The sequence below is a fragment of the Erythrobacter sp. SN6-5 genome (assembly GCF_057364945.1).
The window spans coordinates 2675760-2787241 of record NZ_CP200282.1; the positions used below are offsets into that span (position 1 = coordinate 2675760).

Here is a 111482-nt window from a genome sequence, read left to right on the forward strand (position 1 = left end):
TGATTGGTGGGCACAGGCTTACGCTTCGCGCGGATATGCCGTTTTCCAACCCAATTTCCGTGGCTCAACAGGACGCTCAGATGAATTCCGTACAGCGGGATATGGCGAATGGGGCCGCAAAATGCAGACCGACAAATCAGACGGTCTTGCCGCTTTAGCAGAGAAAGGGATCGTTGATCCAAGGCGCGCCTGCATCGTCGGTGCAAGCTATGGCGGCTATGCTGCTCTTGCAGGCGTCACTTTACAACAAGGCATTTACCGCTGCGCCGTCGCTGTCGCCCCAGTCAGCGACATCAAGGATATGTATCAAGAAGACTACCGCGCATCAGGCGGCGATCGGACAACGAAGGTTGCATTGCTCGAACAGCTCGGTCCACGCGATCGCTGGGATGAAGTCTCACCACTGCGTTTCGCAGACCAAGCTGACGCGCCGATTATGCTGATCCATGGACGCGACGATATTGTTGTACCTTTTAGCCACTCAGTCAAAATGGCCGACAAACTTAAAGACGCGAAAAAACCGCACGAAATGATCAGCCTAAAAGGCGAAGATCACTGGCTGTCACGTTCAGAAACTCGGCGTACCATGCTTGATGCGGCCGTTCGATTTGTCGAAAAGCACAATCCAGCGGATTAGGCCCTAAACCAACCCCGCATGCTCCAATGCTGCATCAACCGCTTTGCGCGCGGCCTCGCTCGCCTCGCATAGCGGCAGCCGAACCTCTGGCGTGGCCCAATCTTGCACCCGGCTCAGCGCATATTTAACCGGACCCGGACTTGAGTCAGAAAACATCGCGTAGTGTAGCGGATAAAGCTGATCATTCAGAGCTCGCGCGCGCACAAGATCATTGTCAGCGCAGGCCTGTTGAAATTCCGCACACAGGGCTAAGCGCGACGTTGGCCGTGACAGAGATACATCCCTTCCCGCCAGCTGCGTTGAACGGCAGAGCCAACTCATCATTGCCGGAAAGCTGGCAGAACGTGCGACCAATGCCCATGCGGTGATCAGCAACCCGGGAGAGGTCTTCGCTCGCATCTTTGATAGCAACAATTTTCTCAGGAAATTTGTTGGCAAGCTCAATCGTAGTTTCCGGTGCGATATCGGTTACAGTGCGGCCCGGCACATTATAAAGCACAATCGGCAGATCACAGTTCTCAGCCAGAAAACTGAAATGCGCTACAAGACCGGCCTGACTTGGCCGATTGTAATAGGGCGCAACGCACAGTGCTGCGGCGGCTCCAGCCTTCTTGGCGAAGCTAATATGCAGCGCCGCGTTTTTCGTGTCGTTTGATCCGCACCCCGCAATTATCGGAACGCGGCCAGCGGCTTGCTCTATGCAAACCTCAATAACCCTGTGATGCTCTGCATTGGACAGTGTCGATGCCTCACCCGTCGTCCCGCAGGGGACCAGAGCGGCGCTGCCTTGCTCGATTTGCCAGTCGACCAATTTGCGAAATGCAGCCTCGTCAAACGCTCCATCGCGAAAAGGAGTCACCAGAGCGGGGATTGAACCGCTAAACATTGTTGTATTCCTTTATCTAGGCACTTAGCGAATAACTGAAGCAATTCTCCAAAGCTAAGGCACTTGTTCAGCGCCTGATAAGGAGCCGATCGGCACTATGTCCAGCATGCGTAAAAGTTCTTTTGGCAATCCCCTTGCCGTTGCCGCCATTCTTTTCATCAGCACAGCAGCCATGACGGGTCCGTGTTTTGCCCAAAATGCAGGCCAATCTGGGAGCAGCACAATGCTGGCTCAGCAGCCGCGCGCCGTCGGGCAAGCGATCGCTCGGTGGGAGGTTTTACAGAAATCGCGCCTCTCCAGCTTTTCTGATTATGCTGGCTTTGCCCTCGCCTATCCAGATTTTCCGCGTATGGCTGTTTTGCGGGTGCGCGCGGAAAACGCGCTAGAGAACGAGGCACCTTCTTCGGCGGATCTGATCCGTTTCTTTGATGCCCATCCACCGCTCACCAACCCAGGCCGCGCACGCTATGCACTGGCTCTGGCTGGTGCGCAGCGCGCAGAAGCCTTTGACGTTGCGCGCGAAGCCTGGCGTGGCGGTGAAATGAGTGGCCCAGCGGAAGCCTATATCATGGGCCTGTTTGGCTCAAGTCTCACCGCCGAAGATCACAGCGCGCGCATGGATGCGCTCTTATGGCAAAGCGAGAGCGAAGCCGCAGTTCGCCACATGGTCAATATTTCACCAAGCGAGCGCAATATGGCGATGGCTCGCCTCGGAGTGATTCGTGGAGAAACTGGCAATGTGCCCAATGGCGCGCTCAGCGATCCCGGCTTCGTCTATAATTACGTGAAACAATTGCGTTCCAAGCGGCAGGTTGCTCACGCTGCCAATGTTCTGACCACGCGTCCAAACTTCACGCGCACCTCGCACAAACCAGAGGATATGGTCGCACAAATGCTAAGCGTCGCCAAAGCTTCTGGCGCGCGCCAAGCGGTCGCAATTGCCGCCTCTGCCGACGATCTGTTCTCGCCCGGCACGGATGTGTCGAAAGGCTCTTTCGCTCTGCGCGATCGCTACACAGATTTGATGTGGCTTGGCGGGACAAAGGCGCTTTGGAGCCTTGGCAATGGCGCCGCTGCTGCACCCTTGTTCTATCGCTATGGCGCGGGTGCGGGCACGCCCCTAATTCGGGCCAAAGGTTTTTACTGGGCTGGACGGTCTGCGCGCCAGGCCGGTCAAGCTGATGAGGCTACGCGCTATTTTGAGATGGCCGCTGAGTTCCCTGAATACTACTACGGTCAGCTCGCGCATGAAGCATTGGACCGGCCACTGCCGCAATTCGCGCCGCTGGCCCCCATTGAGGTGAGCCAAGCTCAGCGCACTGCGTTCAACAGCCGCCCAGTTGTAAGGGCGATCCGCGCTATCGCGGCGAACCGCATGGCGTGGCAGACCGAACGGCGATTCTTTGAAGCTGTCGCTGATATTGCCGACACGCCCGAAGAAATGAGCATGGTCGCCGATCTCGCTGCAGAAACTGGCCTTGATGAAATGGCTGTTGTCGCGGGCATGACAGCGGGCGAGCACGGGCTCAAAGGCTTTGAACGCCTTGGCTTTCCAACCGTTACACCGCCTCCAGGTGCGAACTGGACGATGGTCCATGCAATCTCTCGCCAGGAGAGCGAATTCGACCGCTTTCGTGTCAGCCATGCTGGCGCACGCGGCGTGATGCAATTGATGCCGGGAACAGCGCGGGAGCAAGCGGGCAAACTAGGCTTGCAATATCTCTCAGCCAATCTGATCGGCTCACCCAGCTACAATATGCGTCTGGGCGATGCCTATTTTGCCCGGATGATGGACTATTATGGCGGCGCCTACCCACTTGCCATCGGAGCCTATAATGCTGGGCCGGGACGGGTAAACCAATGGCTCCGCCTGAATGGAGATCCGCGCCGCGGCGATATCGATTGGGTGACTTGGATCGAGCGCGTGCCAGCCAATTTCGAAACCCGCTATTACATCATGCGCGTGCTCGGAAATGCCGTATCCTACAGTCATATGTACCCGCAAGAGGCCGGTAGAGCGCAGCCGGTCAGCTATTACTTGCGATAGAGCAGGCGTAAGGGGGCGGTTCGAAATGGCGAACTTCAAGCAGAGATTTATCTCGCGCCCCCTGCTACTCTGCGGGCTGGCGCTTGGTGCCATCTTGGCCAGCCCGCTCGCTGCGAAAGACAGCCTTGGCGTTTATTCTAGCTGGGCCGCGTTCCGTGATCCCGGCACGCCTCGCTGCTATGCCATCGCCAAGCCATCCAGCGCGACAACGCGGCGCGATTACGCGCCCTTTGCCAGCATTGCGACATGGCCGAAGAACTCAATCCGCAATCAGGTGCACCTGCGGCTATCGCGCGCAATTGCTGATAGCGCGACCATTCGCCTGACCATTGGTGACAAGCAGTTCGACCTAACCGGCGGTGGCGGCGATGCCTGGGCGAAAGATGCCAGCATGGACGCCGCAATCGTTGCAGCCATGCGCTCCGCCACCCGGATGAGCGTTCGCGCCCGTGACAAGGGTGGCCGCGCCTTCACCGACAGATATCAGCTCGCTGGCGCCGCGACCGCAATTGATGCCGCGCTGCTCGGCTGCGCAAGGCTTAGATAAGCCGCTCAAACGCTAAGCTAGCAAAGGCGCTTTTGCACGCCTATATGCGGCGAACTTATGGCCGATACCAACCTCATGCCCATCGCCGGACAAATCGATCCGGTTCCCACTGCGCGCGATATCACACCGCGTCAGGACGGCCGCGTCGACCTGATTGGTCTGCCGCCAGCCCGCATACGGGAACTGTTTGAAGAAGCGGGTCTGGATGTAAGGCAGGCCAAGCTGCGTTCCAAGCAGGTCTATCATTGGCTGTACCACCGCGGCGTGTCCAAATTTGAGGACATGACCGACATTTCCAAGACAATGCGGCCGTGGCTGACGGAGCGCTTTGTGATTGGCCGCCCACAAGTGGTTGAGGCTCAGCATAGCACAGATGGTACACGCAAATGGTTGCTGCAAACCGATGACGGTCATGATTACGAGATGGTTTTCATTCCCGATTCTGATCGCGGAACTCTATGCGTGTCCAGCCAAGTGGGCTGTACGCTCAATTGCACCTTTTGCCACACGGGCACCATGCGTCTGGTCCGCAATCTGACGCCAGGCGAGATCGTTGGCCAGGTTATGCTGGCACGCGATGCCTTGGGCGAATGGCCCAAGGGCAAGATGGATTTTGCCGAGGATGAGGACGAGGCGGAGTACCGCGCAGACGGTCGTTTGCTCACCAACATTGTGATGATGGGCATGGGCGAACCGCTGTATAATTTTGACAATGTCCGCGACGCTCTGCTGCTCGTAATGGACAGTGCGGGCCTTGCCCTGTCGAAGCGACGGATCACGCTGTCGACCAGCGGCGTCATCCCGATGATGGAGCGCTGCGGCGCAGAGATTGGCGTCAATCTCGCGGTGTCACTGCATGCAGTAAACAAGGATGTGCGTGACGAGATCGTGCCGCTTAACCGCAAATATGGCCTCGAAGAATTGCTGCAAGCCTGCGCCGATTATCCGGGTGCGACCAATGCCCGGCGCATCACCTTTGAATATGTGATGCTGAAGGACAAGAACGACAGGGACGAGGACGCGCATGAGCTTGTTCGTCTGCTGAAACAGTTCAACCTGCCTGCCAAGGTCAATTTGATCCCGTTCAATCCATGGCCAGGCGCGAATTACGAATGTTCTGATCCAGACCGAATTCGTAGCTTTTCCAACATCGTGTTTGAAGGCGGGATCAGCGCGCCAGTACGCACACCGCGCGGGCGAGACATTGATGCAGCCTGCGGACAATTGAAAACCGCAGCAGAGAAGAAAAGTCGCGCGCAATTGGACCGAGAGGCGGCGGCAGCCGCTGTTGAGACCGCCGCCAGTGAAGGTTGAGCTCACCGCGATTTGCGCAGGCCGCACTCAAGGCTTCCGAGGTGAAGAAACAAGCGCCATCGCTAAACAGCCGATTGCTGGCCCAGTACGGATTGGCATCGAAGGGCTGGAAGCGGATGAGCAAGCCGACCGCAGCGTGCACGGCGGCCCGGAAATGGCAGTGCATCTCTACCCCAGTGATCATCACGCATTTTGGCGCGATCAGATCGGTGAGCACGCCCTACTCTCAGAACCCGGCACATTCGGCTCAAATCTCGCGGTCAGCGGCCTCACGGAGGCCCAAGTCCACATCGGCGATCAATTCCGTTTGGGCAGCGCCTTGCTAGAAATCAGCCAACCGCGCCAGCCCTGCTGGAAGATTGAGCATCGGTTCGGTGTCAAGAAAATGGTCGCCGCAATTGTTAGCTCTGGGCGATGCGGATGGTATTTCCGTGTGATCGAAGAAGGCGCAGCGGAGGCAGGAGACAGTCTGGAACGCGTGTCTCTCGGCGCAACCGACTGGAGCGTTGAGCGAGTTTTCACAGCCATAATCGCTGGCAAAGGCGCGCAGGATGAGCTGTTCGAACTGAGCCAGCTTGAGTCGCTTTCTCCCAAGGTTCGAGCCAAAGCAGCGGGAAAATTGCGCTAACCGCTCAGCTCATCGCTTAATAAAAGCGGCTCATCGCCTGAACAGAATTCCCAACAAAACGTTCATGTGGCGTTGTTTTTTTCTGAACGAATGTCCTCTCACCCCACCAGGTAACTCGAACAAAAAGAGGGACACGCAAATGAAAAATCTCGCCGCATTCGCCGCCGCTGGTACACTCGCAATCGCTGCCGCCCCCGCACAAGCGGTAGAGATTGCTCCCAGAATCTCTTCCAATCCGATCGCATCCAATGTGATGATGATACCAATGGATAGCCTCAATCAAACAGCAGCCCATCACTATGATGGTGATTGGGACGATTATGATGATCGCCGCTATCGGAAAAATCGCCGCCAGAGCCGTTACGACCGCAATGGCCGTTACCGCGAGCCGCGTCACATAAGCCGCCGTGACCGCGTATGGCGCGGACGGGATGGCCGTTACTATTGTAAACGCGACAATGGCACCACTGGCCTCGTCATCGGAGCAGGCGTTGGCGCGCTGATCGGCAATGAGGTTGCCGGGCGCGGTGACAAGTTGCTGGGCACATTGCTTGGCGGTGTCGCAGGCGGCCTTCTGGGACGCGAAATCGACAAGGGTGACCTTAAGTGTCGCTAGGACCTCACTGACTTAAGGTGGCCCCACTCCACCTTTGGCGCCGCCAGCCTTCACCGGTTTGGCGGCGCCTTTGCATTTGAGTGCAAGCTGGCAAGACAAGCCGACAAAGGAAAACTTTAGACGCTAAAACAGTGAAACCCAATTCCGATTTTCGCGAACTAATGAACGTACATGGCGCGCAGGCGCTCAGATCAAAAGCACACGAAAAGGAATTGGAAATGAGAAAGATTCTTCTTTCAATCGCTGCCGCGACTTTGGCGGCTACGGCGGGCCCAGCGTTGGCCCATGACGCTCCACATGGCCACCATGAGAGCAGCGAACATCGCAAAGATCATGATGCGCATAGCGGCGGCCACAATTCCCGCAGAAGCCATCATCAAGCCGATGATCACAAGACACACCACGCACATCGCTCGGATCATTCGATTGGCAAGCACCATGATCACCGCGACCATGGTATCCATCGCCGCGATTTCCATTCGAAGCATTACTCATCGCGTGGGTTCAACCGCAACCACTACAAACATTTTAGCAAACGCTCTTTTGGCAGGCGCTCCTTTGGGCACAAACTGCACTCAAAGGGGTTCCGCTCAAGAGGTTTTCGGTCAAGAGGCTTCCGGTCACGGGGTTTCCGCTCACGCCATTGAGTCCAAACCTTACCTGGAATGAATGAACGGGAAGAGGAGAGCACACATCGCTTCTCTTCCCATTCCACTTCAAGTGTGCTGCATGTAAGGCCATGAACACCCCGACGATATTGGTCACAGGCGGCGCCGCGCGCATCGGTGCGCAAATCGTCCGCCGCTTTGCTGAAGAAGGCTGGCATGTGATCATCCACTACCGTTCTTCATCCTGCGACGCAGATGCTTTGGCAGCATCGCTGCCCTCGGCCTGCACGGTCAAATGCGATTTAGACGACGGCGATGCAGCGGTCGCAATGATTGAGCAGCTGGCAACAAAGCATCCCGACTGGCGCGTGTTGGTGAATTCGGCCGCCGTTTTCGAGCCAGACAGTGTGACCGCCCTCGCCCCCGCAACGAACCGGCTTGCAATGCAAGTCAACGCGATTACGCCAACGCGCATGGCGCAAGCCTTTTTGACCGCCGCCCGAACCAGCAGGGGACGCTGCGTGATCAACATCACCGATATGAAGCTGGAAAATCCCAATCCCGACTTCTTCAGCTACACTATGGCGAAGCACGCCTTGAACGCTACCATCCCCATGTTGGCGATGGGCGCAGCGAAGGAAGAAGACCGCATCTATGGCATTGCACCCGGCGCTATTTTGGCCAGCCATGATCAAACGCAGGAAGAGACAGAGACCTCCCACCGGCTCAATTTGCTGGACCGTAAGACTAGCGCAGATGAAATTGCCGATGCCGCGTTCTTCCTAGTGCAGGGTCATTTGCGCAGCGGATCGACCCTGTTCATAGACAGCGGCCAACACATGCTTTCGCAAGATCGCGATGTCATCTATCTCGCCCGCGAGGGCGCCTGATCAATGGCTAAGTTCGTTAGAAAACGTCACGCGGTTTAGACTGGATATTTACGATTCATCGCGTCCCAGCAAAGGCCGATAATCTCCTCCAAGACGCTCAAATCAATATCGCCCAGCTTGTTCACATAAACACAGCTCGCGCCGGTCTTGTGCTTGCCCATTTTCTCCAGCAATCCATCGACTTTCTTGCCTGTCGCCTCGTCGCAATAACGGCCCATCAGATATAGCGAATGCTTAGCCTTGCGCGGTGAGAAGCCCGAGCGTGCGGAATCGCCTTCACGTCCGCTCTCATATTTGTAATGATAGCTGCCATAACCGATAATCGTCGGACCCCACATCTTCGGTTCTTCTCCGGTTACTTTACGAAACAGCGCGTCGAGCACTTTTGCGTCTTCACGTTTGCTGGCGGGTTCGACCGCAGCGATGAAATCATCAACCGAAGCTGTGGTTTGTGTGGTTTTTGGGTCGCTCATAGTGATTAACGTATCCGATCATTGACACCGCGAACAGTGCTGGCATTCGTAACCTTCGGGTGGATCGCTGCGAAGAAGGCACTGTATGAGTAAAACACTTTTCGACCGGTTTCTGACCAAAGGCGTAAAACGTGGGCGGTTGAGCATCGTATTTGCCGATGGATCGGACAAGACTTATGGCGAGCCAGAGGAAGGTTTTCCGGAAATTGTCGTTCGCCTTACGGATGCGAAAGTCCCACGCGACATAATCATGGACCCGCGTCTTGGCGCAGCTGAAGCCTTTATGGATGGCCGTCTGGTCATCGAAGAAGGTGACATCATGGGGCTTGTCACCCTGCTTCGTAAAAACAACTCATGGGACAAAGGCGGCGATATCGGCCCACCCAATCTACTGCGGCGTGTACTGAACAAAGCCAGCTTTGCCGCCGAGAAGGTCAACAACAGGATCAGTTCAAAAAGCAACGTCGCGCATCACTATGATATCGGGAACGATTTCTATCGCCTGATGCTGGATGAGGAACACTGGCAATACAGCTGTGGTTATTGGCCATCAGACGACATCACTCTGGGCGAGGCTCAGACCGCGAAACTGGCGCACATCGCCGCCAAGCTGAACATAAAGCCGGGTCAAAAAATACTCGACATCGGCTGTGGTTGGGGCGGCATGGCGATCTTCTTGGCGCGCAACTACGATGTCGAAGTTGTTGGCATCACTTTGTCTGAAGAGCAGATCGCTTATGCCAAGGAACGCGTCGAGGCCGCCGGTGTCGCCGACCGTGTGAGCATTGAGCTCGTCGATTACCGCGACTTTGCCGCCGCTGGTCGTAAGTTCGATAGAATTGTCTCGGTCGGCATGTTCGAACATGTTGGTCAGCCTCAATTTGAAACCTTCTTTGAAGCCTGCGCCAATCTTCTCACCGACGATGGCACCATGTTACTCCACACGATCGGGCGTATGGGCGGCCCCGGCTCCACCGATGCGTTCACTCGCAAATACATCTTCCCTGGCGGCTACATTCCGGCTCTCTCAGAGACTGTTGAAGCCAGTGAGAAGTTCCGTCTGATCTCCACCGACGTAGAGACCCTGCGGGTCCACTACGCCAAGACCCTGCGCCAATGGTATGCCAATTGCATCGTCAATCGCGAAAAGATGATTGCGATGTACGACGAGCGCTTTTTCCGGATGTGGACGTTCTATCTATCAGGTGCGGCAACCGTGTTTGAGAGTGGCAGCATGTGCAATTATCAGATCCAATATGCGCGCAATCGCTATGCCCTGCCGCTGACGCGGGATTACATCGCAGCGGAAGAAAAGCGCCTGATGGAAGCACCCGCGCAAAAGCGCGGCTAACCCGCTTCGCAAAGCTTGATCATGCCCCGCGCTGCCAAGGCTTTATAACGGTCAATATCCGCAGCTGACATCGTCGCGGGATCGATCTTTTGGCACGCCGCAGGCTGCATCGGCTTACGCGGCGGTTCAGGCTCTCGCTCAACAGCGCTCACTTTTGGCTGCTCTGGCTTGGGTGCAGGACTGACCTGTAACAAGACAGGTCTGGGTTCCGCCGCAGTTTTGCGAGTTTGCACCGACTTGATCCGAACCCCTGCTTTGTATTGGTCACAGTCTTCAATGACAATCAGGGGCTTGGAAATATCGCTGGCCCATTCGAGCATATCGAACGGCACAGTGCGAGCGCCCTTGCCCCGCAACTGCTCATTGATCGGCACCAGGAAGTTGCGATCAATCACGCTCTTTTTCATATTGAACCCGCGCCTAAACTTTTGCTCTGGAAAGCCGAGCGTCGAGAAAACCCCTAGCCGCCGCGTCATGATCGGGCTTTTCAGCTCTCCAACGCGCCCTGGTTGAAAGCCGCGCCAGCCACTCTTGGCCCATTGCCCTGGGCTTTCCTCATAGAAATATGCAATCTCAATGTATTTGCGGCATCCGTTCTTCACATAAACCCGGTAGCGTGTGTCAGGTTCTGGCTGCTGCGGGATCGGCCTAGCGGTTGGCGCAGGTGGCGGCTCAGCGACGTATGCCCCATCGTCGCGCGAATTTTGTTGCTGGTCCAAAGCGGCGCTCTGATCATAGATGCATTGGCCATATTTCTGCTCACACTGGCCATAGGTCGGGCAGATTTGCGGCTCAACCTGACACTTGGTCTCTCTATAATTCGCAAGATGTGCACATCGCGGATCAGGTCCCCGGACTCTAGCACCATAGTGACCTCTCAACGGAGCCTTAGTGCTCACGCACTCATCATAGCGCGTCTTGTGCCGGGCAAGGCATTGCGTACGCCATGTCTGCCGTTCGCGCTCATTACTATCGCAGCGCGAAACGTCCGCACGGCAGAAGGTGCGAACATTGTGGCAGTTAACGGCATTATAGCTGCCGCCTTGTAGCATTGCGGTGAGCTGAGCAGCACCGCCGGCACGGGCCTGTAATTTCTGAGAGGGTGCAGGGGTAATCGCCAGCAGCAGGGCCGAGATACTTGCGATCGCAGTCGCCAAACCATAGAGCCAAAGTCGCATAGCACTTCCCCAAACCGCCGCCCCCTCGGGAAGTATCCCTTAAGCGGCGGCAGCCTCTGATAGCAGTCGTCAGCCCATTTTGACCAATTCACTGCGTGTCTGTGCGACCTTATGCGATAGGTCTGCTCCCGATCCCTTGAACCTGGAGTGAACCCAAGAGACGTCCCGGCTTAGGCTGTATCGCGCGATCTCGGACGATATGCCGGGCCAAAGCCGAGCAAAGCCGCACCGACAAATGGCAGCGCCACCACCCAGATCCGAACGCCTGTTATTCCTTCAGGACTAGCAATGCTGATCCCGGCGGTTGCGCCCAGTCCGACGCAGATCAGAACAACACCGGCCACCACGCGCGCGCGCGGCACCGTGCGCCCGCCTCTGATGGGGCCAAAGCTGCGTTCATGCCGTGCGAACACCGCGATGAAGGGCAAAAGTGCAACGATATAAATGCCGAGCCACAACGGCCGTGTTGCCCACCATTCACCGGTACCGGGAACGCTATCCAGTCCAATCCCGCCAAGCGCAATCCACGAAAAAGTCATCACCAATACAAAAGCGGTGAGGTGCCACAAGAAAACGGTCATAATCATACCGTTCATCAACACCGTCGCAGTCCAGATCCCGATCTTGTCCAGCATCCGGCGCCCCAGTGGCTCCAATCCAAGGACAAGCCCTACCTGCACCACGCCAAGCGCCAACAATGCAAAGGTCGGCGGCAGCGAATTTGAAAACCCATCAGGCGCAGAGACCATCGACACAGGGTAAAACCCATAGACCGTGATCGAAATCAACACGCCTAGCCCGGCCGCAAACCAGCCAAAGGCAAAGAGGCGATTGTCAAACTTCGCATCGCGCCACGCCAAACCCAGCTGGTGGATCGCAAGGAACACCCAGAGGAAATTGGTGAAGCTGATGTACGGTACACCGTGCTCAAACCTCAACCAATCAACCAACGCGGTGATGGGAATATATATCGCAAAACTCGCCCATCCCCAGCGTTTCCACGCTTTCACGGCCAGCGGCGTACAGGCCGTCACCAGCAGATAGACCGCCAGAAACCACACCGGGATCAGTGCAGCTTCCGTAGCCATGCGTATCTGCGCGCGGTCAAAACCGACCTGTGTCAAAGCCACCGCGATCACTGCCCAAACAAGCAGCACAGGGAACGTAGGCGCAATCAAACGCTGGACACGGCTCGCCAACCAATCGCGGTATATTCCCTTCTGCCCAGGTCTCGCTTTGCGCAAGGTCCCCTCCCAACTCACCGAATTGGAATATCCGCCCACAAGGAAGAAGACCGGCATCACCTGGAAAGCCCATGTTAGCCAATGCGTCCACGGCGAGGTTTCAATCAAATCACCGCGTTGCAGCGCACCAACCTCATCAACGTAAAGCCCGGCCATCAGCCAATGACCAAACACCACGGCGAGAATTGAAACCGCCCGCAGGAAATCGACCCATCGGTTGCGTTCTGGCGGTGCCAATTGCGCCAATTCGCGCGCTTGTCCCCACAGGCTCTTTTTCGCCTTCTGCGCGGTTTCCCCGTCCATAATCGTGATCCCTCTGACCCGGTTGAGGCACAGATATTGTGATCAACCATGCCTTTCACAAGCTTTGGCCTGTCCGTGAAGCGTGCATCACCGCTCACAAGCATTGCTCCGCATCCCCTCCCCTGTTAGCGGCCCCTTGACGAAATGACTAAGGCGCGCGGCGCCGAGATGAAGGTGTGACAATGTCCGATATCAAACGTGTAGTTCTCGCTTATTCAGGCGGTCTTGATACTTCTGTGATTGCCAAATGGCTGGAGGTTGAGCGCGGACTTGAGGTGGTCACCTTCACCGCTGATCTCGGCCAAGGCGAAGAGATTGAGCCTGCTCGGACAAAAGCACGCGCGATGGGCATCCCGGACAAACACATCTTCATCGAAGATCTGCGCGAGGAATTCGTGCGCGATTTCATCTTCCCGATGATGCGCGCCAATGCCCGCTATGAAGGCGACTATCTGCTCGGCACTTCGATCGCCCGCCCACTGATCTCAAAGCGTTTGGTAGAGATCGCTGCGGAAACTGGCGCAGACGCCATCGCCCACGGCGCAACCGGCAAGGGCAACGACCAAGTGCGCTTTGAGCTTTCTGCCTATGCGTTGAACCCCGACATTCAAGTTATCGCCCCCTGGCGCGAATGGGACCTCACTAGCCGCACCGCGCTGATCACTTGGGCTGAAGCGCATCAGATTGACGTGCCAAAGGATAAGCGCGGTGAAAGTCCCTTCTCCACCGACGCAAACCTGCTGCACACTTCATCTGAAGGCAAAGTGCTCGAGGATCCGTGGGAAGAGACGCCTGATTACGTCTACTCTCGCACGGTCAATCCTGAGGACGCGCCGGACGAGCCAGAATACATCACTATCGCTTTTGAATCCGGTGACGGCGTTGCGCTAAATGGCGAGGCGATGAGCCCGGCTGCGCTGCTGACCGCACTCAACAATCTTGGCCGCAAGCACGGCATTGGTCGACTTGATCTGGTTGAGAACCGCTTTGTAGGCATGAAGTCGCGCGGCATGTACGAAACTCCGGGCGGTGAGATCTATGCCCGCGCGCACCGAGGCATTGAGCAACTGACGCTGGATCGCGGCGCTGCTCACCTTAAGGACGAGTTGATGCCACGCTATGCAGAGCTGATCTACAACGGCTTTTGGTTCGCGCCAGAGCGTGAGATGCTGCAGGCCGCGATTGATCACAGCCAGACCGGTGTAACTGGGGATGTTCGTCTCAAGCTTTACAAAGGCAATGCCCAGGTCGTGGGCTTAGCGCGCCGATGTGGACTACAATCTCTACAGCGAAGACGTCGTCACATTTGAAGACGATGCGGGTGCATACGATCAGCAGGACGCGGAAGGCTTCATCAAATTGAACGCGCTGCGACTCAAGCTGCTCGCTCAAAGAGGCCGCAGAGGCGGTCGCTGATCGCGAAAACGGGCATATTTTGCAGCGCTCAATTCATGATTGCGACGAACCGCTGACTTATCCACCCTCCTCCACAAGTGATCTGGGCAAAAGTGGATAAGTCGGGTTTGCAACACTTGCGCGACTCGGTTTTTGGGCGCAGCTTCTAAACATCGAAAGGGCAGAAAAGAGATTGAAGAGAGGGCCGCAAGGCGCTGTGTTTAAGAGCTTTTTGTAACGATCGACGCGGTGGTGATTGTCCACGCGAACTTTGAGAGACAGTGCGGCAAAGGCCTCGGCCAAACCCAGACTGGATCGTTTGAGGAGATCGCGAAGCAGACCCATCGGATGGCCACCAATTTGGTCGGCGATTGAGGGCGAAAAGGGTTAGACCCGGATCGGCTGTTTGAGATCGAAGGCAATACAGATTGATGGTCTCAGCTCCGCCCGAGGAGCAGAGGATGCAAACAGGAACTTCGGTTCAGGGATGCAGAGACTGCTTGCAAGTGAAGCTGGATGCCGGTGCGAGCACTGGTGAAAAGCCCGCCGTACATCGTGCGGAGGCCAGAAACTGGATGCCAAGTGCATCTTGCGAGGTTCGCCAAGCAAGTTGACCACGCGGCGGTAAGAGTGGGGTCGGCAGCAATGCCTGCCCCATTTGCTTTGCACGCCTGATTTTCGCCTAGGGCTGCTCGACACCTGCCTGATCAGCTCAATCTGAAAAGCTCCCCAAAGCTCGGATGTCAAAGAGCCATCCCCATCCTCGCCCGACAAGAGCACATTGACCGGGCAAGTCCCAGCCACAAGTCGCGTCAGAACGGGCATCAAACCGGGCAATCAGAGCCTCGCGCAATTGTGCTCTCACCCGATTCTCGCCTAAACTATGCGCATTATGAGAGGGGTAGGAAAGCGAGTTTGCGCAAGCGGCGTTGGCGTAGCCACGGCCACGCTCCTGTTCGCATCCGTTCCCTCCAGCACGCTTGCTCAGCAAGACAGCGCCTCTCCCGCGTCCCCGCAACCTCAAGCAGCATCCCTATCCGCAGCCTCGTTTGGCGCGCAGTTCGCCCCCTACAACACCGCGCCCAGTCCCATTACCGTCGCCCCCGGCGCCGTCGACCTCACCAGCTTTGAACCACCCGCAGAGCCTAAGCCGCCAGAGCCGCGCAGCATCCGCAATCTCGGCAGCGGGATCGCATCCTACTATGGCCGCCGCTTCAACGGCCGCCTCACCGCCAATGGCGAACGCTTCAACATGCGCGCCATGACCGCCGCCCATAAGACCCTGCCCTTTGGCAGCATGGTTCGCGTCACCAACCCGCGCAATGGCCGCGCCGTCACGGTGCGTATCAACGATCGCGGCCCATTCGTGAAAGGCCGCGTCATCGACCTCTCGCGCGCAGCGGCCGAGCGGATCGGCATGATCAGCAGAGGCCATGCCCGCGTCAATCTGGAGCTGGTTGCCCGCTGATGGAGAGCATACTCCTGTTCGCCGCAGGCATTGTCACAGGCTTCATCCTTGCCGTCATCGTGTTGAGGCGCACGGGCGGCGACATGATCGAGCAGCAACGCCGCGACGCCTCCAGCTTTGCCAACCACACCCACACGCCCCGCCCGCTCACGCCGCCGCAGGCCAACCCGGCAATCACACCGCCATCTGGCGCCATAGACCTCAGCGATCATCCCAAGATCCGCGCGGCCTTCGCAAGAGGGCGCAAGATCGAGGCGATCAAGCTCGTGCGCAAGCACACCGGCCTGGGCCTCAGGGAAGCCAAGGACATCGTCGAGAGCCAGTGGCCGCATTAGCGCGCCCTCCACTCACTGCGCCTCAACTCGCCGCATGCCCGCCTCGCTTGGAACACATGGAACACAGTCCAGGGGCAAAAACCATGCGCGTCATTCATCCCCCGATTGATCGGAATATTCGGTCATAGCGCCCTCCACGATATGCTCTGGCAAGTCCTGCGTGCAGGCCACGGCCCACCACCTATCCATCCCCGCCTCAAAAGCGCACAATTGCGCCGCCTCCGCCTCGCCCGGATCGTCGAACTGATGCACGGCCCGCACGGTGAGGGGCCGCTCCGCCTCCATCGCCATCAGTCGCTGTTCCAGCTCGGGTATCGGGGGATTTAAGGGGGAGGAGTTGTTTTGAGTTTTTTGTTGTTCCGCAAGCGCATCCGCGCTCGCGATTTCCTCGCTCATGCGACCTAAAGGTCGCGTCGCTGCGGGCGGGCGTGCGCCCTTGCACTCGCCTGCGGCTCGCGATTGGTGCTGGTCGCAGCCGTATGTGCTTCGCGTTTGGCTTTGTGCTCTTAGCCGCGCCTCTTCCGCTTCTTTCTGCTCGATGCGCTCCGCCAATCGGTCAAGCCGAGCGAGATGCGCCAGCAGCAGGCGGCTGTCATAACGGGTGCGGGTCGCCACTTCCTCGCCGTGATAGAACACTTTTTCGGTCACCCCGCTGATCGCGCGGTCGGCCAGGATCGCCTCGACATGGGTGCGAGCGACGACAAGTGCCGCGTCCCATTCGGTCATAAAGCGCGGCTCTGCCTGACGCGCACGGTAAGCGGTCTGCGGGCTGAGCGAAGCGGCCCGGCATGCAAGCCGCACATTGCCATAGAGTTGCAGGTTTTCGAGGAAGGCCGCACGCCGCGCCGGGGTCAGCGCGGGCGGGACGGATGGAACGGGGAGGAGTTGGGTCATGGTGATTTGTGATTCCTTTTTTAACGCCCTCAAGCGCCGGGCGCGGGCCATCCGGCCCGCTTGGCTTTCCTCGCTCATGCGACCTAAAGGTCGCGTCGCTGCGGGCGGGCGTGCGCCCTTGCACTCGCCTTCGGCTCGCGAACCATTCCAAGCCAATTGCGTGGGACCAAGGTTCCTGGCGCGAGGTCGATGAGGTAGTTCCAAGGTTCTTGGTGCGAGATCGCGGGGTAGCACCAAGAGTCTTGGTACAAGATCGCTGGTCCGGTCCGCGACCAGCGGACCGCAAGGGCGCACGCCCGCCCGAGCTAATGCGAGGAAAGCCAAGCAGTGCGGATGCGCTGCGCCCGGCGTTTGAGGGTCCAAACAAATAAAAAGCTTCAACCCGGTACGTTTCTGGCTTGGTCGCGGAGCACGGCGCGCAGCGCCGCAAGGCCCCTGTGGCCGCCCGCAGCAGCACGATCTTTGATCGCAAGCTGCGAGGATATCGCACGCCGGATGGCGTGCGGAACAACAAACAATCACCCTCCCCCTATTCGCCCAGCCTCGACATGCGCGAGCCAGCTGCGCGCGTGCTCAGCCGATCCAGGGTCTCCGGGGCGCGTGGGATAGGGGCTTTGGGGGAGCTTGCGGCGCGCATCATAGGGACCGCGCGCGGGGAATGTTGGGCTTTGGGCCATGGTCGTTCGCCTTTGAGTTTCAGTTCAAGGGAACAGGACCAGTTATAGGAACTTTGGTGTGTAGGACAGCCTACTATTCCGGTCAGGACGGATGTTATCATAAGAACAAAAAACGTTCTCATAACGCACGATGAAATTTCACTCTACGAAACGTTGAGGAAATTTTACTCATGAACTTAAAGTATAAAGCACTTGAAAGTTTCAAATATCTCTCAAATAAGAGGCAATCGATACGGGGATCGCATGACTTCTCTCACAATTCACACTTTCCTTGTTCACCCAGGGAAAGGAATACAAAAACAACCGACTCTATCTGGAAAATCTCTAGATGACTCAGGTAATTTAATTCAACTTCTCGCCAATATTTTTCACGCCAAACCAGATCAACGTGACTTTGAGATTACCTTCCGAAAAAACAACTCCGGCTCGCAACAGAATGATTGTCGCGATTTGATAATCGCTCACCAAGGTACGGGTTCGCTTCAAACCGCAAAGGCTATTGCTACACGCCTACAGAAGGTCACTGACAAGCGTTCAGGCATGGGCCTTACGTTTCTGATGACAGGACAGCACGGCACCAAATTCCGAACTGTCATTTCCCGTTTTCCTGCGAACGAAGGAATCCTAGCCGAGATTAACGACGGTAGCCTCAGTGTGGCTTTCCTTGAGCAAGTCTTCATCAGGCAAATGTCAGCCTACAAAGCTATTTTGCTTGAAAGTGATGATCCACCTAACGAGTACTGGTCGGGTTTCGCGACAGATAGGCAAGCTGGTGGCGCGCCTGAAAATATCTCTGGCTATTGGTTGAATGACTTTTTGACAGCAGACTTCTCTGAAACTCCCAAAGCTGGCACCCTTCGCTTGGCTGACGCATTGAAGAAGGCAGTCAAAGAAACGTCCAATTTATCCGTGAAAGAAGAGATCGCTTCAGCCGTCTCATTGGCTCCGGCAGCGCTTAGCGGAAAACCCATTTCTATCGATCAGTTTTGCAATCACTTTGGCCTAAGTAGTCTGGCCAGTGATACTATTCGCCATCAACTCAAAAAGCCGTCGCTAACGTCAAAAGTGTTCACCTTTGATGCAGCGGAGTTTAGCCGACGAGTACCATACAGGTCAGTTGAGCTTCAAAATGGTGCGATTTTGAAAGCTCCGAGTGCTGATTTTAATCAAGTCTTTGACGTGGAGGAAGAGGCTGGTGGTATAGTTCGCTACTCTACTGAAGGTAAAATTTCGGATCAAAAGATGACTAAAAAGTGACCTAAGAATGACGGATAACATTGCACATTCCTATGAGAAATTGCACGCCGAAGTCTTAAAGCCTGTCGCCGCAAATCTCGCAGAATATCTGAGGGCTCTTTTAGCAGGCACAGAGCGCGTTGACGTTATCTCAACTCGCGCAAAATCTCCCGATAGGTTCGTGGACAAAGCTCTCAAAAAGCAAAGCAATGGCCAGTTTAAGTACGACAATCCCCTCATTCAGATTCAAGATCAGATTGGGGCGCGGATCAATGTGCTTTACCTGAGCGACATTCCCAAGATTAAGTCTGCTATCGAAGACTATTTTCATGCGGTAGAGTGGGTTGAAAAGAAACCTGACTCCGACATGGAATTTGGATATTTTGGCGAACACTTTGTGCTCAAATTGCCTGATGACGTCATTCCAGAAGGATCGGAAGATAGGGCACCAGAGTTCTTCGAACTGCAAATCAAGACCCTTTTTCAGCACGCTTGGTCGGAGACAAGTCACGATATTGGTTACAAGGCGCCACGCGAACTAACATCAAAGGAAAATAGGCAATTGGCATTTTCGGCAGCTCAGGCTTGGGGCGCCGACGAGATTTTCATGCAACTCGCACTCGGAATAACCGCCGACAACGATTCCTAACCCAACAAAAAACGCGCCCTCCCCTTAGGAAGAGCGCGTCTCTCAAAATCCTAAACCTCTAGGCGCAGCTCCAAACGGAGCATCACGCGTGCGGGTTTACTCCGCAGCGGGTTCTTCCGCGCCCGCTTCAATCTCGGTGAAGATTTCCTCTGCGCAGGCTTCTCCCAAAGCAGTCATCTTTTCCTGATCGAGCATATCCATCGGGCCCATATCTTGCTCTTTCACCTTCTCAAGCGAGCAATCGCAAAACGGCTGAGCCATTTCCGCAGGTCCGCCTTCGGATACGAAGGACGAGGTGCAGGTTTTCGCAAACTCTTCGTACATCGGCTCTTTATCCATCGACCCGCAGGCAGATAGCAAAAGGCCCCCGGTTAGAACAACGGGTAGCGCGAATGCTTTGGTAGTGAATGGCATAGAGACCCCTCAATTATTGTAAGTGATACGCCGTGTCGCCGGCGCGGCGCATCCTACACAGCGCGCGCCGCATGGCAATACAGCGAATCTGGGCAGCGCGGCGGCTGATGTTGAGGGTCTGCCCGCGAGGGCGCCTACGATCCAGCTTTCGCCTTTTTCTTCGGGGTTTTCGTGGTCTTACTGGCAGGTTTTGCAGCCGGTTTTTCCCCGGATTTGGGTGCCACTTTCGTCGGACCCTTGCCCAGCATGTTCTTCAAGTACCCGCCGGTGAAGCTGCGCGGTTCCTGCGCCACATCCTCCGGCGTACCCGCGGCCACAATCTCGCCGCCGCGCACCCCGCCTTCCGGCCCGAGATCAACGATCCAGTCAGCCGTCTTGATAACATCAAGATTGTGCTCAATCACGACCACAGAATTGCCCTGCTCAACCAGGCGGTGCAGCACCTCCAGCAGCTTGCGCACATCCTCAAAGTGCAGGCCCGTGGTCGGCTCATCCAGGATATAGAGCGTCTGCCCGGTGCTGCGTTTGGACAGCTCCTTCGCCAGCTTCACCCGCTGCGCCTCGCCGCCCGACAATGTCGTCGCCTGCTGGCCGACCTTCACATAGCCAAGACCGACCTCGTTCAGCATCCGCATCTTGTCCCGGATCGGCGGGACCGCCTTGAAGAAACCCTCCGCATCCTCAACCGTCATGTCCAGCACATCGGCGATGGAGAGGCCCTTGAACTTCACCTCCAGCGTCTCGCGGTTGTAGCGTTTGCCGCCGCATTCCTCACAAGTGACGTAGACGTCGGGTAGGAAGTGCATTTCAATCTTGATCAGGCCGTCGCCGGTGCATTGTTCGCAGCGCCCGCCCTTCACGTTAAAGCTGAAGCGGCCCGGCTTGTACCCGCGCGCCTTCGCCTCTGGCAGGCCGGCGAACCAATCACGGATATTGGTGAAGGCGCCGGTGTAGGTCGCAGGGTTGCTGCGCGGGGTGCGGCCAATCGGCGATTGGTCGATCTCGATCACCTTGTCGCAATATTCGAGACCCTCGATTTTGTCGTGCTTGCCCGCGATCACGCGCGCGCCATTCAGCACGCGGGCGGCGGAGGCGTAGAGCGTGTCGATGGTGAAGGTCGATTTGCCTGAGCCAGAAACCCCGGTGATGCAGGTGAATGTGCCGAGCGGGATGCTGGCGGTCACATCTTTGAGGTTGTTCGCACTCGCGCCGCGCACCGTGATGCTGTGCCCATTGCCGGGCCGCCGCTTTGCCGGGACAGCAATCTCACGCCGCCCGGTAAGATAGTCCGCGGTCAGCGACTTCTTCGACTTCATGATCTGTTTCAGCGTACCCTGCGCCACCACTTCGCCGCCGCGCACACCCGCGCCGGGCCCCAGATCGACGACATGGTCCGCTTGCCGGATCGCGTCTTCATCATGCTCCACCACGATCACCGTATTGCCGAGATCGCGCAGGCGCTTCAGCGTCTCCAGCAACCGGTCATTGTCGCGCTGGTGCAGGCCAATGCTCGGCTCGTCGAGTACATAAAGCACGCCGGACAGGCCGCTGCCGATCTGGCTGGCTAGCCGGATGCGCTGGCTTTCCCCGCCTGACAAAGTGCCGCTGGTCCGATCGAGGTTGAGGTAATCGAGCCCTACATTGTCGAGGAAACCCAGCCGCTCGTTGATCTCTTTCAGGATAGCCTTGGCGATCTGCGATTGCTGATCGGTCAGCTTCTCGTCGAGTGCCAGGAACCACTCCTTCGCATCTGAAACACTCATCTTCACCGGGTCGGCGATGTCTGTGTCCGCGACCTTCACCGCCAGCGCTTTTTCATTGAGGCGTTTGCCGCCGCAGCTCTCGCACGGCTGCGCGGTCTGAAATTTCGACAGTTCCTCGCGCATCCACGCGCTGTCGGTTTGCAACAGGCGACGATTGAGATTGCCGACCACGCCCTCAAATGGCTTGCGCACGGTGTATTCCTTGCGCCCATCCTTAAAGGTCAGCTCGACCGGCATTCCGCCGGTGCCTTGCAGAATGATCAGTTGCTGATCAGGCTCCAGATCGCGCCACGGCGTCGTCAGGTCGAAATCATACGCCTTTGCCAGACTGGCCAGCACCTGCAGATAGTAAGGGGATGGCGGATTGCTCTTCGCCCACGGCGCAACCGCGCCCTGTTTCAACGTCAGCCCTTCATTGGGAACCACCAATTGCGGGTCGAACAATTGTTTCTCGCCCAGACCATCACAGGTCGCGCAGGCGCCCTGAGGCGCGTTGAACGAGAACAGGCGCGGCTCAATTTCTTCAATGGTGAAGCCGCTGACCGGGCAAGCGAATTTTTCTGAGAAGACAATGCGATTGGCGGGGATGCCAGCACCCTTCATTGCGCCGCCGCCCTGCTCCTCATCCTCGCGCCCCGGCACCACACCATCTGCCAGATCCACATAGGCCAGCCCCTCAGCCAGTTTCAGAGCGGTTTCAAAACTATCGGCCAGGCGCGTTTCCATGCCTGGTTTGACCGCGATCCGATCAACCACGACTTCAATGTCGTGCTTGAACTTCTTGTCGATCGCTGGCGCTTCTTCGATCGGATAGAGTTCTCCATCGATCCGTACACGGGTGAAACCCGCCTTTTGCCATTCGGCCAGTTCCTTGCGGTATTCGCCCTTGCGCCCGCGCACCACCGGCGCGAGCAGATAGGCGCGCGTGCCCTCTGGCAATTCCATCACCCGGTCGACCATCTGGCTGACGGTTTGCGCGCTGATCGGTTTGCCGGTGGCCGGTGAATACGGCACGCCCACCCTGGCCCACAGCAAACGCATATAGTCATAAATCTCGGTAACCGTCGCAACGGTTGATCGCGGATTGCGGCTGGTCGTCTTCTGCTCAATGCTGATCGCTGGAGAAAGCCCGTCGATATGCTCAACATCGGGTTTCTGCATCATCTCAAGGAATTGGCGCGCATAGGCCGACAGGCTCTCAACATAGCGCCGCTGACCCTCAGCATAGATCGTATCAAAGGCGAGCGAGCTCTTACCCGACCCAGACAGCCCGGTGACCACGATCAGCGCATCACGCGGCAGATCAATATCAACGCCTTTGAGGTTGTGCTCTCTGGCACCGCGAACTGAGATTTTCGTGAGGGACATGGCACACCAATTGGGGACTAAAGAGAGATGAATCCAGCCCTTTCAAAAAAGAGCCGGGGACGCGCGATATGTTCCTTAAATGTTCTATGCTCGAACGGGCTATGTCAAGCACGTTCAATGCGCCCTTCCCCGGCCATTCGATGCGAATATGGATGTGGAGGCAAACGCCACACCTGAATGATGCCGACACAATTCGACCCATTAAATTCTCTTTAAGCATACTTGGCTACGACACACGGTGGATGGAGTGGAGTGTTATGAGCGACGCAAAAGAATCTTTGCAAGCAAGTTTAGAATGAGCTCTGAAAGCTATCAAAATCGCGTTGATGCGATCTTTGGTGACGGAGAGTTGCGTCCAAAGTTGAATGACTTTTGGTCACGCCACGAAACGATGATCACAGATTGGACGAGAGAGCATTGCTTCGCGAATACACGCGATGGCTATGTGGAGTCCGCATCAATGCTGCAGGGCGCGCCTGTAACCCGCGAACAATTGGGCGAGATTACAACCCAATTGTTCTTGGCGATCTTCACAGCCACGCGTGAAGATTATTGGATGAAGGCATTGTCTAACGTCGCTTTGTCGAGTTGGCTTGTCGACAACGAAAACGACATGAACCGGTACATGTCCGGTTATAATCAAGGTTTGATACACCGCCTGTGGGACAGCACCGACAACCCGGCCGAGATTTTCGAAGACCTGTTATTTGTGAACAGGGTCATCTTGCTCGAATTCGAGATGATCGCCTCGATCCGAACAGAACTGCAACTGCGCTACTCACAGGAATTGATCGACCAAAAAGGTAGTGATTTCGTGTCAGGCCTGGCAGACAAAATCGACATCTCGCTCAAAGCATCAGAAACAGTAAATGCCGCGGCAGTGGCGGCAAATGATAAAATCTCTGGTCTGCGCAATGACACAACCGAAGCCGCAGCCATTTCTGAGCAATCCGCACAAGCGATGCAGGATGCGGCGAAGTCTGCTGGTGACCTGCTACACACATTGAACAACGTGACCTCTGGCCTGACTGACGGAAAGAACCTGCTGGTCGAGGCGGTCGAACAGGCCGAACGCACAGCAAATGACAATGCCGAAGTGGCCAATGAAGTGGCCGCAATCGAAGAGGTCGTAAAGACGATCTCGGAAATCGCTGACCAAACCAACATCCTGGCGCTCAATGCCAGCATTGAAGCGGCGCGAGCAGGTTCATCAGGCGCGGGCTTTGCCGTGGTGGCGCAAGAGGTGAAGAACCTTGCCAATCAAACCGCGAAAGCAACTGACAGTGTTTCTGCGCGGATCAACGCTATTCAAAACTCAACCAAGCAAAGTGGCCACTCCAGTGGCGCAATGGTCGAGACGACAAGCCGGCTGCGTGCGGCGAGCGACAGTCTGCTCGATTCCTTGAACCGAGAGCTTGGCGCATTTTCCAAGATCACCGATGCCGTCGATGAAACCGCTCAAGGTGCAGTCAGCATTGGTGAGCTTGTCGCTAACATCAACCGCGACACTGATGCCGTCTCTGGCCTTGTCGAGGAACTATCTAATTCATCCAAGACCTCTGCGGGCAAGCTCGCTGGACTTGTGGAAGAGACCAGTGGCTTCGTACAGGCAATTGGCAAGCAGTAGAATTCAGCTTTCGGCACTGATGCGAACCCGAAACGCAGCCGCTTTAGATAGAAATTCATACTCAGATCGCCGCGCCTAAGCGGCCATATTCGGCTTGCCCCGCGAATTTGAGCAAGCCAGCACATCACGTGAATTTCTCGCATTCGGCAAGATATTGCAATCTTGCGCTCCTGTTTTCATTGATAAATTCTCGCAACCCTACAGGAAAACTTAAGTTCCGCACTCTCGGTTTACCCCTACTATGAAGGGCCTCTTTGCTAGTCTTCCCACAAGCCCTTCGGGTCGCACCTTAGGCGAGTTTGCTGGAACACGAGTTTAGAGACGAGGCCGCGGTCCGGATGGGCTGCGGCCTTGTTCCATTATAGATGACGCGGACCCCACGGCTCACCCGCGCGCAGGCAGGTGGGCCCTTTTGCTTGCCCAAATGCGATTTCCACCCCAAATAGCATAATGACGCAAACACGTAATTTACCGGAGTGACTATGAAGGCCCAGTTCAAGGCCCAGACCGCCGCAATTGCCCTCGCCGCTATGCTAACCGCAGGCTGCGCGACCACCAATGGAGAGACAGGGGTGAATGAAACCAACCCGATCGCTGAAGCCCAGGTAGAGGCCGAGTACAACCCTGAGATCCCCACCGGGACCGGCTATTTCGCCTCTGACAGCACCCTGCCCTTCCTGACCCCTGATTTCAGCGCGATCAGCGAAGACGATTACATTCCCGCTTTCGAGCAAGGCATGGCGATCCAACAGGCTGAAGTTCAGGCGATCATCAACAATCCGGCGACGCCTTCGTTCAGCAACACGATTGTTGAACTGGAAAAATCCGGCCGTATGTTGGGCCGTGTGGGCAGCGTTTTTTTGCGCTGACAGGCCAGAACACGACTGACCGACTGGATACGATCAATCAGGAAATCAGCCCAAAACTGACTGCGCATGGCGATGCAATCAGACTCAACCCAGAGCTGTTTGCCCGCGTAAAGGCGGTCTATGACAACCGCGCGGCGATGACGATGACGCGCGAAGATGCGAAGCTGCTTGAAGAGACCTATTCCGGCATGGTGCAAGCAGGCGCGCTGCTGACCGAGGAAGAGCGCGACAAGGTCAAGGCGATCAACTCTGAGCTGTCCACGCTGACCACCGATTTCAGTCAGAAGGTCCGCGATGCGACCAATGCTGGCGCGGTGATCGTCGACACCCGTGAAGAGCTGGCTGGACTGTCTGATGCCGAGATTGAGGGCGCAGCAGCACTCGCGAAGGAAAGAGGCATGGACGGCAAGTTCGCCATCGCCCTGCAAAACACCACGCAGCAACCATCGCTGCCCGCGCTTGAAAACCGTGCAGTGCGCGAGCGTCTGTTCAAAGCCAGTGCGTATCGCTCTGACCAAGGCGGAGAGAATGACACGCGCATGATCCTGGCCAAGGTTGCCGAATTCCGCGCGGAAAAGGCCGCTCTGTTCGGTCAGCCTGATTGGGCCAGCTACACCATGTATGACCGCATGGCGAAGCAGCCGAAGACCGCGCTCGATTTCATGGAGCAAATGGTCCCGGCCCTCGCCGCGACGCAGCGCCGCGAAGCCGACGTTCTCAACGAGCGGATCGCCGCCGATGGCCTCAATTTCGAGGTTGAGCCATGGGATTGGTACCGCTTCGCCAATAAGGTGAAGGCAGAGCAATACGCCTTTAATGAGGACGCGGTGAAGCCTTACTTCCAGCTCGATAAGGTGCTGGAAGACGGCGTTTTCTACATGGCAAACAAGCTTTACGGCCTCTCGTTTGAACGCCGCACCGACTTGCCCGTTTATCACCCGGATGTGTGGACCTACACCGTGTTCGATGCCGATGGCAGCGAGCTCGGCCTGTTCTATTTCGACCCATTCCAGCGTCCATCAAAACGCGGCGGCGCGTGGATGGGCAACTTCATTGATCAGAGCGATCTGTGGGGCACCAAGCCGGTGATCTACAACGTGCTGAACATTCCGAAGGCAGTCGATGGCGAGGTCCAACTCGTCAGCTTTGACTGGGTAGAGACGACCTTCCACGAATTCGGCCACGCATTGCACGGCTTCTTCGCGGATCAGCGCTATGAAAGCCTCTCTGGTACGGCGACCGCGCGCGATTTCGTGGAATACCCCAGCCAGGTTCACGAGATGTGGGCGACCTATCCAGAGGTCCTGCAAAACTATGCCAAGCACCATGAAACGGGTGAAACCATTCCGATGGAGCTGGTGGAGAAAATCCAGACCGCATCGAAGTTCAACCAAGGCTATGACTTTGGTGAAGTGGTGGCCGCCGCGCTGCTTGACATGAAGTGGCACGCGCTCTCACCAGCTGAAGCCGCCGCGATTGATACAGCGGAGAAGGTCGATGCATTTGAGCGCCAGTCGCTTGGCGAGTTAGGCCTTGAGATTGATCTGGTCCCGCCGCGTTACCGGTCAAACTATTTCAACCACATCTTCAGCTCACCTGCGGGCTATTCTGCGGGCTATTACAGCTATTTGTGGACTGAAATGCTCGACAAGGATTCGCGCCAGTGGTTCATCGACAACGGCGGTCTGACCCGCGAAAACGGCGATCACTATCGCAAAACCGTGCTCAGTCGCGGCGGCACGATGGATTATTTTGAGATGTACCGCACATTCGCCGGACGCGAGCCGGATGTGAAATATATGATCGAAAGCCGCGGGCTAGCTGGCGGCGAGTAAGGCCCTCAGCAGGAACCCAGAAACACGAAACCCCCGGTAGGCCAAGCGCCCGCCGGGGGTTTTGTTTTGTACTCAATGAGAGTGCCTGCGCTTAGGCAGTTTGTGCATCGGCAATCACTGGACATGGCCCATCTGGTTCGCCGCAGGTCAGCAGCTCAACGAATTTCTCCGCATTGATCGCCACGTCGTCTGGGCCGATTTGATCAAACGGGTCTTCCAAATGGCTTTGGATGTTATCGAGACCCGTCAGGATCACCGCGAACAGCACCGGCATGACATAGGTCAGGATCGGGGCTTCATATTCAATCGCCTGATGCGCGAAATACGGGCCATAGATGATCGGCAGTATGATTATGAAAAAATCGCTGAAGGCGCTGAGCGTGCGCGGCGTGCGATATTGATAGATATGCTTCACGCTTTCAAACGCGACGATCATCTTGGAAAGATATTGATTGCAGCGGCTGCACTCGCCAGAGGCCAGCCCCTCTGCCCGCATCCGCTTTACGAATTGCGACAGTTCCGAAAACGCGGCGTAAATCGCCTGCTCGCGCGTCGAGCATTTCTGAACGTTCGCCTTTGAACATATCGCGGCAACCGGTCAGCAAACGCGCCAGCGCACCTTCGAGATGCTTGATCCTGTCTTCGTTTTCCTCTGGAAGCCAGTCGCGCGCGGCAAAATAGATCGCGCGGCCATGGGCCTTGATCGTGCCATAATCATCCAGCGCCGCCTCGCGCCGTTTGTACGCATGACCAATGGAGAACACGATTGGGAAAATCACCGCGGTCGAAATGATCGTCAGCGGGTAATCGGCAACTAGGTTTAGTTTCAGCGATAACCATGTGGCGAAGATCGCAAGGATCGCGACGCCCAAGGTCTTCCAATTAACAATCAAACCAATTCTTGAAATACGTTCGAGCAGCACGAGCAGCCCCCTATTGTCCGTTTGTGGCGGACTTTAGGGGGAAGAGCTTGAAACATGGTTAAGCGCAGGTTGAGGCAGGCCTATGGGCGGCATGCTGTTGATTCCAGCCAACTTGATTCTTGTCTCCAACCGCGACTGACTGGCCGCCTGTACTGCCTGACCGAAATGTCACCACTCGCCCCCGAAAGCCGACCATCGGCTCACGACCCAGAAGTTGCCGTTCAAAAATGATTGGCTTCACCCTTACCTTTGAACGTAATCGTGCGTGTCTGGACCGAAAACCATTGGCCTGACTTCTTGATTTCAAATAGCGAGTTGAATGAGAACAAACCTGGAAGTGGATTTGGTTGGTACAAAATATCATGACCGTCCAAGCGCATCTTGTAACCGTCTGGCGTGACAAGACCCATTTCCTGCAGCTTGACCGGACCATATCGGACTTCTTTTGGTTGCTTCTCATCTGACCGCCAATCGTAGTAAACTGGCCCCCAGCGATTGTAGACCAACACGCCGGGAATAGAGCGCGACGAATCAAATCGGCCAGCAATGATGTCGAATGACTGCAGTTGCGCCAAGCGATCACGGCAATTTGATTCTCGCTGTTTCCGCATGTGCTAACTCTGTTCGGCTGAGAGTGTGTGAAAGCCGCCAGGGTCCGGACGGTCATATGGCACACTGGTGATCAGCGGACGGCCGCTCAAGATCTCATCCAACGCCTCAGTCACACAATCATGAGTAATGGCGCTTGGATCGCCACCAAGGTTGCTTTTAGGAGCGGAAACCTCATCAAACGCAGCAACATTGGGGTCGGTGAAATCGCTTTTTTCGTCATAGACAAAATCACGCTCTAAATCGGCACGATCAATCATGAATTGACGCGCATATGCATTCAGATCGACAATTGGCACTTGATAAAACGAGATGAACTGGTTTCCGGGACCGTAGTAGCGGCCCCCTCGGTTATACCGCCAGCCTTTGCCACGGTTCTCAGGCTCAACCCATGGGTTGGGAGCATAGGGAGTTGCGTGAGGCTGCCTCAGCACATCTTCAAAATTATCCGGATGCGACCCTAGCGGCAAGAGATGAACTTGGCTTCTCTTTATCTCAAGCCGCGCCTCTGGCTGCTCATAGTAAGCGGGCGAAACATAGGCCTCGATCGACGTGGCATCGGGATACGCATCAGACCAGATAACGTAGGGTATCGCCTCAATGGTCTTCGGAGCCTCCCAACCTTGTTGATACCCTTCCACCTCATTGTAAGCCCGGTAACGCTGACACACGTCGGGAATGCGTACGAGGACTTGGCTCCCATCACTCATCTGCTGTGCAACAGTCATGGGGTGCTGCGCACGAATGCTAAAGCCGGTGGATTGCCCTAAACTGCCACCCGAGAATGATTTTATCGGGCAATACACCATTTGGTCGAGCTTTACCGTTTCGCCCTGGTAATCGCCTTCAAAAGTGTAGCGATACCACATGGAATCTGGACTCGAGGCATCAGCAATAGCTTGGGCAGCGCGCTCTTCCGGTGTGGGCGGTGTTGGCCCACAGGCCGAAATCGTCAGCACTGCCACTGCGAATGTGAAGGCTGTACTAGCTTTAAGCCGCATTTGTGGATCATCCCTAATCGCTTGCGCGACTACGATAACACAGGATTTCCTTGCGACTGGTAAAGCGATCAAACGTGACGTTTCTAGGAGCGAGATAGATGGCGGCAGTCACATGACCGCTTTCACCCCCATAGACGGTCATTTCGCAGCTGCGATGAGTCACCCGAAACCAGACACGCGCGTAAAGTTGGCTGGAACCAGCAATGTGCTTAGGAGGGCGGCGGGATCTGAAACGGCCTGCGTACGGACCCGCTCAAGCTTGTGCGAAAGATCGGAATGTCCAGCGCCTTTCCATCGCGGCCAATCTTTTCCAGAACACCGAGGACATAGCCCTCTGCTCCGTCAAAGATTTGGACCGAATGGCACGAGGTGGCGTGGGCCGGGATCGCTAGCTTCTGCCCCTTCATTTTGCCTTCCGTCACCTCAACGACGTAGAAATTGGGCCAAAGCTTGTTTTGCTCGCCCGCGCGCTCGCCGGAATAACGTATCTTGAAGACGTCGCCCTTGGCCCCCTCGCCCTGTTCCGGCTTCTCCGCCATCACCGGGTAGATCACGGTTTCAAACTGCGGGCCTCGACACGCATGGGCCGGAGTGGATGCAGCGGCCAAAACGGCCACGACGCCAAATGCAATTGGAAAACTCTTCATACCCACTCCCTGGCAAAATGCTCTGATGCAATGCGCGCTAAAGACCCTTTGCTGACAGGGGCTTGAACCGGAATGCAGCTGAGGTTCAGACGGTGATGAGTGCTCTGGTGCCCGGTTCGCCGATCCACTTGGTTTGAACGCCCCAGCTTTTGGCAATCGTCTCGCTGGTCAGCGCATCTTCTGGCGCACCATCTGCAACAAGCTGCCCATGATCCAGCACCAGCACGCGGCCCGCATGGTTCATCGCTTGGGCTAGATCATGCACGACCAGCACAACGCCCTTACCCGCCGCCGCTGCGGTCCTGAAATGCTGGATCAATGCAGTCTGATGCGCCAGGTCGAGCGCGGCCAAGGGTTCATCGGCCAGGATCCATTGCGGTTCTCCGGCGAGCACTCTGGCGAGCAAGACCCGCGCCTGCTCCCCGCCGGACAATTTGCTGGCGGGGCGGCGGCGCAGATCGCCTAGCGCCAGCGCATCAATGGCTCGCTGGATGGCGTCTTCACCGCGCTGGCTGCCCCCGTCGCCGCGCGGCATACGGCCCAAAGCTACGATGTTCTCAACCGCGACATCCCAAGCAATTTCAGCGGATTGGGGGAGATAGCCGATAGCTTTGGCGCGGTCCTTTGGATGCAGCGATGCGATGTCGCGCTTATCGAGCGAGACCCCGCCAGCCATCGCGGGGAGCAATCCGGCGAGCGTCAGTATAAGGCTCGATTTGCCTGCCCCATTCGGGCCGCAAATCGCGGTGATCTGCCCCGGCAGCAAGGTCGCGGCGATATCATCAAGCACGAGCGCACCTGAGCGAGTCACAGAGAGATCATGCGCCTGCAAAATCATAGGATACCCCGGCGCATCTTCAGCAGCAGCCACAGGAAGAACGGCGCACCAATCAGGGAGAGGGCAATGCCCAAACGCAGTTCTGTGATCAACGGCAGTACGCGCACCGCACTATCCGCCACCAGCACCAGCAATGCCCCGGCGAGCGCGCTGGGCAAGATCACACTGGAAGGCATGCGGTCCGTCATCGGGCGCACCAGATGCGGCACGATCAGACCGACAAATCCGATAATTCCCGCGACGGCGACCCCTGCTCCGACCGTCAGCGCCACGCCGACCACCAACAGGCGCAATAGCATACGCGGATCGACGCCCATGCTCCACGCCGCATCCTCGCCCAGGGTCAGCGCATCGAGCGAGCGAGCGGCAGCAGACAGCACGACCAGGCCGACCGCGATCAGCGGGCCCGCGATCATCACCTCTCGCCAAGATCGATCGGTCAGCGCGCCGTTCAGCCACAGCACAATCTCCGACAGGGCAAAGGGATTGGGCGCGAGCGTAATCGCCAATGCCGTCACAGCGCCAGCGAGGCTTGCAATCATCAGGCCTGCAAGCGTGAATAGCGCGAGGCCTCCGCCGCGCCCGGATGGCGTCCTGCCTGCGATCAGCGCGAGCAGAGCCATGCCTGCCCCGGCACCGATCAACGCAAAGACGGGAAGTGTCCATGACGCCAATGCACCGGGCAGCACCGCCCCGAACCAGAAGCTTGCGACCGCACCAAGCGCCGCCATGGGCGCAATGCCAAACAGGCCGGGATCGGCCAACGGATTGCGCAAATAGCCCTGCATCACCGCACCTGCCGCGCCGAGGCCAGCACCAATCGCAATCGCGAGCAGTCCGCGCGGCAGGCGCAGCTCCATCAGGATCAACGCCGCATTGCTGCCAATCTCAGTAAGCGCAAACGGATCAATCCAAACCCGCCCCGCCAGCAATGACAGCGGCAAGGCGAGCACCAAAAGTGCGCCAAAGATCAGAGATGCTCGGTGCGCCGCGATGTTCACTGATAAGCCTTGCTGGTCAGATTTTCACGGATTTCACTGAGGCGCTCAGCGGCATGGATTATCGTCGGCCCTGCGCAATAAAACAATTTGGGGTCAAAGGCTTCCACCTGAGTTCTGGTAAGTTCTTTAAGTAGAGGATGACTTTGCCCCGCGCTGTTTCCCGCGACCAGAACCAACTCTGGCGGATCTGACAGCAGACCCTCCAATGAGACATAGTCCGCTTGGCCTAAGCCCCGTGCGGCGCTGTGATTGGAAAAACCGGTTTCCCGCATCAGATAGCTGACCAAAGTGGCCTCGCCCGGCACGATTTGCCCCGGTTGCCATAGAACGGCGGAAGCCATGTTCGAGCCGGAAGGCGGCGCAGCATCGGCAAGTGCACGCTTGATCTTCGCGATCAGCTCTTCACCGCGCCGTGGATGCCCGGCCAGCTCCGCGAGCCGCTTAATCTGCGCAAAGCTCTGCTCCGGATCGGAGGCAATACCAAACGGCTCAATCGGAAACCCTAGATCAGTGAGGGCGTTGCTGCTCGGAGGCGCGGTAAACTCGCTCGCGAGCACAATATCGGGATTGAGCGCAGCGACCTCTTCCACCGTCCCGCCCGTGAAAGCGAATTCACTCGCTCGAGCCACGTCAATTGAGCTGGAGTTTGGATCGCGGCTGTAATGCGACAGTGCCAGGATTTGCTCCGGATCAGCGACCTCGATCAGAATTGCATCGATACATGGGTTTAAACTTACAAAAGAGGGGTTTGCACTCGCCATCTCTGGCATATTCATCGGCCCGTTTGAGCCATCATCTGATGGGGTGTCCGGCACACTGCAGGCGGCAGCAAGCGCGAACAATGCCGCCGCCGACCAAGCCTTTCCTGCGGCCATCGCGGCCCGCGCATTCCCACCCAAAATTCTGATCCTTATCCCTCGTTTGCAATGGGATAGGCGGCTCTACGCGTGGCTGCAAGATACGGCGAGGCGTCCATCCCAAGGCACGAGTTAATCCGGGTTAACAATGTGTTCGGTTTCGGGACGGTGGAATTCCTCGGATCGCAAATTGCCGCCACGCGCCCTAAATCCGGCGCTGCGCACCATGTGGACCCTTTTCCAATCTTCTGACCGGCAAAAGCCGATTTGTCTGCCGGACCGTTCCGGCGGTGACCCTCCCCTACCCGCGCCCAAATTGCCGATGAAGCGCCGCCTGATGGTGCTGATCGCGGCGATCGCGGTGCCCGCTATGGCGGCACCTGGCGACTTTGGCGCAATTGCGGGTGACGCGCCGACCGACGGCAGCGACGCACCCTACATCGCCTATGAAAACGTGCCGGTGATGCCGTTTGAAACGCCTGGCGGCAGCTTCCCCGGCTCTGCGTTTTACTATCTTGCCGATCCGCCGAGTGAGGCTCTTGTCGCTCTGCCCAGCACGGACCCGCTCGACACCAGCGCAGATGGCCGCGAACTGGGCGAGCTGATCAATGTTGGCCCCGCCGCCAGCCCCTTTGCGAGTTTCGCGGGCAGCGCCAGCCAATCACGCGCGCAAACCTGCCTGGCACAAGCCATCTATTACGAGGCAACGAGCGAGAGCGAAGCGGGCCAACGCGCGGTTGCGCAAGTTGTGTTGAACCGTGTGGCCCACACCAGCTGGCCCGCCAGCGTTTGCGGAGTGGTATTCGAAGGCTCTCAGCGGTCAACTGGTTGCCAGTTTTCCTTCACTTGCGATGGCAGCATGCGCCGCACACCCAGCGCCAATGGCATGGCCCGCGCGCGTCGGGTCGCATCAGAGGCTCTTTCCGGCAGCGTCTATGCCCCGATCGGCCACGCGACCCATTACCACACGCTTTGGGTCAATCCTTACTGGGCAAGCTCGCTCGATCACGTTGGGACAATCGGCGCGCACCGTTTCTACAAAAACCGCGGAAATGCCGGAAAGAAAGGCGCTTTCACCCAAAGCTATGCTGGCTATGAGCCGGGTGTGAGCGCCTCTGGAGCAGCCCCGGTTGTGGCTGGCACCACTGCCCCGCGAATTGAACCTGCAGCAGTGAGCGCAGTGCCCACGCAGCGCGGCGGAACGCGCGCAACCTTTACGCCGGGTCGTCCGGCCAGCGGTGCTGCAAACAGCAAGCCTGCGACGCCTGATGCAGCGCTGGCGGACCAGAACCTGCGCGGAGCCGGTCAAGTGAAAGCGCCCTATTCGAACGCGGGCCAATGGAAAGACAGCGCAGGCGCAGCCTTGGCCGCGAAAGAGGCGGAACGTTTGGCTGCAGAACGCATAGGAATTTCGGCCGAGGCAATCGAAGCCGCCCCACAAACTTCAGGCAAATGACGACTTTCGCGCTCTCCGAGGCGCATCACACAACGCGCAATTTCATTTCACCTAGGCGCAAGTTAACACGCCAGAAACCTTGTCTTCACACGCCGCTTTAGCGCCTTTCGCTTTAGAGCAATTTTCGTGATCAGACTTGAGGCGCGCCGGGATCGACTGCGCGCTAACAAGCGCCAACAGGACGGAAATTGCCCGAATGACCATTCACTTTGCCGCAGCGCGCACCCCTGATTGCTCGCCGGTTGCCCGCGCTCTGGCGCGTAGCGACCGCACGGCTGCGCCTGCCAATGACAACGGAAACCAGACACCGGGCGAAGAGATTTTCAAGGCGTCGCTGCGCCACTTTGCAGAGCACGGACTGGGCGCTGCACGGGCTGCTAGGGCTAAGGCGCAAGAGGCGTTTTTCGCTGGCGATCGCCAGGCCTATGATTGGTGGCTGGGCATCACACGCACGCTGGATCATGCGGCTCGCAGCCCAGCTGGACCAGCAGGAGGCCGAGCCATCAGAGGCATCGGAGCTCAATCCCGTCGCGTAAAATTCTGAAATCGCGAGACATAAATTTGGTAAGTAGAGCATTAACCTTGCCTTGACCTATTTTGGCTAACCCATGCGTATGTCAGGCAAGGTCAGCCCACTTTCCAAAATTCGTCACGCCATGCGCGTGCAAGAAAACTCAGACACCCTGTCTGAGCGCGTTCGGCGGACACTGGTCAAGACGCTCTACACACAGCCCGCCAGCTTGGCGATCGGCGCGTTCAACGGTATTGCCTGTACCGCAGTGGCGGCATGGGTCGCCGATCTTGAAATTCTTTACGTCGGCTGCGCTGTTCTAACGGTCATCGCGATTGCCCGGCTCATTGCTGCATTGGGCCTCTCATCCGACGAAGACCGCACCAGCACGCGCCGCCTTGAGCTGGTTTATGAAATTGGTGCTTTCAGCTACGCCTTCACCATTGGCCTGATTGCTTCACTTACGATCTGGTTTGAGGCTAGCGCCGAGGTTGAAGTGCTGATGATCGCCAATGCGCTGTGTTACGGCACAGGGATTTGCGCCCGCAATGCTGGTCGGCCAACCATTGCTTTGGGTCAATTGGTGTTGGTTTGTGCGCCCATTATGGTCGTTTCGCTGCACGCTGGCACGCTTGCGTTCATGGCTCTGTTTATCAACATCTTCCTGCTGATCCCGGCGATGATGTCGATCACTTTCAACGTCTTTAAGGTGCTGCGCGACTCCATCGCCTCAGCCGAAACCAGCGCGAAGCTCGCCGAAAAAATGCAAGTTCTCGCCCGCACCGATGTGGTGACAGGTCTCGCTAACCGCGCTGGGCTCAACCACTCGATGGTTGAAACCATGATGACGGTGAACGAAGACACGCAGCTTGCACTGTTCTGGATCGATCTGGACCGCTTCAAGGAAGTGAATGACCTGCTTGGCCACCCTATCGGTGACCGGGTTCTGACCGAGGTTGCCAGCCGTCTGCGCGAGGTGTCACCCGATATGGCCACCGTATCACGCTTTGGCGGGGACGAGTTCATCGTCTTCTGCCCGGTTGATTGCCGCTTGGATGCAGAACGGCTCGCCAGTGAAATCCATGCAGAGATCATGCGCCCGGTGCGCGTTGATGGCGACCGCCTCGAAGTGCGGGCATCAGTCGGTGTCGCTCTGCTACCGGATGATGGCGCGGACGCTGACAGCTTGATGCAATGCGCTGACCTTGCCCTGTATCACGCGAAGGTGGGCGGGCGTTCGCAGACACAATTCTTCGATCAATCCATGACCCGCGACCTTGTGCGCCGCCGTGAAATCGAAGGCGAGCTTCGCACCGCGCTACAACGTGACGAGTTGTCGATCTTCTACCAGCCGATCATCGATTTGGAGACGGGCAAAATCCGCGCCTTCGAAGCTCTGATCCGTTGGTTCCACCCGGAAAAGGGCGAACTGCGGCCAGATGAGTTCATCCCTGTGGCCGAAGAGACTGGGGTTATTGTCACTTTGGGCAATTGGATCACGGCGCAGGCTGCGCGCACAGCCGCGCAGTGGCCTGAAGACATCTCACTCGCGGTGAACCTGTCGCCATTGCAGATTCGTGCCCCCGGCGCGGCGCTGGCGATCCGCAACGCTTTGCGCGAAGCAGGCCTTGATCCCTCACGGCTAGAGCTGGAAGTGACCGAGAGCCTGTTTATCGAAGACAATCACGCAACCGGGAATTTCATCGACGAATTGTCGTCGATTGGCGTCCGCTTTGCTCTCGACGATTTCGGCACTGGCTATTCCTCGCTCGGCTATATCAACACCTTCCCGTTCAAGAAGATTAAGGTTGATCGCAGCTTCGTCTCTGGTCCCAATGTTGGTCGCCGTAGCGATGCGATTATCAGGGCCGTGGCCGAAATGGGTTCAACCTTGGAAATGGATATTGTGGCCGAGGGTCTTGAGACCATTGAACAGGTTCAGGCCGTACGCGCCGCCGGGTGTAATATGGGCCAGGGCTTCTATTTCAGCCGCGCCGTGCCAGACTATCTCGCCGCTATGCTGTTGGAGCAAGAGCGCGAAGGCGAAACACCGATGCAGAGCAAGCGCATCACCGGCTAGCCCGCTTTGTGAACGTTGCGCCTAGCTCCGCTGTTCACTACGCCTTTTCCCTGAGAGACAACTGATCGCACAACGACTAGCAATGCTGCTCGCATGCCCCTTTTCGTTGCCGAGCGATTTAGGGGCACCGGAGGCGCGGCCGAAGAGCATCATGCGGCTTGCCCAATTCCGCACTATTGCTACTGCGAACTATTCACAAAAATAGTTGCGACATCAAGACCTTTGCCGGTTGCAATCCACTATCCGCAGGATTAATCCAACTTCCGAAACGCAGATGCATCAGCTGCTCGGGACGGTCGCTGCGCATCACACATGCAACATCTTAGCTTTCGTCCCGCCGATATCTACAGAAGGGTTTTTGCAAGAACATGGCACGCAATAAGATCGCACTCGTCGGCGCCGGAATGATTGGCGGCACTCTCGCCCACCTCGCAGCGATGAAAGAAATGGGTGACGTTGTCCTGTTTGACATTGCAGAGGGTATGCCTGCGGGCAAAGCGCTCGACCTGTCGCAATCCGGCCCTGTCGAGGGTTTCGATGCGAACCTCAAAGGCACCACCGATTACGCCGATATCGCGGGCAGCGATGTTGTGATCGTTACCGCTGGCGTCCCGCGCAAGCCGGGAATGAGCCGCGATGACCTGCTCGGCATCAATTTGAAAGTGATGAAGGCGGTTGGCGAAGGCATCAAGGCCAATTGCCCAGACGCGTTTGTAATCTGCATCACCAACCCGCTCGATGCGATGGTTTGGGCGCTGCGCGAATTCTCTGGTCTGCCGCACAACAAGGTCGTCGGCATGGCGGGCGTGCTCGACAGCGCGCGCTTTCGTCACTTCCTTGCTGACGAATTTGATGTGTCGATGGAAGACGTCACGGCCTTCGTATTGGGCGGACACGGCGATACCATGGTTCCGATCCTCGAATATTCGACCGTTGCAGGTATTCCTGTGCCGGACCTCATCAAGATGGGCTGGTCCACACAAGAGAAGATGGACGCCATCGTTGACCGCACCCGCAAGGGCGGCGGCGAGATCGTTGGACTGCTCGGCAATGGCTCAGCTTACTACGCTCCGGCGACCAGCGCGATCCAAATGGCCGAGGCCTACCTTAAGGATAAGAAGCGCGTCCTGCCATGCGCGGCCTATCTCGATGGGCAATACGGCGTTGACGGCCTGTATGTCGGCGTGCCGATTGTAATTGGCGCTGGCGGGGTTGAGCGGATCGTAGAGATCGAACTCGACGAAACTGCCAAGGCTGGTTTCCAAGTGAGCGTTGATGCGGTCGAAGAACTGCTTGATGCGTGTAAGGGTCTGGATAGCTCGCTGAGCTAATGCGCTCATGCGCTCCCCTCTTCTCCTTGATTGTTTTTGCAGCGACCGCTCCGGCGCGTGGGTAGTACTGGGCACTGATACAGGAGAGCAAATATGATGGAATTTGACGACTTGGGGATTACCCTCTTTATGCTCGGCTTTGTTGTTGCGCCGATCATCCTAGGGCTGATTATCCAACGATTTATGAGCGCAAAGGCAGCGTTGATCTCTATCGCTGCGGTGCTCGTCCTGTCGATCGCAAGCCTGGCCATCGCTGGCCTCGGCCCGCATGCGTTTATCCTCATCCCGCTCCTCCCAATGTGGGCTGGATGCATCATCAGCATGATCATCTCCACCATCGTGCTCATTCGTGCGCGGATGAAGAGCAAGGCGGCGGAGGCCAGCGAGACATTGTGAAGCGCGCCCTCCTCCCCTTGATTGCCCTCGCAGCAGCCACACCGGCGGCGGCGCACATTGGCCATGGTCAGGGCGATGCCGCCTATCCAGCGCTCGAAGTGCTGAATGCCTTTCGCGAAGGATGCGGTTCGGTTGAAAACCAAGCGGCGACCGCTGCTTCGCTGACCGCAGCGGATTGGCAAGAGGGTTCCACGTTTGCACCTACCAAGCTCGTCATTTTTCTGAACTTCGCCCGCGAAACTGGTGGATCGGCCGTCACAGAGGCTGGCGGTACCATGAGCGACATGCAGGTCTTTAAAAAGACTGTCGCAGGCGAAGAGCTCTACGTGGTTCTGTCTGAGGTGATGATCGATGGAACGCGGGTCAGCGCCTGCCGCCTGTTCGATATGGGCGAGACGCGCGCGATCCCTCCTGAAACGGTGGCTAAATGGCTGGACCGCGAGCCAACCAAAGCCATCGATCAAGATGGTGTCCAAATCACCGATTGGGAGCCGGGCACTCAGCCTGGTCACGACAGTTTCCAAGTGTTCTACATTCCGCCGGGCAGCCAATTGGCAGACGCCTTTAAATTCGACGGCGTGGCTCTCAAATCAGATACAGTGGGAACTGCGGAGTGATGCGCTTCTTCCCAGTCGCCTTGCTCGCCGCAATTGCCGCGCCTGCCTCAGCGCATGATGCGCCGATGGCACTGGTCGAGGCGACCGACCGGCATCTGGTCGAATGCAACAATGTGGCAGCTTACGAGCCTAATGGTGAATTGCGCCGTGAAGGTTGGACTGAACAGTCAGAGCCTAAACCGTTGATGGCCGAACGGCTAGCAGGGGCGACTTGGGCCGATGACCCAGATCCAACAATACGTGTGTTTAGTGTGAAATTGCATGGTCACGTAATTGACCATTCGATGGCTCGGTGGACATCAGTCGACGGCGAAGAGATGTATTCCTGCATCACCGTTATCGATGATTTCCCGTACATGCCAGACGGCCGACTATTGGGCGGGATACTTGGCGTCCAACCGGATTTTGCCAATACCAACTCGCCCGGCGATTACCGCGATGGTTGGTGGATATGGGAAAGCGTTGCTCCGCAACATCTGGTTACTGGCGCGCGATATACGAACAGTCATTTCGGAGCCGCCAGTATATCGGATTTACCCGACGATGTGCTGTATCCAGGTTTCTACATTCTTACTGAGTTCACCGGATTGGAGGCGTTGACAAAACCTCAAGCCGATCAAGACCGATTGACGCCAGAACAATCCAATTCCGACACCGAAGAAAGCAAACAGCCATAAGTATGCTGAAAGATATTGGGAGACGTAATGTGCTGAATTCCAGAACCATAGTTTTGGCGGGGCTAGCCTTGCTTTCATCGGGTGCCTACGCGCAAGAGCAACTCGATCCAGAAGTGAGCCCAGCCGTAATGGCCACCCATACTTGCGAGCAGCTTCACGCGGATTTTGAAGGCACCAGTGCGAAGCTTGGGTCAGAAGGTTGGACCAAACCTGCCAGTGCAGGCGATAGTGCATTCTGGGATGAACCAGGAGCACTCGCTCTCTCTAAAGAAGGCAAAACACTGTTTTTCATTGGCAAAGACACCAGCATCGGTTCCAAAAGAGAGGGCTTCGGCGGCACTTGCCAAATGGCTATGCCCGGCAACAGCATTATGGCGGCAACTCAGATCGCGGCCTACCTCGATCAACCTGCGTCGGGTTACCGCGCCACCGGCCGCGACATTGCCAACAGCGTTTCCTTTGAGAGAGGCGACACGATCTACGAGGTTGCATCACTCGACGAAAAATTCACCAGCATGCGCATTCAAGTTGGAAAGCAAATTTCCGGCGCGCAATGATGGCGTAGAGCACATCCACAAATCTTCTGGCCATGCTCAACTGAGGTCAGGAATTCATTTCATTCACTTTGCATCAGAGGTTTCGAACCACAATGAGCATTCTCGTAAACAAAGACACCAAGGTCATCACCCAGGGCATGACCGGGGACACGGGCACGTTCCACACCCAGCAGGCGTTGGATTACGGCACGCAAATGGTTGCAGGCGTTACGCCTGGCAAAGGCGGCACGACGCACATTGGCTTACCCAATTTCAACACCGTGCGCGAGGCGAAGGCTGAAACCGGCGCGACCGCATCGTGCATCTATGTGCCGCCGCCCTTCGCTGGTGACGCCATTTGCGAGGCGATTGATGCCGAAGTTGAGCTGATCATTGCGATCACCGAGGGTATTCCTGTGCTCGACATGGTGCGGGTTAAGGCCGCACTCGAAGGCTCCAATTCACGCCTGATCGGACCGAACTGCCCCGGCGTTCTAACACCGGGCGAATGCAAGATCGGCATTATGCCGGGCAGCATCTTCCAAAAGGGCAGCGTTGGCGTGGTCTCACGCTCTGGCACGCTCACCTACGAAGCCGTGCATCAAACCACGATGGTTGGCCTGGGCCAGACCACAGCGGTTGGCATTGGCGGCGACCCGGTCAATGGCACCAACTTTATCGACGTGCTCGACCTGTTCCTGGGTGATGAAGAAACCAAGTCGATCATCATGATCGGCGAAATCGGCGGCAGCGCGGAAGAAGAAGCGGCCGAATTCCTCAAAGCAGAAGCCGCCAAGGGCCGCAGCAAGCCAACCGTTGGCTTTATCGCTGGACGCACGGCGCCTCCCGGACGCCGCATGGGCCACGCTGGCGCGATTGTGTCTGGCGGCAAAGGCGGCGCGGATGATAAGATCGCGGCGATGGAAGCTGCAGGCATCCGTGTGTCGCCCTCACCATCTGAGCTGGGCACCACTCTGGATGCAATGCTTAAGGAAATTGCCTGAGGCGATTGTTGAGGGATATTTCCTCCCCAGGACTATCCCCCAGCTTTGGTAAGATGCTTTGAAGCCGAGAGCGCTCGGTAAAATAGGTGACCTTTGATGGGTAACGAAAGCCAAGATTTCATACCGGAAGTACCGGACCAAGAGGGACCACAGCCTGGCCCTTCGTGGGGCAATGCGCGTTGGCCGCTGAGCGGCGGCGAGGATGCCGATGATCTAACGCAGGCGCTTGATCCGACAGTCATGAAGCTGGCGGTTGAAAAGGCCGCAAAGAAGGCTGGCAAAGCGCTGGATCCGGCAGCGATTGAGGAGGCGGCGAGCCTTTCGATTTCTGCCATGACCTTGGTTCGCCTTTACCGGGTGCGAGGCCATATGGCGGCGGATCTCGATCCGCTGGGCCTCTCTCACCGCGATGTACCGGCTGATCTTACACTCGAATTCCATGGCCTTGCAGGCAAGGAAGATACTCAGGTCTATGTCGGCGGCGTGCTCGGTCTGGAATGGACCAGCGTGCGCGAACTCTACAACACATTGCGCGCGACCTATTGCGGCAAGGTTGGCCTGGAATACATGCACATTGCCGACACTGAAGAGCGGCGATTCCTGCAGGACAAGTTTGAAAGCCCGGGCGAGACGATCCAGTTTACGCCAGAAGGCAAGCGCGCCATCCTGGCGGCGGTGGTTCGCGGCGAACAATACGAAGCGTTCCTCGGCAAAAAATATGTGGGCACCAAACGCTTCGGCCTAGACGGCGGCGAGAGTATGATCCCTGCTCTAGAGGCGGTGATCAAGCATGGCGGCAGCTCCGGCGTGCGCGAGATTATTTACGGCATGGCCCACCGAGGGCGTCTCAACGTGCTCGCAAATGTCATGGCTAAGCCATACAAGGTGATCTTTCACGAGTTTTCCGGAGGCTCTGCCAATCCAGAGGACGTTGGCGGTTCTGGCGATGTGAAATATCACCTCGGCACCAGCACCGATCGCAATTTCGATGGGATCGACGTGCACATGTCGCTCGTCCCCAACCCATCGCACCTGGAAACAGTGGACCCGGTTGTTCTGGGCAAGGTCCGTGCGCAGCAGGCAATCCGGGACGATCTCGACAAGAAGGATCAGGTTCTACCTGTCCTGATCCACGGTGATGCAGCCTTCGCCGGGCAAGGCGTGGTGTGGGAAAGCCTCAGCCTGTCAGGCGTGAACGGCTATGACACTGGCGGCTGTCTGCACTTTATCATCAACAACCAGATCGGCTTTACCACTTCGCCGCGCTTCGCGCGCAGCTCGCCCTATCCATCCGATGTGGCGAAGGGCGTGATGGCGCCGATCCTGCACGTGAATGGCGATGATCCAGAAGCGGTGACTTTCGCGTGTAAACTGGCGGTGGAATATCGCCAGACTTTCAAGCGCGACGTTGTGATCGACATGTGGTGCTATCGCCGGTTCGGCCACAATGAAGGCGATGAGCCGAAGTTTACGCAGCCGCTGATGTATGATGCGATCCGCACTCATCCAAAAGTCAGTGCGATTTATTCAGAACGCTTGATCGGCGAAGGCGTGATCGAGGGCGACACCTTGAAGCAGTTGCAGGACGACTTTGTCGCCGAGCTCGACGAGGAATTCGAGGCATCCAAGAGCTATAAGCCGAATGAGGCGGATTGGTTCGCGGGCCGCTGGGCAGGCCTTAACAAGCCGGTCGATCCCGAATCCGCACGGCGCAATGTCGAAACCGCGCTTGAGCCAAAGCAGTTCGACAGCCTGGGCCGCGTTTTGACCGAGGTTCCGGACGATCTGAACATTCACAAGACCTTAGGCCGCGTGCTGAAGGCCAAAGGCGAGATGTTCAGCAGCGGCGAAGGCTTCGACTGGGCCACGGCAGAGGCGCTTGCCTTTGGCAGCCTGGTGATGGGCGGATACGGCGTGCGCCTGTCCGGCCAGGATTCCGGGCGCGGCACCTTTAGCCAGCGTCACGCGGTGTGGGTCGATCAAAAGACCGAGCGCAAATACATCCCGCTTACCACTCTGCCCCATGGCAAGTTCGAGGTGTATGACAGCACCCTGTCCGAATACGGCGTGCTCGGGTTTGAATATGGCTTTGCCATGGCTGACCCGAAATCACTGGTCCTATGGGAAGCGCAATTTGGCGATTTCGCCAATGGCGCGCAGATCATGATCGATCAGTACATCGTCAGCGGTGAGGCAAAGTGGCTGCGCGCAAACGGCCTCGTCATGCTGCTGCCGCATGGATATGAGGGCCAGGGTCCAGAGCACAGCTCTGCCCGGCTCGAACGCTTCCTGCAATTGTGCGCGAACGACAATATCCAGGTCTGCAACATCACCACGCCGCAGCGAACTACTTCCACGTGCTGCGCCGCCAGATGCTGCGTCCGTTCCGCAAGCCGATGGTTATTATGACACCAAAGAGCCTGCTGCGGCATCCGATGGCCAAGAGCCCGCGCGAGGAATTCCTTGGCGATCATCACTTCATGCGGATCAAATCTGATACGACAGCGATCGATGACAAGAAGGTCAAGCGTCTGGTTCTGTGCTCTGGCAAGGTCGCCTATGACCTGATCGAGGCACGCGACAAGGCAAAGATCAAAGACGTCTCAATCGTCCGCATTGAACAGCTCTATCCGTTCCCCGGCGATCCACTGGCCGTGCGGCTTAAGCGGATGACGGGCCTCAAAGAGGTTGTCTGGTGCCAGGAAGAGCCCAAGAACAATGGCGCATGGTTCTTCGTCGATAATCAGATCGAAGAATCGCTGAGCGCGGCCGGACATGATGGCATGCGGCCAATCTATGCCGGACGTGATGCCTCGGCATCGCCTGCCACCGGCCTTGCCAAACGGCACGCCGAGCAGCAAGAAGCGCTGATCGCAGATGCGCTCGACCTTTCGAATTCATCCAGTAAATCCAGCAAGAAAAAGGCCTAAGGAACCCATTATGGCCCAAGATATTACAGTCCCAGCGCTCGGCGAATCCGTCACCGAAGGCACCATTGGCGAATGGCTCAAACAGCCCGGCGACGCGGTTGCCGCTGACGAGCCAATAGTCAGCTTGGAAACCGATAAGGTCGCCGTTGATGTGCCCTCGCCCATCGCAGGCGTCCTGACCGAGCATAAAGCCGCCGTCGGCGACACGGTAGAAGTCGGCGCGGTTCTCGCGGTGATCGAGGCTGGTGCTACCGCCAGCGCGGCAGCTCCTGCTGCGAAGGCAGACACTCCGGCGTCAGCAGCCAAAGCGGAAGGCTCCGACGATCTGCAAGCCGCCGCGCAAACACTGTCTCCTGCGGTGCGCCGTGCAGTGCTGGAGCATGGGGTTGATCCCTCGACCATCAAAGGCACCGGCAAAGACGGCCGTCTGACCAAGGAAGACGTGCTCGCCGCCGCGAAAGCCAAGGGTGATCCTGCACCAGCAGCCTCCCCTACCCCGGCTGCCGCCGCACCTGCAGGCGCCGCACCTGCAGGCGCCGCCGCGCCAGGCGCTGGCCGCAATGACGAACGCGTGAAGATGACGCGGATGCGCCAGACCATCGCAAAGCGTTTGAAAGGCGCGCAAGACACCGCCGCCCTACTAACCACCTTCAACGATTGCGACATGAGCGCGGTCATCGAGGCGCGCACCAAGTACAAAGACCTCTTCGCCAAGAAGCATGACATCCGCCTCGGTTTTATGGGCTTCTTCGCCAAGGCTGCCTGCCTCGCACTGAAGGATGTGCCATCGGTCAACGCCTATATCGAAGGCGATGAGATCGTCTATCACGACTATGTTGACATCTCTGTCGCCGTATCCGCGCCCAATGGCCTGGTCGTCCCGGTCGTTCGCGATTGCGATAAAAAGGGATTTGCCGGGATCGAGAAAGACATCGCCGATTTTGGCAAGCGCGCCAAAGAAGGCACGCTGACCATGGCCGATATGACCGGCGGCACCTTTACCATTTCCAATGGTGGTGTGTTCGGATCGCTGATGTCGACGCCGATCATCAACGCTCCGCAAAGCGCCGTTCTGGGCCTGCACCGCATCGAGGACCGCCCGGTTGCGATCAACGGCGAGGTTGTGATCCGCCCGATGATGTATCTCGCGCTCAGCTATGATCACCGCCTGATCGATGGCCGCGAGGCTGTGACCGCTCTGAAAATCATCAAGGAAGCGATCGAAGATCCAACTCGGATGCTGATCGATTTGTAAGCAATAGACCAAATCCGTTCGGGCTGAGCCAGTCGAAGCCCCGCTCTTCACTTTTGAGCGACGGACACCAAGTGAAGGACAACCCTTCGACAAGCTCAGGATGAGCGGAGTTACTGATGGCTGAGAACTACGACTACGATTGCCTTGTCATTGGCGCGGGACCAGGAGGCTATGTCGCCGCCATTCGCGCGGCGCAGCTGGGCCTGAAAACGGCCTGCGTTGAAAGCCGCGAGACCTTGGGCGGCACATGCCTTAACGTCGGGTGCATCCCGTCAAAGGCGCTGTTGCACGGTTCTGAACTGTTTGAAGAGGCCGATGGTGGTCACTTTGCCAAATGGGGCATCACCGCCAAGCCGAAGCTCGATCTGGGCGTGATGATTGCGGAGAAGAACAAGGCCGTGGGTGAGCTCACGGGCGGAATCGAATTCTTGTTCAAGAAGAATAAGGTCACCTGGATCAAGGGCCACGCCGCATTTGAAGATGCGCATTCGGTAAAGGTCGGCGACGAGACAGTCACCGCGAAAGACATCATCATCGCGACCGGCTCCTCAGTCACGCCCCTGCCCGGCGTTGAGGTCGACAATGCTGCGAAACGCATCGTCGACAGCACCGGCGCGCTGGAGCTGGAAGAAGTGCCAGAGCACCTCGTCGTCATCGGCGGCGGCGTGATCGGCCTGGAGCTTGGCTCTGTCTGGCGGCGACTGGGCGCTAAGGTCACCGTGATCGAATTCCTGGACCAACTCCTGCCTGGAATGGACGCGGATGTTCGCAAGGAAGCAGGCAAGATCTTCAAGAAGCAAGGCATGGAGTTGATGCTCAGCCATAAGGTCACCGGCGCGAAGGCAACCGCCAAAGGCGTGACGCTCAGCGTGGAGAAATCCGCTGGCGGTGATGAGCAGACAATCAAGGCCAGCCACGTGCTGGTCTCAATCGGGCGCTAGCCCAACACCGATGGTCTGGCGCTTGATAAGATCGGGATTGAAACCAACAAGCGCGATCAGATCGAAGTCGGCCACGACTTCCGCACCAAAGTGGACGGTGTTTGGGCGATTGGCGACTGTGTTCCCGGCCCGATGCTCGCCCACAAGGCCGAGGATGAAGGCATCGCCTGCGCAGAGAACATCGCAGGTGAGACCGGCATCATCAATCACGATGTGATCCCCGGCGTGGTCTACACCATGCCAGAATTTGCCGATGTTGGCATGACTGAGGCGGCTGCGAAAGAAGCAGGCCACACGGTCAAAGTTGGCAAGTTCCCGATGATGGCAAACAGCCGGGCGAAGGCAAACCGCGACACCGATGGCTTTGTGAAAGTCATCGCCGATGCAGAGACGGACCGCGTGCTGGGCGTGCATATCGTTGCCAGCCTGGCCGGCACGATGATCGCAGAAGCTGCGGTTGCGATGGAATTCGGCGCCACGTCGGAAGACATCGCCTACACCTGTCATGCGCACCCGACGCACGCAGAGGCGGTGAAAGAAGCGGCGATGGCCGTGACGGGCAAGCCAATCCACATGTGATCACGAGGATTAAGCGTCTTGCGCTCCTGCTGAATTTACCTATGTGTGTTGATAGTATAATACACCAACACACTGGAGCTTCGCATGCCGCTTAGAAGATCACTTGCTAAATCGCTAAACCTATCCCTTGCCTCACTGGCACTCGCGGCAGTTTGTGCGCCCGCCCACGCGCAGAGCACAGAAGAACTGGCTGCTGTGGTCGAACCTGAAGCAGACAGCGGCGCCTATATGGGCGCGGTCCTCGTCGCGAAGGCCGATGAAGTTCTGCTCAACCAAGCTTGGGGGTCAGCCAACTTAGAATGGGATATCGCCAACACCAGCGAAACACGCTTTCGTATCGGCTCTGTTACGAAGCAGTTCACCGCTGTTTCCATCCTGCTTTTGCAAGAACGCGGACTGATCAATGTGGATGATCCGATCAACAAATACATCACCGATGCGCCCGCGACTTGGGGCGAGATCACAGTGCGAAACCTGCTCCAACACACTTCAGGTTTGCCCAATGTCACTTCATTAGACAGTTTTGGCACACAAAAATTCCTGCCCACGTCTCAGGATGAATTGATCGCGATGTTTTCCGATCTACCGCTTGAATTCGAACCCGGCTCTCAGTGGAGTTACTCCAACTCCAATTTCGTAATGCTCACACGGATCATCGAGGTGGTGAGCGAAACGAGCTATCAAGAGTTCGTCAAGGCGAACCTTTTTGTTCCACTCGGCATGGACTCGACAGGGATTGATCGCAGCTCTGAGATCCTCCCAAAGCGCGCGGCAGGATACTCGCCGTCGTCAAACGGGGTTGTGAACGCTGAATATGTGAACATGGCGATCCCAACCGGTGCCGGAGCGCTCTATTCGACCACAGGCGATTTGCTCAAATGGCAGCGCGGCTTGTTTGGCGGCGCAGTGTTGTCCGAGGCCAGTCTTACTCAATTGACGACCCCCAGCGAGTTTGAAGCGGTCGCAGGCGCAAAATATGCGATGGGCCTTTTGATCACGGACACGCCGGAAGGCCGCTCAATCTGGCATGGTGGAGGGATTGAAGGCTTCAACGCATTCCTCGGCTATAACCCGGACACCAAAACCACTGTCGTAGTCCTTGCGAACTTGAACGGCGGGTCAGCGGCCAAGCTGGGAATGGGATTGCTTCAAAAAGCACGCGGCAACTGAGCATCCTGGCCAATCGCCGCGCTAGATTGCGCTCCCGCAAATACGGCAATTGATCCTGTCCCCTCTCGCCCCTAGAACCGGGCGTGAGGGGATGATCATTTGGCCTATCCAACACTGACCGACAAACCCGGCGCGCTTGAAACGGCTGCTGCCATCCGCGCAGGGGAAATGAGCCCAGCGGAGGCCGTCGACGCCGCGATCATCCGAATTGAGCACTTTGATGGCCATGTAAATGCGCTGGCCGTGCCGGATTTTGAGCGGGCTAGCGAAGCAGCCCGTGCGCTTGACGGGGTGACGCCGCGCGATGATCAGCCGCTGTTTGGCGTGCCGATGACGATCAAGGAAAGCTTCGACATTGCTGGCTTGCCGACGTCCTGGGGTCACACACAATTCGCGGGCAATATCGCAAAGCGTGATGCAAAACTCGTCGCGAAGCTCAAGGCCGCTGGCGTCATCTTCATTGGCAAAAGCAATGTCCCACCCGACCTAACCGATTGGCAATCGAACAACCCGGTCTATGGCCGCACCAACAATCCGCACAATCACGATCGCTCACCCGGTGGATCCTCCGGCGGGTCCGCCGCTGCCGTGGCCAGCGGAATGGTGCCCTGCGAATTCGGCACGGACATTGGCGGTTCCGTTCGCGTGCCAGCGCATTTTTGCGGGGTGTGGGGGCATAAGAGCAGCTGGGGCCTCGTCTCCAAACATGGCCACGATCACCCGGCGATGAAGGGCAAAGACGCGCACGATGGCGCGCTGTCAATTGCCGGGCCTTTGGCACGCAATGCCGATGACCTTGCAGCCCTGATGCGGATCGGTTCCTCCATGCCGCTGCGCGAAAGCGGCAAGCCGCTAAAGCAATGCCGCTTGCTCGCCTTGCTCGATTACCCGGATAGCCCAATCGATGACAGCGTACGTGCGCCGACCGAGGCTGCGCTGAAAGCCTTGGAGGCGGCGGGTGTGACCATCGACCGGAGCAGTGATCTGCTGCCCGACCTGGCTCAGCAGCAGGCGGATTACCTGCGGATGCTGAACACCGCGATGGCGCGCGGGGCGCCTGCGCCCAATGGCAAACGCGCCAGCGCGACCGATTGGTTCGACCTGCTGGATGTGCAGACCCGCAACGAAATCGCTTGGGAACGCGTGTTTGAGACCTATGACTTTATCCTCTCTCCCCCTGCGCCGGTGCTGGCCGTGCCGCATAGGGATGGATCCATCTTTGATGCGACTTTGCACGTCAACGACGCAGAAATGGCTGCAGGCGCTGGTCTCACATGGGCAGGCCTTGCGACCTTCCCCAACCTCCCTGCAACATGTCTGCCCATCGGGTCTGGCACCGATAGAGGCGTCAGCCTGCCCTGCGGAATGCAGGTAATGGGACCGCGCTGGTCCGATCTCGATTGCATCCATGCAGCCAAAGCCATAGGCGAAATTCTACACGGTTAGATTCGCCCACAAAGGAAATGGCATGACCCGCAAGACCTGGATGCAGCGGTTTGCCAAATGGCATGTATGGTTAGGTTGGCTCGTCGGCGTGCCGATTGTGATGTGGACCGCGACGGGTCTGTTCATGGTCGCCAAGCCGATTGAGGAAGTGCGCGGCAATCACCTGCGCATTGAGGCACCGGAACAACCGCTGATCTTGCCCGATAGCGAGCTTGCCACGAGCGAGGCAGCCCTAAAGGAAATGCGCGCCGTGATGCAGGATGGCCGTGCGGTCGCGATCTTGACCGCCCTCGATGGCGCTGTGACCCGGGTCGATATGACGAGCGGCGAGCGCATTGCCTCGCTCGACAGCGCTCAGGCCCACGCGATTGTGGCGAAGCGTATTGTCGGCGGAGACAAAGTGCGCAGCGTCACCTTCTTTGAGGCGAATGAAGTCCCGTTTGATTTCCGCCGTCCAATGCCTGTGTGGCAGGTGGCGCTAGAGGACGGCGCGAATATCTACATTGGGCGCGACACGGGCGAGATCGAGGCGGTGCGCACCATCTGGTGGCGTTGGTTCGATTTCATGTGGGGCCTGCACATCATGGACCTGTCGGAGCGGGAAGATAGCAGCCACCCGATCCTGATCCTATTCGCGGCCTTGGGTCTGATCGGCTCCCTGCTTGGCTCCATCCTGATGTTCCGTCGGCGCAAGAACCGCCGCGGGGCGGAAACAGCGATCCAGTCATGAACGAGGAGATCCTCACCCCAGTCCTAGACATTCTCGACGTCGCCGGAATCACAATCTTTGCGCTGTCTGGTGCGGTTATCGCCGCCAAGGAACGCCAGACGTTTGTCACCATGGCGTTCTTTGCACTGGTCACTGGCGTCGGCGGAGGCACTGTGCGCGACCTGCTGATCGATGCGCCGGTATTCTGGATCACGGACCCCTGGGTCGCGGCGATCTGCCTCACCACTGCCCTGTTCGCCTGGTTCACCCCGACGCGGTTCTGGGAGGGGAAGTTGTTCGATATCGCAGATGGCGCAGGGCTCGCCGCCTATGCGGTGCTAGGCGCGGCAAAGGCCACTGCTTACGGTATTCCACCAGTGCCCGCCGCGCTGATGGGGATCATCACCGGCTGTGTGGGCGGCATCATCCGCGATGTGGTGGCAGGCCGTCCGTCGGTCATTATGAGGCCAGAACTATACGTAACCGCGGCAGCGCTCAGCGCATCTCTAACCGTGGCCGGGATGCTGGCCGCACCGCATTGGGGGCTGCTCAACATTGCCGTGTGGGGCATCGCCTTTGCGGCGGGTTATGCGCTGCGCGTGGCGGCGGTCGTGTGGCAGATATCGCTGCCATCTTACCGAGAGGGTCTCACGAAAAAAGGGACGGGATAACCCGCCCCTTCTATCGAATTTCAGACCTTAACCGTCTGGCTAAGGTTTAGCCGCCGATGTCGCCATCAACGCGGTCGTCAAAGCTTTCGCCCGGCAATGGTCCGCCCGGATAGGCAGGCTGCGCTGAGTTCTCAGGCGTAGCCCGAACCACGGTCGCTTGATAGCGGCTGTCTGGCTCAGACATGCCGCGCGTGCGGCGTGCCTCGGTGTATCGGTCATCGCTCAACTGGCGGTCATCCACATCGCCCGCAGACGCTCCGGAGAAACTGCCGCCAAAATCAACATTGCTGACCCTGCCATCATTGCCGATCTGACAAGTGAAACGATCGCCATTGTAGAGCGAGCCAGTTACCCGCCAGCCCTCACCCGTGCGGTCGACGCTATCCACGCCTTCCACCCGCACATCGCGCTCAATCTGGTTCACACAGCGCGAGACCGCATTGTCGATGCCAGAGCCGCTCTCACTGCGCCTATCGCCTCGGCGACGTTCGCGATTGTCGTAATCCCGCTCACGGCGATCATAGTCGCGGTCGCGATAGCGGCGTTCATTCTTGCGGGATGTCGAGTTGGCGATTGCTGCGATCCCGCCGATAATCACCGCTCCAGCGATGAGATCGCCCACGCCGACACGGCGATGGCGACGGTAGCCCCGGCGATAGCCACGATAACGGCGATAGCGGTGATGCTCGACCGTCTCTGCCTCTGGAGTAAAAAGATCGAACGCAGGAGCGGTGGAAAACGTCCCGCTTGTTAGACTGCTTGATACTGGGCTGCTCGGCAGTTCAGCGGCGCTCGCCGGCTGTTGCTGCCAGAGCGCTTGCGGCGGCCAAACCGGCCAGCACGCCAAGTGATTTCAAATGGGCCATTGGGTTCCCTCCTGTTGCGGATGAGCGTGCCACCAATCGCTCTGATCTGGATACAGGCATAGGCGGCCCAGGCTTACACTTGCCTGAACCGCCCATACATTGGGTGGGTTCGTGTTATTCAATCGTTCTACGATCAACGCAGTCCGCGAATTTTACGGAAGTTGACCTGCGGACGGTTGCCACGCTCCACAAAGCAGGTGAACCTGCCCCGATCTGAGTAGCCCCGGCCATAACCGCGTCCGCCTTCGACCACGATGCGGCCTTTAACCCGGAAGCCATAGCGGGTGCGTTCAACGTCCCGAATGTCGGTCACATCAGCGTAGCGGAAGCCTCCGAAACGGCGTGCCTGACGCTCTGCGGTGCGGACACAGCGCTCTACGGCGCGGCGCGGATTGCCGCGGTTGTAGCTGGCGCGGTGGTTGTAGCCATTGTTGTAGCCACGGTTGCGATCCCCACGATAGCGGCGGTCGCGATAATCGCGTTGTTTGTAGCGGTCCTTCTTGTCAAAGGCGCCTGCCACTGCGGCGATCCCGCCGATGATCAGTGCACCGGCGATCACATCACCTGCATCAATTTTTTTGTCATAGTCGCGCGCTTGCGCCGGAGCTGCTGTTGCCAGGGCCATCGCACCTGCGGCGACGGTCCCGAGCGTGCCCTTGGCCAACATCTTGGTCAATTTCGTCATAGGGTATCATCCTCGGGTTGCGCCGAAACGGGGGTGTCCCGGCTACAAACCCCTTATGGATGATTCGCTATTGTCTAAGCCTGACTGACCTTTGCAGTGATTGTTCAGGTTTATAGCCATTTATCTGAACATCGTATTTTCTACCCTCGGTGGATCAATCCAATTGAGCCAACACATCGCGGGTAAAAGCGGCAATATCGAAGCGCGTTCCGACCATATCCTCGCCCCGGCGCACGATCACGACATTGCGGCTTGGCACGACGACGACATATTGCCCGCGATTGCCGCGCGCGGCGAAGGCGTCGTCAGGAATGCCCTCAAATGCATTGCCCTCTGGCTGAAGCGGAAGGTCCACCAACCTGCCCCATAACCCCAATCTGTGCCTTCTGGCTGCGGTCCGGATGGGTCGGAGACGTATTCGCGCCAACCTTCGGGCAGCAAACGCTCACCGTTCCACACACCGTCATTGAGGTAGAGTTGCCCCAGCTTGGCCAGATCGCGCGCTGTTGTCCACGCTTGGCTAGAAAGGACGTAGTTGCCTTGCCAGTCGGTCTCGGCAACGGAGTGGCTCATGCCGAGTTTAGCGAAGAGTTCTGCTGGTGGATGCGCTTTAAACGTTCCTTCAATCGCCTTCACAGCGGCCAAAGTGTCGTTGTTGGCGTAGCGATAAACCGTATTTGGCTTGGCAAGCAGCGGCCAGTTTTGTGCGCGTTCGTCAACAGTTGTCCCCCCCAATAAAGCGGATCGGTGCGGTTCCCGGCCGTGTCCGAATAACGCCCCGAAGCCATGCGGAGGGCATGGTTGATGGTAATAGAACGACGCGGATCGTTGACATCAACGCCCAGACCAGCAGACACACTCACATCTGCCTGGCCCCGCCGCACAGCCGCGCCCACCAATGTCGCAGCTATGCTCTTGGCAACTGACCATGTACGTTGAGGCGTATTTTCGTCGAAGCCTTCCGCATATCTCGCCCACGTCGTGGAAGACTGACTGTCAGACTGCTTGAGCACCAAAACTGCGGTTGTACGGCCTTGACCATACTCGTTGCCTAGAGCTCTTTCGAACAGCGGATTCAATGGGGTATTAGGTGCTCTACCCAGTTGTTCAGAATTACCGTTGCCTGAATCTGCACCCAAGGTGAAGGTCCGAGTGCGCGCATCCTTCTGAAGCTGCCACAAAGCTCCACCATCAATCTGATAGGACACGCCCGTCGGCTTTGGGCTACCGACAGGTTGTACAGAACATCCTTCATGCCGCCCAAACACAGCATATCTCGGCTCCACATTCTCGTCCCAAACAACCGAAGTATAGAAGATTTCACCATCACCAAAGTAACGATGAACTTCATACGGCAGCTCGCGCACAATATCGTCCAGCGGCGCTTGAATGCCAGTCAGCTCCCACTCATGCACGCTCGCTGGCGTGCGCGTTGTTCCATTGGCCTCTGCGTTCGCAATCGCGCTGCATAGCATCAGCGCCTTGTACCCCGCCGCAAGCGCGCGATCATAGCGCGCATCCAAGCGCTCCTGCGCCGATTGTGCGGCTGCCGGAGCCGAGGTGATAGCCGTGAGTGCGAGAGCCGCGCCTGCGGCGGCAGTGAGTGTAGTCTTCATGGCACTGACTCTAGTCGCAGCGCCTCAAAAGAAAAGCCATGCAACCGCCGCGCGTAACAAAAAGGGCCGGTGGATCTCTCCACCAGCCCATTCGTTTGTTTGCGTACCGGAGCCACCCGGCCCCTAGATCAAAGCTCGGCTTACGCCATTGCTTCTTCTTCATCATATTCGTCCGACATAACCGGACCGCTATCTTGGCCCTTGGCTTCTGGATCGCGCTCAACCAATTCGATGATTGCGAGCTGCGCGCTGTCGCTAGCGCGGTAACCAGCCTTGATCACGCGGGTGTAGCCACCATCGCGGTCGCTATAGCGCTCAGCCAGAACGTCAAACAGCTTCTTCAGCTGGGTTTCGTCCAGCAGACGCGACTGAGCCAAACGGCGGTTTGACAGGCCGCCACGCTTTGCCAGCGTGATCAGCTTCTCAACATATGGGCGCAGTTCTTTCGCCTTTGGCAGAGTTGTCTGGATCTGCTCGTGCTTGATCAGAGCCGCTGCCATGTTGCGGAACAGAGCCTTACGGTGGCCCGACTTACGGCTCAGCTTACGCTGTGAAATTCCGTGACGCATAATTCATATCCTTCGTTTGTAAGGGGCCCGTATTAGGTAGCCCGGTACTGGCGGCGCTTAAGGTGCGCCGCCGGAACCTGATTAGCCCAGCAGCTCTTGTTCGAGCTTCTTGGCCATTTCTTCGATGTTCTCTGGTGGCCAGCCTGGAATGTCCATGCCGAGGCGCAGACCCATGCTGGAGAGAACTTCTTTGATCTCATTGAGCGACTTGCGGCCAAAGTTTGGCGTGCGCAGCATCTCGGCTTCGGTTTTTTGAACCAGATCACCGATGTAGATGATGTTGTCGTTCTTGAGGCAGTTGGCAGAGCGAACCGACAGTTCCAGCTCGTCGACCTTCTTGAGAAGGTAACGGTTGAGCTGGTTCGCATCGTCTTCTTGCGGCTGAGCGGCTTGGCCGATCATCGCACTTTGCGGCTGCGGAATGCCATCTTCGAAGTGGACGAACAGTGTCAGCTGATCTTGAAGAATGCGAGCAGCATAGGCCACGGCATCTTCTGGGGTCACAGTGCCATCTGTTTCAACCGTGAGGCTGAGCTTGTCATAGTCAAGCTCTTGGCCAACGCGGGCGTTTTCAACCTTATAGCTGACCTGACGGACTGGCGAATAGAGCGAGTCAATCGGGATCAGGCCGATCGGCGCATCAACCGGACGGTTCTGAACAGCAGGCGTGTAGCCTTTGCCCACGTCAGCGGTCAGCTCCATATTGAGCGTCGCACCCTCGTCCAAATGACACAGGACCAAATCCTTGTTCATCACTTCAATATCGCCTGAGACAGCGATATCACCGGCGGTGACTTCAGCTGGACCAGTCGCGGAAAGCTGCAGGCGTTTTGCGCCTTCGCCTTCCATCTTTAGCGAGATTTGCTTTGCATTCAGCACGATGTCGGTCACGTCTTCACGCACACCGGCGAGCGACGAGAATTCGTGCAGTACATTTTCAATCTTGATCGAGGTGATCGCTGCGCCCTGCAATGAGGACAACAGCACCCGACGCAACGCATTGCCGAGTGTCAGACCAAAGCCGCGCTCAAGCGGCTCAGCGACGAATGTCGTCTTGCGAGACTTATCGCCACCTTCCTTGATTTCGAGAGCGTTGGGTTTCTTAAGTTCCTGCCAGTTCTTCGTATTGACGGACATGGATTTCCCCTAATTCGCTATGCAGCGGTTCAAATTATCGGCGGGCCTTGGCGCTTTCGCGAACTGCGCTTTGGCCGCCGGGTCGTTGCGATGGCCACCAGGGCCACCGAACTGGGACGGTTTAGACGCGGCGCCGCTTAGACGGACGAACGCCGTTATGCGGGATAGGCGTCACATCGCGGATAGATGTGATGTTAAAGCCAACGGCTGCAAGACCGCGCAATGCGCTCTCACGGCCAGAGCCTGGGCCCTTCACTTCGACTTCCAAAGTGCGCACACCATGCTCTGCGGCTTTTTTGCCAGCATCATCGGCGGCAACCTGGGCTGCATAAGGCGTCGATTTACGGCTACCTTTGAAGCCCATCATGCCTGCACTGGACCAGCTGATCGCATTGCCTTGTGCATCGGTGATGGTGATCATCGTGTTGTTAAAGCTGGCGTTGATGTGGGCAACACCGCTGCTGATATTCTTTTTGTCGCGTTTTTTAACCCGACCAGGTTCGCGTGCCATGTGGCTAAATCCTTTAACTCGTCAGAAGGTAAAAGCTTGCTTGGGAAGACCCAAACAAGGCTTACTTCTTCTTGCCGAGCGATCGGCTTGGCCTTACCCTTGCGGGTGCGGGCGTTGGTGTGAGTGCGCTGACCGCGCACAGGCAATCCGTTACGATGACGCAGGCCGCGATAAGACCGAAGGTCCATCAGGCGCTTAATGTTCATCGCGGTGTTGCGACGCAGATCGCCTTCGACGGTGTGATCAGCGTCAATCGTCTCACGAATACGCAGAACTTCTTCATCAGAAAGGTCTTGCACACGTGCAGCGTGATCAATGCCAAGCTTGTCAGCGATTTTCACGGCGGTCGTGCGACCAATCCCGTGAATATAGGTAAGCGCAATAATAACACGCTTATTTGTAGGGATGTTCACCCCAGCAATACGAGCCACTTAATTCTCCATGCTCCACAGGGACATGAGCGCGACATGCAACCCACCCCTATCTCAACGCTTCACCAGAGATTTACGCTACTGCTTAACCGATCTGACAAATGTCAAAACCGATTAAACGGCAAAAAGCCCGGTTGGCATCCAATCAATAAGGCTACCTGCCGGACTCGGTTCGAAAATCTCGAATGAAGGGCGCGCTTAAGACGATTCGCGCAGCACGTCAACCGCTAGCAAATCATAGCGCGACAATCGGACAAAATAGTTCGTCCGATGGAACAGTTTAGCGGCAAAATTACGCGAGATTACTCGCTTTGCCCACTTATAATGCTTCGCAATTTAGCGCGACGCGACGGCCAGGTCAAAACTGGGCCAGAGAACCTGCGGGAAAACTAGTCTTCCCGCCCACCTCAATTGCCGCCTTCACCTTCGCTCGCGCCTTCGACACCGTCGAGAAAGTCATCACCAATCGCGCTGGTGCCCTCGTCCGCCTCATCAGCGTCATCGCTGACCGAGGCCGGGCCAGAAACCATGCCAAGGCTTTGTGCCAGGCCCGACAATTGCTGGGTCATAACCCCGCCAACCGCAGCCGAGATCTCACCGATCTTATAGCGCATGGAGCCACCAACATTATATTCCCAGACGATCTTAGTGCCTTCATCGACCTCGCTGATCGCGACGGTCAGAATGCCGGTAACCGGCTCGCTTTGCAGCGGGCCCAGTGCCCCCTGCATTCTCAACGCACGTTCTGGGTAGGCCTGGATCACACGCATGTGCTCAACGCTGCCCTCGAGCGTAATCTTTTCCGGATCGGGATCTTCGGGAATGCGCTCACAAAAGCATCCGCCCGCTTGCGGCGTGAGGGTAAGGTTCGCAGAATCGCCAGACCAAGTGTGCGAGGAATTCCACCAGCGCCCAGGCGAGATCAGCGCCAGCCATACCGCTTTGGGATTGGCTTCCACCACAGCCTCGTCGCGGGTTACAAAGCCGTTATCGCTGGTCGAAACCACTTCAGCGGCAACCGGTTGAGCCACCATCAAAGCTGCTAAACCAGCCAAAACTACGCGCATCACAATCGTCCTCTTCGCATCTCTGTGCGAAGCGGTTTAGGCGATGCCGATACTGTACGAAAGAGCAGAGTTAGTCCCCTGCCCCGGCAATTGCTCGCTTAAACGAGCACAGCGTCAATCGCATTGGCGACATCGGTGATACCCGCCATGCCATCAACCCGCGTCACGATGCCACGCGCTTCATAGCCTGGCAGGATTGGTGCGGTCTCACCGCGATACACCGCCATCCGGGTGCGTACGGTTTCTTCATTGTCATCAGGACGGCGTTTGAATTCTGTGTGGCCACAGGTGTCGCACACCCCTTCTTTCGTGGGCGGGTTAGCGGTGTCGTGGTAAAGAGCACCACAATTGGCACACGAGAAACGGCCTGTAATCCGGTCCACCAGAGCATCAACATCTACGCCCAGTTCAATCACATGGTCGAGCGTGCGATTGTGTTTGCTCAGAATAGCGTCAAGCGTTTCAGCCTGTGATGCTGTGCGTGGGTAGCCATCGAAGATAGCGCCAGTGCCCGCATCCATCGCCGCCAGTTCAGCATCGATCAGTTCAGCCACAATCTCATCAGACACGAGCTCCCCCGCGTCCATGACAGCTTTCGCCTTTAGGCCAACAGGCGTGCCCGCCTTCACCGCAGCGCGCAACATGTCGCCAGTTGAAAGCTGCACCATTCCGTGACGCTCAACCAGGCCAGCGCTCTGGGTGCCTTTACCGGCACCCGGAGGGCCAAGAAGAATGATGTTCATCGCAAAATCCCCCAGATGCTCGCGCGCCGATTAGCGCTTACGGCCCTTAAGCTTCGCCTTTTTGATCAGGTCGCCATATTGGTGCGCCAGCAAATGCGACTGCACTTGGCTGATCGTGTCGACTGTGACGTTCACTACAATCAACAGGCTGGTACCGCCAAGGAACAGCGGCAGGCCGGTCTGGCGAATAACATATTCCGGCAGCACACAAACGACCGCAAGATAGAGCGCGCCGACCACGGTGATGCGGGTCAGGACATATTCGAGATAGTCCGCCGTCCGCTTACCTGGGCGAATGCCAGGAATGAAGCCGCCGTTTTTCTTCAGATTGTCCGCTGTCTCTTCCGGGTTGAACACAACCGCAGTGTAGAAGAAGCAGAAGAAGATAATGCCCAGCGCATAGAGCGTGAGGTAAATCCACTCGCCTGGCTGGAGATAGAACAACAGGCTCTGTGCAAAGCCGCCCGCGCCTTCCTCGCCGCTTGGCGCGCCAGCAAACTGAGTGATCGTCAGCGGCAACAGCAACAGCGAGCTTGCGAAAATTGGCGGGATAACACCAGCGGTATTGAGCTTTAGCGGCAAGTGCGAGCGATCCGCCTGCATCACACCATTTTGCGTGGCGCGCTTAGGATATTGGATCAGCAAGCGCCGCTGAGCCCGCTCCACAAAGGAGATCACCAGGATCAACAGCACCACCATAATCGCGAAACCAACGATCAGACCAAGCGAGATTGAACCGGTCCGGCCGCCCTCAAACATGTTGGACACGAAGGTTGGGAACTGCGCGACAATACCCGCCATAATGATCAGCGAGACACCGTTACCGATCCCGCGCGAGGTGATCTGCTCACCCAGCCACAGCAGGAACATAGTGCCACCCACGAGGCTGATGACGGCGCCGACGCGGAACATATAGCCCGGATTGACGACCGCTTGCAGCCCGCTTTGCGCGCCGAAGCTTTCGAGACCCGCAGCCAGGAACCAGCCCTGGATGATGCAAAGGAACACCGTGCCATAGCGGGTGTATTGGTTGAGTTTTTGGCGCCCGGTCGCGCCTTCTTTTTTCAGCGCTGCAAGCGTTGGGTGCAAGGCAGAGGCCATCTGCACCACAATCGAGGCGGTGATATACGGCATAACGCCGAGCGCGATGAGGCTCATCCGCTCCAGGCTGCCGCCGGAAAATGTATTGAACAGGTCAAGAATGCCACCGCGCGTTTGATCATACAGCGTTTCCAGGATCAACGGATTGACCCCGGGCAGCGGAACAAAGCTCAAAAAGCGGAAGACAATAAGCGCACCGATGGTGAACCAGATACGCTGGCGCAACTCCGTCGCTTTGGAGAAATTGGCGAGGCTCATATTGCTCGCGATTGAATCGGCGCGTGATGCCATGTCTAAATATCGATCCTAGCGTCTGGCTAATAGCCCGTCCTTGGGTATCCTTGCCGTCCAGCAAGCCCGAAAAACAAACCAACCGGCCCTGGCCGGTCTATGCACGAAGGATTAGATAGGGAGCGAGGAGCCGAATGTCGAACCCCTCGCTCACCAATACCCGCATTATTTGCTTTTTGCCGCCGCTTTTTCAGGGTTCGGCTTGCCCGAAGGCTTCTTCACGACAACAACCTCGACGCTGCCGCCAGCCTTTTCAACCGCTTCTACTGCGCCCTTAGACGCACCAGCAACGACGAATTTGACCTTAGCCTTCAGTTCACCCTTACCGAGCAAACGAACACCGTCTTTGCCGCCGCGAACCAGGCCTGCTTCACGCAGAGCCGCTTCGTCGATGGCTTTCTTGCCGTCGAGCTTCTTCGCGTCGATGAACTTTTGGACCATGCCAATGTTGATCTCTGCAAAATCTTTGCCGAACGGATTGTTGAAGCCACGCTTTGGCAGGCGCATGTGAAGCGGCATTTGGCCGCCTTCAAAGCCCTTGATCGCTACGCCGGAACGGCTCTTCTGGCCCTTCTGACCGCGAGCTGCGGTTTTGCCTTTGCCAGAACCGATACCACGGCCCTTGCGCATGCGTCCTTTGCGGGCGCCTTCATTGTCACGGATGTCATTGAGTTTCATGTGTGCACTCGCTTTCGCTTTTGTTCGCGCTGAAAGAGTGAGGCCCCGCACCGAGCGAGGCCTCAAATATTTTAGTCAACCACTTCAACCAGATGCGGGATCTTTGCGACCGCGCCGCGAACTTCAGGGGTATCCTGACGCTCGACCACTTTATGCATCTTGTTGAGGCCCAGGCCGATCAGGATCTTACGCTGACCTTCAGGGCGACGGATCGGCGAACCGATCTGTTTGATCTTGATAGTTTTCTTAGCAGCCATTGGTCTTACTCCACAATCGCCGCGGCTTCAGCTTCTGCTTCCACCTCGCTTGAACCACCACGGCCCAAAAGGTCAGCGACCTTCTTGCCCCGGCGCTGAGCCACAGACTTCGGCGAAGTCTGGTTAGTCAGCGCATCAAAGGTGGCGCGGATCATGTTATAGGGGTTGGACGAACCGACCGATTTGGTCACAACGTCTGCAACGCCCAGGCTTTCAAAGACGGCACGCATCGGACCACCAGCAATGATGCCGGTACCCGGAGGCGCCGTACGCACGGTTACCTTGCCAGCGCCGAAACGGCCCTTGGCGTCATGGTGCAGAGTGCGGCCTTCTTTGAGCGGAACGCGGACCATCTTCTTACGAGCGGCTGCAGTTGCTTTGGTGATCGCCTCTGGAACTTCGCGAGCCTTACCGTGGCCAAAGCCAACGCGGCCCGCGCCGTCACCCACAACGACCAGTGCGGCAAAGCCAAAACGCTTACCACCCTTCACCGTTTTAGAGACGCGGTTGATGTGCACCAGCTTCTCGATGATGCCGTCATCTTCCTCTTCACGCTTGCCGCGACGATTGTCACGGCCACCGCGACCACGGCCACCGCCGCGATTGTCGCCGCCACGGCCACGACCGCGGCCTTCGCGTTGCTGAGGAGCATCGGTTTTCGCCGGAGCTTCTGCAGGTGCCTCAGCTGGAGTCGCCTCTGCCGGAGCAGCAGCTTCTTCAGTTTTCGCTTCTTCAGCAGCCGGAGCCGCTTCCGCCGCAGGTGCTGCAGTTTCTTCGGTCTTGGCCTCTTCAGCAGGCGCTTCAGTTTTCTTGTCGTCAGCCATCATCAGAACTCCAGCCCGCCTTCGCGAGCGGCATCGGCCAGCGCTTTCACGCGGCCATGAAACAGGAACCCGCCGCGATCAAACACGACAGTGGTCACGCCAGCCTTCTTGGCGGCAGCGGCGATATCCTTGCCCACTTGAGCAGCGGCATCGACATTTGCGCCAGATTTCTTGCCGCCCAAAGTAGATGCAGCAGCCACGGTGCGGCCATCAGCATCATTGATGATCTGAGCATAGATATGACGACCAGTGCGGTGCACCGACAAGCGAGGACGATCGCCAGCACGCGTCCGCAGTGCGGTGCGCACCCGGCGGCGGCGGCGTTCAAACAGGGAAAGCTTAGCCATCTTACTTCTTCTTCCCTTCCTTGCGGAAGACATACTCGCCGCGATACTTGATACCCTTGCCCTTATACGGCTCAGGCTTACGCCAACGGCGAATTTCAGCAGCAAGCTGGCCAACGGCCTGCTTGTCGATACCAGAAATTTCGACCGTGGTCTGATCAGGCGTCTTCACTTCGATACCTTCAGGCACATCAATGTTCACATCGTGGCTAAAGCCGAGTTCCAGCTTCAGGGACTTGCCCTGAGCCTTCGCACGATAACCAACACCTGAAATCTCAAGCGTCTTGGAGAAACCTTCGGTCACGCCCTCAACCAAGTTTGAAACCAGCGTACGCTGCATGCCCCAGAAAGAGCGTGCTTGCTTGCTGTCATTGGCTGGGTTCACCTGGATCTCGTCGCCCTCAACCTTGTAGGAAATGAGGTCGGAGAGGCCCAGAGTGAGAGTGCCTTTAGGGCCCTTCACGCTAAGCGTGCCATTCTCGATGCTGGCGGTCACCCCGCTAGGGATGGCGACAGCTTTTTTGCCAATACGGCTCATCAGAACACCTCCGCCAGCACTTCGCCGCCGACGTTGCTATCACGTGCTTCATTATCCGAAAGCACACCGCGCGGTGTCGAGACGATGGTGATGCCAAGGCCGTTACGTACAGTCGGAAGCTCTTTCGAACCCGAATAGACGCGGCGGCCAGGCTTAGAGACGCGGCTTACGTGCTTGATAGCAGGCTCGCCTTCGAAATACTTCAGCTCAATCCGCAGCGCCGGGTGCTTGCCCGAGGCGTCTTCGCTATAGCCACGGATGTAGCCTTCACGGGTCAGCACTTCGAGAACGTTTGCACGCAGCTTAGACGCTGGCGAAAGGACGGAATCCTTCTTTGCCTGCTGTCCGTTGCGGATGCGGGTGAGCATATCACCCAATGGATCGGTCATAGCCATCTATCAGCTCCTCACCAGCTCGACTTGGTAAGGCCAGGGATCAAACCCTTGTTACCAAGATTGCGCAATTCAATGCGGTTGATGCCGAACTTGCGGTAGTAGCCGCGTGGGCGGCCGGTGGTCGCGCAGCGATTGCGAACCCGTGTTGGGTTCCCATTGCGCGGGAGTTCCGCCATCTTCAAGCGCGCTACCAGACGTTCACTCTCGTCGAGTGAAGTGTCCTTCGAAATCGCCTTCAGCTTAGCGTACTTGTCTGCGTACTTCTTAACGAGCTTCTTACGACGCTCATTCTTATTGATCGAACTCAGTTTCGCCATTGGACTTAAGCTCTCTTCTCTAGTCGTTGCGACACGCAGCTCACGCTGCGGCCTTTTCTTCAGACGGATTGGCTTCACCCTGGAAAGGGAAGCCGAGCAGACGCAGCAATTCGCGTGCCTCTTCGTCAGTCTTTGCGGTGGTGGTGACAATGATATCCATGCCGCGCACCTTATCGATCTTGTCGTAGCTGATCTCAGGGAACACGATCTGCTCCTTAAGGCCCATTGCGTAGTTGCCACGGCCATCAAACGACTTCGCGTTCAGCCCGCGAAAGTCGCGGATGCGTGGCATTGCAACAGTGACAAGGCGGTCGAGGAATTCAAACATACGGTCACGGCGCAGGGTAACCTTGCAACCGATTGGCATGCCTTCGCGCAGTTTAAACTGAGCGATTGATTTCTTCGCCTTTGTGATCACTGGCTTTTGGCCAGCAATCAGGGTCATCTCTTCAGCTGCGATTTGAACTTTCTTTTTGTCCTGGCTCGCCTCGCCCACACCCATGTTGAGTGTGATCTTTGCGATCTTAGGAACTTCAAGACGGTTCTTATAACCGAACTTCTCGGTCATCGCCTTGACGATCTGGTCGTCATACTTCGCCTTCAGGCGCGGAGTGTATGCATCAGCCATCGATGGTCTCTCCACTCTTCACAGCAACGCGAACCTTCTTGCCGTCCTTTTCTTCGAAACGGACGCGGGTTGGCTTGCCATCCTTAGGATCTGCCAGAGCAACCTTGGAGATGTTCATCGGCGCTTCGAAGCGATCGATCCCACCTTGCGGGTTTTGCTGGCTTGGTTTGCGGTGGCGGGCAGCCACGTTAATGCCTTCGACAACGATCTTGCCATCTTTCGGCATGACCTTTTGAACAGTGCCTGTGCGGCCCTTGTCCTTGCCCGAAAGCACGACGACGCTGTCGCCCTTCTTGATCTTAGCAGCGGCCATTAGAGCACCTCCGGCGCAAGGCTGATGATCTTCATGAAGCCGCGGCCGCGAAGTTCGCGGACCACTGGGCCAAAGATACGAGTGCCGATTGGCTCTTCGCTCTTGTTGACCAGCACAGCGGCGTTGCTATCGAAGCGGATCACGCTGCCATCTGGGCGGCGAACGTCCTTCTTCGTGCGCACGATGACAGCGCGATGGACATCGCCCTTCTTCACCTTAGCGCGTGGCTGAGCTTCCTTCACGGAAACCACGATCACGTCGCCCACGGAGGCAAACCGGCGCTTAGACCCGCCCAGCACTTTAATGCACTGGACGCGCTTTGCGCCGCTGTTGTCCGCGACGTCGAGATTGGATTGCATCTGGATCATTGATCCGTTTCCTTCTCATTGGCTTGCCGAAACCAGTCCGGCAGTTCCTACGCGTGTCCCCGCCAAAGCGAGGATCAATTCAATCAGTTACCGGCTGCCTCGACATCGAGATCAGCTTCGACCGCTTGGGTTCCGCCTGCGGTAACCCGGTCTTTTACGATCCAGGTCTTGGTCTTGGAGATCGGTTTCGTCTCCTCGATCCGCACAACATCACCAACGGCAAATTCGTTCTTTTCGTCGTGAGCGTGATACTTTTTCGAACGACGGATGATCTTCCCGTACAATGGGTGCTTCACCTTGCGTTCGACCTTCACGGTCACGGTCTTGTCGGTCTTGTCGGAGGTGACAGAGCCGATCAGAATACGTTTTGGCATTGTCTACTCCTTAAGCCTTCGCAGCGGCTGCTGCGCGCTCGTTCTGCAGCGTCTTGATCTGAGCAATCGTGCGGCGCACTTGCTTGATCCGAGCTGGAGCTTCGAGCTGGTTAGTCGCAGCCTGGAACCGCAGATTGTACTGCTCACGCTTCAGCTCGGTGAGCTCAGCGGAGAGTTGATCGTCGGTCTTGGTACGAAGATCTTCGACAGCGATACTACCTTTAGCCATCATTTGCCTCCCAGGTGAGAGGTGTCGCCCAGACGAGCAACGACCTTGGTCTTGATTGGCAGCTTCATGGCCGCACGCTCAAACGCTTCAGCAGCGATCTTGCCTGGGACACCGTCGAGTTCAAACAGGATACGGCCCGGCTTTACGCGAGCAGCCCAGAATTCAACGGAGCCCTTGCCCTTACCCTGACGAACTTCGGCAGGCTTCTTGGACACTGGCACATCAGGGAACACACGGATCCAGAGGCGACCTTGACGGCGCATGTGACGCGTAATCGCACGGCGAGCCGCTTCGATCTGACGCGCGGTGATCCGCTCAGGCTCAAGGGCCTTCAGACCATAGGAGCCAAAATTCAAAGTCGTACCGCCTTTGGCGTCGCCCTTGATCTTGCCCTTAAAGGCCTTGCGAAATTTGGTTTTCTTCGGTTGCAGCATTGTCTCTACCTACCTCAGCGAGCTGGCCGGACGCCGGAAGTCTGAGCTTCCATCATCAGGCGATCCTGCGCGGTTGGATCATGAGCGAGGATCTCGCCTTTGAAGATCCAGCACTTGATGCCGATGATCCCGTAAGCGGTCAGCGCTTCGGTTTCGGCATAATCGATGTTGGCACGCAGCGTGTGCAGCGGCACACGGCCTTCACGGTACCATTCAACGCGCGCAATCTCTGCTCCGCCTAAACGGCCACCACATGTGATCTTGATGCCTTCTGCGCCGAGACGCAGAGCAGACTGAACCGCACGCTTCATCGCACGGCGGAAAGCCACGCGGCGAATGAGCTGATCAGCTACGCCTTGAGCAACGAGCTTCGCATCGATTTCCGGCTTGCGGATCTCAACGATGTTCAGCTTCACTTCGCTCGAAGTCATCGTCGCCAGCTTGGCGCGCAGCTTCTCGATGTCCGCACCCTTCTTACCGATGATAACACCGGGACGGGCAGCATAGATCGAAATGCGGCAGAGCTTTGCTGGACGCTCGATCACCACCTTGGAAATCGCAGCTTGCGGCAGCGATTTGATGATGAACTTACGGATCTCAATGTCTTCCTTGAGCAGACCGGCATAGTCACGCCCTTCGGCGTACCAACGGCTGTCCCAAGTACGGTTGATCTGCAGACGCAGACCGATCGGATTACTCTTCTGACCCATCTTACGCCTCTTCCTCTTCGCGAACTACGATGCGCAGCTTGCTGAATGGCTTCAGGATGCGGGTCGATTTACCACGGCCACGTGTGTGGAACCGCTTCATAGTAATCGCTTTACCGACCGAAGCCTCAGCAACGACGAGCGCGTCGACGTCGAGATTGTGGTTGTTTTCCGCGTTAGCGATTGCCGATGCGAGAACTTTCGTCGCATCCTTGGCCATTGCCTTCTTCGAGAAGGTGAGGATGTTGAGAGCCTCTTCAACCTTCTTGCCGCGAATTTGCTGCGCCACGAGGTTCAACTTTTGCGCGGAACCACGAATGGACGTGCCGACAGCCAGAGCCTCGTTATCGCCAACACGGCGCGGTGATTTTGCCTTGCCCATTAGCGTTTACCCTTCTTGTCGGCAGCGTGGCCAGGGAATGTCCGCGTAGGCGAAAATTCACCAAGCTTGTGCCCGACCATTTCCTCGGAAACCGAGACCGGGATGAACTTGTGGCCATTGTAGACGTTGAACGTCAGACCAACGAATTGCGGCAAAATCGTAGAACGACGCGACCAGGTTTTGATCGGCTTCGTATTGTTTGCCTCTTGCGCGTCCTCCGCCTTCTTCAGAAGGCTGAGCTCGACGAAAGGACCTTTCCAGACGGAACGTGCCATCGTGTCTTACCTCTTCTTCTTGGCGTGGCGCGAACGGATAATCATCTTATCCGTCTGCTTGTTTTTACGAGTGCGGGCACCCTTGGTCGGCTTACCCCATGGGGTAACCGGGTGACGGCCACCAGACGTCCGGCCTTCACCACCACCGTGGGGGTGATCGACTGGGTTCTTAGCGACACCGCGCGTCAGCGGCTTGATGCCCATCCAGCGGCGACGACCAGCCTTGCCCAGGTTTTGGTTTTGGTTGTCGGGGTTCGACACCGCACCAACTGTACCCATGCAATCGGCCCGCAGGTAACGCTGCTCACCAGAGTTGAGGCGCGCGATCACCATGCCGCGGTCACGACCAACCAGTTGGACATAAGCACCAGCAGAGCGAGCGATTTGACCACCCTTGCCCGGCTTCATCTCAACATTGTGGCAGATCGTACCAACCGGCATCTGACCCAGAAGCATGGCGTTGCCAGGCTTCGTATCGGTCTTCTCGCCAGCCACAACCGTTGCACCAATGTCAAGACGCTGAGGGCAGAGGATGTAAGCTTGCTCGCCATCTTCATATTTCAGAAGCGCGATGAAAGCCGTACGGTTCGGGTCATATTCGATCCGCTCAACGGTCGCAGGAACATCCCACTTCCGACGCTTGAAATCGATGAAGCGGTACTTTTGCTTGTGACCGCCGCCTATGCCACGCGAAGTGACATGACCTTTGTTGTTCCGGCCACCGGACTTACGCTTGCCTTCCGTGAGCGACTTGACCGGCTTGCCCTTCCAGAGGCTGGTCTTGTCGACGAGGATGAGGCCGCGGCGTGCGGGGCTCGTCGGTTTATAATTCTTGAGTGCCATGATCCGCCTCAGATACCGCTAGTGATATCGATCATTTCACCCTCAACGAGGGTAACGATCGCTTTTTTCACGTCGATGCGCTTGTAAGGTTTACCCTTCCAGCGCTTGGTCTTGCCCTTGGTCACGATGGTGTTAACCGAAGTGACCTTCTTGTCGTAGATCGCTTCAACCGCTTCTTTAATCTGCGGCTTGGTCGCATCAAGTGCCACCTTGAAAACCACCGCGTTGTTCTCCGAAAGAAGCGTAGACTTCTCGGTGATGTGCGGGGCCAAGATCACGTCATAGTGACGGGCATCAACTTCTTGCTTTTTAGCCATTGAAGCGCGCCTCCAACTTCTCGACCGCATCCTTGGTGAGGACCAGCGTGTCGTGGTTCAAAATGTCATAAACATTCGCGCCAGCTGCCGGCATCACATTGATACCTGGCAGGTTGCCAGCGGCCTTCTTGAAGCCGTCGTCAATGCTGTCGCCGTCAATGACCAGCACTTTGCCAGCCCAACCAGCCTTTTCGAGATGCCCTTTGAGCACCTTCGTCTTGGCTTCTTTCATCGCAAGGCTGTCGAGAACGACCAAGCCGTCCTTCGCCTTGCTGGAAAGAGCCATTTTTAGGCCGAGTGCGCGAATTTTCTTGTTCAGCGACTGGTTGAAGTCACGCTTGCGTGCACCGTGCGCTTTACCACCACCGATAAAGATCGGAGCAGAACGAGCACCGTGACGAGCGCCGCCTGAACCCTTTTGCGCGCCGAACTTCTTACCAGTGCGAGCCACATCCGAACGCTCACGCGTTGGACGAGCGGTCGCACGGCGATTTTCCAGCTGCCAGGTCACAACCCGGTGCAGAATGTCGGCTCGCGGAGTTACACCGAACACATCATCATTGAGAGTGATGTCGCCCGAAGCCTTCCCGTCGATTTTCTGGACTTTGACTTTCATGGTCTCAGCCCTCCTTGTTTTCATCAGCCGCAGGCGCTTCGGCCTCAGCAGCAGGGGTGTCAGCAGCAGGGGTGTCAGCAGCAGCTTCAACCGGCGCAGCTGCTTCAATAACAGCGCCTGGGAACGGAAGATCGTCAGGCATTGCGAGCTTCACAGCGTCGCGAACCAGCAACCAGCCATTCTTCGAACCAGGGACCGAACCCTTGATGAAGAGCAAACCACGCTCAGCGTCCGTGCGGACAACCTCGAGGTTTTGCTGGGTACGCTGACGGTCACCCATGTGACCAGCCATCTTCTTACCCTTAAACACGCGGCCCGGATCCTGACGGTTACCCGTCGAACCGTGCGAACGGTGAGAGATCGAAACACCGTGGGTGGCGCGCAAACCGCCAAAACCCCAACGCTTCATGGCGCCAGCAAAGCCTTTACCCTGAGTGTGACCGGTGATGTCGACCTTTTGGCCAGCCAGGAAGTGATCAGCGCTGATAGTAGCGCCAACAGGGACAAGGCCCTCTTCGCTTTCGACCCGGAATTCAGCAACCTGCTTCTTCAGCGCGACTTCCGCTTTCGCGAAATGCTCACGCTGTGGCTTGGCTACATTCTTTTGTTTCGCAGTACCTGCGCCGAGCTGGACAGCGAAATAGCCATCACGCTCTGCGGTGCGGTGCGAGACAACCTGACAATCTTCCAGTGCGAGAACAGTCACGGGAACGTGACGTCCATCGTCCTGGAACAGGCGGGTCATCCCGACTTTCTTTGCGATCACGCCAGTGCGCATCGTCAAAACTCCTAAACAGAGGCACTCAGGGCCCATCCCAAAGTGCTTGCGAACCCGCCCAAAACAGACAGATCCATTCAACCCAGATTTTATGCATCGCCCCGTCCGGGCTGAATGCTCGCGCAGCCACATGGCCGGTTGAGCGAGACGGGGGACGCAGACCCGGCGTAGTCCAAAGACAATACCGGCGGTATCCCTATGTCTTGCCTGAGCATTTTCCGTTTCGGGAGAATGCTAGCGGGGCCATAAGTGCCCCGAAACTCTCGGTCAGTTTATGATGGTCCGTACCGAAGACCTCGCCCCACTAACGCAGGGCGGTAGATTAAGCGAGCTTAATCTCAACATTCACACCAGCAGCCAAGTCAAGCTTCATCAAAGCGTCGACGGTCTGAGCGTTAGGCTGCACGATATCGAGCAACCGCTTGAAGGTGCGCACCTCGAACTGCTCGCGTGACTTTTTGTCGATGTGCGGGCCGCGGTTCACGGTGAACTTCTCGATGCGCGTTGGCATAGGAATGGGGCCACGAATAAGAGCACCCGTACGACGTGCTGTCTCTGCAATCTCACCAGTTGCCTGGTCAAGAACGCGGTGGTCGAACGCCTTAAGGCGAATACGGATATTCTGAGCTTCCATTACCTGTACCAATGCGAAAGAGCCAAAGAGGTTTTACGCCTCTCAAAAAAGAAAAGGCCCGCCCCGCTTATCTCCGGTTTCCCGGAACGGGCGGCCTTATAAAATTGCGTTGCCGCGAACGAATCCTCGGCCTGTGGAGGCGCGTATAAGGAGAGACCCGCCCTGTGGCAACCCCTGAATTGCGGTCATAAAAAACCGCCTTCCAAAAGCATGCATTTGAGCGCGCCTAACGTTCAACTCACCTCACACAAAAAGGGCCCGGCTCTCGCTGAGAGAACCGGGCCACTCTTTATCGCTGCACCTTATAAGAGGCGCGAAACGCTTACTTGGTGATCTTAGCAACCACGCCCGAACCAACGGTACGGCCGCCTTCGCGGATCGCGAAGCGGAGACCTTGGTCCATAGCGATTGGAGCGATCAGCTTAACGTTGATCGTCACGTCATCACCCGGCATTACCATCTCGGTGCCCTCTGGGAGGATCACTTCGCCGGTCACGTCGGTAGTGCGGAAGTAGAACTGTGGACGGTAGTTCGCGAAGAATGGCGTGTGACGGCCACCCTCATCCTTCGAAAGAACATAAACGTTCGCTTCGAATTCAGTGTGCGGGCTAACCGAGCCAGGCTTACAAAGAACCTGACCACGCTCAACTTCTTCACGGCCAACGCCGCGGATCAGTGCGCCAATGTTATCGCCAGCTTCACCGGAGTCGAGCAGCTTCCGGAACATTTCAACGCCGGTCACAGTTGTCTTGGAGGTGTCCTTAATGCCGACGATTTCAACTTCGTCACCGACATTGACCTTACCGGTTTCAACACGGCCAGTCACAACAGTACCGCGACCAGAGATCGAGAACACGTCCTCGATTGGCATCAGGAAGTCCTGATCCACTGGACGGTCTGGCTGTGGGATGTGCTCGTCAACAGACGCCATCAGAGCCTTGATCGACTCAGAACCGATTGCATCATCACGACCTTCGAGAGCAGCAAGAGCAGAACCCTTGGTGATTGCGATGTTGTCGCCGTCAAAGCCATACTCGCTGAGCAGCTCACGAACTTCCATTTCAACGAGTTCGAGGATTTCCTCGTCGTCGACCTGGTCAACCTTGTTCATGTAAACAACCAGAGCCGGAACACCAACCTGGCGCGCAAGCAGGATGTGCTCGCGAGTTTGTGGCATTGGGCCGTCGGCTGCGTTCACAACCAGGATCGCGCCGTCCATTTGCGCCGCACCAGTGATCATGTTCTTAACATAGTCAGCGTGACCTGGGCAGTCGACGTGTGCGTAGTGACGCGCATCGGTTTCGTATTCAACGTGAGCGGTAGAGATCGTGATCCCGCGCTCGCGCTCTTCCGGAGCCTTATCGATGTTTGCAAAGTCAACAGCTTCGCCGCCCGAAGCTTCAGCCATCACTTTGGTGATCGCAGCAGTCAGGGTGGTTTTACCATGGTCAACGTGACCAATGGTGCCGATGTTGCAGTGCGGCTTGTTCCGCTCGAATTTTTCCTTCGCCATGTCTCGTCTTAACCTTCTATCTAAAATGAATTCCTACGGGGAAAAGGCGCGCCCGCTGAATCAGGCGCAGCCCCTAGACCCTGCGATCAGCTTAAGCAAGCTTCTCTTTGACTTCCTGTGCAACACTTGCAAGCACTTCGTCATAGTGACTGAACTGCATGGAGTATTGCGCGCGGCCCTGGCTGAATGAGCGAAGCTCGTTCACGTAACCGAACATGTTTGCGAGCGGAACCATTGCTTCGACAGCTTGGGCATTGCCCCGGCTATCTGTGCCTTGGATCTGACCGCGGCGGCTGTTGAGATCACCGATGACGTCACCCAGATAATCTTCCGGAGTCACCACTTCAACCTTCATAACTGGCTCAAGCAGTTTGATGCCACCACGCTCTGCTGCTTCGCGCATTGCGCCCTTGCCGCAGATTTCAAACGCCACGGTGGACGAGTCGACATCGTGGAACGCACCATCTGTGAGGTGGATGGTGAAGTCGATGATTGGGAAGCCAATTAGATAACCACTGTCGGCTTGCTCACGGATGCCCTTCTCAAGCGACGGGATGTATTCCTTAGGAATATTACCGCCCTTGATGCTGTCCTCGAACACGATGCCTTGACCGCGCTCACCCGGAGTGAAGGTCGCCTTGGCACGGGCAAACTGCCCAGTACCACCCGATTGCTTCTTGTGTGTGTAATCAACAGCGATTTCGCGGCCCAGCGATTCACGGTAAGCCACCTGCGGCGCACCGACATTCGCTTCGACCTTGAACTCACGCTTCATACGATCAACGAGAATGTCGAGGTGAAGCTCGCCCATACCCTTGATGATCGTCTGACCGCTTTCGTGGTCAGTCGTAACGCGGAAGCTAGGATCCTCAGCAGCCAAGCGATTGAGCGCAACGCCCATCTTCTCTTGGTCAGCCTTGGTCTTCGGCTCCACAGACAATTCGATAACCGGATCCGGGAATTCCATCCGCTCCAGAATGATCGGGTGGGCTGGATCGCAAAGCGTATCACCAGTGGTGGTCGCCTTCATGCTGAGCCAATGCGACAATATCGCCCGCGAATGCTTCTTCGATGTCCTTACGGTCATTGGAGTGCATTTCGAGGATGCGGCCGATCTTTTCCTTCTTGCCCTTCACAGAGTTCAAGACGGTGCCCTTTGCCAGTTCACCGGAATAGATGCGGGTAAAGGTGAGCGAGCCAACGAATGGATCGTTCATGACCTTAAATGCCAGCGCCGCGAACGGCACGGCATCGTCGGATGCGCGCAGAATCTTCTTCGTCACTATCAGGCTTAACACCCTTAATCGCTTCCACGTCGAGCGGGCTCGGCATGTAGTCGACGACAGCGTCGAGCAGAGGCTGAACGCCCTTGTTCTTAAACGCAGAGCCGCAAAGCACAGGAACGAAGCTCTGGTTGAGCGTCCCCTTACGGATCAGCTTTTTCAGCGTAACCGCATCAGGCTCGGTGCCTTCAAGGTACGCCTCCATCACGTCATCGTCTTGCTCAACAGCAAGCTCGATCAGCTTCTCACGGTATTCAGTCGCTTCGTCGGCCATGTCCGCGGGAATATCATCATAGACGTATTCCGCGCCCAGATCTTCGTTCTTCCAGGTGATCGAACGCTGGTTCACCAGGTCGACCAAACCCGTCAAATCGGCTTCAATACCGATTGGCAGATACAGCACAGCCGGTGTCGCACCGAGACGCTCAATGATCGAGTTCACGCAGTACTTAAAGTCGGCGCCGGTGCGGTCCAACTTATTAATGAAGCACATCCGGGGAACTTTGTACTTGTCGGCCTGGCGCCAAACGGTTTCCGACTGAGGCTCCACCCCAGCAACACCGTCAAAGCATGCAACCGCGCCATCAAGCACGCGCAGCGAACGTTCAACTTCAATCGTGAAGTCAACGTGGCCAGGCGTATCAATGATGTTGATCCGGTGCTCAGGCGTCTTACGCAGCTCTTTCGGATCGCTCTTGGGATCCATCGTCGGATCTTCCGGGTTCCAGAAACAGGTCGTCGCAGCGGACGTAATCGTGATGCCGCGCTCTTGTTCTTGCTCCATCCAGTCCATGGTCGCAGCGCCATCATGCACTTCGCCAATCTTGTAGGACTTTCCGGTGTAATACAGGATGCGTTCGGTCGTAGTCGTCTTACCAGCATCGATGTGAGCCATGATGCCGATATTGCGATAGCGCTCCAGCGGATACTCGCGGGCCATATCAAATTCCTCGGATAGGTTTGTGGGGGTGAACCAATGTCACCCCCATATAGTGACGTTTATGACAGCGGTAAGTCCTACCGCCACCCATGTTACCAGCGGTAGTGCGAGAACGCGCGGTTGGCATCAGCCATCCGGTGCGTATCTTCACGCTTCTTCACCGCATTGCCGCGGTTGTTGGCCGCATCCATCAGCTCGCCGGAAAGGCGCGCGCTCATGGTGGTTTCCGGACGACCGCGAGCAGCCGAGATCATCCAACGCAGCGCCAATGCCTGAGCGCGCTCTGGGCGCACTTCGACAGGAACCTGGTACGTCGCACCACCAACACGGCGGCTGCGCACTTCGACCTGCGGCTTGATGTTGTTGATCGCATCATGGAAAACCTGAAGCGGATCGGTCTTGGCCTTCGCCTCAACCGTATCAAGCGCTGAATAAACAATACCTTCTGCGGTGGACTTCTTACCGTCCAGCATCAGGTTGTTCATGAACTTCGACAGAACCTGATCACCAAACTTGGGATCCGGCAAGATAACCCGCTTTTCGGGCCTACGACGACGTGACATATTTAAAAACTCCTCTGGAGTTTGGGGCGGTTCCGGCCCGTCTCCGCGTTATTTCCCTTTGGCCAACCACCCGAAAATTCGGACATCAGGTGGTTTGGGCCAAGAGATAAAATGCGAGATGGGCTGGCACCGAGGTCAACATGGATATGTTGACCGCACCCAAGAAAACTCAAAACCTACCCGCAAGCCCTCAGCCCACGGACAGGCGCACCAATCATTTAGGCCGCTTCGCGCCGTACTTCGAACGGCTCTGCTTGCGGTCCTTGACCCCTTGTGTGTCGAGCACGCCGCGCAGGACGTGGTAACGCACACCGGGAAGATCGCGCACACGGCCGCCACGGATCAGCACAACGCTGTGTTCCTGGAGGTTGTGGCCTTCGCCCGGAATGTAGGAGATGACTTCGCGCTGGTTCGTCAGGCGCACCTTGGCAACCTTACGCAGAGCGGAGTTCGGCTTCTTTGGCGTCGTTGTATAAACGCGTGTGCAAACGCCGCGCTTCTGCGGGTTTGCTTCCATCGCAGGGACCTTGGACTTGGCCTTCTGCGGAACGCGGCCCTTGCGGACCAGCTGGTTAATCGTAGGCATTGAATACCTTCACCTTTTATTCTGATCCGGCGGGATTACCGGATCAGGACGCCCCTTCGCAGGCGCGGAACCGGCTGCCACTTCCGCATGAAGGGGCTCGGTCCTGGCCGCTGAGGCAGGCGCTTGGCTGGTCAGGTGAAGTGAAGTTCGTTCAAGCGGCCCGTTCGTGCTGAGCCTGTCGAAGTATGACGGGCCGCCCACGCGGTGCGCAGAAACAAACTGAAACACTCCACCCGGTAACAAAGCACCGGGTTACTTTGACGGCCGCCCCAACCCTTCCGCAAATTCGTCATCCTGAACTCGTTTCGGGATAACAAACGACAGAAGAGCAAATAGAAAAGGCCTAGCTCAAGCGAGCGAGGCCTCCGGGACTTAACCGGCAATGTTCAGCTCTATTTGGCCGGGGTGTGCACGCGGCACGCCTCGGATGAGCGCGCCTTTAGCGGCGGGTGGTGCGGGGGTCAAGGGGTAACAACTGGCGTCCAACCCAATGCTTCTGCTTGTTGGAAAGCCGCAGAATTCTGGCTCGCGAGCATCTGAAAACGCGGACGCAGGCTAGGCGGTATCGTCTGCGGATTGGGAAAACGCTCTATGAACTCCGTTCGTAGCAGCTCACCATGTGCAGAGCCGCGTGTCAGCATCGCGTGAACGTCTTTCGGGTAATATTCGAGAAGCACGTCCGCAACCTCGATAGCCTCACCGTAGCGACCTTCACTCATCAGCCACTCGGTCACGGTGCTTGCCATGACAGCGATGCTCTCACGCTTGGTTAGCACACCGAGATAGATGCCGCTCTCTACTTGAGCCTGCGTCACTCCCATTTTCTCGAAATACTCACTCTCACGCGCTGGGTGACCACCGCTTGTCGACTCGATGGCAATGCTGCGCCCATTGGTCGGATTGGTGTAGCGCATGAAAACATGGAGTGGAGCGGTTGAGAGCGACACGTTCAACCCCAACCTCTCGGCCACGATAAGCTGCAATATCGGCATCGACACGCAGTTGCCCCGCCGCGTGTCAAAGTAAGTTGCGAGGAGCTTATTGCGCAGGTCTTGGCCATAGGGATCGTCATGGTCGTAAACGAATGGCCTGTTCGCATTCCATGCACCCGCTTCGTAAATGACCTGCCGTGCTGCTTTGAGCTTGTCGATGTCGCTGCCGTTCGCCGGAATGCGTGTCGCCGCACTGACGAGCCGGTCAATCTTAGCCGTCACCGCGGCCTCGTCCAGTTCTGGGGCGATGATGCGGTCGAAGGTCAATTTTGCCCGTTCATAGCTTAACTCGCTTTCGGGAGCGGCTAGAATAGCGTGGACGGTATCAGTGGGACTCTGTGCATAAAGCGGACCCGAAAGTGCCATAAGGATGAGAGCAAAAAAACAAGGCCATGCGCCCTTTGACACGTCTCTAGCCCCTTACCGGTTCTCTTCAGCCTCGACGGCATCACGGACCAATGCGAACCAAGCATCTGTGCGGACCGCATGCACAGGTTCGAACGACAACCGGCTTTCAGTACCCAGCATGACCAAATACCGATATCCAATCATAAATCTTGGGGCGAGCGGACAGTGTCTACCGAGATTAGTAGCTCCTGCTATACCTCCCGGAAGAGATATCTGCCCGAATTCTTTGTGCCCGTCTGCTAACTCTTGATGCCTGTTGGGAATATCGAAGTAGACCTGAGGAGGATAGGTGTACGGGGCTTGACCATACACTTTTACATTCCCGCCAGGAGAACCCTTGAGTTCCGTTCCGGTGGACGAAATCAAATAGTAGCCATCAAAGCCATCGCGAGAAGCGTCTGCCACAAACTCGTTGGCTCTCCCCAGAAAAATTGTATCGGAACTTCCGACCAACTCACCTAGACTGGCTTCTTCCCACTCAACATAGCCAGTTTCGCACGGATTAGATGGACTTGAGAAAGCTGGAGCGCAGCTAAGCCCAAGGCTGGCCAAACAGACCGCGCAAAGATCTCTGATCATTGACCCGACCTACTACGCTGATAGGGGCTTCCGGATCGACGCCGAAAAACATTTGTTCGATTGACAGCGCGTGCCTCCCTTAGTCCGTCAGGCCCCGGAACCGTAACACCGGAGACAATGATGGTACCCGATCCTTGTTGGCCATGGGTGCCATCAATGTGATCGGAGATATGCGAACCGACTTCATGCTCAATCGCATCCGCGACGGTAAAGGGCACATCTGTCTCCACTCGACTATCCCCTACAAAACCTCGTGTAGTAGACTCTTGCATTCCGATCTGACCTTCCCCGGCAAGCCGTTCGCCTTGATAGGTCTCCGGGCCACTAAAAATGGCAGACTCCTCGAGAGCACCGCCATCAACAGCGGCTAAATCAACCCGATCACCGTTTGCGATAAGCTGGCTCTCTACCCCTCCAACTCTGCTATTAGAATCGGCAATCTGCTGATCGATTGCTCCTTGGAGTTCGGGGTTGTCCGAACAGACGCCGACTTGGACGGTATTGCCCTCCGAATCCGTTGTTTGAGCGCACAGCCCGGTCGGGTCTGCATTGTTGATCGGATCATTTCCGACATAAGCATAGAGATTTACGTCGTCCTCATAGCCAATAGGGTCAGTCTGTAAGTATCTCGCCTGTACTGGAGAGGCGGTGATGCCCGCCAGTACAATTGCCGCAACTGCGGTGGTGGAAATCGGCTTCTGCAAGACTAGTCTCCCCAAGCGTTAAGAGGAAATCTAACACGTCGGCCAGTAAAAGCCAGACTCAGTTCGATCTTTTCCGATTCTATTCTATCAAGCCCAGCAACCACCTAGGGTTAGTGAGCGAGGATATCGCAGCACGGATGTGCTGCGGAACACAAAAACTCATCTCCTCTTGGTTCACCCCATCGAGATTGCGCCCAGCGTCTTGGTGCCGCCCACCAATCTCGCGCCTCGACGCCTGAGTTATTTGCTTTGACCCTCAAGCGCCGGGCGGCGGACATCCGTCCGCCTTGGCTTTCGCGGCATAAGCCGCGGCGGCCGGTCGGCCTTGCGGTCCGCTGGTCGCGGACCGAGCCATTCCCGGCCACGTAGCGTTTTCCTACCTTGCTGGAATGTGCATAATCCCGTCGGGCTATGACTAACCCTCCCAAACTCACCAACAAACGCGCCATTCCCCGCCAAGGCACCTCTGCCGTCGCGTTCGAAGCCGCTCCCCCTGCCCCGGACGACCCTCTCCTCAATTTCACCCCGGTCCCGCACAGCCGCCCTCGCCGCAATTCCATCACTGCGGACTTGCAACGCGAATTCATCGCCCATCTTGCGGCGACCGGCATTGTCACCGCCGCTGCGCGGCACATCGGCAAATCGATGGAGGCGATCTACAAATTGCGCGCGCGGCCCGGCGCGGAAAGTTTCCGTGCGGCGTGGGATGCGGCGATTGACCGCGGGGTCTCTCGGTTGGAGGCGACCGCCCTCACCCGCGCTATCACCGGCGAGGAGCGCATGGTCGTCTCTTCCGGCAGGGTGCTGGGTACCGAGACACGCCATAACGAGGCGCTGGTGATGTTCTTCCTGCGGGGTCGTTTACCGCACCGCTATGGATCGGGGGAGCTACGCCCCGGCCATCCGGCTTACGAAGCGCTCAAGGCTGAGCTGCGCGCCCAATTGCGGGAGGAGTGGGAGCAGGAGCGATACGAAGAGCGCCACAGCGAGGAGAACCGCGCGGCGAACCTGCAATTCTTCACCGACCTGCGCGAGAGGTGGAAGAAGGAATGGGAATTGGAGAGAAGGAAGTTGGGCGAGCAAACCTGACAGGCTTGGAATGGTTCGACGCCGCAGGCGTCGCAAGCGCGACTGCGCGCCCGAGCTTATGCGAGGATAGCCAAGCGAACGGATGTGAGCGCTGGCGCTTGAAGCCAAACAAAAACGAGGATAGCGCACTGCCGGATGCCAGTGCGCAAAACCAAAACCAAATTTTCTGCAAAAATTTGGTGCCCCTGGCCCGACTCGAACGGGCACTCCGTTAGGAACTCGATTTTGAGTCGAGCGCGTCTACCAATTCCACCACAGGGGCACGCCTATCGTGAAGCGCGCCTGTTAGCCGCGCCCCGCTCTCACATCAAGAGGCTTACTTCAGTGAATTCGCCAGCAACTTGTGCAGCTTGGAATGCAGCCCATTGTTTGCGGCCAGCACTTGCTGGGAATGGATGGGACCCGAGCGACCGCGAAAATCGCTAACGAAGCCTCCTGCTTCGCGGATCAGCAAGCATCCTGCCGCCGTATCCCAATCATTCAGCCCGCTTTCCCAGAAGCCGTCAAAGCGCCCTTGCGCCACATAGGCCAAATCGAGCGATGCGGCGCCAAAGCGGCGGATCCCCGCGACCTCCGGGCCGATAGCGCCGAAAATCCGGCTCCATTCGGCAAAATCGCCGTGGCCCGCGAATGGAATGCCGGTCGCGATCAAGGCATCGCTCATCTGCGAGCGTCCCGAGACGCGCAGGCGCGCATCCTGCAGCCACGCCCCGCGGGTCTTCTCCGCCCAATAGGTATGATCCTCAATCGGGTGATAGATCACCGCCGCCGTCACATCGCCCCAAGCATTGCCCTTCGCATCCGGGCCGCCCAGGCGCGGTTCCTGCACCGCAATCGAAATCGCGAAATGCGGAATGCCGTGGAGGAAATTGCTGGTCCCATCCAGAGGATCGATGATCCAGCGCGGCATATCGGGATCGCCCTCGATAATGCCCGCCTCTTCCAGCACAAAGCCCCATCCGGGCCGCGCCTTTAACAGCTCGTCATAAAGCGTACGCTCAGCGCGCATATCAGCCTTGCTGACAAAGTCCGCCGGGCCCTTGCGGCTAACCTGAAGGTGCTCCACCTCGCCAAAATCACGGCGCAAACGCCCGCCCGCTTTGCGCGCAGCGCGCTCCATCACGCGGATCAGGCCTGAAAACATCGACATGAGAAGTTAGCCCGCTTTCCCGACATAAGTCTGTTCATAGACGTCAACGATGATGCGAGTGCCAGCGCCGATATGCGGCGGCACCATGATGCGCACGCCATTATCGAGCACGGCGGGCTTATAGCTAGAGGAGGCGGTTTGCCCCTTCACCACCGCATCGGCCTCAACAATCTCGGCCTCAATCTGGTTTGGCAACTGAACCGAGATCGGCTTTTCTTCCCACAGTTCCAGCTGGACCTGCATCCCATCCTGCAAGAATGGGCGCGCATCGCCCAGCAGGTCGCTTGGCAGCATGATCTGCTCGTAATTTTGCTGATCCATAAAGACCAGCATGTCGCCATCCTCGTAGAGGAACTGAAATTCCTTGGTGTCGAGCCGCACCTTCTCAACACTGTCCGCACTGCGGAAGCGAACGTTGGTTTTGCGCCCGTCCTGCAGGTTCTTCATTTCCACCTGCATATAGGCCCCGCCCTTGCCAGGCTGAGTGTGCTGGATCTTGGCAACTTTCCAGATGCCGTTTTCATATTCCAGGATATTGCCCGGACGGATATCGACGCCGCTGATCTTCATGGGGCTATTGTGCCTTCTTGTCGGAAAAAATGGGTAGGCGCCCGATGATTGGGCAACCTTGCGGCTGCGCGCATAGCCGAGGCTTCAGGCGAGGTAAAGCTGAGCATGATTAGCAATCACATGGTAAACGCGGTGGTGCGCCCATATGCCGCATGATAATGGGGCCAAATGAAAATGCGCTATGTCATAGGATTAACGGCTTTTGCAGCGGCAATCGCGGTAGTTACCCCGCATGCGAGTGGCCAAGGTTTGGGCCAAAATCCTAGCGCAGCCGTGGGCCAGGCCAGCGGCGACGGCGGCATGCTGTCGACCATGCCGCAGGGCAATTATCAATGCGCCCTGCCCGGCGATGCAACCGGAGCGGCCTATGATGTAATCGAAGATGCGGGCTTCCGGCTCGGCGCGGCCTCCAGTTATAGCAGCGAGCAAGGCGGCGGAGTTTACCTGCTGAAAGGCCGCCTGCTGACCTTCACCCGAGGCGTAAAAAAGGGCGAACGCTATCGCCGGATCGGCACAAACCAACTTCAAAAACTGGATGCAAATGGCGGTTTAACAAAGGTTCTTTGCACGCGCACAGGCGCGCAGCGTTTTAGCCAGGACTAGTTTGCGGCTCTGGCAGCAAGTTGGATAGTGGCAGTGTGTTCTTCCAATAGTCTGGTTTGCGTCAAAACGATTTGAGATGCCAGTGTCCAGTTGTGGGGGTCGATCGCGGACCTCAAGCGCATTTAGGGAACAACAAGATGCAATTCCCCCAATTACGCAAAAGGTATTGGGTCATAAAAGGAGTGTCTCACGAACCAATTTTGTGCGCGTGCGCGCAATGGGTGCAGAAAGGCCAGATCGGAGCAGTACGGCCAATTTGCCGTTGTTTCTGACGATTTCGACAACACCACGGTTTGCAACCCACCATGAGCGATGAGTTTGTATTCCATCGACAGCAATGAGTTCGTTCACAGCATCGGACAAACGCATCAATATAAGTTCATTGCCGATATCGGTATGGACGCGAAGATAATGGTCCTCCGATGATATGGCATAGAGTTCTGCATCCTGGAATCGTGGTGGTAACCGTTTCAGAAATTTTTGAATCGATGCGGCCTTCCCATCTTCATTGGAAGGTTCGGCACCTCTCAACGCGCCGCTGCTCTTCAATACAGCGTATCCAGCAAACACTATAATTGCCGCGACAACGAAAGACATAAGGTACTGCTGAATCCAGTTGGAAATCGGCCAGTTGCTTTGATAGCCAGTATCAAAGCCTAAGAGAATGAATGGTACCGGAGTGCTGGCCAAGGCTGCCAAAACGATGAGTTGGACGGAAATCGCGTGCGTTCGCAGGACGCGGCCAAAAATCAACGGTGCCACGAGGGCCGCCACTGCCAAACCCGCGCCAATGTTCAAAAACCAAAATACGAAACGTTGGCCAAACGGCATGCGATCAGAATCGTAAACGGCCAGTAGAGTGAATAAAATTGCTAGCGCGGTGGCGGTGAGCAAACCGACCAACCCCAAATTCCATCTCAGCCGCATCTGGTCCCCACAATTCATGCTTCGCGAATGGACTGTATCTGCATTTGGCGAAAGATTCCACGCGATTGGCGCATGGATGTTGGAACTCTCAGCTCATTATCCTCAGGTGTTTCTGCGCAGCTTTGCGGATCTCACAAGATAACCCGGGAATAGTTTGGATGATCTATCAAATACAATGGATGAAAGCCGTCATAGCGATCTTGCTGCTCTCATTCTCTCCTGTCCAAGCCTCCGGACAAGTGACAAGGTTGGCTTCGCCCAGCGCTGAGGAAGTTGATGCGTTCATTCAAATGGGAATGGAACGGCTCAATGCTCCCGGCGGCGCGGTTGCGTTAGTTGAAGATGGGGTAATCACGCATTTGCGCGGCTTCGGCCAAACAGATGGATCAGGCGAGCGTATCACACCACAAACACCGTTCCAGATCGCATCAGTCACGAAGTCTTTTACGTCATTGGTTGTCTTGCAATTGGAGGCCGAAGGAAAGCTCTCAATTGATGACCCGGTCATCGGGCATATCCCGGATTTCAGCACAGCTGATCGCAATATATCCGATGCTATCACAGTCCGAAATCTGATGAATCATCGCAGCGGCCTTTCGACGCTTGATGGCAATCGTTATCAAAGGTCCCAATATCGCGGCGCCGATGCAACCCGGCACGCTGTGCAGCAGCTTGAATCTGCACAATTGGAGGAACGCTCCAGGGGAAACTACCAATATTCCAACGCAAACTATGCAATCTTGGCGCATTTGATCGAAGCGATCGAAAAGTCGCCATTCGAACAAGTGTTGGAAGAGCGAATATTCTCCGTCCTAGATATGAAGAACAGCTATGTTCAAATAGCGGGCAAACCAACCGCTTCCGAAGCCAAAGGACATATCCAATGGTTTGGCATACCTTTCGAGGAGCACTTCATCGCAAGCCGAATGATGATGGCAGCAGGCGGGGTCACAACAAGCGCGGAAGATCTGGCCAAATATCTTATTGCGGTCTCTGAAAACGACCCACGGATTGTTCCAGTTTCTCTGACCGAATCTTGGGCAAAGGGTCACGAACGTGCGTACGAGTTTGGGTGGGAACATGACACTGTAGACGGACAAAAGATTATATTCCACGACGGGGCAAACCCGGGCTTTCGTTCCATTCTCATGTACAATCTCGAGACACGCAAAGGCGGGCTTTTTCTGATGAATATGTCGGGCACGCTCGATGGGAACTTACACTATGGAACCGTTCGCTATGCACTCGGATTACCTGGTACAGACATTTCCACCTCGCAGATTTTTGTATATCTATTGTGGGGATCCGCACTCATTCTAGTTCTGCTGGCTGCAGCCTGTGCCTTTTCACTCCGCAAATTGCGCAGAGCCAAATCAGAGCCTGCGAATAGGCCTTCGTTAGTGAAGTGGGCCTCTATCCTGTTACCATCGCTTTGTTTGATCGGTTATGCCTTTACATTGTGGTTTTACGTTCCCCGATCATTCGGTGTCGATTTCTCCGCAGCCAGCCTATTTTTCCCCGATCTGGGTCTATTAATGGCCCTTCAAATTTTCGTTGCCGTTGTCTGGGCAGTCGTGCGGAGCATTCTGTTGGTAAGACGGTATGGTTTAAAATGAATCCCTGAACGACCGGCTTCCAACATCCGTAATTGAGTCGAAAGAAGAAGGTCCGCTTTTGGGAAAGCGCTGAGATGAAAGCGCAGACTATGTTGAGTAGTCGCAAGCTAGTTGAAACAAGCCGACTAAGCCTTCGCGCTAGACCCCCGCAGCACCTGCGCAAAGGCCCCAATCGCGGCCACTTCATCGCTGTTCCAGACCGCGCCTGATACGGCGAGGAAGTCTGCCCCCGTCTCCACCAATGGCCCGCAATTATCCGGCGTGATGCCGCCGATGGCAACGCAAGGGATTTCAAACAGACCGGCCCAGAACGCGATCAGTTCTGGCTCGGGGCGCGCGGCATCGCCTTTATCCTTGGTAGTCGAGGGGAAGAACGCGCCAAAGGCGACATAATCCGCGCCGGCCTCGCCCGCTTCCATCGCCAGGTGGCGAGAAGCGTGGCAGGTGACGCCGATCTGAGCCGTGCGTCCTAGTTCTGGGCCCAGCTCTTCGCGCGCTTCCTTAGGGTCCCCGTCGCTCTGCCCCAAATGCACGCCGTCGGCCTTCAGACGTTTTGCCAGTGACACGCTGTCATTGACGATAAAGGCGACGTCATGCTCGGCGCAGATCACCTGCAAAGGCTCCGCAAGCACCGCTGCCTCATGGCTATCCAGCCCTTTCACACGAAATTGAAAGGCAGTGACCAGCCCCTTGCCCGCCGCCAGCGCGCGTTCGAGCCGCTGAGGAAAATCGCCCCCCACTTCGAGAGGGGAGATAAGATATAGCTGTGTATCGAGGTTATCATTGGCCATGCAGCGCGCCTTAGTCCGCTGCGGCGCCCGCGCCAATCCCCCGCGTCACAATAGCAGGGATCGGATCAACCCGCGACGCTGGCGGTGTAGATTTTGTCGATCGCCTTGCCGAGCGTGTCGTCAAACTCCGCATCGCTTTGTGCCGCGCGCAAATCCTGCAGCAGGCCGCGGCTAAAGCTCGCGATCATGCCAGGGTTATGGGCGAGCTTCTCGCACGCCTCATCGGTGGAGAAACCGCCCGATAGCGCAACCACGCGCAGCACATTGGGATGCGCAATGGCCGGGGCGTAAAGGCCGCCCTCGACCGGGATGGACAGTTTTAGCATGACCTTGCGGCCCGTCGGCAAGCTATCCAGGCCCTTCATGATCTCAGACAGCAGAATTTGCTCGCCCTCCGCGCGGTCAGCGGCGGTGATGTCAAATTCCGGCTCCAACATGGGCACGAGGCCTGCGTCGGCGATTTGATTGCCAACCGCGAATTGCTGCTCCACCACCTCGGCGATGGCCGCAGCGTTCGCGGACTTAATTACAGAGCGCATCTTGGTGCCGAACATGCCGTGGCCAACCGATTTTTCGAGCAGCGCGGGAAGCTTGTCGAGCGGCTTCATCATCTGCACGCCGTCCGCCTCGTCGGCGAGGCCCTGGTCCACCTTGATAAACGGTACAATGCCGCGCTCTTTCAAGGCATCGGCGGTTGAGGCGCCCTCAACCTCGCTGTCCATCGTCCGCTCAAACAGGATTGCGCCGATGATTTTGCCATTGGCAAAACTGGGCGAGGTAATGACCCGGCTGCGCATGTCGTGAATACGGGCGAACATTTCATCATCGCCTGACCATGCTTCGTCAGAAATGCCGTAGCCGCGCAGAGCCTTTGGCGTAGAACCACCCGATTGATCCAGCGCCGCGATAAAGCCCTGGCCGCCAGCGATCTTGGCCGTCATTTCATCGAAATTCATCGGAAGTCCCCATTCACTTTGGATGCCCTTAAATATGCCAATGCATACCTATGCGCGATCTGTTTGAGCGCGCTTTAGCCAGCCCTTTGACTGCCCGCAACCGGCCATTGCGGCTTTACGCCAGCTTCTTGCCCAAGCGTCTGATAATCCCGGTGAAGCTGAGCGCGGGATTGCCATCAGCGGTCACCATGCCGCGAATAAAGATCGTCTTGCCCCCGCCGCGCGTCACCTCGCCGCGTGCCTCAACCAGCGAGCCATTGGGCACCGCGCCCAGAAAATCGCCCGCCAGATTGAGCGTTACCGCGCTCCCGCCGTTCAGTTCATCCGTGGCGATGCCGAACAAGGCAAAATCGGCAAAGGTCAGCAGGCATCCGCCATGCATAAAGCCCGCGCCGTTCATATGGCGATCCTCCGCACGAAACGCGCTGAGGTAGCTGCCATCATCCTGACGCAGCATGTAGAATGGGCCGGACTGCGTCTCAAACGCATCGTGGTTCCAATGGTACCAGCCTTCAAATTCGCCCTGTTCACAGCGGACCGCGCCGCCATAACCATATTCGGTTTCAGTCATTCGACAAAACTCTCTAGGAAGCGCCGGGCAATCGGGCTTTCAATAACTTCGGCTTTCACCACTGAATTGCCCCACCAAATCGCCTCTGTGTTGGCAAAGACGATGAGCGAGAGGCGGCTCTCTGGAACTTTGAGGTAGAGCGCCGAGTATTGCTTCTCATTCCAGCCAGAATGCCACATCAATCGCTTGCCATTCCAGTCTTCTAAGAACCAGCCTTGCTGGTAATCGCCGAGCTCAGGTATCGGCCTGTTGATCAGCTTTGCCCGGGCATCATCCGGCAGCAAAATCCGCCCCTCATCATAGAAAATGTCAAAATTAGCGATCGCCCGCGGGCTTGCGATAATGCCGGCCGCGGCGCGGAAATCATCGTCAGGCAGGGATTGCTTCACCGCCCGCCCATCAATCACGTGGAATGGCTCGGCCAAAAATCTTAGCGCCGAGCCACCATGTGGATCTCGCCATCCAAGAGCCACATCGTAATCGAGGCCCAAAGAGTAATCGATCACCCGTTCGCGCACGATGTCTCTCAATGGCCGCCCGCCCGCCCCGGTAATTGCGCGATCTATTCGTGCAAAGGCGATTGGGTTGTAGACAAACGTATCGCCATTGGCGCGCATATTGAGCATGTCGGACAATGTCGTCGGCTTGTCGCATTGCATCGCCGCAATTGGGTTGCCGTGCCGATCTGTCCCGCCCGACATGAAAGGGATAGCAGTGGTGACGAAGTATTCACACAATTCCGTCCAAGCAGCATCTTTCGCCATTGGTGTATTCAGTGAAAGACGCCCCATTGCTTGCTCTGAAATCAGCGCAGTCGCGACGATTGGCTTTGTAACAGAGGCAATTTTGTAGGTGGTTTCGGCGCGGGTCGGCAAATCGCCCTCATCATCATAGGTGCCGAAGTACCCTTCCCAAGCGATCTTGTGATCTTTGACAATCACGGCGCTCATCGCCGGGGTGCCGCTTTTCTTGCGAAACTCTTCAAGGAACGCGCCGAACGCCTCGTAATCCGGTTCTTCTGCGGCAAGCGGCGCAGCCAGCAGCAACGCCGCGAACGCGAAGAGTGCGCGCATCAATTCCACAGCTGCAGGTTCTGGATCGCAGCGGCCAGAGATTCTTCCGGGTCCGTGCGCGAAAGGCTGCGCTCCGCCAGTTTCCAGCCACTGCCCACTGCGCCCTTGCGCCACAGATCCGTGAGCCAGAACTGGCCAGACCAATCGCGCGCGCCGATCCGCATTTCCAGATCGACCCCGGCGGCGAACCATGCACATTTGCCATGCTTGTTGATGATGACTTCGCGGAAGCGATAGGCAGAACAACCAAATCGGCCCTCTGCGGCCTCCAGAAAGCTAGGCCGGTCAAGCAATTGCGATCGGTCCGCGCCGATAATCATCATGAAGTCGCGCCGCACAAGCTTGCGCAACTCGCGGTTGTCGCGTCGCATCCAGGCCCGCATAAAGCGGTGCTCCAGCGTCTCAATCGTGGCGGAAATATCGGCCATAGTCTAAGCTCTCAATGCTGCAACACCGGGCAGCACCTTGCCTTCCATCCATTCCAGGAAAGCGCCACCAGCGGTTGAAATATAGGTCACATCGCCCGTCACACCTGCTTGCGCCAAGGCAGCGACGGTGTCGCCCCCGCCCGCGACCGAGATCAGCGAACCTTCCTGCGTCAGCGCCGCAGCATGGCGAGCCAGCGCCATGGTCGCGGTGTCGAACGGTTCTGTCTCAAACGCGCCGAGCGGGCCGTTCCATACCAGAGTGCGACAAGTCTTGAGCACATCGGCCAAAGCCTCCGTCGCGAGTGGACCGATATCGAGTATCATTTCGTCACCAGCGACTTCGTGCACATTGCAGGTTCGAAGGCTCGCCGGATTGGCGGCAAACTCTTTGGCCACCACGACGTCATAGGGTAGATGCACCGTGCAGCCGGAATGATCGGCCTCGTCCATAATTTTCGAGGCTGTCTCGATAAGATCATGTTCTGCGAGACTTTTGCCGACATCCACACCGCGCGCAGCAAGGAAGGTATTGGCCATCCCGCCGCCGATGATGAGATGCTGAACCTTGCCGACGAGGTTTTGCAGAACATCGAGCTTAGTGGAGACTTTCGCCCCGCCAACCACGGCCGCAACCGGAGTTTCCGGATTGCCCAGCGCGCTGTCGAGCGCGGTGAGTTCACGCTCCATCGCGCGGCCAGAATAGGCGGGGAGAAGATGCGCGATGCCTTCTGTTGTCGCATGGGCGCGGTGCGCGGCGCTAAACGCGTCATTGACGTAAAAATCGCCATGCGTCGCGATGCTTTGCGCGAAATTCGAATCATTCGCCTCTTCGCCAGGCCAAAAGCGAACATTGTCGAGAAGGCCAATATCGCCGGGGCGCAGAATGCCAATTGATTGGTCCACCACCGGGCCAGCGACCTCTGCAATGAACATCAGCTCCTTGCCCAGCACACCTTCAACATCGCCCACGACCATGCTGGTCGATAGCGCGGAGTGGCGCGCGCCGCCCGGACGTCCGAAATGCGCTAGCATCAGGACCTTCGCACCCTTCTCGCTCAGCTCCAGAACGGTCGGCTTAATCGCCTCAACCCGCGTCAGATCGCTGGCCGATCCACCCTGCATCGGCAGGTTCAGATCGACGCGAACCAGCGCAACCTTGCCAGTCAGGTCGGCGGGCAAATCATCGAGGGTTTTGAAGTTGGGCATTAAAACACTTTCTCTAGCGTTACTCAGGCAAGATCAGCCAAAAGCGGCAATGCGGCAAGCACCGCAACCGCTGTTGTGACATACCCCAGCGTCTTTGACCGCGACCAACCGCTCACTCCAATCGCGCCAAGCAACGCAAAGGTGCCGATGGCGAAGCTAAGGCTCATCCCCACTTGCACAATAGTACGAGGCCCAGCAGCGACCATGTCAGGCGCGTTTGGATGACTTTGCGCAATAACACCAACGCTCATGTAAGCTGTCACAATAAAGGCAGCTGCCGCTACAGCGGCCAGACCAATGGCCCAGCGAACGACCTTGGACGGCTTTGCCAAGGTCAGGAGCGTGACGAACAATGTCGCCGATACACCGCCTAGGAACGCACCCAGAAATCCGAATTGCCGCGCCAAGGCAGCCAGATATTCAGGGTGCAGTTCCAGCATATTCATCGATCAGGCTTCTCCTTACAGGAATTTCGCCATCACGCCGAGCGGTGTCGATCATCCGGTTGGAGAAGCCCCATTCGTTGTCATACCACGACACGACGCGGGCTAGCTTGCCCTCCATCACGCTGGTCTCCAGGCTGTCGACGGTCGAGCTGGCTGGGTGATGGTTGAAATCGCTGCTCACCAGCGGTTGATCAGTGTAATCGAGAACGGCTGCCATCGGACCGCTTTCCGATGCAGCCTTCAATGCCGCGTTCAGCTCCTCCGCGCTGGTGTCGCGGCCCGGTGTGAACACCAGATCGACCAGTGAGACGTTTGGCGTTGGCACGCGGACGGAAGACCCGTCGAGCTTACCCGCCAGCTCTGGCAGCACCAGACCCACCGCGCGCGCCGCGCCAGTGGTGGTTGGGATCATGTTCTGCGCGCCGCCGCGAGCCCGGCGCATATCGCCGTGCATCTGGTCCAGCATGCGTTGATCATTAGTGTAGGAGTGGATCGTGGTCATGAAACCGCGCTCAATCCCGACCAGATCGTTCAGCACCTTCGCCACGGGTGAGAGGCAATTGGTGGTGCAGCTGGCGTTGGAGACGATCACATCATCCGCGGTCAGGACATCGTGGTTCACCCCGTAAACGACGGTGGCGGAGACGTTCTTCGCTGGCGCGGAGATAAGCACGCGCTTTGCGCCCGCTGTCAGATGAGGTTCGGCTGCTTCGTGGCTTTGGAAGAAGCCAGTGCATTCCAGGACAATGTCGATACCCTGTGCGGCGTGCGGCAGATTGCCTGGATCACGCTCGCTGGTCACGGCGATGCTCTTGCCATTGACGACAATCGTGCCGTCGCCGACCTCTACCGTGCCGGGAAAGCGGCCATGCGTGCTGTCATATTGGAACAGCAGAGCGTTTGACTTTGTGTCCGCCAGATCATTGATCGAGACCAGCTCCAGATCGTGACCGCTGCGCTCCAGAATGGCGCGCGCCACAAGCCGTCCGATGCGACCAAAACCGTTGATTGCAACCTTCGTCGCCATGATGAGAACTCCTGCTTAACCGTTTAATTTGTTGTGAATTTTTGGAAGGATCGCTTCGGCAGTAAGGCCGAAATGCGCAAACAGATCCTTCGCCGGGGCAGAGCCCCCGAATGTGTCGATACCGATGTTCAGCGCGCCTGCACCAATGCCGGTGTATTTCTGCCAGCCAAAGGTCGTGCCCGCTTCGATTGAAACGCGCAGGACGTCTTCGCCCGCCGCCAGAATATCGTCGCGATAGGCCGTGTCCTGCTCGTCGAAGAGTTCGGTGCAGACCATGGAGACAACGTCTGTGCCGATGCCCTGAGCTTCAAGCTCGGCGGCGCATTCAGCGGCTAGGCTGACTTCGGAGCCAGTGGCGTAGATCACAACCTTGCGCTCCGCGCCTGCGGCCTTGGTCCGGTATCCGCCGCGTGCGGAGAGGTTCTCACCAGCATCGGTTAGGCGCTGCTGAGGCAGGCCTTGGCGGGTGAGCGCCAGAATGGACGGACGATCCCGCTGCTCCAGCGCGATTTGCCAACATTCCGCCGTTTCAACCGCATCGCATGGGCGCATCACCAGCACATTCGGCATCGCGCGCAGCGAGGCGACATGCTCGATCGGTTGGTGCGTTGGCCCATCTTCGCCCAGCCCGATGCTGTCATGCGTCATCACATAGATAACGCGCGCCTGTTGCAAAGCGGACAGGCGGATCGCGCCGCGCGCATAATCGGTAAACACCAGGAACGTGCCGCCGTATGGGATGACCCCGCCGTGCAGCGCCATGCCGTTCATCGCGGCGGCCATGCCAAACTCGCGAATGCCGTAATAGACATAGCGGCCCGAATAATCGTCAGCGGAGAACGCTTCGATCCCGCCAGCCTTGGTGTTGTTCGATCCGGTCAGATCGGCGCTGCCACCGATGGTGTCTGGCAAAATCGGATTGATTTCCGCCAGCGCTATTTCGCTTGCCTTGCGGGTCGCGACACTGACGGGATCTTTGATCAGACCCTGGATATAGCCATCCAGATCGAAGGTGCTCGGCAGATCGCCCGCCATGCGGCGCTCAAACTCTTCCCTTTGCGCAGAACCGTTGAGGCGCGTTTGCCATGCGCCATGTGCTTCGCGGCCCATATCGGCGGTCGCTCGCCAGTCTGCCAGAATTTCAGCAGGAACCGTGAATGGCTCATGCGGCCAGCCCAGCGCCTCGCGGGCACCGGCAATCTCGTCCGGCCCTAGCGGCGCACCGTGCGTTGCCGAAGTGCCTTGCTTGGTCGGGGCACCCTTACCAATCACAGTTTTGCAAGCGACCAGCGATGGGCGGCCATCGGCCTTCGCCTCTGAGATCGCGCGTTCAATATCAGCGAAGTCATGCCCGTCACAGCTGACCACGTGCCAGCCTGTCGCTTCATAGCGGGCTTTGATGTCTTCGCTGGTTGACAGATCCGCCGATCCATCAATGGTGATGTTGTTGTCATCCCACAGCACGATCAATCGGCCCAAGTGAAGGTGTCCAGCAAGGCCGATCGCCTCGTGGTTGATCCCTTCCATCAGACAGCCATCGCCCGCAATCACCCAGGTGCGGTGATCGACTAGCTCATCGTCAAAGCTCGCGTTCAAATGCCGCTCTGCCATCGCCATGCCAACGGCCATCGCCAAGCCTTGGCCCAGCGGCCCGGTGGTGCATTCCACGCCTTCCAGCAGGAAATTCTCCGGGTGACCGGCGCACGGACTGCCCAGCTGCCGGAAATTGCGGATGTCATCCATGGTCGGCGCGGCATATCCGGTGAGATGCAGCAGCGAATAGATCATCATGGAACCATGGCCAGCGCTCAAAACGAACCGGTCGCGGTCCGCCCAATCAGGGCGCGCTGGATCAAATTTGACGTGACCCGAATAAAGGACGCTGGCGACATCCGCCATGCCCATTGGCATTCCCGGGTGGCCTGAATTGGCGGCCTGAACCGCATCCATGGATAAGGCGCGAATGGCGTTCGCCATCTGCTGCAAGCGGGCGGGTTCAGTCGTCATGCTCGGGTGGGCTCCTGGTGCCAGCTGAATATGCATCCGAAGCGGCGCGATTGTGCAGCGATTCGGCTTTTCGAAAGCCTTTGCCGAGGCGCATAGGGAGGTCAAGCGCGGGGCCAGCTCTACCCCCGCACAATCCACTGGCCCCGGTTCCTGCACGCTCCGCTACCAGCACTTATCAACAGCAATCACCAAGGCTTTGCAGCGTCTCACCTTTCTTGGTAAACGCGTACCTCATGAGTGAAGCACGAATTGATGAGGCAATTGGACGGATCGAAAATGCGCTTCGCCGCATGGATGCCGCGCGTACGGCCAATCCGCCAGCTCCCGCCCCAGACGATACGCCCAGTGAGGCAGCGGCCGCAGATGAGGCCGCGAACTCTGCCCGCGTGATGACACTGGTCAACAACCACGAAAAACTGCGTGAGGAAGTGGCCGATACCCTACGCGAGCTGGACGGCGTGATTGCGGAGCTGGAAGAATGAGTACCGTTACATTGCAAATCGGTGGCCGCTCCTATCAGGTGGCCTGCGCCGATGGCGAAGAAGCCCACATCGAAATGCTGGGTGGCATGATCGATGCAAAATTCACCGCCATGGGCAGCGCCAAGACCCCGCAAGAGGCGCAGAATTTCCTGTTCGCCTCGCTGATGCTGGCGGATGAAGTGCATGAGGCAAGTGGCAAAAGCGGTGCGCCAGCCGCACCTGTTCCAAGCAGCGGCGATACCGCGAACGCTCAGAGTGCGGCGGAACTGGAAGAGCTGCGCTCGGCACAATCGAGCCTAAACGAAGAACTCGAAAGCCTGAGCAAAGAGCTCCAATCCGCGCGCGAGGAGGCGAAATCGCTTTCCGAACAACTGAAAGAGGCGAAAGAAGCCGCAGAGCAGCGCGATATGTTTGGCGAAGATGTGATCGCAGGTCGTCTGGAAGAACTGGCCGCCAAGGCGGAGAGCTTTGCCGAGGCGCTGGAAGGCTCTGCTGCCTAAGCGTCTCACCCGCGCGCAGCGTTACGGACATTTCGCTTGAGGATGGGCCCTGCGCACCCTAGTTAGGAGGCGGCGGGGCTGCCCGGCGCGAGCCGATTGAATATCCCTGAGGCTATAAGCAATCCATCGGGAGCTGTCCCTGCCTGAGTCCACCGGTTCGGCCGTGGGATTTGGGCATACGGCGCCCACCTGACGTTTTCGCGTCAGAGGATTTCTCCTGGTCCGGCCCATGGTGGTCCCGCTACTTGTTTTTCGCAGCGCATCCGCGCCGCGACTTCCTCGCTCATCGCGATCAATGATCGCATCGCTGCGGGCGCCCGGTCGGGCTTGCGGTCCTGCGGGCCGATTGGACGGATTGAGGTAGTGTGACTTTGCCGAGCAAACCAGAACTGCGCAAAGCGCTGCGCAAGGCGCGCCGCGATCACGTCCTCACCCAGCCAGAGGCGATCAAGGCGCTGTTGTTTAGCCGCCCGCCCGGGGCACTACTATCGCGGATCAGCGAGACTGCCAGCATTGGTCTCTACGCCGCCAGCGCGGATGAAGCCCCAGCGGTAGGCTATGCGAAGTTTTTTCACGAGCAAGGCCGCACCATAGCCCTGCCCCGCTTCGATGCGCGAGACAGCGCGATGGCCTTCGCGAGGTATGCCGATCCCTATATCGATGACCTGCTGGAGGACGGACCGTTCGGCGTGGCTCAACCGCGCGCGGATGCTACCCCAATCATCCCGGACATCGTGTTTGTGCCGCTGATCGGTTTCACCGAGAATGGGGAGCGTCTGGGCCAAGGCGGTGGGCATTATGATCGCTGGCTGTCGGAACATCCGGGCCGCTTGGCCATTGGGCTGGCATGGGATGTGCAACTCTGCGAAGAGTTGCCAGCCGAGCCGCATGACATGAACCTGGATGCGATCATCACCCCAACTCGAGCCTACGGATTGTAAGACGATGCGCGAAGAACCAACCTGGCGAATTCCAGTGGGTGTTATCGGTCTGTTTATCGCACTGATCGCTTATGGCATCTTGATTGCCCATTTCGCGCCGACCACGATCAGCACATGGCCCGGCTGGGTCCAGACGATTGTCTACATCTTCCTGGGCGTGGTCTGGCTTTTACCGCTCAAACGATTCCTGATCTGGATGGAGACCGGCAGCTGGAACCCACCACCCCAACAGGACTAAGTTTGCTTGACCAGCTTTGGCGCCGCTCCTTGCCGCGCGGGGCTGTGCTGATACAAGTGGGCGCATGAAGTGGTTTATCGCTCCCCTCGCTCTCGCACTCGCCGCCTGCGCACCCTCCACTGCTCAGACTGATCAGGCTGCTGCGCCCTATGACAGCGCCCCGCCCGAAATCACCGAATATATGCCGCAGCCTGCCGTGCTGGTCTTCTCCAAAACGCGCGGCTGGCGGCACAATGAAGGAATTGCGGGCGCTGATCGGTTCTTTGCGGAGATGACGGCAGAGCAAGGCATGGGCCTGTTCACCACAGCCAATGGCGCGGTCTTCAACGCCGATCAGTTGGCGCGCTTTGATTTGGTGGTGTTCAACAATATGACCGGTGACACGCTTTCACCGGAGCAAGAACGCGCATTCCAGCAGTGGCTGGAGGATGGTGGGGCTTTGGTCGCTTTACACGCCTCGGGCGATGACAGTCACGGCGATTGGAGCTGGTATGATGAGAGCGTGATCGGGCCACAATTCATCGGTCATCCGGCTGATCCACAATTTCAGGATGCGCGTGTGGTGAACCTGGCGGCCAAGCATCCGGTTATGCAGGGCCTACCAGCGGACTGGGTCCACAATGATGAATGGTACAGCTTTGACAGTGCGGAATTGGGCGATGCTGTACCGCTGATGGGCCTGGATGAGGACAGCTACAGCCCTGAGAACCTGCTCTACGGCCCGGTTCAGGACTTGCGCATGGGCGGCGGGCCAGAAGGCCATCCGATTGCCTGGGTGCGTTGCCTTGGCAGAGGGCGCGCGTTCTATTCCGCCATCGGCCATAATCACACCAGCTATGATGATCCGATCTATCGGCAGATGCTCAGCAACGCCCTGTTATGGGTGCGCGCGGGTGGAGAGGATCGCGAAGGCTGCGAAGTGAACTAACCAATGATCATCTGATCATACTGTGCCTCAAGCGCCTGATCGATGACCCAGAAGTCAGATTGACGCGAACCAACCAATACCTCGGCAAGTAGGTCGAAATGACCATGCCAACCAGCGAGCACCCCAACCAGCATGTCGCGCCCGGCAACGCCTGTATGAACAAGGTGGAGTTCGGTCGTGCCGCCGCCCAGCGACTTTAACGTGACCTCGACCGTGCTCTTACCTCCATCTTCAGCTTCGAACCAAGTGAACGCGAACCGATGGGGCGGTTCGTATTCAAGGATTTCACCACGATGCGTCGTCACCTCTTCCGATGCATACTTATCTGGTGGAGCGCTTTCTGAAAGACGTCGATGGTCAAATTCAAAGACGATCTGTCCGCCTAGCCTGACCATCCGTTGATCCACCGCAAAACCACAGTTTGCGTTTTTCAGGGTCGACCAGGAACTGCCAGACCTTCTCAATTCCAGCGTCAAATCGCCTGGTAAACTCGATTTGCTGAGGCCCCGTCTGCTTGCCAAAGTCAGTCATCACCATCCTCCTTCAATACTTGATCGAGTGCGTCGAGGCGCTGGGACCAGAACGCGCTGTAGCGCTCAACCCAATCACGCGCGGCGAAGAGCGATTCCTCGTTCAGCGCACAGATGCGCTCACGCCCACGCTTCTCACGTGTCAGCAAACCCGCCTGCTCCAACACACCGACATGTTTCGAGGCCCCAGCAAGGGTCATATCCAGTGGCGCAGCCAGATCGCTAACCGTGCGCTCACCTTGGGCGAGCTGCTCTATCATGCGCAGCCGGGTTGGATCACCCAGTGCGCGGAATACAGAATCAAGCTGCCGTCCATTATCAACCATATGGTTGAGTATATCGAAAGCAGATAAAAACTCAACCCATCGGTTGAGTGATTGGATCAGGCGCTGCAAAAGGCCTGAGTATTTTATATCGATTTGGAAGGTCCCAAGTGGCGCGAGTGACGAGACTTGAACTCGCGACCTCCGGCGTGACAGGCTTGGCGCTCTAACCAACTGAGCTACACCCGCATAATGTGGGTTTGCACCGCTTGGGAGCAGGGCCATTAGGCCCCGCTGATCTGACTGTCAACGGCTCTGACAGTCATTTTTTGCCATTTTGAAAACTTTATTCCGTCAGCAGCAAAACGGGCGTCTCAACCAGCTTTTTTACGTCCTGAATAAAGCTTGCTGCATCATAGCCATCAACCACCCTGTGATCACAGGAAATCGAGATATTCATCAGCTTGCGCTTCTCGATTCGCTCTGCGCCATCCGGGCCGGTGACATACATTGGCCGCTCGATAATGCGGTTGGGGCCAATGATCGCAACCTCTGGCCGATTGATGACCGGCGTGGTTGCCACCCCGCCCAATGGACCGAGCGATGTCACCGTAAGTGTTGAGCCGGAAAGTTCCTCTGACGTGGCCGAGCCATCACGAGCAGCCTCAGCCAAACGGCCGATTTCGCGGGCTAGCTGCCAGATGTTTTTCGACTGCGCATCTTTGATCACCGGCACCATCAGGCCGCCATCGGTCTGAGCGGCCATGCCGAGGTGCACCGCGCCGTGGCGCGTGACGACATTCGCCTCGTCATCATAGCGCGCATTAATCATCGGATAATCCGGGATCAGCTTGCAGAATGCGCTGATGAGCAGCGGCAGCATAGTCAGCTTTGGCTTGTTACCGCGATTGGCGTTGAGGTCAGCACGCATCCGCTCAAGCTCAGTCACATCGACTTCTTCGACATATGAGAAATGCGGGATCGAGCGCTTTGAGGCGGCCATATTTTGCGCGATCCGCTTACGCAGGCCGATGACCTTGATTGGCTCGTCGGCGCGCGCGGCGCCAGCGGGAGCAAATCCGCCACCTGCATTGTAGGACAGGAAAGCGTCGAGATCAGCGTGGCGAATGCGGCCATCCGCGGCGGGCTTCACCTCGCCCAGATCAATGCCGAGATCGCGGGCGCGTTTGCGCACGGCTGGCGTGGCGAGAACTTTAGTCTCAGCCTGCCCTGAGCTGGTGGCGCTAGGCGCCGTCTTCGACTCCGAAGGGCTGCCCTTCTTCCGCTCAGGCTCGGTTGAAGAGGAAGACAGTGCTTCGACAGGCTCAGCACGAGCAGGAGAAGAGGAAGGCTCTTCAACAGTTGGTGTCGGCTCTGGTTCGGCAGGAGGCTTAGGTTCAACCGCTTCGCTGGCGCTTTCCTCTTTGGCTTCCGGCGCATCTTCGCCCTCGACCTCAACCACCAACAACATCCCGCCAACCGCGACGATATCCCCCGCCTCGCCAGCGACTTCAGTAACAGTGCCGGTCACCGGGCTTTCGATATCGATCGTAGCCTTGTCGGTCATCACATCGACGATGTGCTGATCTTCCTCGATCTGATCTCCGACCTTGACCTGCCATTCGACGATCTCGGCCTCTGCCACGCCTTCGCCCACGTCAGGCATGTTGAATGTAAATTTACTCATGTCAGATCAATCCTTGAGGATCTTGTCGATCGCTTCGCCAATACGAACCGGACCAGGGAAATAGGCCCATTCGAGGCTGTGCGGATAGGGTGTGTCAAATCCGGTGACGCGCTCAACCGGCGCCTCCAGATGATAGAAGCAGCGCTCAGTCACTAGCGCAGACAGCTCTGCGCCAAAGCCGGACGTGCGGGTCGCCTCATGTACGATCAAGCAGCGGCCCGTGCGTTTCACGGAAGCCTCGATGGCTTCAATATCGAGCGGCATCAGCGTGCGCAGATCGAGAATGTCGGCCTCAATGCCTTTATCCGCGCAAACCGCCTCAGCCACATGCACCATCGTGCCGTAAGCCAGCACGGTGAGCTGTTCGCCCTCGGTTACCTGACGCGCTTTGCCGAGCGGGATCTTGTAATAGCCTTCTGGAACCACGCTATCCTTGTGCCGCTTCCACGGCTCAACTGGCTTGTCGTAAAAGCCAGTGAACGGGCCATTGTAAATCCGCTTGGGTTCGAAAAAGATCACCGGATCATTGTCTTCAATGGAAGCGATCAGCAAACCCTTGGCATCATAGGGCGTCGCCGGGATTACTGTCTTCAGACCCGCGACATGGGTGAACAAAGCCTCGGGAGATTGGCTGTGTGTTTGCCCGCCAAAAATCCCGCCGCCAAAGGGAGAGCGGACAGTCATCGGCGCAATGTAATCGGTCGCCGAGCGATAGCGCAGCCGCGCCGCCTCACTCACCAGCTGATCAAGGCCGGGATAGATATAGTCAGCAAACTGAATTTCCGGGATCGGACGCAGGCCATATGCCCCCATCCCCACAGCGACACCAATGATGCCGCATTCAGAGATTGGCGTATCGAACACACGGGTTTTGCCGTGCTTTTCCTGAAGCCCAGCCGTCGCGCGGAACACGCCGCCAAAATAGCCGACATCCTCGCCCATTATGATGGTGTCGGGATCACGCTTCAGCATAATGTCCAGCGCTTCGTTAATCGCCTCGATCATATTGATCCGGCGTTCACCCTGGCTTTGCCCCTGCCCTTGTGATTGTTCAGGGTTGGCGCTTTTCACGTCACTCGCGCTCATTTGCCAGCTCCATCTTTGGGGTGCTGATCCGGCCATTTGATCTCGCGTTCACGCGTGGCCTGCTCAGCCTGTTCCTTGAGATGCCAGGGCAGCTCTTCGAAAACGTCTTCGAACATCGTCTTGAACGGATGGTGCAGGCCGTGCCCCAGAATGCCGTTCTTCTCGGCCTCCTTCGTAGCGGCCTTCACTTCTTCCGCGCATTTGAGGTCCATCGCTTGTTGGCGCTCTTCATCCCATTCACCAATTGCGATCATGTGCTTCTTCAGCCGCATGACAGGATCGCCCAACGGCCATTCCTCACGTTCTTGAGCGCTCCGGTAGCCGGACGGATCATCTGAGGTGGAATGCCCCTCTGCACGGTAGGTGAAATATTCGATCAGAGTCGGTCCCTGATTGGCGCGGGCCCGGTTTGCGGCCCATAGCTGTGCAGCGTAGCAAGCCAGCGCATCATTGCCGTCAACCCGCAGGCCAGCGAGGCCATATCCCAGCGCGCGTGCGGCAAAGGTCGTCCGCTCTGATCCGGCGAAACCAGAGAAGCTGCTAATCGCCCACTGGTTGTTGATAACATTCAGGATAACCGGTGCATTATAAACGGTCGCAAAGGTGCAGGCGCTGTGGAAATCGCCCTCAGCCGTAGAGCCTTCACCCACCCAGGTCGCCGCGATCCGGCTGTCGCCTTTGATCGCGCTCGCCATGGCCCAACCGACCGCTTGCGGGGTCTGGGTCGCAAGGTTGCCAGAGATGCTGAAAAAGCTGTGCTCGCGGCTGGAATACATGATCGGCAACTGGCGACCTTTCAACTTATCGCCCTTGTTCGAGTAAATCTGGTTGATCATCTCGATCAGAGGATAGCCGCGCGCAATCAGAATGCCTTGCTGGCGATAGCTTGGGAAAATCATATCGTCGCCAGCCAGCGCCATCGACGCAGATACGCTGGTTGCCTCTTCGCCTGTGCACTTCACGTAAAAGCTGGTCTTGCCTTGACGCTGGCCGCGGAACATCCGCTCATCAAAGGCGCGGACCATCGCCATATGGCCCAGCATTGTGCGCAGAGTATCGGGCGAAAGTTTAGGGTCCCACGGACCGTATGCTTTGTTATCGTCACCAAGCACGCGGACCAAGCCATAGGCTAAGTCCTTCATATCGCCGGGTGCGCAGCCTTCATCCGGGCGCCGCATATCGCCAGGCGCACCGACGTCCACATCTGCGAAATTGACCGGATCGCCCGGGCGCGACCGCGGTTCGGGCACGTGCAGTGCCAAGGCCGGTCGATTGTCGCCGGTGTGCGGACTGTCGCCGCTATTGCCTGAGGCCTTGTCGGCCATATCAGCGCTCTCCCAATTGGATAACCCACTCGGACGATGGGCTTGCAATAATTGCGTTGTCACGAATTTTTATTTCAACGCGTGAGAGCGGTCAAGCGAATGCCGCTACACCGCAACAGGTGCCTTGATCGGGGGCAATGGCGCGTAATCATCGACCCTGAAATCCTCAATTTTGTAATCGAAAATTGTTTCGGGCTTGCGCGTGATCATAAACATTGGCTGCGATTGTGGTTCGCGACTCAGTTGCTCGGTGATCAATTCCTCGTGATTGAGATAGAGGTGCACGTCCCCGCCCATCCAAACGAGTTCACCCGGTTGCATATCAACCTGCTGTGCGATCATCCGCTGCAAAAGCGCCGCTGACCACAGGTTAAACGGCAGGCCCAGCGCGACATCACAACTGCGCTGATACAAAACACAATTGAGCCGCGCCTCTGACCCGCTGCCATCGACGTGGAACTGATAGGTTTTGTGACACGGGGGCAGCGCCATCTGATCAAGATCCGCCACATTCCAGCCTTCTATTATATGGCGGCGGCTGCCCGGGGATGTGCGCAGGCTCTCAACCACTTGCGCGATCTGATTAATGCCCTCGCCCTTTTCGTAGAGCCCATCCTTGCGATAGCGATAGGTCGGCCAATCGACCCATTGCTTGCCGTATACCGGACCCAAATCGCCCCAGCGCTTTGCAAACTTCTCGTCATCCGCAATCCGCGACACGAAATCATCGAGGGGAATGTCCTCGCCCGTGGCCTTAACGTAGTTGGCGTGTGGCCATTCGTTCCAGATCTTCACGCCTTGTAGCACCAGCGGGCGAATATTGGTCTCGCCAGTCAGGAACCACAGCATTTCCCGCGTTGCCGTCTTCCAATAAACCCTTTTGGTCGTCAGCAGCGGCATGGCTCCATCCGCCAGATCGAACCGCAATTGCGCGCCCATTATAGAACGCGTGCCTATCCCGGTGCGATCGGTCCGCTCGCTTCCTTCATTCCATATGCGGCGCATCAGGTCGAGATATTGCCACTCAGGATGGTCTGGGTGGGACCGCGCGGTGGGAATCGCATCGTGTGTTTGGGGTCTGGCCATGGCCCGGTTCTAGCTCGCGGACCGCTCATTTGTCACCCACCGCCCAGCCCTCTCCTCCACCGCTTTTTGTGGCGCTTGCCGAACCCGCTTGCCATCCCGATAAACCGCTCCTAATAGGCGCGCCTCACATCGCCTTGTCGGCGCTCCTTTGACGGGGCCTAAGCCGAACAAGCGCTGATGACCGGTCGGGGAGTGGCGCAGCCAGGTAGCGCACCTGTTTTGGGTACAGGGGGTCGGAGGTTCGAATCCTCTCTCCCCGACCATTTTCACATTACCGTTGGAGCGAATGACTTCCTTTATGGAGGCTGCCTTATCGCAAACGCCCCACATTTTTCTCGCAGGCCCACTTCAATTGCCAAGTAATGATCCGTCTTGACCGCTCAATTCGGCCAAGCTCATTAACCAAAAGGCAAAAACGCCAGTCAGAGCGAAAATAACGGTAAGGTGCCGATGTTGCATTGTTTCGAATTGAAACAGAAGTGACTTAACCGCGTCACGTTACATCAATTTACCCTTTAAAATCAGACTCCCTTGTCGATAGATCGGGATGAGTCGTTGCATATGCGCGATTACGCGTTAATAACTTGTTTACCAGGTTCGCACTCGATTCGCGTCGAGGAAAACATAATCAGGGCGTCTCAGACTTGGTAACTTAGTTACTTTCTAGAGGGGAAGATTAATGAAGAAACTACTTATGGCTGGCGCACTCGGCGCTGCTTTTGCTGCATCACCGGCTGCCGCTCAATCAGCGACCGCTTCTGATGATTTCGGCGTTGTTGCACTCGTTCAATTCGAATGCAGCGTTGACGATCCTGAAACCGTATTTTTCGGCTTTCTCGACATTGAAGAAGATTCAGGTTCGGACGCTCTGTCACTGACCGAAAATCGCTATGTTGAGCGTCAGCGCATTTGGACAAGCTGCAACTATCCTGCTTCGATCACTCTTGAAGGTGACGCGATGCAGAACTTCCTGCAGACGAATGACGGCCCAGACGCCGACGATTTCACTGATGAACTGCAGTACCGTCTTCGCCTGCGTGCGGATGACAACACTGACTTCGCAACCGTTGAGCACCGCACTGCGGACGGCTCAGCAACTACCGTTGCGCAAACCGGTGCATTCCACAACCGTGCAGTACTGCGCACAGTGATCAACGTGAACGATCAAGAATCGCCACGTCCATTGGCTGGCTTCTACGCTGCTGTTGCGACCGTTACACTCGGCGCAATCTAAGCGACACTTCGCTTAATATGAGATTGGGGGAGAGGAATTCGTTCCTTTCCCCCATTTCAACTCCGGGTGAGAAGCCAAAACGGTTCAACCCAAAAGACACAGCTCGGGCAAGCAGCTCTCAGTTAAGAGTTAATTCACTTGCACGAAGCGATATTTGGACCTTATCGAAGGCCAACAACAAAAAATACGGGTCGGTTTCGAGGTTATCAAGACACTGTGCAGGGGCGCACTGTTGACTTGAAGGGGGATTTTTCCATGTTTCGGCCGATTTGGGCAGCCTTAAGTGCGCTAGCTCTAATACTAACGCCTAGCGCCGCAATGGCAGCTCGCGTTTCTCCAATGATTGCAGACCTCGAGCCCGACGGCCGTGGTGCAGTCACACGCATTGAAATGGTAAGCGATGCCAACAATGACATCGCCTATGAAGTGCTGATGATGCGCGGTGACATCTCGACCGAGGGTGAGCTTGAGCTAACTCCAGCCGAAGAAGACTTTCTGGTATTCCCCACGCAAATCTTGCTGAAGAGCAAGGCACGTCAGGTTTTCCGCGTTCAATATGTCGGCAATCCTGATCTCAAGAATTCTGAAATCTACTACATGTCGATCCGGCAACTGCCGGTTGAAGTCGATGCCAATTCGCGATCGCAGGTTCAGGTCGTCATCAATTACAACGTCTTGATGAACGTGTTCCCAGAGGGCGCACGCTCCGAGCCGGTGATCCGCCAGGTCAGCGCGGTTACCCGCGAAGTCCCGCTGCTCCAAAGCGAGATCAACGAGCTGGAAGCCCAGCGCGCCGCAGAACAGCAAGCTGCACTGGAAGCTGAGCAAGACGCTCGCGACGCAGCCCAGACCGCTGCTGAGAATGATGGCGCCACACCAGTCACTCCGCCTGCAACAATCGAAATCCCTACTGCCGAAGCCACCGAGACCGCTGAGGATCCTAACGCTCCTCCGCCCACCCGCTCAGAAAAGGGGCTGGAAGTTCTGGTAGGCAATGATGGCAACCGCTACTTCCTAGCTGGTCTTTCCACATGGCGGATGACCGGCACGCGCACCGATGGCGAGCCCTTCGAAGCGGAATACACCCCTGAGCAAATCGCAAGGTTTATCGGCGCAGGTGTGGTCGCTCCGGGCAAAGATCGCTTGTTTTTCGTCCCGATGGACGTCGAACTCGATCCGACCTCGGTTACGATCGAGATCGACACACCAGTAGAACAGTGAGGCGATGATGCGCCGCACTAAGATTGCCCTCCAATCTCCTTCCTTGAGCCTGGTTGCACTTGCCTGGTGTTTGCACGCTCCGCTTGCCAGCGTTGCTCATGCGCAGGACAGTTCACCAACGGACCCGGTCGGTGATGAAATTGGCCAAGACTCTCAATCGCAACCGGGCGAACCGGCTGCTCCAGCGAACGATGAACCTGCTGTTCAAACACGTTCAGGCATCACATTCATCAATCGCAAAACCGAAGTGGAAACGGTTGAGGAGCGCCCGTCCCTAGAGTTTAACGTTCCACTTGTCTCAGGCACCCAAGTGCTTGGCGATGTGGCGGTAAAAGTCGAGCGTGATGGCAGCGTCTTGATTGGCACAGACATGCTGCGTGAGCAGCTCGCCTTGCTGCTCAATGAAGAAGGTTTGCGCCGCTTCGACACCTATAGTGCGAACCGCGAGAATATCCGCCCAGAACCGCTGAGCGAGGCGGGAATTGAGCTGGCATTCAATCAGAACCTGCTGGAGGTGACGATCGTTCAGATCGATGGCACCTTGCGGCAAACACGCGATTTGATCGCCCAGAATACGAGTAGCAGTCGCGAGCAGTTAGCATTGCTCGAGCCTGAGAATTTCTCTGCCTATCTCAACATCAACACCAACCTTGAATATGACACCGAAGAAGAAGAATTCAGGCCTGAGTTCTTCTTCGATGGCGCAACCCGCATTGGCGACATTGTGGTTGAATATGATGGCGCATATTCGGACCAGCTTGGTGATGGCATGCGATTTTCGCGCCGCGGCGTGCGCGCGGTCTATGACCAGCGGGAGAAATTTCGCCGCTTCGCCGCAGGTGATCTTCGTTTGGAATCGCTCAGCCTGCTGCGTACGCCGTTCCTAGGCGGCGTCAGTGTTGAGAAGAGCCGTCGGGTCTTCGATCCATTCCTGCCCGCTGCCCGTTTGGGTTCGGGCGAGATTTTCCTCGACAATCGCTCAACCGTCGATGTCGTCATCAATGGCGAACAATTTCAACGGCTGGAATTGGATGCCGGCACTTATGATCTCGCCAGCCTCCCAGTTCAGCTGGGTTCCAACGATGTCGAGCTGAGAATTCGCGATTCCGGTGGGCGCGAGCAACTGGTCAACCTCGACTACTTCTTCCAACCACTTGATTTGGAAGCAGGCGAGGAGGAATACTCTTTTGCAGCGGGCTTCATCGCTCGCGACCTCGCCTTTGAGCCTAACTACACCGACGATCCTGCCGTGACCGCGCTCTATCGCCGCGGTGTGTCCGACAATCTGGTGCTGGGCGGAGCGGCGCAGATTTCTGAAGACGTGCAGCTGTTCGGTCTGGAAAGCAGCATCGTACCGCAGTTCATTCCTGGTTTCTTCGATCTGCAAGCGGCCACCAGTTTCAGTGAAGCTAGCGGAACTGGGTTTGCTGCACGGGCGAGCTACCGCTTTACTGGCGGCAACAGCTTCACCAATCGCAGCGGCTTTACGCTCAATGTGGATTATACGGGCGAAGGCTTCACCACCATATCCAATCTTATTCCGGTGGCCTTTGATTTGGTGACGGTCAGTGCGAACTATAACCGTACCCTTACCGAACGGGGCCGGATGGTGGTAAGCGCGCTTTATTCGCACCGCTCTGGGCCTCAGGATGATTTGACCAACATCTTCGTGGATTACATCCATCGCGTCAGCGATCGATTGCAAGTGACGATCGGCGCGGAATATGGGACCGGCGATGCCTTTGGCAATGAATGGGGCACGCGCGTTGCCGTATCCTATGTGTTTGGCCCAAGCACCCGCGCCCTTGCCGATTATCGCAGCCGGTCCGAAACATTCCGTGCGAACCTGTCGAAAGGCAGCGAGAACCGCGTTGGATCGTTTGGCTATGATGTTGGTGTCACAACCGACCCCAATCAGTCACGCATTGATGCTTCGTTTGATTACACCTCAAACCGCTTCGACACGCGTTTCTCAGCGTTCACCGCGGGCGACAATTTTGGCAGTATCGATCAAGAACAACGTTACCGCTTGCAGGTTGGCACCTCGCTCGCATTTGCTGGCAAAGAATTCGCGATCGGTCGCCCAGTGCGCGATGCGTTTGTAATCGCCCACCCACACGAAACCTTGTCTGACGGTGAAGTGATCACCGGACGCACGCTGGCAGACAACGAATACGAGGCGAATAGCGGGATATTCGGCGGCGCGCTCCAAGGCCGCCTATCGTCCTACACCGAACAAACTGTGCAATATGACGTAGAAGGCGGAGCTGTCGGGTATGACATCGGCGAAGGCTCAGTCCGGCTGGATCCGCCATACCGGGCTAGGCTACTCGCTTGAAGTCGGGAATGACTACTTCGTTAGTATCGTCGGCAATCTCTACCGCGGTGAAGAGCCTGTCTCGCTCGTCTCTGGCACGATTGTCGCACTCGACGATGATGAATTTGAAGAGAAGCAGTTCTTCACCAATTCTACAGGCCGCTTTGGCATGATCGGGTTTGCACCGGGCAAAAGCTACCGCGTCACATATGATAACGGCGCATCGAGCTTTGAGTTTACCGTGCCGGAAGATTCAGACGGTTTGTTCCGCCTAGGTGACGTAAGACTCCCGGCGATCGAGGAATAAGGAAGCAGATTATGACCATTCTTCGCACCATTTTTGTTGCTGGCGCACTATGCGCGAGCGCATCGGTTTCCGCCCAAGATGGTGGCTGCCGTCCAGAATTCGTTGATACGACAGAGAACGTAAATGTCTCCGGCATTCAAATCGGCGCTGGTGAGAGAGCACGCGAGAATTTTGAAGTCCGGGTGCGAAATGCGGCAGGTAATGGACCCTGTGAAGCGTTCTTGCGCATCGCTCGCCGGGACAGTGTGGCCTTTGACGATCCGGTCGACTTCAATTTCAGCTCCGGCGGACAGCGTCTTGAAGTGCTCGCAGATGATGCAACCGCGGGTCCGATCAACAACGATCTGTTCCTGCGCGGCGTCCCGGGCACCCGCAACGGGCGTGGGGTGCGCGTTCAGCTCAGTTTTCCGACGGAATGGGGGCTTGATGCTGGCGTCTATTCTCGCGAGTTCGTAGTCACCCTGCGCGATGGAGCCGGGGATCTGGTTGATACCTTGGAACTGTCGGTGCGGGTCAATATTCCATCGACGGTCGCATTGCGCATAGTCGGCGCCAGCGGGCGCGGCAGCGTGCGGCGCATCAACCTTGGCACGCTTGATCCCGATGCCTTTACTCGGTCTGATCCCTTTGGCCTGCGGATTTGGAGCACTTCGCCCTACCGCGTTGAATTCACCTCTGAAAACCAAGGCGTGCTGCGCCATTCCCAAGGGCGTGACGAGATCCCTTACGTACTGCGCATGCGCGGTGAGAAGGTCGATCTGATGGGCGCAAATGGCCGCGAGTTCGTGGAGCACACAGATTCACTCGGTGATATGCATCCACTGCGGGTCATGGTTGAGCCGTTCTTTGCCGAAGCTGGCAAATATGCCGACCGTGTCAGAGTTTCGGTTAGCGCAATCTAATCACTGCTCTGATAGTACGCGCATCCGGCGCGACTATCACGTGACCAACGCACAGCCGGAATAGCAAACGGCCAACACCCATTCTGGATGCTGGCCGCCTGAATTTCGTATTGATGGGTAAGTTAAACAGCCGTCAATGCAAAGCTGATCGAGATCGGCTGTGCAATATCACCCGTCTGGATCGTCACCGGCACTGGGCCGAAGCGCGCGCCTGCACGCATAGCGACCAAAGAGAACCCGCCCGGGTTCAGGTCGCTGGTGTCGCGGCCATAACGGACACGAACACGCTCACCCACGGCCAGCTCACGGTGCGTGGCGATCACGGAAAAACCGCGATTGGTGTTGCACGCCTCGAACAAAGTGCCCGTTACCACTTCATTGTCATCCTGAGCGCTGAAGACGCCAGGTTCAATCTTGCATGAAACAGGGACTTGCGCGCTGACGCGAAAGCCGCCTTGGGCACGTTCGCCAGCCATTGCTGGTGTGGCTGCAAACATCATTGCCGCAATCGGCATGGCATAGATAATCTTCTGACGCATAGTTGGTCTCCTATGCGCCCCCCAATATGCGATGTTGGTAAAATGTTAGCTGCGACTCAGGGTTAACGCGGGGCTTCGATTAAGGAGCCAATAGGCCTCTGTTAACGACATCAGATGCTGAAATTCCCCTGGAATTTAGGTTAATTGCACAGGGCCAATAGGCGGTAATACGGCGTTAGGCTGAATTTGAGATCTGCGACTAATCAATGCGGTTCGCGGCCAGCACCAGGCCGATTGCATAAGGCAAGGAACGGTGCGAAGGCCAAGCCGTTCTGTGGGATAACCGCGTAGAAATTCACGCGCAATTTGATCGGATAGACATTGAGCAGTGACGACAATTTCGACGACAGCAGCCAACCCACTGAAAGCCGGGAAGACAGAGCGCGCCAGCGCGCGGTTCCCTCTAGCAGGCTCGCTCGATTCGGCACCTTTGGCCGCTTGGTCAGCAGTGTCGCGGGCGGAATGGCAGCGGAGGGCGCAAGGCGTCTGGTAAGCGGCGACAGCTTATCGGCGCGCGACCTGCTGCTGACGCCGGGCAATGTCCAGCGCATGACCGACCGCCTTTCCCACCTGCGCGGTGCGGCGATGAAAATGGGCCAGATGATAAGTATGGATTCGGGTGACTTCCTGCCGCCTGAACTGGCAAAGATCCTCGCAACCTTGCGCGATCAGGCAAATTTCATGCCCGCAAAGCAGCTCGATAGCGTGCTGAAACAGGAATGGGGGCCGGACTGGCGCAAACAGTTTCGTTGGTTCAACCCGCGCCCTATCGCCGCCGCGAGCATTGGGCAGGTGCACAAGGCGCTGACCCGCGATGGTCAGGAGCTCGCAATCAAGGTGCAATATCCCGGTATCGCCGACAGCATCGATAGCGATGTCGATAATGTGATGACATTGCTGCGCGTATCCGGCTTTGCCCCGCCAGAGCTGGAGATCGACGCTCTGCTGACAGAAGCCAAGAAGCAGCTGCACGAGGAGGCAGATTACCACCGCGAAGGCGCGCAGATGGAGATGTACCGAGAACGGCTGTCCGGCGCTGAGGGTTTTGTTGTCCCGCGCTTGCACAAGGAACTGACGCGCGACCGCATTCTCGCCATGAGCTTTGAAGAGGGCAGCTCCATCGAAGAGCTGGAGAACGAAACGGATGAACGCCGCGATGAAGTGACGAGCCGCCTGATGCGCCTTGTCGCGCGTGAGCTGTTTGAATTCGGCGTAATGCAAACCGACCCGAATTTCGCAAATTTCCGCTATCGCAAGGAAACCGGCGAAATCGTGCTGCTCGACTTTGGCGCGTGCCGCGCTGTCGATCCCGATGTCGGCAATGCCTATCGCCGCTTGCTCACTGCCGGGCTTGCCGCTGATAAAACCGCAATATTGGATGAGGCGCTCGCGGCGGGTTTTATGTCCCCCATAGTGATCGAGAAACACCGTGATCGCGTAGAAAAGATGGTCGACATAATTGTCGATGAAATGACGCAAGATGCCCCGTTTGATTTTGGTGACCGTGCGTTCGTGCCGCTGCTGCGCGAAGAGGGCTACGCCATCGCAGAAGACCGCGAGACATGGATATTGCCGCCGATCGAAACCCTATTCGTTCAGCGCAAGGTTAGCGGCACCGCGTTGCTCGGCGCACGCCTGAAGGCGAAGGTGAATATCCGGCAGATCGTGGAAGAAGTGCTGGCGAACACGGATCCACTGCCGGCACGGGCGGCTTAATCGTTTGCCACTCCTCCCGACGCGTTGATCGGATCAAGAAAGACCTGTTCTTGTTTAGCCATCCACCGATCGATATGCGCCTCCAGCACATCAAGTGGTACCGAGCCGTTTTCCAGCACCGCGTCATGGAACGCACGTAAATCAAAGTCAGAACTTAGCGATTCCTCTGCCTCGGCGCGCAGCTCTCTGATCTTCAGCTCGCCGACTTTGTAAGCCAGCGCCTGTCCCGGCCAGGTTATGTAGCGATTGACCTCGGCATCGATATTGGCTGTACGAGAGAGCGGTGTTATCCAGCATGTAATCCACCGCTTGCTGCTTGCTCCATCCCTTGGAATGGATGCCGGTGTCGACCACCAGACGGGCCGCGCGCCACATCTCATAAGACAACCGCCCCATTTCTTTCGCGGGCGTATCATACAGGCCCATCTCTATCCCGAGCCGCTCTGAATAGAGGCCCCAACCCTCCACAAAGGCCGTGAAATAGGTGCCGTTCGCTCGCAGGGGGTGAATGTCCAGTTCCTGCTGTAAAGAGATTTGATGGTGATGCCCCGGCACCGCCTCATGCACGCCCAGCGCGGGCAGCTCCCACAAGGGCCGCTGGTCCAGCTCCGTGGTGTTGAGGCGGTAGATACCCGCTTGCCCCGTCTTCAATGATCCCGGTTCGTAATAGGCCGTCGTGTTGCCCGGCGCTTGGGCTGCCGGGATCGGCGAGACTGTGTAGGGATTGCGCGGCAAGCGGCCGAACAGCTTCGGCATAAAGCCATCGATGTGCTTTGCCAGCGCCTGAGTGTAGGCGAGATACTCGTCCGCATCAGTCATGTAATATTGCGGATCGGTGCGCAGGTGCTCAACGAAGGCCTCACGCGTATCAAAGCCCGCTTGCTTCGCGACCTCGACCATTTCGGCGCGGATCCGCGCCACCTCTGACAGGCCGAGATTGTGTACCTCGTCCGCAGTCATATCGGTCGTAGTGAAGCTTTTGACGCGGTAATCGTAATATTCTTTGCCGCCCGGTGTGGCGAGCACGCCGGGTGCGCCCGTGCGACAATTGGGCGCGTATTCCTTAGTATAGAATGTCAGGAAATCACGATAGGATGGGAAGACCGCCTCTTCCAATGCGACACTCGCCTGGTCCTTTAGGTTCTCCCAGTCTGCATCTGAAATCGCGGCTGGTTTGTCGCCTGCAAATGGCTTCCAGAAGGGCGATTGTTCCCGGTCATCCACGATTTGGCGAGCGATGCGATCTTCCAATCCCCGCATCGGCTCACAGGCATGGGTCAGCCCGCGCGCAATGGCCTCGCGGCTGCGGGCGATCCCGTCAGCGTTGACCTGAGCATAGCCTTCCAACCGGCCAATGTAGCTTTCATAATCAGCCAACGTGAAAAGCGGCGAACGGTTGGGCAGCGAGGCAAAGCCAGAGAACCAGCCGCCGCGATTGGTGAATATC

119 protein-coding genes, 3 tRNA genes and 6 pseudogenes (2 of these 128 cut by a window edge) are annotated in these 111482 nt (G+C 57.2%); 47 read left to right on the forward strand and 81 right to left on the reverse strand.

The window, feature by feature from the left end; genetic code table 11:
* On the forward strand, positions 1-637 hold the end of the coding sequence (locus tag AC0V6Z_RS13340; RefSeq protein ID WP_472638929.1) for an alpha/beta hydrolase family protein. Its footprint begins 1544 nt before the window's first position; 637 of the gene's 2181 nt are visible here — the last part of the coding sequence; the start codon falls outside the window, past its left edge; its stop codon occupies positions 635-637.
* 3 nt (positions 638-640) lie between these two features.
* Here AC0V6Z_RS13340 and dapA read toward each other — a convergent pair.
* Positions 641-1523 (reverse strand): annotated as a pseudogene (dapA, locus tag AC0V6Z_RS13345) (4-hydroxy-tetrahydrodipicolinate synthase).
* Positions 1524-1746: 223 nt separating this feature from the next.
* Here dapA and AC0V6Z_RS13350 point away from each other — a divergent pair.
* The 5 genes from AC0V6Z_RS13350 to AC0V6Z_RS13370 all read left to right on the forward strand — a co-directional run bounded on the left by AC0V6Z_RS13350 (position 1747) and on the right by AC0V6Z_RS13370 (position 6675).
* Positions 1747-3570 carry a lytic transglycosylase domain-containing protein gene (locus tag AC0V6Z_RS13350; protein ID WP_472638930.1) on the forward strand — a complete coding sequence of 608 codons (1824 nt, stop codon included), beginning with the start codon at positions 1747-1749 and terminating at the stop codon, positions 3568-3570.
* Between the two features lie 25 nt (positions 3571-3595).
* Complete coding sequence (locus AC0V6Z_RS13355) at positions 3596-4117, forward strand: hypothetical protein (protein WP_472638931.1); 522 nt, start codon at positions 3596-3598, stop codon at positions 4115-4117.
* 57 nt (positions 4118-4174) lie between these two features.
* Positions 4175-5431: a dual-specificity RNA methyltransferase RlmN gene (rlmN, locus tag AC0V6Z_RS13360; protein ID WP_472638932.1), complete on the forward strand. Its 1257-nt coding sequence runs from the start codon at positions 4175-4177 to the stop codon at positions 5429-5431.
* Positions 5406-6059 carry an MOSC domain-containing protein gene (locus tag AC0V6Z_RS13365; protein ID WP_486176493.1) on the forward strand — a complete coding sequence of 218 codons (654 nt, stop codon included), beginning with the start codon at positions 5406-5408 and terminating at the stop codon, positions 6057-6059. Before rlmN ends, AC0V6Z_RS13365 begins: the two co-directional genes overlap by 26 nt.
* 139 nt (positions 6060-6198) lie before the next feature.
* Entirely contained in the window at positions 6199-6675 is a 477-nt protein-coding gene (locus tag AC0V6Z_RS13370; protein ID WP_472638934.1) for a glycine zipper 2TM domain-containing protein, read from the forward strand.
* Positions 6676-6911: 236 nt separating this feature from the next.
* Here the strand turns inward: AC0V6Z_RS13370 and AC0V6Z_RS13375 are convergent, their stop codons facing one another.
* The gene (locus AC0V6Z_RS13375; RefSeq protein ID WP_472638935.1) at positions 6912-7154 is read right to left on the reverse strand and encodes a hypothetical protein; all 243 of its coding nucleotides are present in this window, start codon (positions 7152-7154) and stop codon (positions 6912-6914) included.
* Between the two features lie 260 nt (positions 7155-7414).
* On the opposite strand from AC0V6Z_RS13375, the gene AC0V6Z_RS13380 reads away from it, so the two are divergent.
* Complete coding sequence (locus AC0V6Z_RS13380; protein ID WP_472638936.1) at positions 7415-8173, forward strand: SDR family oxidoreductase; 759 nt, start codon at positions 7415-7417, stop codon at positions 8171-8173.
* Between the two features lie 35 nt (positions 8174-8208).
* Here AC0V6Z_RS13380 and AC0V6Z_RS13385 read toward each other — a convergent pair whose 3' ends face one another.
* A complete protein-coding gene (locus AC0V6Z_RS13385; protein ID WP_472638937.1) occupies positions 8209-8646 on the reverse strand; it encodes a DUF1801 domain-containing protein in 438 nt (145 codons plus the stop codon).
* 85 nt (positions 8647-8731) lie between these two features.
* On the opposite strand from AC0V6Z_RS13385, the gene AC0V6Z_RS13390 reads away from it, so the two are divergent.
* Positions 8732-9997, forward strand: coding sequence for a class I SAM-dependent methyltransferase (locus tag AC0V6Z_RS13390; RefSeq protein ID WP_472638938.1), 1266 nt, complete (start codon positions 8732-8734; stop codon positions 9995-9997).
* On the opposite strand, the gene AC0V6Z_RS13395 is transcribed toward AC0V6Z_RS13390, so the two are convergent.
* On the reverse strand, positions 9994-10716 hold the full coding sequence (locus AC0V6Z_RS13395; protein ID WP_472638939.1) for a hypothetical protein: 723 nt from the start codon (positions 10714-10716) through the stop codon (positions 9994-9996). The genes AC0V6Z_RS13390 and AC0V6Z_RS13395 overlap by 4 nt on opposite strands.
* 629 nt (positions 10717-11345) lie before the next feature.
* The gene (locus AC0V6Z_RS13400) at positions 11346-12722 is read right to left on the reverse strand and encodes an acyltransferase family protein (RefSeq protein WP_472638940.1); all 1377 of its coding nucleotides are present in this window, start codon (positions 12720-12722) and stop codon (positions 11346-11348) included.
* Between the two features lie 182 nt (positions 12723-12904).
* Here AC0V6Z_RS13400 and AC0V6Z_RS13405 point away from each other — a divergent pair.
* The 3 genes and pseudogenes from AC0V6Z_RS13405 (at position 12905) to AC0V6Z_RS13415 (ending at position 15920) form a co-directional block, all read left to right on the forward strand.
* A pseudogene (locus AC0V6Z_RS13405) lies at positions 12905-14138 on the forward strand (argininosuccinate synthase).
* Positions 14139-15009: 871 nt separating this feature from the next.
* The gene (locus tag AC0V6Z_RS13410; protein ID WP_472638941.1) at positions 15010-15585 is read left to right on the forward strand and encodes a septal ring lytic transglycosylase RlpA family protein; all 576 of its coding nucleotides are present in this window, start codon (positions 15010-15012) and stop codon (positions 15583-15585) included.
* A complete protein-coding gene (locus AC0V6Z_RS13415) occupies positions 15585-15920 on the forward strand; it encodes a ribosomal protein L7/L12 (RefSeq protein WP_472638942.1) in 336 nt (111 codons plus the stop codon). The genes AC0V6Z_RS13410 and AC0V6Z_RS13415 overlap by 1 nt, the downstream gene beginning before the upstream one ends.
* Before the next feature lie 90 nt (positions 15921-16010).
* Here AC0V6Z_RS13415 and AC0V6Z_RS13420 read toward each other — a convergent pair whose 3' ends face one another.
* On the reverse strand, positions 16011-16814 hold the full coding sequence (locus AC0V6Z_RS13420) for a hypothetical protein (protein ID WP_472638943.1): 804 nt from the start codon (positions 16812-16814) through the stop codon (positions 16011-16013).
* A 518-nt stretch (positions 16815-17332) separates the two neighbouring features.
* The gene (locus AC0V6Z_RS13425; protein ID WP_472638944.1) at positions 17333-17491 is read right to left on the reverse strand and encodes a hypothetical protein; all 159 of its coding nucleotides are present in this window, start codon (positions 17489-17491) and stop codon (positions 17333-17335) included.
* A 243-nt stretch (positions 17492-17734) separates the two neighbouring features.
* On the opposite strand from AC0V6Z_RS13425, the gene AC0V6Z_RS13430 reads away from it, so the two are divergent.
* Both AC0V6Z_RS13430 and AC0V6Z_RS13435 read left to right on the forward strand, forming a co-directional pair.
* Positions 17735-18748 carry a hypothetical protein gene (locus tag AC0V6Z_RS13430; protein WP_472638945.1) on the forward strand — a complete coding sequence of 338 codons (1014 nt, stop codon included), beginning with the start codon at positions 17735-17737 and terminating at the stop codon, positions 18746-18748.
* A gap of 7 nt (positions 18749-18755) precedes the next feature.
* Positions 18756-19376 (forward strand): GTP pyrophosphokinase, encoded by a 621-nt coding sequence (locus AC0V6Z_RS13435; protein WP_472638946.1) that lies wholly within the window; start codon positions 18756-18758, stop codon positions 19374-19376.
* 96 nt (positions 19377-19472) lie between these two features.
* On the opposite strand, the gene AC0V6Z_RS13440 is transcribed toward AC0V6Z_RS13435, so the two are convergent.
* Positions 19473-19790, reverse strand: coding sequence for a hypothetical protein (locus tag AC0V6Z_RS13440; protein ID WP_472638947.1), 318 nt, complete (start codon positions 19788-19790; stop codon positions 19473-19475).
* Positions 19791-19924: 134 nt separating this feature from the next.
* Positions 19925-22921 (reverse strand): excinuclease ABC subunit UvrA, encoded by a 2997-nt coding sequence (uvrA, locus tag AC0V6Z_RS13445; RefSeq protein ID WP_472638948.1) that lies wholly within the window; start codon positions 22919-22921, stop codon positions 19925-19927.
* A gap of 295 nt (positions 22922-23216) precedes the next feature.
* Between uvrA and AC0V6Z_RS13450 the strand changes: the two genes are divergently transcribed.
* From AC0V6Z_RS13450 to AC0V6Z_RS13460, 3 genes are all read left to right on the forward strand, one after another.
* Entirely contained in the window at positions 23217-24548 is a 1332-nt protein-coding gene (locus AC0V6Z_RS13450) for a methyl-accepting chemotaxis protein (RefSeq protein WP_472638949.1), read from the forward strand.
* Between the two features lie 482 nt (positions 24549-25030).
* Complete coding sequence (locus tag AC0V6Z_RS13455; protein WP_472638950.1) at positions 25031-25417, forward strand: hypothetical protein; 387 nt, start codon at positions 25031-25033, stop codon at positions 25415-25417.
* Between the two features lie 143 nt (positions 25418-25560).
* Entirely contained in the window at positions 25561-27252 is a 1692-nt protein-coding gene (locus AC0V6Z_RS13460) for a M3 family metallopeptidase (protein ID WP_472638951.1), read from the forward strand.
* Positions 27253-27343: 91 nt separating this feature from the next.
* On the opposite strand, the gene AC0V6Z_RS13465 is transcribed toward AC0V6Z_RS13460, so the two are convergent.
* From AC0V6Z_RS13465 to AC0V6Z_RS13500, 8 genes are all read right to left on the reverse strand, one after another.
* Positions 27344-27688, reverse strand: coding sequence for a hypothetical protein (locus tag AC0V6Z_RS13465; RefSeq protein ID WP_472638952.1), 345 nt, complete (start codon positions 27686-27688; stop codon positions 27344-27346).
* On the reverse strand, positions 27672-28175 hold the full coding sequence (locus AC0V6Z_RS13470) for a hypothetical protein (protein WP_472638953.1): 504 nt from the start codon (positions 28173-28175) through the stop codon (positions 27672-27674). Before AC0V6Z_RS13470 ends, AC0V6Z_RS13465 begins: the two co-directional genes overlap by 17 nt.
* 221 nt (positions 28176-28396) lie before the next feature.
* Positions 28397-28786: a hypothetical protein gene (locus AC0V6Z_RS13475; protein WP_472638954.1), complete on the reverse strand. Its 390-nt coding sequence runs from the start codon at positions 28784-28786 to the stop codon at positions 28397-28399.
* A 3-nt stretch (positions 28787-28789) separates the two neighbouring features.
* Positions 28790-29785 (reverse strand): hypothetical protein, encoded by a 996-nt coding sequence (locus AC0V6Z_RS13480; RefSeq protein WP_472638955.1) that lies wholly within the window; start codon positions 29783-29785, stop codon positions 28790-28792.
* A 209-nt stretch (positions 29786-29994) separates the two neighbouring features.
* Entirely contained in the window at positions 29995-30432 is a 438-nt protein-coding gene (locus AC0V6Z_RS13485) for a hypothetical protein (protein ID WP_472638956.1), read from the reverse strand.
* Between the two features lie 85 nt (positions 30433-30517).
* On the reverse strand, positions 30518-31270 hold the full coding sequence (locus tag AC0V6Z_RS13490) for an ABC transporter ATP-binding protein (RefSeq protein ID WP_472638957.1): 753 nt from the start codon (positions 31268-31270) through the stop codon (positions 30518-30520).
* Positions 31267-32271, reverse strand: coding sequence for a FecCD family ABC transporter permease (locus tag AC0V6Z_RS13495; protein ID WP_472638958.1), 1005 nt, complete (start codon positions 32269-32271; stop codon positions 31267-31269). Before AC0V6Z_RS13495 ends, AC0V6Z_RS13490 begins: the two co-directional genes overlap by 4 nt.
* Positions 32268-33170 (reverse strand): ABC transporter substrate-binding protein, encoded by a 903-nt coding sequence (locus AC0V6Z_RS13500; protein ID WP_472638959.1) that lies wholly within the window; start codon positions 33168-33170, stop codon positions 32268-32270. Before AC0V6Z_RS13500 ends, AC0V6Z_RS13495 begins: the two co-directional genes overlap by 4 nt.
* A gap of 184 nt (positions 33171-33354) precedes the next feature.
* Here AC0V6Z_RS13500 and AC0V6Z_RS13505 point away from each other — a divergent pair, with 184 nt between their 5' ends.
* From AC0V6Z_RS13505 to AC0V6Z_RS13580, 16 genes and pseudogenes are all read left to right on the forward strand, one after another.
* Positions 33355-34584 carry a cell wall hydrolase gene (locus AC0V6Z_RS13505; protein ID WP_472638960.1) on the forward strand — a complete coding sequence of 410 codons (1230 nt, stop codon included), beginning with the start codon at positions 33355-33357 and terminating at the stop codon, positions 34582-34584.
* Positions 34585-34780: 196 nt separating this feature from the next.
* Complete coding sequence (locus AC0V6Z_RS13510; protein WP_472638961.1) at positions 34781-35128, forward strand: hypothetical protein; 348 nt, start codon at positions 34781-34783, stop codon at positions 35126-35128.
* A gap of 64 nt (positions 35129-35192) precedes the next feature.
* Positions 35193-37175 carry a putative bifunctional diguanylate cyclase/phosphodiesterase gene (locus tag AC0V6Z_RS13515; RefSeq protein ID WP_472638962.1) on the forward strand — a complete coding sequence of 661 codons (1983 nt, stop codon included), beginning with the start codon at positions 35193-35195 and terminating at the stop codon, positions 37173-37175.
* Between the two features lie 368 nt (positions 37176-37543).
* Entirely contained in the window at positions 37544-38506 is a 963-nt protein-coding gene (gene mdh, locus AC0V6Z_RS13520; protein ID WP_472638963.1) for a malate dehydrogenase, read from the forward strand.
* Positions 38507-38599: 93 nt separating this feature from the next.
* A complete protein-coding gene (locus tag AC0V6Z_RS13525; protein ID WP_472638964.1) occupies positions 38600-38902 on the forward strand; it encodes a hypothetical protein in 303 nt (100 codons plus the stop codon).
* Positions 38899-39519: a hypothetical protein gene (locus tag AC0V6Z_RS13530; RefSeq protein ID WP_472638965.1), complete on the forward strand. Its 621-nt coding sequence runs from the start codon at positions 38899-38901 to the stop codon at positions 39517-39519. The genes AC0V6Z_RS13525 and AC0V6Z_RS13530 overlap by 4 nt, the downstream gene beginning before the upstream one ends.
* The gene (locus tag AC0V6Z_RS13535; protein ID WP_472638966.1) at positions 39516-40196 is read left to right on the forward strand and encodes a hypothetical protein; all 681 of its coding nucleotides are present in this window, start codon (positions 39516-39518) and stop codon (positions 40194-40196) included. Before AC0V6Z_RS13530 ends, AC0V6Z_RS13535 begins: the two co-directional genes overlap by 4 nt.
* Before the next feature lie 29 nt (positions 40197-40225).
* Positions 40226-40753 carry a hypothetical protein gene (locus tag AC0V6Z_RS13540; RefSeq protein WP_472638967.1) on the forward strand — a complete coding sequence of 176 codons (528 nt, stop codon included), beginning with the start codon at positions 40226-40228 and terminating at the stop codon, positions 40751-40753.
* A 92-nt stretch (positions 40754-40845) separates the two neighbouring features.
* Complete coding sequence (gene sucD, locus AC0V6Z_RS13545) at positions 40846-41736, forward strand: succinate--CoA ligase subunit alpha (protein ID WP_472638968.1); 891 nt, start codon at positions 40846-40848, stop codon at positions 41734-41736.
* A gap of 96 nt (positions 41737-41832) precedes the next feature.
* Positions 41833-44666, forward strand: a pseudogene (locus AC0V6Z_RS13550) (2-oxoglutarate dehydrogenase E1 component).
* A 10-nt stretch (positions 44667-44676) separates the two neighbouring features.
* A complete protein-coding gene (gene odhB, locus AC0V6Z_RS13555; protein WP_472638969.1) occupies positions 44677-45921 on the forward strand; it encodes a 2-oxoglutarate dehydrogenase complex dihydrolipoyllysine-residue succinyltransferase in 1245 nt (414 codons plus the stop codon).
* A 116-nt stretch (positions 45922-46037) separates the two neighbouring features.
* Positions 46038-47441, forward strand: a pseudogene (gene lpdA / locus AC0V6Z_RS13560) (dihydrolipoyl dehydrogenase).
* Positions 47442-47636: 195 nt separating this feature from the next.
* Positions 47637-48611, forward strand: coding sequence for a serine hydrolase domain-containing protein (locus tag AC0V6Z_RS13565; protein ID WP_472638970.1), 975 nt, complete (start codon positions 47637-47639; stop codon positions 48609-48611).
* A gap of 99 nt (positions 48612-48710) precedes the next feature.
* Positions 48711-50057 (forward strand): amidase family protein, encoded by a 1347-nt coding sequence (locus tag AC0V6Z_RS13570; RefSeq protein WP_472638971.1) that lies wholly within the window; start codon positions 48711-48713, stop codon positions 50055-50057.
* Positions 50058-50079: 22 nt separating this feature from the next.
* Positions 50080-50787, forward strand: coding sequence for a PepSY domain-containing protein (locus tag AC0V6Z_RS13575; protein WP_472638972.1), 708 nt, complete (start codon positions 50080-50082; stop codon positions 50785-50787).
* A complete protein-coding gene (locus tag AC0V6Z_RS13580; protein WP_472638973.1) occupies positions 50784-51437 on the forward strand; it encodes a trimeric intracellular cation channel family protein in 654 nt (217 codons plus the stop codon). Before AC0V6Z_RS13575 ends, AC0V6Z_RS13580 begins: the two co-directional genes overlap by 4 nt.
* 46 nt (positions 51438-51483) lie before the next feature.
* Here the strand turns inward: AC0V6Z_RS13580 and AC0V6Z_RS13585 are convergent, their stop codons facing one another.
* From AC0V6Z_RS13585 to AC0V6Z_RS13780, 40 genes and pseudogenes are all read right to left on the reverse strand, one after another.
* Complete coding sequence (locus tag AC0V6Z_RS13585) at positions 51484-52284, reverse strand: hypothetical protein (protein ID WP_472638974.1); 801 nt, start codon at positions 52282-52284, stop codon at positions 51484-51486.
* Between the two features lie 152 nt (positions 52285-52436).
* Positions 52437-52988: a hypothetical protein gene (locus AC0V6Z_RS13590; protein WP_472638975.1), complete on the reverse strand. Its 552-nt coding sequence runs from the start codon at positions 52986-52988 to the stop codon at positions 52437-52439.
* A 154-nt stretch (positions 52989-53142) separates the two neighbouring features.
* Positions 53143-53343, reverse strand: coding sequence for a hypothetical protein (locus tag AC0V6Z_RS13595; protein ID WP_472638976.1), 201 nt, complete (start codon positions 53341-53343; stop codon positions 53143-53145).
* Between the two features lie 277 nt (positions 53344-53620).
* Entirely contained in the window at positions 53621-54604 is a 984-nt protein-coding gene (locus tag AC0V6Z_RS13600) for a serine hydrolase domain-containing protein (RefSeq protein ID WP_472638977.1), read from the reverse strand.
* Between the two features lie 140 nt (positions 54605-54744).
* Positions 54745-55173 (reverse strand): 50S ribosomal protein L17, encoded by a 429-nt coding sequence (rplQ, locus tag AC0V6Z_RS13605; protein WP_472638978.1) that lies wholly within the window; start codon positions 55171-55173, stop codon positions 54745-54747.
* Between the two features lie 81 nt (positions 55174-55254).
* Complete coding sequence (locus AC0V6Z_RS13610) at positions 55255-56310, reverse strand: DNA-directed RNA polymerase subunit alpha (RefSeq protein ID WP_472638979.1); 1056 nt, start codon at positions 56308-56310, stop codon at positions 55255-55257.
* Positions 56311-56431: 121 nt separating this feature from the next.
* Complete coding sequence (gene rpsK / locus AC0V6Z_RS13615; protein ID WP_472638980.1) at positions 56432-56821, reverse strand: 30S ribosomal protein S11; 390 nt, start codon at positions 56819-56821, stop codon at positions 56432-56434.
* A 65-nt stretch (positions 56822-56886) separates the two neighbouring features.
* Positions 56887-57252: pseudogene (gene rpsM, locus AC0V6Z_RS13620) on the reverse strand (30S ribosomal protein S13); the annotation flags it as partial.
* Between the two features lie 407 nt (positions 57253-57659).
* Positions 57660-58319: an SRPBCC family protein gene (locus tag AC0V6Z_RS13625; RefSeq protein ID WP_472640921.1), complete on the reverse strand. Its 660-nt coding sequence runs from the start codon at positions 58317-58319 to the stop codon at positions 57660-57662.
* Between the two features lie 98 nt (positions 58320-58417).
* Positions 58418-59062, reverse strand: a complete 645-nt coding sequence (locus AC0V6Z_RS13630) for an adenylate kinase (protein ID WP_472638981.1) — start codon at positions 59060-59062, stop codon at positions 58418-58420.
* Between the two features lie 30 nt (positions 59063-59092).
* Entirely contained in the window at positions 59093-60454 is a 1362-nt protein-coding gene (gene secY, locus AC0V6Z_RS13635) for a preprotein translocase subunit SecY (RefSeq protein WP_472638982.1), read from the reverse strand.
* Between the two features lie 165 nt (positions 60455-60619).
* On the reverse strand, positions 60620-61132 hold the full coding sequence (gene rplO / locus AC0V6Z_RS13640) for a 50S ribosomal protein L15 (RefSeq protein ID WP_472638983.1): 513 nt from the start codon (positions 61130-61132) through the stop codon (positions 60620-60622).
* Positions 61133-61203: 71 nt separating this feature from the next.
* The gene (gene rpmD / locus AC0V6Z_RS13645; protein WP_472638984.1) at positions 61204-61389 is read right to left on the reverse strand and encodes a 50S ribosomal protein L30; all 186 of its coding nucleotides are present in this window, start codon (positions 61387-61389) and stop codon (positions 61204-61206) included.
* Between the two features lie 5 nt (positions 61390-61394).
* Positions 61395-62216, reverse strand: coding sequence for a 30S ribosomal protein S5 (gene rpsE / locus AC0V6Z_RS13650; RefSeq protein ID WP_472638985.1), 822 nt, complete (start codon positions 62214-62216; stop codon positions 61395-61397).
* Positions 62216-62560, reverse strand: a complete 345-nt coding sequence (rplR, locus tag AC0V6Z_RS13655) for a 50S ribosomal protein L18 (RefSeq protein ID WP_472638986.1) — start codon at positions 62558-62560, stop codon at positions 62216-62218. The genes rpsE and rplR overlap by 1 nt, the downstream gene beginning before the upstream one ends.
* A 1-nt stretch (position 62561) precedes the next feature.
* Positions 62562-63095, reverse strand: a complete 534-nt coding sequence (rplF, locus tag AC0V6Z_RS13660; RefSeq protein ID WP_472638987.1) for a 50S ribosomal protein L6 — start codon at positions 63093-63095, stop codon at positions 62562-62564.
* On the reverse strand, positions 63095-63490 hold the full coding sequence (rpsH, locus tag AC0V6Z_RS13665; protein WP_247158869.1) for a 30S ribosomal protein S8: 396 nt from the start codon (positions 63488-63490) through the stop codon (positions 63095-63097). Before rpsH ends, rplF begins: the two co-directional genes overlap by 1 nt.
* Before the next feature lie 11 nt (positions 63491-63501).
* The gene (gene rpsN, locus AC0V6Z_RS13670; RefSeq protein ID WP_472638988.1) at positions 63502-63807 is read right to left on the reverse strand and encodes a 30S ribosomal protein S14; all 306 of its coding nucleotides are present in this window, start codon (positions 63805-63807) and stop codon (positions 63502-63504) included.
* 40 nt (positions 63808-63847) lie between these two features.
* Complete coding sequence (rplE, locus tag AC0V6Z_RS13675; protein WP_472638989.1) at positions 63848-64435, reverse strand: 50S ribosomal protein L5; 588 nt, start codon at positions 64433-64435, stop codon at positions 63848-63850.
* Positions 64428-64748, reverse strand: a complete 321-nt coding sequence (gene rplX / locus AC0V6Z_RS13680) for a 50S ribosomal protein L24 (RefSeq protein WP_472638990.1) — start codon at positions 64746-64748, stop codon at positions 64428-64430. Before rplX ends, rplE begins: the two co-directional genes overlap by 8 nt.
* Positions 64748-65116, reverse strand: coding sequence for a 50S ribosomal protein L14 (rplN, locus tag AC0V6Z_RS13685; protein WP_010411138.1), 369 nt, complete (start codon positions 65114-65116; stop codon positions 64748-64750). The genes rplX and rplN overlap by 1 nt, the downstream gene beginning before the upstream one ends.
* A gap of 83 nt (positions 65117-65199) precedes the next feature.
* Entirely contained in the window at positions 65200-65490 is a 291-nt protein-coding gene (gene rpsQ, locus AC0V6Z_RS13690; protein WP_472638991.1) for a 30S ribosomal protein S17, read from the reverse strand.
* 10 nt (positions 65491-65500) lie between these two features.
* The gene (rpmC, locus tag AC0V6Z_RS13695; protein ID WP_472638992.1) at positions 65501-65722 is read right to left on the reverse strand and encodes a 50S ribosomal protein L29; all 222 of its coding nucleotides are present in this window, start codon (positions 65720-65722) and stop codon (positions 65501-65503) included.
* Entirely contained in the window at positions 65719-66153 is a 435-nt protein-coding gene (rplP, locus tag AC0V6Z_RS13700; RefSeq protein ID WP_472638993.1) for a 50S ribosomal protein L16, read from the reverse strand. The genes rpmC and rplP overlap by 4 nt, the downstream gene beginning before the upstream one ends.
* Positions 66154-66167: 14 nt before the next feature.
* On the reverse strand, positions 66168-66863 hold the full coding sequence (rpsC, locus tag AC0V6Z_RS13705) for a 30S ribosomal protein S3 (RefSeq protein ID WP_472638994.1): 696 nt from the start codon (positions 66861-66863) through the stop codon (positions 66168-66170).
* A 1-nt stretch (position 66864) separates the two neighbouring features.
* Entirely contained in the window at positions 66865-67242 is a 378-nt protein-coding gene (rplV, locus tag AC0V6Z_RS13710; RefSeq protein ID WP_472638995.1) for a 50S ribosomal protein L22, read from the reverse strand.
* Positions 67242-67517: a 30S ribosomal protein S19 gene (rpsS, locus tag AC0V6Z_RS13715; protein ID WP_472638996.1), complete on the reverse strand. Its 276-nt coding sequence runs from the start codon at positions 67515-67517 to the stop codon at positions 67242-67244. The genes rplV and rpsS overlap by 1 nt, the downstream gene beginning before the upstream one ends.
* Positions 67518-67523: 6 nt before the next feature.
* Entirely contained in the window at positions 67524-68360 is an 837-nt protein-coding gene (gene rplB, locus AC0V6Z_RS13720; protein ID WP_472638997.1) for a 50S ribosomal protein L2, read from the reverse strand.
* Between the two features lie 8 nt (positions 68361-68368).
* A complete protein-coding gene (locus tag AC0V6Z_RS13725; protein WP_472638998.1) occupies positions 68369-68677 on the reverse strand; it encodes a 50S ribosomal protein L23 in 309 nt (102 codons plus the stop codon).
* A complete protein-coding gene (gene rplD / locus AC0V6Z_RS13730) occupies positions 68670-69293 on the reverse strand; it encodes a 50S ribosomal protein L4 (protein ID WP_472638999.1) in 624 nt (207 codons plus the stop codon). The genes AC0V6Z_RS13725 and rplD overlap by 8 nt, the downstream gene beginning before the upstream one ends.
* Before the next feature lie 4 nt (positions 69294-69297).
* Positions 69298-70071, reverse strand: a complete 774-nt coding sequence (gene rplC, locus AC0V6Z_RS13735; RefSeq protein ID WP_472639000.1) for a 50S ribosomal protein L3 — start codon at positions 70069-70071, stop codon at positions 69298-69300.
* Between the two features lie 322 nt (positions 70072-70393).
* Positions 70394-70705: a 30S ribosomal protein S10 gene (rpsJ, locus tag AC0V6Z_RS13740; protein WP_086436159.1), complete on the reverse strand. Its 312-nt coding sequence runs from the start codon at positions 70703-70705 to the stop codon at positions 70394-70396.
* Between the two features lie 322 nt (positions 70706-71027).
* Positions 71028-72218 (reverse strand): elongation factor Tu, encoded by a 1191-nt coding sequence (tuf, locus tag AC0V6Z_RS13745; protein WP_472639001.1) that lies wholly within the window; start codon positions 72216-72218, stop codon positions 71028-71030.
* Positions 72219-72309: 91 nt separating this feature from the next.
* The gene (locus AC0V6Z_RS13750; protein WP_472639002.1) at positions 72310-73248 is read right to left on the reverse strand and encodes a translation factor GTPase family protein; all 939 of its coding nucleotides are present in this window, start codon (positions 73246-73248) and stop codon (positions 72310-72312) included.
* Positions 73226-73501 (reverse strand): EF-Tu/IF-2/RF-3 family GTPase, encoded by a 276-nt coding sequence (locus AC0V6Z_RS13755; protein WP_472639003.1) that lies wholly within the window; start codon positions 73499-73501, stop codon positions 73226-73228. Before AC0V6Z_RS13755 ends, AC0V6Z_RS13750 begins: the two co-directional genes overlap by 23 nt.
* Positions 73440-74441 (reverse strand): GTP-binding protein, encoded by a 1002-nt coding sequence (locus tag AC0V6Z_RS13760; RefSeq protein WP_472639004.1) that lies wholly within the window; start codon positions 74439-74441, stop codon positions 73440-73442. The genes AC0V6Z_RS13755 and AC0V6Z_RS13760 overlap by 62 nt, the downstream gene beginning before the upstream one ends.
* Before the next feature lie 92 nt (positions 74442-74533).
* The gene (gene rpsG / locus AC0V6Z_RS13765; RefSeq protein ID WP_472639005.1) at positions 74534-75004 is read right to left on the reverse strand and encodes a 30S ribosomal protein S7; all 471 of its coding nucleotides are present in this window, start codon (positions 75002-75004) and stop codon (positions 74534-74536) included.
* A gap of 214 nt (positions 75005-75218) precedes the next feature.
* Positions 75219-75590 (reverse strand): 30S ribosomal protein S12, encoded by a 372-nt coding sequence (rpsL, locus tag AC0V6Z_RS13770; RefSeq protein ID WP_115366484.1) that lies wholly within the window; start codon positions 75588-75590, stop codon positions 75219-75221.
* A 461-nt stretch (positions 75591-76051) separates the two neighbouring features.
* On the reverse strand, positions 76052-76948 hold the full coding sequence (locus AC0V6Z_RS13775; protein ID WP_486176494.1) for a transglutaminase family protein: 897 nt from the start codon (positions 76946-76948) through the stop codon (positions 76052-76054).
* Between the two features lie 617 nt (positions 76949-77565).
* Positions 77566-78273, reverse strand: coding sequence for an RHS repeat-associated core domain-containing protein (locus AC0V6Z_RS13780; protein WP_472639007.1), 708 nt, complete (start codon positions 78271-78273; stop codon positions 77566-77568).
* 411 nt (positions 78274-78684) lie between these two features.
* Between AC0V6Z_RS13780 and AC0V6Z_RS13785 the strand changes: the two genes are divergently transcribed.
* Positions 78685-79362: a hypothetical protein gene (locus AC0V6Z_RS13785; protein WP_472639008.1), complete on the forward strand. Its 678-nt coding sequence runs from the start codon at positions 78685-78687 to the stop codon at positions 79360-79362.
* Positions 79363-79539: 177 nt separating this feature from the next.
* Here AC0V6Z_RS13785 and AC0V6Z_RS13790 read toward each other — a convergent pair.
* The 3 genes from AC0V6Z_RS13790 to efp all read right to left on the reverse strand — a co-directional run bounded on the left by AC0V6Z_RS13790 (position 79540) and on the right by efp (position 81082).
* A tRNA-Leu gene (locus AC0V6Z_RS13790) sits at positions 79540-79624 on the reverse strand.
* 54 nt (positions 79625-79678) lie between these two features.
* Positions 79679-80512, reverse strand: coding sequence for an inositol monophosphatase family protein (locus tag AC0V6Z_RS13795; protein WP_472639009.1), 834 nt, complete (start codon positions 80510-80512; stop codon positions 79679-79681).
* 6 nt (positions 80513-80518) lie between these two features.
* On the reverse strand, positions 80519-81082 hold the full coding sequence (efp, locus tag AC0V6Z_RS13800) for an elongation factor P (RefSeq protein ID WP_472639010.1): 564 nt from the start codon (positions 81080-81082) through the stop codon (positions 80519-80521).
* A 174-nt stretch (positions 81083-81256) separates the two neighbouring features.
* Here efp and AC0V6Z_RS13805 point away from each other — a divergent pair, with 174 nt between their 5' ends.
* Entirely contained in the window at positions 81257-81685 is a 429-nt protein-coding gene (locus tag AC0V6Z_RS13805) for an elongation factor P (RefSeq protein ID WP_472639011.1), read from the forward strand.
* Between the two features lie 171 nt (positions 81686-81856).
* Here the strand turns inward: AC0V6Z_RS13805 and AC0V6Z_RS13810 are convergent, their stop codons facing one another.
* Positions 81857-82588, reverse strand: a complete 732-nt coding sequence (locus tag AC0V6Z_RS13810; RefSeq protein WP_472639012.1) for a LytTR family DNA-binding domain-containing protein — start codon at positions 82586-82588, stop codon at positions 81857-81859.
* A 182-nt stretch (positions 82589-82770) separates the two neighbouring features.
* Here AC0V6Z_RS13810 and AC0V6Z_RS13815 point away from each other — a divergent pair, with 182 nt between their 5' ends.
* The gene (locus AC0V6Z_RS13815; RefSeq protein ID WP_472639013.1) at positions 82771-84228 is read left to right on the forward strand and encodes a serine hydrolase domain-containing protein; all 1458 of its coding nucleotides are present in this window, start codon (positions 82771-82773) and stop codon (positions 84226-84228) included.
* Between the two features lie 125 nt (positions 84229-84353).
* Here the strand turns inward: AC0V6Z_RS13815 and thiE are convergent, their stop codons facing one another.
* The 9 genes and pseudogenes from thiE to tkt form a co-directional block, all read right to left on the reverse strand.
* Complete coding sequence (thiE, locus tag AC0V6Z_RS13820) at positions 84354-85019, reverse strand: thiamine phosphate synthase (RefSeq protein ID WP_472639014.1); 666 nt, start codon at positions 85017-85019, stop codon at positions 84354-84356.
* A gap of 65 nt (positions 85020-85084) precedes the next feature.
* Positions 85085-85975, reverse strand: coding sequence for a fructose bisphosphate aldolase (locus AC0V6Z_RS13825; RefSeq protein WP_472639015.1), 891 nt, complete (start codon positions 85973-85975; stop codon positions 85085-85087).
* Between the two features lie 115 nt (positions 85976-86090).
* Entirely contained in the window at positions 86091-86546 is a 456-nt protein-coding gene (locus AC0V6Z_RS13830) for a PaaI family thioesterase (RefSeq protein WP_472639016.1), read from the reverse strand.
* Entirely contained in the window at positions 86543-87619 is a 1077-nt protein-coding gene (locus tag AC0V6Z_RS13835) for a serine hydrolase domain-containing protein (protein ID WP_472639017.1), read from the reverse strand. Before AC0V6Z_RS13835 ends, AC0V6Z_RS13830 begins: the two co-directional genes overlap by 4 nt.
* Complete coding sequence (locus AC0V6Z_RS13840; protein WP_472639018.1) at positions 87619-88047, reverse strand: nuclear transport factor 2 family protein; 429 nt, start codon at positions 88045-88047, stop codon at positions 87619-87621. The genes AC0V6Z_RS13835 and AC0V6Z_RS13840 overlap by 1 nt, the downstream gene beginning before the upstream one ends.
* A gap of 3 nt (positions 88048-88050) precedes the next feature.
* Positions 88051-89253 (reverse strand): phosphoglycerate kinase, encoded by a 1203-nt coding sequence (locus tag AC0V6Z_RS13845; protein WP_472639019.1) that lies wholly within the window; start codon positions 89251-89253, stop codon positions 88051-88053.
* Between the two features lie 23 nt (positions 89254-89276).
* Positions 89277-89699: a hypothetical protein gene (locus tag AC0V6Z_RS13850; RefSeq protein ID WP_472639020.1), complete on the reverse strand. Its 423-nt coding sequence runs from the start codon at positions 89697-89699 to the stop codon at positions 89277-89279.
* A 15-nt stretch (positions 89700-89714) separates the two neighbouring features.
* Positions 89715-90726, reverse strand: a pseudogene (gene gap / locus AC0V6Z_RS13855) (type I glyceraldehyde-3-phosphate dehydrogenase).
* Between the two features lie 15 nt (positions 90727-90741).
* Positions 90742-92733: a transketolase gene (gene tkt, locus AC0V6Z_RS13860; RefSeq protein ID WP_472639021.1), complete on the reverse strand. Its 1992-nt coding sequence runs from the start codon at positions 92731-92733 to the stop codon at positions 90742-90744.
* 233 nt (positions 92734-92966) lie between these two features.
* Between tkt and AC0V6Z_RS13865 the strand changes: the two genes are divergently transcribed.
* The 5 genes from AC0V6Z_RS13865 (at position 92967) to AC0V6Z_RS13885 (ending at position 95822) form a co-directional block, all read left to right on the forward strand.
* Positions 92967-93215 (forward strand): hypothetical protein, encoded by a 249-nt coding sequence (locus tag AC0V6Z_RS13865; RefSeq protein WP_472639022.1) that lies wholly within the window; start codon positions 92967-92969, stop codon positions 93213-93215.
* Positions 93212-93715, forward strand: coding sequence for a cell division protein ZapA (locus AC0V6Z_RS13870; RefSeq protein WP_472639023.1), 504 nt, complete (start codon positions 93212-93214; stop codon positions 93713-93715). Before AC0V6Z_RS13865 ends, AC0V6Z_RS13870 begins: the two co-directional genes overlap by 4 nt.
* Positions 93716-94080: 365 nt before the next feature.
* Entirely contained in the window at positions 94081-94656 is a 576-nt protein-coding gene (locus tag AC0V6Z_RS13875; protein ID WP_472639024.1) for a 5-formyltetrahydrofolate cyclo-ligase, read from the forward strand.
* 4 nt (positions 94657-94660) lie between these two features.
* Complete coding sequence (locus AC0V6Z_RS13880) at positions 94661-94894, forward strand: DUF2842 domain-containing protein (protein ID WP_472639025.1); 234 nt, start codon at positions 94661-94663, stop codon at positions 94892-94894.
* Positions 94895-94958: 64 nt separating this feature from the next.
* A complete protein-coding gene (locus AC0V6Z_RS13885; protein WP_472639026.1) occupies positions 94959-95822 on the forward strand; it encodes a ThuA domain-containing protein in 864 nt (287 codons plus the stop codon).
* Here AC0V6Z_RS13885 and AC0V6Z_RS13890 read toward each other — a convergent pair.
* The 8 genes from AC0V6Z_RS13890 to thyA form a co-directional block, all read right to left on the reverse strand.
* Positions 95819-96127, reverse strand: a complete 309-nt coding sequence (locus AC0V6Z_RS13890) for an SRPBCC domain-containing protein (protein ID WP_486176495.1) — start codon at positions 96125-96127, stop codon at positions 95819-95821. The two genes, AC0V6Z_RS13885 and AC0V6Z_RS13890, sit on opposite strands and share 4 nt — an antisense overlap.
* A 58-nt stretch (positions 96128-96185) precedes the next feature.
* Positions 96186-96353, reverse strand: coding sequence for a hypothetical protein (locus tag AC0V6Z_RS13895; protein WP_486176496.1), 168 nt, complete (start codon positions 96351-96353; stop codon positions 96186-96188).
* On the reverse strand, positions 96346-96678 hold the full coding sequence (locus AC0V6Z_RS13900; protein WP_472639028.1) for an ArsR/SmtB family transcription factor: 333 nt from the start codon (positions 96676-96678) through the stop codon (positions 96346-96348). Before AC0V6Z_RS13900 ends, AC0V6Z_RS13895 begins: the two co-directional genes overlap by 8 nt.
* 108 nt (positions 96679-96786) lie before the next feature.
* Positions 96787-96864, reverse strand: a tRNA-Asp gene (locus AC0V6Z_RS13905).
* A 97-nt stretch (positions 96865-96961) separates the two neighbouring features.
* Positions 96962-98302, reverse strand: coding sequence for a dihydrolipoamide acetyltransferase family protein (locus AC0V6Z_RS13910; RefSeq protein ID WP_472639029.1), 1341 nt, complete (start codon positions 98300-98302; stop codon positions 96962-96964).
* A gap of 6 nt (positions 98303-98308) precedes the next feature.
* On the reverse strand, positions 98309-99307 hold the full coding sequence (locus AC0V6Z_RS13915) for an alpha-ketoacid dehydrogenase subunit beta (RefSeq protein WP_472640922.1): 999 nt from the start codon (positions 99305-99307) through the stop codon (positions 98309-98311).
* 77 nt (positions 99308-99384) lie between these two features.
* Positions 99385-100713 (reverse strand): thiamine pyrophosphate-dependent enzyme, encoded by a 1329-nt coding sequence (locus AC0V6Z_RS13920; RefSeq protein WP_472639030.1) that lies wholly within the window; start codon positions 100711-100713, stop codon positions 99385-99387.
* Positions 100714-100818: 105 nt separating this feature from the next.
* Positions 100819-101799 carry a thymidylate synthase gene (thyA, locus tag AC0V6Z_RS13925; protein ID WP_472639031.1) on the reverse strand — a complete coding sequence of 327 codons (981 nt, stop codon included), beginning with the start codon at positions 101797-101799 and terminating at the stop codon, positions 100819-100821.
* Positions 101800-101985: 186 nt separating this feature from the next.
* Here thyA and AC0V6Z_RS13930 point away from each other — a divergent pair.
* From AC0V6Z_RS13930 to AC0V6Z_RS13955, 6 genes are all read left to right on the forward strand, one after another.
* A tRNA-Pro gene (locus tag AC0V6Z_RS13930) sits at positions 101986-102062 on the forward strand.
* Positions 102063-102478: 416 nt separating this feature from the next.
* Positions 102479-103033 (forward strand): hypothetical protein, encoded by a 555-nt coding sequence (locus tag AC0V6Z_RS13935; RefSeq protein ID WP_472639032.1) that lies wholly within the window; start codon positions 102479-102481, stop codon positions 103031-103033.
* A gap of 339 nt (positions 103034-103372) precedes the next feature.
* Positions 103373-104254, forward strand: a complete 882-nt coding sequence (locus AC0V6Z_RS13940) for a fimbrial biogenesis chaperone (protein ID WP_472639033.1) — start codon at positions 103373-103375, stop codon at positions 104252-104254.
* 4 nt (positions 104255-104258) lie between these two features.
* A complete protein-coding gene (locus AC0V6Z_RS13945; protein ID WP_472639034.1) occupies positions 104259-106592 on the forward strand; it encodes a fimbria/pilus outer membrane usher protein in 2334 nt (777 codons plus the stop codon).
* Entirely contained in the window at positions 106531-106878 is a 348-nt protein-coding gene (locus AC0V6Z_RS13950) for a hypothetical protein (protein ID WP_472639035.1), read from the forward strand. The genes AC0V6Z_RS13945 and AC0V6Z_RS13950 overlap by 62 nt, the downstream gene beginning before the upstream one ends.
* 11 nt (positions 106879-106889) lie before the next feature.
* Positions 106890-107780, forward strand: coding sequence for a hypothetical protein (locus tag AC0V6Z_RS13955; protein ID WP_472639036.1), 891 nt, complete (start codon positions 106890-106892; stop codon positions 107778-107780).
* A 122-nt stretch (positions 107781-107902) separates the two neighbouring features.
* On the opposite strand, the gene AC0V6Z_RS13960 is transcribed toward AC0V6Z_RS13955, so the two are convergent.
* Complete coding sequence (locus AC0V6Z_RS13960) at positions 107903-108319, reverse strand: hypothetical protein (RefSeq protein ID WP_472639037.1); 417 nt, start codon at positions 108317-108319, stop codon at positions 107903-107905.
* Between the two features lie 321 nt (positions 108320-108640).
* On the opposite strand from AC0V6Z_RS13960, the gene AC0V6Z_RS13965 reads away from it, so the two are divergent.
* A complete protein-coding gene (locus tag AC0V6Z_RS13965; protein ID WP_472639038.1) occupies positions 108641-110035 on the forward strand; it encodes an ABC1 kinase family protein in 1395 nt (464 codons plus the stop codon).
* On the opposite strand, the gene AC0V6Z_RS13970 is transcribed toward AC0V6Z_RS13965, so the two are convergent.
* Positions 110032-110298 carry a DUF885 family protein gene (locus AC0V6Z_RS13970; RefSeq protein ID WP_472640923.1) on the reverse strand — a complete coding sequence of 89 codons (267 nt, stop codon included), beginning with the start codon at positions 110296-110298 and terminating at the stop codon, positions 110032-110034. The two genes, AC0V6Z_RS13965 and AC0V6Z_RS13970, sit on opposite strands and share 4 nt — an antisense overlap.
* Positions 110183-111482 carry the 3' portion of a DUF885 domain-containing protein gene (locus AC0V6Z_RS13975; protein ID WP_472639039.1) on the reverse strand. Its footprint extends 353 nt past the window's final position, so the window shows 1300 of its 1653 coding nt (coding positions 354-1653); its start codon lies off the right edge, out of view; the stop codon is at positions 110183-110185. Before AC0V6Z_RS13975 ends, AC0V6Z_RS13970 begins: the two co-directional genes overlap by 116 nt.

Coding starts and splice junctions, on each gene's coding strand:
- AC0V6Z_RS13350 (WP_472638930.1), top strand. CDS start 1,747: ATGCTGGCTCAGCAGCCGCGCGCCGTCGGGCAAGCGATCGCTCGGTGG.
- AC0V6Z_RS13355 (WP_472638931.1), top strand. CDS start 3,596: ATGGCGAACTTCAAGCAGAGATTTATCTCGCGCCCCCTGCTACTCTGC.
- rlmN (WP_472638932.1), top strand. CDS start 4,175: ATGGCCGATACCAACCTCATGCCCATCGCCGGACAAATCGATCCGGTT.
- AC0V6Z_RS13370 (WP_472638934.1), top strand. CDS start 6,199: ATGAAAAATCTCGCCGCATTCGCCGCCGCTGGTACACTCGCAATCGCT.
- AC0V6Z_RS13375 (WP_472638935.1), bottom strand. CDS start 7,154: ATGGAAATCGCGGCGATGGATACCATGGTCGCGGTGATCATGGTGCTT.
- AC0V6Z_RS13380 (WP_472638936.1), top strand. CDS start 7,415: ATGAACACCCCGACGATATTGGTCACAGGCGGCGCCGCGCGCATCGGT.
- AC0V6Z_RS13385 (WP_472638937.1), bottom strand. CDS start 8,646: ATGAGCGACCCAAAAACCACACAAACCACAGCTTCGGTTGATGATTTC.
- AC0V6Z_RS13390 (WP_472638938.1), top strand. CDS start 8,732: ATGAGTAAAACACTTTTCGACCGGTTTCTGACCAAAGGCGTAAAACGT.
- AC0V6Z_RS13400 (WP_472638940.1), bottom strand. CDS start 12,722: ATGGACGGGGAAACCGCGCAGAAGGCGAAAAAGAGCCTGTGGGGACAA.
- AC0V6Z_RS13410 (WP_472638941.1), top strand. CDS start 15,010: ATGAGAGGGGTAGGAAAGCGAGTTTGCGCAAGCGGCGTTGGCGTAGCC.
- AC0V6Z_RS13415 (WP_472638942.1), top strand. CDS start 15,585: ATGGAGAGCATACTCCTGTTCGCCGCAGGCATTGTCACAGGCTTCATC.
- AC0V6Z_RS13420 (WP_472638943.1), bottom strand. CDS start 16,814: ATGACCCAACTCCTCCCCGTTCCATCCGTCCCGCCCGCGCTGACCCCG.
- AC0V6Z_RS13425 (WP_472638944.1), bottom strand. CDS start 17,491: ATGGCCCAAAGCCCAACATTCCCCGCGCGCGGTCCCTATGATGCGCGC.
- AC0V6Z_RS13430 (WP_472638945.1), top strand. CDS start 17,735: ATGACTTCTCTCACAATTCACACTTTCCTTGTTCACCCAGGGAAAGGA.
- AC0V6Z_RS13435 (WP_472638946.1), top strand. CDS start 18,756: ATGACGGATAACATTGCACATTCCTATGAGAAATTGCACGCCGAAGTC.
- AC0V6Z_RS13440 (WP_472638947.1), bottom strand. CDS start 19,790: ATGCCATTCACTACCAAAGCATTCGCGCTACCCGTTGTTCTAACCGGG.
- uvrA (WP_472638948.1), bottom strand. CDS start 22,921: ATGTCCCTCACGAAAATCTCAGTTCGCGGTGCCAGAGAGCACAACCTC.
- AC0V6Z_RS13450 (WP_472638949.1), top strand. CDS start 23,217: ATGAGCTCTGAAAGCTATCAAAATCGCGTTGATGCGATCTTTGGTGAC.
- AC0V6Z_RS13455 (WP_472638950.1), top strand. CDS start 25,031: ATGAAGGCCCAGTTCAAGGCCCAGACCGCCGCAATTGCCCTCGCCGCT.
- AC0V6Z_RS13460 (WP_472638951.1), top strand. CDS start 25,561: ATGACGCGCGAAGATGCGAAGCTGCTTGAAGAGACCTATTCCGGCATG.
- AC0V6Z_RS13465 (WP_472638952.1), bottom strand. CDS start 27,688: ATGATCGTCGCGTTTGAAAGCGTGAAGCATATCTATCAATATCGCACG.
- AC0V6Z_RS13475 (WP_472638954.1), bottom strand. CDS start 28,786: ATGCGGAAACAGCGAGAATCAAATTGCCGTGATCGCTTGGCGCAACTG.
- AC0V6Z_RS13480 (WP_472638955.1), bottom strand. CDS start 29,785: ATGCGGCTTAAAGCTAGTACAGCCTTCACATTCGCAGTGGCAGTGCTG.
- AC0V6Z_RS13485 (WP_472638956.1), bottom strand. CDS start 30,432: ATGAAGAGTTTTCCAATTGCATTTGGCGTCGTGGCCGTTTTGGCCGCT.
- AC0V6Z_RS13490 (WP_472638957.1), bottom strand. CDS start 31,270: ATGATTTTGCAGGCGCATGATCTCTCTGTGACTCGCTCAGGTGCGCTC.
- AC0V6Z_RS13505 (WP_472638960.1), top strand. CDS start 33,355: ATGTGGACCCTTTTCCAATCTTCTGACCGGCAAAAGCCGATTTGTCTG.
- AC0V6Z_RS13510 (WP_472638961.1), top strand. CDS start 34,781: ATGACCATTCACTTTGCCGCAGCGCGCACCCCTGATTGCTCGCCGGTT.
- AC0V6Z_RS13515 (WP_472638962.1), top strand. CDS start 35,193: ATGCGTATGTCAGGCAAGGTCAGCCCACTTTCCAAAATTCGTCACGCC.
- mdh (WP_472638963.1), top strand. CDS start 37,544: ATGGCACGCAATAAGATCGCACTCGTCGGCGCCGGAATGATTGGCGGC.
- AC0V6Z_RS13525 (WP_472638964.1), top strand. CDS start 38,600: ATGATGGAATTTGACGACTTGGGGATTACCCTCTTTATGCTCGGCTTT.
- sucD (WP_472638968.1), top strand. CDS start 40,846: ATGAGCATTCTCGTAAACAAAGACACCAAGGTCATCACCCAGGGCATG.
- odhB (WP_472638969.1), top strand. CDS start 44,677: ATGGCCCAAGATATTACAGTCCCAGCGCTCGGCGAATCCGTCACCGAA.
- AC0V6Z_RS13575 (WP_472638972.1), top strand. CDS start 50,080: ATGACCCGCAAGACCTGGATGCAGCGGTTTGCCAAATGGCATGTATGG.
- AC0V6Z_RS13580 (WP_472638973.1), top strand. CDS start 50,784: ATGAACGAGGAGATCCTCACCCCAGTCCTAGACATTCTCGACGTCGCC.
- AC0V6Z_RS13590 (WP_472638975.1), bottom strand. CDS start 52,988: ATGACGAAATTGACCAAGATGTTGGCCAAGGGCACGCTCGGGACCGTC.
- AC0V6Z_RS13600 (WP_472638977.1), bottom strand. CDS start 54,604: ATGAAGACTACACTCACTGCCGCCGCAGGCGCGGCTCTCGCACTCACG.
- rplQ (WP_472638978.1), bottom strand. CDS start 55,173: ATGCGTCACGGAATTTCACAGCGTAAGCTGAGCCGTAAGTCGGGCCAC.
- AC0V6Z_RS13610 (WP_472638979.1), bottom strand. CDS start 56,310: ATGTCCGTCAATACGAAGAACTGGCAGGAACTTAAGAAACCCAACGCT.
- rpsK (WP_472638980.1), bottom strand. CDS start 56,821: ATGGCACGCGAACCTGGTCGGGTTAAAAAACGCGACAAAAAGAATATC.
- AC0V6Z_RS13625 (WP_472640921.1), bottom strand. CDS start 58,319: ATGCGCGTAGTTTTGGCTGGTTTAGCAGCTTTGATGGTGGCTCAACCG.
- AC0V6Z_RS13630 (WP_472638981.1), bottom strand. CDS start 59,062: ATGAACATCATTCTTCTTGGCCCTCCGGGTGCCGGTAAAGGCACCCAG.
- secY (WP_472638982.1), bottom strand. CDS start 60,454: ATGGCATCACGCGCCGATTCAATCGCGAGCAATATGAGCCTCGCCAAT.
- rplO (WP_472638983.1), bottom strand. CDS start 61,132: ATGAAACTCAATGACATCCGTGACAATGAAGGCGCCCGCAAAGGACGC.
- rpmD (WP_472638984.1), bottom strand. CDS start 61,389: ATGGCTGCTAAGAAAACTATCAAGATCAAACAGATCGGTTCGCCGATC.
- rpsE (WP_472638985.1), bottom strand. CDS start 62,216: ATGATGGCTGACGACAAGAAAACTGAAGCGCCTGCTGAAGAGGCCAAG.
- rplR (WP_472638986.1), bottom strand. CDS start 62,560: ATGGCTAAGCTTTCCCTGTTTGAACGCCGCCGCCGCCGGGTGCGCACC.
- rplF (WP_472638987.1), bottom strand. CDS start 63,095: ATGAGCCGTATTGGCAAAAAAGCTGTCGCCATCCCTAGCGGGGTGACC.
- rpsH (WP_247158869.1), bottom strand. CDS start 63,490: ATGGCTATGACCGATCCATTGGGTGATATGCTCACCCGCATCCGCAAC.
- rpsN (WP_472638988.1), bottom strand. CDS start 63,807: ATGGCGAAACTGAGTTCGATCAATAAGAATGAGCGTCGTAAGAAGCTC.
- rplE (WP_472638989.1), bottom strand. CDS start 64,435: ATGGCTGATGCATACACTCCGCGCCTGAAGGCGAAGTATGACGACCAG.
- rplX (WP_472638990.1), bottom strand. CDS start 64,748: ATGGCCGCTGCTAAGATCAAGAAGGGCGACAGCGTCGTCGTGCTTTCG.
- rplN (WP_010411138.1), bottom strand. CDS start 65,116: ATGATCCAGATGCAATCCAATCTCGACGTCGCGGACAACAGCGGCGCA.
- rpsQ (WP_472638991.1), bottom strand. CDS start 65,490: ATGCCAAAACGTATTCTGATCGGCTCTGTCACCTCCGACAAGACCGAC.
- rpmC (WP_472638992.1), bottom strand. CDS start 65,722: ATGATGGCTAAAGGTAGTATCGCTGTCGAAGATCTTCGTACCAAGACC.
- rplP (WP_472638993.1), bottom strand. CDS start 66,153: ATGCTGCAACCGAAGAAAACCAAATTTCGCAAGGCCTTTAAGGGCAAG.
- rpsC (WP_472638994.1), bottom strand. CDS start 66,863: ATGGGTCAGAAGAGTAATCCGATCGGTCTGCGTCTGCAGATCAACCGT.
- rplV (WP_472638995.1), bottom strand. CDS start 67,242: ATGGGCAAGGCAAAATCACCGCGCCGTGTTGGCGATAACGAGGCTCTG.
- rpsS (WP_472638996.1), bottom strand. CDS start 67,517: ATGGCACGTTCCGTCTGGAAAGGTCCTTTCGTCGAGCTCAGCCTTCTG.
- rplB (WP_472638997.1), bottom strand. CDS start 68,360: ATGGCACTCAAGAATTATAAACCGACGAGCCCCGCACGCCGCGGCCTC.
- AC0V6Z_RS13725 (WP_472638998.1), bottom strand. CDS start 68,677: ATGGCTAAAAAGCAAGAAGTTGATGCCCGTCACTATGACGTGATCTTG.
- rplD (WP_472638999.1), bottom strand. CDS start 69,293: ATGAAAGTCAAAGTCCAGAAAATCGACGGGAAGGCTTCGGGCGACATC.
- rplC (WP_472639000.1), bottom strand. CDS start 70,071: ATGCGCACTGGCGTGATCGCAAAGAAAGTCGGGATGACCCGCCTGTTC.
- rpsJ (WP_086436159.1), bottom strand. CDS start 70,705: ATGGAAGCTCAGAATATCCGTATTCGCCTTAAGGCGTTCGACCACCGC.
- tuf (WP_472639001.1), bottom strand. CDS start 72,218: ATGGCGAAGGAAAAATTCGAGCGGAACAAGCCGCACTGCAACATCGGC.
- AC0V6Z_RS13750 (WP_472639002.1), bottom strand. CDS start 73,248: ATGAAGGCGACCACCACTGGTGATACGCTTTGCGATCCAGCCCACCCG.
- AC0V6Z_RS13760 (WP_472639004.1), bottom strand. CDS start 74,441: ATGGCCCGCGAGTATCCGCTGGAGCGCTATCGCAATATCGGCATCATG.
- rpsG (WP_472639005.1), bottom strand. CDS start 75,004: ATGTCACGTCGTCGTAGGCCCGAAAAGCGGGTTATCTTGCCGGATCCC.
- rpsL (WP_115366484.1), bottom strand. CDS start 75,590: ATGCCTACGATTAACCAGCTGGTCCGCAAGGGCCGCGTTCCGCAGAAG.
- AC0V6Z_RS13775 (WP_486176494.1), bottom strand. CDS start 76,948: ATGGCACTTTCGGGTCCGCTTTATGCACAGAGTCCCACTGATACCGTC.
- AC0V6Z_RS13785 (WP_472639008.1), top strand. CDS start 78,685: ATGACTAACCCTCCCAAACTCACCAACAAACGCGCCATTCCCCGCCAA.
- AC0V6Z_RS13795 (WP_472639009.1), bottom strand. CDS start 80,512: ATGTCGATGTTTTCAGGCCTGATCCGCGTGATGGAGCGCGCTGCGCGC.
- efp (WP_472639010.1), bottom strand. CDS start 81,082: ATGAAGATCAGCGGCGTCGATATCCGTCCGGGCAATATCCTGGAATAT.
- AC0V6Z_RS13805 (WP_472639011.1), top strand. CDS start 81,257: ATGCGCTATGTCATAGGATTAACGGCTTTTGCAGCGGCAATCGCGGTA.
- AC0V6Z_RS13815 (WP_472639013.1), top strand. CDS start 82,771: ATGATCTATCAAATACAATGGATGAAAGCCGTCATAGCGATCTTGCTG.
- thiE (WP_472639014.1), bottom strand. CDS start 85,019: ATGGCCAATGATAACCTCGATACACAGCTATATCTTATCTCCCCTCTC.
- AC0V6Z_RS13825 (WP_472639015.1), bottom strand. CDS start 85,975: ATGAATTTCGATGAAATGACGGCCAAGATCGCTGGCGGCCAGGGCTTT.
- AC0V6Z_RS13830 (WP_472639016.1), bottom strand. CDS start 86,546: ATGACTGAAACCGAATATGGTTATGGCGGCGCGGTCCGCTGTGAACAG.
- AC0V6Z_RS13835 (WP_472639017.1), bottom strand. CDS start 87,619: ATGCGCGCACTCTTCGCGTTCGCGGCGTTGCTGCTGGCTGCGCCGCTT.
- AC0V6Z_RS13840 (WP_472639018.1), bottom strand. CDS start 88,047: ATGGCCGATATTTCCGCCACGATTGAGACGCTGGAGCACCGCTTTATG.
- AC0V6Z_RS13845 (WP_472639019.1), bottom strand. CDS start 89,253: ATGCCCAACTTCAAAACCCTCGATGATTTGCCCGCCGACCTGACTGGC.
- AC0V6Z_RS13850 (WP_472639020.1), bottom strand. CDS start 89,699: ATGAATATGCTGGAACTGCACCCTGAATATCTGGCTGCCTTGGCGCGG.
- tkt (WP_472639021.1), bottom strand. CDS start 92,733: ATGACGACTGAACCCGCCCGCTTGCAGCAGATGGCGAACGCCATTCGC.
- AC0V6Z_RS13865 (WP_472639022.1), top strand. CDS start 92,967: ATGAGTGAAGCACGAATTGATGAGGCAATTGGACGGATCGAAAATGCG.
- AC0V6Z_RS13870 (WP_472639023.1), top strand. CDS start 93,212: ATGAGTACCGTTACATTGCAAATCGGTGGCCGCTCCTATCAGGTGGCC.
- AC0V6Z_RS13880 (WP_472639025.1), top strand. CDS start 94,661: ATGCGCGAAGAACCAACCTGGCGAATTCCAGTGGGTGTTATCGGTCTG.
- AC0V6Z_RS13885 (WP_472639026.1), top strand. CDS start 94,959: ATGAAGTGGTTTATCGCTCCCCTCGCTCTCGCACTCGCCGCCTGCGCA.
- AC0V6Z_RS13895 (WP_486176496.1), bottom strand. CDS start 96,353: ATGACTGACTTTGGCAAGCAGACGGGGCCTCAGCAAATCGAGTTTACC.
- AC0V6Z_RS13900 (WP_472639028.1), bottom strand. CDS start 96,678: ATGGTTGATAATGGACGGCAGCTTGATTCTGTATTCCGCGCACTGGGT.
- AC0V6Z_RS13910 (WP_472639029.1), bottom strand. CDS start 98,302: ATGAGTAAATTTACATTCAACATGCCTGACGTGGGCGAAGGCGTGGCA.
- AC0V6Z_RS13915 (WP_472640922.1), bottom strand. CDS start 99,307: ATGATCGAGGCGATTAACGAAGCGCTGGACATTATGCTGAAGCGTGAT.
- AC0V6Z_RS13920 (WP_472639030.1), bottom strand. CDS start 100,713: ATGGCCGACAAGGCCTCAGGCAATAGCGGCGACAGTCCGCACACCGGC.
- thyA (WP_472639031.1), bottom strand. CDS start 101,799: ATGGCCAGACCCCAAACACACGATGCGATTCCCACCGCGCGGTCCCAC.
- AC0V6Z_RS13935 (WP_472639032.1), top strand. CDS start 102,479: ATGAAGAAACTACTTATGGCTGGCGCACTCGGCGCTGCTTTTGCTGCA.
- AC0V6Z_RS13940 (WP_472639033.1), top strand. CDS start 103,373: ATGATTGCAGACCTCGAGCCCGACGGCCGTGGTGCAGTCACACGCATT.
- AC0V6Z_RS13945 (WP_472639034.1), top strand. CDS start 104,259: ATGATGCGCCGCACTAAGATTGCCCTCCAATCTCCTTCCTTGAGCCTG.
- AC0V6Z_RS13950 (WP_472639035.1), top strand. CDS start 106,531: ATGACATCGGCGAAGGCTCAGTCCGGCTGGATCCGCCATACCGGGCTA.
- AC0V6Z_RS13955 (WP_472639036.1), top strand. CDS start 106,890: ATGACCATTCTTCGCACCATTTTTGTTGCTGGCGCACTATGCGCGAGC.
- AC0V6Z_RS13960 (WP_472639037.1), bottom strand. CDS start 108,319: ATGCGTCAGAAGATTATCTATGCCATGCCGATTGCGGCAATGATGTTT.